Source organism: Flavobacterium terrae, assembly GCF_900142035.1.
Lineage (GTDB): Bacteria > Bacteroidota > Bacteroidia > Flavobacteriales > Flavobacteriaceae > Flavobacterium > Flavobacterium terrae.
Genome location: NZ_FQZI01000001.1, coordinates 634386 through 749728, shown reverse-complemented (window position 1 = coordinate 749728; position 115343 = coordinate 634386). Strand labels below are relative to the sequence as shown.

Annotated in this window: 103 protein-coding genes and 1 tRNA gene (2 of these 104 cut by a window edge); 47 read left to right on the top strand and 57 right to left on the bottom strand. The window is 32.3% G+C overall.

The window, feature by feature from the left end; translation table 11 throughout:
* The 3 genes in view from BUC09_RS03400 to BUC09_RS03390 are tightly spaced (at most 55 nt apart) and all read left to right on the top strand, a layout consistent with a single transcriptional unit that may run on beyond the window.
* A protein-coding gene (locus BUC09_RS03400; protein ID WP_073308680.1) for an efflux RND transporter permease subunit crosses the window boundary here: on the top strand, positions 1 to 594 show its end. It extends 1824 nt beyond the left edge of the window; the window shows 594 of its 2418 coding nt (coding positions 1825–2418); the start codon falls outside the window, past its left edge; the stop codon is at positions 592 to 594.
* 55 nt (positions 595 to 649) lie between these two features.
* On the top strand, positions 650 to 1243 hold the full coding sequence (locus BUC09_RS03395) for a hypothetical protein (RefSeq protein ID WP_073308678.1): 594 nt from the start codon (positions 650 to 652) through the stop codon (positions 1241 to 1243).
* Entirely contained in the window at positions 1230 to 1772 is a 543-nt protein-coding gene (locus tag BUC09_RS03390) for a hypothetical protein (RefSeq protein WP_073308676.1), read from the top strand. The genes BUC09_RS03395 and BUC09_RS03390 overlap by 14 nt, the downstream gene beginning before the upstream one ends.
* 52 nt (positions 1773 to 1824) lie before the next feature.
* Here the strand turns inward: BUC09_RS03390 and BUC09_RS03385 are convergent, their stop codons facing one another.
* Positions 1825 to 2427, bottom strand: a complete 603-nt coding sequence (locus BUC09_RS03385; protein ID WP_143161856.1) for a hypothetical protein — start codon at positions 2425 to 2427, stop codon at positions 1825 to 1827.
* 449 nt (positions 2428 to 2876) lie between these two features.
* Between BUC09_RS03385 and asnS the strand changes: the two genes are divergently transcribed.
* The 3 genes from asnS (at position 2877) to BUC09_RS03370 (ending at position 6481) form a co-directional block, all read left to right on the top strand.
* Positions 2877 to 4322 carry an asparagine--tRNA ligase gene (asnS, locus tag BUC09_RS03380; protein ID WP_073308672.1) on the top strand — a complete coding sequence of 482 codons (1446 nt, stop codon included), beginning with the start codon at positions 2877 to 2879 and terminating at the stop codon, positions 4320 to 4322.
* Positions 4323 to 4401: 79 nt separating this feature from the next.
* Positions 4402 to 5874 carry an RNA polymerase factor sigma-54 gene (gene rpoN, locus BUC09_RS03375; protein ID WP_073308670.1) on the top strand — a complete coding sequence of 491 codons (1473 nt, stop codon included), beginning with the start codon at positions 4402 to 4404 and terminating at the stop codon, positions 5872 to 5874.
* Positions 5875 to 6082: 208 nt separating this feature from the next.
* Entirely contained in the window at positions 6083 to 6481 is a 399-nt protein-coding gene (locus tag BUC09_RS03370; protein WP_234972511.1) for a hypothetical protein, read from the top strand.
* On the opposite strand, the gene BUC09_RS03365 is transcribed toward BUC09_RS03370, so the two are convergent.
* From BUC09_RS03365 to BUC09_RS03325, 9 genes are all read right to left on the bottom strand, one after another.
* Entirely contained in the window at positions 6476 to 7165 is a 690-nt protein-coding gene (locus BUC09_RS03365) for a porin family protein (RefSeq protein WP_073308666.1), read from the bottom strand. The two genes, BUC09_RS03370 and BUC09_RS03365, sit on opposite strands and share 6 nt — an antisense overlap.
* A 78-nt stretch (positions 7166 to 7243) precedes the next feature.
* Positions 7244 to 9049, bottom strand: a complete 1806-nt coding sequence (locus tag BUC09_RS03360) for a cytochrome c oxidase subunit I (protein ID WP_073308664.1) — start codon at positions 9047 to 9049, stop codon at positions 7244 to 7246.
* Positions 9050 to 9078: 29 nt separating this feature from the next.
* Positions 9079 to 10254: a cytochrome c oxidase subunit II gene (locus BUC09_RS03355; RefSeq protein WP_073308662.1), complete on the bottom strand. Its 1176-nt coding sequence runs from the start codon at positions 10252 to 10254 to the stop codon at positions 9079 to 9081.
* 19 nt (positions 10255 to 10273) lie between these two features.
* A complete protein-coding gene (locus BUC09_RS03350; RefSeq protein ID WP_073308660.1) occupies positions 10274 to 11770 on the bottom strand; it encodes a quinol:cytochrome C oxidoreductase in 1497 nt (498 codons plus the stop codon).
* Positions 11771 to 11788: 18 nt separating this feature from the next.
* Entirely contained in the window at positions 11789 to 12337 is a 549-nt protein-coding gene (locus BUC09_RS03345) for a c-type cytochrome (protein ID WP_073308658.1), read from the bottom strand.
* An 8-nt stretch (positions 12338 to 12345) separates the two neighbouring features.
* Positions 12346 to 12870: a DUF3341 domain-containing protein gene (locus BUC09_RS03340; RefSeq protein ID WP_073308656.1), complete on the bottom strand. Its 525-nt coding sequence runs from the start codon at positions 12868 to 12870 to the stop codon at positions 12346 to 12348.
* Positions 12871 to 12876: 6 nt separating this feature from the next.
* A complete protein-coding gene (nrfD, locus tag BUC09_RS03335; RefSeq protein ID WP_073308654.1) occupies positions 12877 to 14283 on the bottom strand; it encodes an NrfD/PsrC family molybdoenzyme membrane anchor subunit in 1407 nt (468 codons plus the stop codon).
* 27 nt (positions 14284 to 14310) lie between these two features.
* The gene (locus BUC09_RS03330) at positions 14311 to 17346 is read right to left on the bottom strand and encodes a TAT-variant-translocated molybdopterin oxidoreductase (RefSeq protein WP_073308652.1); all 3036 of its coding nucleotides are present in this window, start codon (positions 17344 to 17346) and stop codon (positions 14311 to 14313) included.
* A gap of 33 nt (positions 17347 to 17379) precedes the next feature.
* The gene (locus BUC09_RS03325) at positions 17380 to 18714 is read right to left on the bottom strand and encodes a c-type cytochrome (protein ID WP_073308650.1); all 1335 of its coding nucleotides are present in this window, start codon (positions 18712 to 18714) and stop codon (positions 17380 to 17382) included.
* Positions 18715 to 18930: 216 nt separating this feature from the next.
* Between BUC09_RS03325 and BUC09_RS03320 the strand changes: the two genes are divergently transcribed.
* Together BUC09_RS03320 and BUC09_RS03315 are read left to right on the top strand one after the other, a co-directional pair.
* Complete coding sequence (locus tag BUC09_RS03320; RefSeq protein WP_073308648.1) at positions 18931 to 19320, top strand: sporulation protein; 390 nt, start codon at positions 18931 to 18933, stop codon at positions 19318 to 19320.
* 87 nt (positions 19321 to 19407) lie between these two features.
* Complete coding sequence (locus BUC09_RS03315; RefSeq protein WP_084127077.1) at positions 19408 to 20082, top strand: hypothetical protein; 675 nt, start codon at positions 19408 to 19410, stop codon at positions 20080 to 20082.
* A gap of 38 nt (positions 20083 to 20120) precedes the next feature.
* On the opposite strand, the gene BUC09_RS14740 is transcribed toward BUC09_RS03315, so the two are convergent.
* The 6 genes from BUC09_RS14740 to BUC09_RS03290 all read right to left on the bottom strand — a co-directional run bounded on the left by BUC09_RS14740 (position 20121) and on the right by BUC09_RS03290 (position 27643).
* Complete coding sequence (locus BUC09_RS14740) at positions 20121 to 20291, bottom strand: hypothetical protein (protein WP_159432932.1); 171 nt, start codon at positions 20289 to 20291, stop codon at positions 20121 to 20123.
* A gap of 634 nt (positions 20292 to 20925) precedes the next feature.
* Entirely contained in the window at positions 20926 to 23142 is a 2217-nt protein-coding gene (locus tag BUC09_RS03310) for a peptidase domain-containing ABC transporter (protein WP_073308646.1), read from the bottom strand.
* Positions 23120 to 24448: a radical SAM/SPASM domain-containing protein gene (locus BUC09_RS03305; RefSeq protein WP_073308644.1), complete on the bottom strand. Its 1329-nt coding sequence runs from the start codon at positions 24446 to 24448 to the stop codon at positions 23120 to 23122. The genes BUC09_RS03310 and BUC09_RS03305 overlap by 23 nt, the downstream gene beginning before the upstream one ends.
* Before the next feature lie 97 nt (positions 24449 to 24545).
* A complete protein-coding gene (locus BUC09_RS03300) occupies positions 24546 to 24788 on the bottom strand; it encodes a hypothetical protein (RefSeq protein ID WP_073308642.1) in 243 nt (80 codons plus the stop codon).
* A gap of 103 nt (positions 24789 to 24891) precedes the next feature.
* Positions 24892 to 25107 (bottom strand): hypothetical protein, encoded by a 216-nt coding sequence (locus BUC09_RS03295; protein ID WP_073308640.1) that lies wholly within the window; start codon positions 25105 to 25107, stop codon positions 24892 to 24894.
* Between the two features lie 136 nt (positions 25108 to 25243).
* A complete protein-coding gene (locus tag BUC09_RS03290; protein WP_073308639.1) occupies positions 25244 to 27643 on the bottom strand; it encodes an outer membrane beta-barrel family protein in 2400 nt (799 codons plus the stop codon).
* Between the two features lie 529 nt (positions 27644 to 28172).
* On the opposite strand from BUC09_RS03290, the gene BUC09_RS03285 reads away from it, so the two are divergent.
* The 3 genes from BUC09_RS03285 to BUC09_RS03275 all read left to right on the top strand — a co-directional run bounded on the left by BUC09_RS03285 (position 28173) and on the right by BUC09_RS03275 (position 31915).
* On the top strand, positions 28173 to 29942 hold the full coding sequence (locus tag BUC09_RS03285; protein WP_073308638.1) for a helix-turn-helix domain-containing protein: 1770 nt from the start codon (positions 28173 to 28175) through the stop codon (positions 29940 to 29942).
* Positions 29943 to 30029: 87 nt separating this feature from the next.
* Complete coding sequence (locus tag BUC09_RS03280; RefSeq protein WP_073308637.1) at positions 30030 to 30224, top strand: hypothetical protein; 195 nt, start codon at positions 30030 to 30032, stop codon at positions 30222 to 30224.
* A gap of 50 nt (positions 30225 to 30274) precedes the next feature.
* Positions 30275 to 31915 carry a S8 family serine peptidase gene (locus tag BUC09_RS03275; protein WP_073308636.1) on the top strand — a complete coding sequence of 547 codons (1641 nt, stop codon included), beginning with the start codon at positions 30275 to 30277 and terminating at the stop codon, positions 31913 to 31915.
* A 517-nt stretch (positions 31916 to 32432) separates the two neighbouring features.
* Here BUC09_RS03275 and BUC09_RS03270 read toward each other — a convergent pair.
* The 6 genes from BUC09_RS03270 to BUC09_RS03245 form a co-directional block, all read right to left on the bottom strand.
* Positions 32433 to 32519, bottom strand: a tRNA-Ser gene (locus BUC09_RS03270).
* Positions 32518 to 33543, bottom strand: a complete 1026-nt coding sequence (locus BUC09_RS03265) for an asparaginase (protein WP_073308635.1) — start codon at positions 33541 to 33543, stop codon at positions 32518 to 32520. The genes BUC09_RS03270 and BUC09_RS03265 overlap by 2 nt, the downstream gene beginning before the upstream one ends.
* On the bottom strand, positions 33533 to 34666 hold the full coding sequence (locus tag BUC09_RS03260; protein ID WP_073308634.1) for a 1-acyl-sn-glycerol-3-phosphate acyltransferase: 1134 nt from the start codon (positions 34664 to 34666) through the stop codon (positions 33533 to 33535). The genes BUC09_RS03265 and BUC09_RS03260 overlap by 11 nt, the downstream gene beginning before the upstream one ends.
* Positions 34667 to 34726: 60 nt before the next feature.
* Positions 34727 to 35494 (bottom strand): TatD family hydrolase, encoded by a 768-nt coding sequence (locus tag BUC09_RS03255; RefSeq protein WP_073308633.1) that lies wholly within the window; start codon positions 35492 to 35494, stop codon positions 34727 to 34729.
* Between the two features lie 110 nt (positions 35495 to 35604).
* On the bottom strand, positions 35605 to 37656 hold the full coding sequence (locus BUC09_RS03250) for an insulinase family protein (protein WP_073308631.1): 2052 nt from the start codon (positions 37654 to 37656) through the stop codon (positions 35605 to 35607).
* A 4-nt stretch (positions 37657 to 37660) separates the two neighbouring features.
* Positions 37661 to 38986, bottom strand: coding sequence for a M16 family metallopeptidase (locus tag BUC09_RS03245; RefSeq protein ID WP_073309043.1), 1326 nt, complete (start codon positions 38984 to 38986; stop codon positions 37661 to 37663).
* 182 nt (positions 38987 to 39168) lie between these two features.
* Between BUC09_RS03245 and rplU the strand changes: the two genes are divergently transcribed.
* From rplU to BUC09_RS03230, 3 genes are all read left to right on the top strand, one after another.
* Positions 39169 to 39600, top strand: a complete 432-nt coding sequence (rplU, locus tag BUC09_RS03240) for a 50S ribosomal protein L21 (protein WP_073308629.1) — start codon at positions 39169 to 39171, stop codon at positions 39598 to 39600.
* Positions 39601 to 39625: 25 nt separating this feature from the next.
* Positions 39626 to 39886 (top strand): 50S ribosomal protein L27, encoded by a 261-nt coding sequence (rpmA, locus tag BUC09_RS03235; protein WP_073308627.1) that lies wholly within the window; start codon positions 39626 to 39628, stop codon positions 39884 to 39886.
* Positions 39887 to 39966: 80 nt separating this feature from the next.
* Positions 39967 to 40422, top strand: coding sequence for a 6-pyruvoyl trahydropterin synthase family protein (locus BUC09_RS03230; protein ID WP_073308625.1), 456 nt, complete (start codon positions 39967 to 39969; stop codon positions 40420 to 40422).
* 64 nt (positions 40423 to 40486) lie between these two features.
* On the opposite strand, the gene BUC09_RS03225 is transcribed toward BUC09_RS03230, so the two are convergent.
* The 14 genes from BUC09_RS03225 to BUC09_RS03160 form a co-directional block, all read right to left on the bottom strand.
* Positions 40487 to 41860 (bottom strand): NADH-quinone oxidoreductase subunit N, encoded by a 1374-nt coding sequence (locus tag BUC09_RS03225; RefSeq protein WP_073308623.1) that lies wholly within the window; start codon positions 41858 to 41860, stop codon positions 40487 to 40489.
* Positions 41861 to 41897: 37 nt separating this feature from the next.
* The gene (locus BUC09_RS03220) at positions 41898 to 43337 is read right to left on the bottom strand and encodes a complex I subunit 4 family protein (protein WP_073308621.1); all 1440 of its coding nucleotides are present in this window, start codon (positions 43335 to 43337) and stop codon (positions 41898 to 41900) included.
* Positions 43338 to 43349: 12 nt separating this feature from the next.
* Entirely contained in the window at positions 43350 to 45233 is a 1884-nt protein-coding gene (gene nuoL, locus BUC09_RS03215; protein ID WP_073308619.1) for an NADH-quinone oxidoreductase subunit L, read from the bottom strand.
* 6 nt (positions 45234 to 45239) lie between these two features.
* Positions 45240 to 45560 (bottom strand): NADH-quinone oxidoreductase subunit NuoK, encoded by a 321-nt coding sequence (gene nuoK, locus BUC09_RS03210; RefSeq protein ID WP_073308617.1) that lies wholly within the window; start codon positions 45558 to 45560, stop codon positions 45240 to 45242.
* A 1-nt stretch (position 45561) separates the two neighbouring features.
* On the bottom strand, positions 45562 to 46071 hold the full coding sequence (locus BUC09_RS03205) for an NADH-quinone oxidoreductase subunit J family protein (RefSeq protein ID WP_073308615.1): 510 nt from the start codon (positions 46069 to 46071) through the stop codon (positions 45562 to 45564).
* A 2-nt stretch (positions 46072 to 46073) separates the two neighbouring features.
* Positions 46074 to 46619 carry a NuoI/complex I 23 kDa subunit family protein gene (locus BUC09_RS03200; RefSeq protein WP_073308613.1) on the bottom strand — a complete coding sequence of 182 codons (546 nt, stop codon included), beginning with the start codon at positions 46617 to 46619 and terminating at the stop codon, positions 46074 to 46076.
* Positions 46620 to 46625: 6 nt separating this feature from the next.
* On the bottom strand, positions 46626 to 47660 hold the full coding sequence (gene nuoH / locus BUC09_RS03195; RefSeq protein ID WP_073308611.1) for an NADH-quinone oxidoreductase subunit NuoH: 1035 nt from the start codon (positions 47658 to 47660) through the stop codon (positions 46626 to 46628).
* A gap of 2 nt (positions 47661 to 47662) precedes the next feature.
* On the bottom strand, positions 47663 to 48688 hold the full coding sequence (locus BUC09_RS03190; protein ID WP_073308609.1) for an NADH-quinone oxidoreductase subunit G: 1026 nt from the start codon (positions 48686 to 48688) through the stop codon (positions 47663 to 47665).
* A gap of 33 nt (positions 48689 to 48721) precedes the next feature.
* The gene (nuoF, locus tag BUC09_RS03185; protein ID WP_073308607.1) at positions 48722 to 50089 is read right to left on the bottom strand and encodes an NADH-quinone oxidoreductase subunit NuoF; all 1368 of its coding nucleotides are present in this window, start codon (positions 50087 to 50089) and stop codon (positions 48722 to 48724) included.
* A gap of 4 nt (positions 50090 to 50093) precedes the next feature.
* Positions 50094 to 50627: an NADH-quinone oxidoreductase subunit NuoE family protein gene (locus BUC09_RS03180; RefSeq protein WP_073308605.1), complete on the bottom strand. Its 534-nt coding sequence runs from the start codon at positions 50625 to 50627 to the stop codon at positions 50094 to 50096.
* Positions 50628 to 50632: 5 nt separating this feature from the next.
* Positions 50633 to 51868 (bottom strand): NADH-quinone oxidoreductase subunit D, encoded by a 1236-nt coding sequence (locus BUC09_RS03175; RefSeq protein WP_073308603.1) that lies wholly within the window; start codon positions 51866 to 51868, stop codon positions 50633 to 50635.
* Between the two features lie 22 nt (positions 51869 to 51890).
* Entirely contained in the window at positions 51891 to 52412 is a 522-nt protein-coding gene (locus BUC09_RS03170; RefSeq protein ID WP_073308601.1) for an NADH-quinone oxidoreductase subunit C, read from the bottom strand.
* Between the two features lie 4 nt (positions 52413 to 52416).
* The gene (locus BUC09_RS03165; RefSeq protein WP_073308599.1) at positions 52417 to 52965 is read right to left on the bottom strand and encodes an NADH-quinone oxidoreductase subunit B; all 549 of its coding nucleotides are present in this window, start codon (positions 52963 to 52965) and stop codon (positions 52417 to 52419) included.
* 95 nt (positions 52966 to 53060) lie between these two features.
* Positions 53061 to 53426: an NADH-quinone oxidoreductase subunit A gene (locus tag BUC09_RS03160; RefSeq protein WP_073308597.1), complete on the bottom strand. Its 366-nt coding sequence runs from the start codon at positions 53424 to 53426 to the stop codon at positions 53061 to 53063.
* A gap of 296 nt (positions 53427 to 53722) precedes the next feature.
* Here BUC09_RS03160 and BUC09_RS03155 point away from each other — a divergent pair, with 296 nt between their 5' ends.
* Both BUC09_RS03155 and pbpC read left to right on the top strand, forming a co-directional pair.
* Positions 53723 to 59443, top strand: a complete 5721-nt coding sequence (locus tag BUC09_RS03155) for an alpha-2-macroglobulin family protein (RefSeq protein WP_073308595.1) — start codon at positions 53723 to 53725, stop codon at positions 59441 to 59443.
* Between the two features lie 265 nt (positions 59444 to 59708).
* Positions 59709 to 62003: a penicillin-binding protein 1C gene (gene pbpC / locus BUC09_RS03150; RefSeq protein WP_394332999.1), complete on the top strand. Its 2295-nt coding sequence runs from the start codon at positions 59709 to 59711 to the stop codon at positions 62001 to 62003.
* 121 nt (positions 62004 to 62124) lie between these two features.
* On the opposite strand, the gene BUC09_RS03145 is transcribed toward pbpC, so the two are convergent.
* The 3 genes from BUC09_RS03145 to BUC09_RS03135 all read right to left on the bottom strand — a co-directional run bounded on the left by BUC09_RS03145 (position 62125) and on the right by BUC09_RS03135 (position 64890).
* Entirely contained in the window at positions 62125 to 62523 is a 399-nt protein-coding gene (locus tag BUC09_RS03145; protein ID WP_143161855.1) for a hypothetical protein, read from the bottom strand.
* Positions 62524 to 62672: 149 nt separating this feature from the next.
* A complete protein-coding gene (locus BUC09_RS03140) occupies positions 62673 to 64217 on the bottom strand; it encodes an Rne/Rng family ribonuclease (protein WP_073308589.1) in 1545 nt (514 codons plus the stop codon).
* A 358-nt stretch (positions 64218 to 64575) separates the two neighbouring features.
* On the bottom strand, positions 64576 to 64890 hold the full coding sequence (locus BUC09_RS03135; protein ID WP_262487717.1) for an HU family DNA-binding protein: 315 nt from the start codon (positions 64888 to 64890) through the stop codon (positions 64576 to 64578).
* 108 nt (positions 64891 to 64998) lie between these two features.
* Between BUC09_RS03135 and mutY the strand changes: the two genes are divergently transcribed.
* The 3 genes from mutY to gldD are packed head-to-tail and all read left to right on the top strand — an operon-like array spanning position 64999 to position 67066.
* The gene (gene mutY / locus BUC09_RS03130) at positions 64999 to 66030 is read left to right on the top strand and encodes an A/G-specific adenine glycosylase (protein ID WP_073308585.1); all 1032 of its coding nucleotides are present in this window, start codon (positions 64999 to 65001) and stop codon (positions 66028 to 66030) included.
* 39 nt (positions 66031 to 66069) lie between these two features.
* On the top strand, positions 66070 to 66492 hold the full coding sequence (locus BUC09_RS03125) for a single-stranded DNA-binding protein (RefSeq protein WP_073308583.1): 423 nt from the start codon (positions 66070 to 66072) through the stop codon (positions 66490 to 66492).
* A gap of 10 nt (positions 66493 to 66502) precedes the next feature.
* Positions 66503 to 67066 (top strand): gliding motility lipoprotein GldD, encoded by a 564-nt coding sequence (gldD, locus tag BUC09_RS03120; protein WP_073308581.1) that lies wholly within the window; start codon positions 66503 to 66505, stop codon positions 67064 to 67066.
* 45 nt (positions 67067 to 67111) lie between these two features.
* Here the strand turns inward: gldD and BUC09_RS03115 are convergent, their stop codons facing one another.
* Positions 67112 to 67660 carry a cation transporter gene (locus BUC09_RS03115; RefSeq protein ID WP_073308579.1) on the bottom strand — a complete coding sequence of 183 codons (549 nt, stop codon included), beginning with the start codon at positions 67658 to 67660 and terminating at the stop codon, positions 67112 to 67114.
* A gap of 93 nt (positions 67661 to 67753) precedes the next feature.
* Between BUC09_RS03115 and BUC09_RS03110 the strand changes: the two genes are divergently transcribed.
* Entirely contained in the window at positions 67754 to 68620 is an 867-nt protein-coding gene (locus BUC09_RS03110) for a DMT family transporter (protein WP_073308577.1), read from the top strand.
* A 40-nt stretch (positions 68621 to 68660) separates the two neighbouring features.
* Here the strand turns inward: BUC09_RS03110 and BUC09_RS03105 are convergent, their stop codons facing one another.
* The 6 genes from BUC09_RS03105 to trmB form a co-directional block, all read right to left on the bottom strand.
* A complete protein-coding gene (locus BUC09_RS03105) occupies positions 68661 to 69719 on the bottom strand; it encodes an NAD(P)/FAD-dependent oxidoreductase (RefSeq protein WP_073308574.1) in 1059 nt (352 codons plus the stop codon).
* 212 nt (positions 69720 to 69931) lie between these two features.
* Positions 69932 to 70171, bottom strand: coding sequence for a NifU family protein (locus tag BUC09_RS03100; protein ID WP_073308572.1), 240 nt, complete (start codon positions 70169 to 70171; stop codon positions 69932 to 69934).
* Between the two features lie 26 nt (positions 70172 to 70197).
* The gene (locus BUC09_RS03095) at positions 70198 to 71328 is read right to left on the bottom strand and encodes an Mrp/NBP35 family ATP-binding protein (protein ID WP_073308570.1); all 1131 of its coding nucleotides are present in this window, start codon (positions 71326 to 71328) and stop codon (positions 70198 to 70200) included.
* A gap of 122 nt (positions 71329 to 71450) precedes the next feature.
* Positions 71451 to 71792: an MGMT family protein gene (locus tag BUC09_RS03090; RefSeq protein ID WP_073308569.1), complete on the bottom strand. Its 342-nt coding sequence runs from the start codon at positions 71790 to 71792 to the stop codon at positions 71451 to 71453.
* An 11-nt stretch (positions 71793 to 71803) separates the two neighbouring features.
* Positions 71804 to 72445: a lysine transporter LysE gene (locus BUC09_RS03085; RefSeq protein ID WP_073308567.1), complete on the bottom strand. Its 642-nt coding sequence runs from the start codon at positions 72443 to 72445 to the stop codon at positions 71804 to 71806.
* A gap of 8 nt (positions 72446 to 72453) precedes the next feature.
* Complete coding sequence (gene trmB, locus BUC09_RS03080) at positions 72454 to 73128, bottom strand: tRNA (guanosine(46)-N7)-methyltransferase TrmB (protein WP_073308565.1); 675 nt, start codon at positions 73126 to 73128, stop codon at positions 72454 to 72456.
* A 236-nt stretch (positions 73129 to 73364) separates the two neighbouring features.
* On the opposite strand from trmB, the gene BUC09_RS03075 reads away from it, so the two are divergent.
* The gene (locus BUC09_RS03075) at positions 73365 to 74426 is read left to right on the top strand and encodes a glycosyltransferase (protein ID WP_073308563.1); all 1062 of its coding nucleotides are present in this window, start codon (positions 73365 to 73367) and stop codon (positions 74424 to 74426) included.
* Here BUC09_RS03075 and BUC09_RS03070 read toward each other — a convergent pair.
* Positions 74389 to 75447: a sensor histidine kinase gene (locus BUC09_RS03070; RefSeq protein WP_073308561.1), complete on the bottom strand. Its 1059-nt coding sequence runs from the start codon at positions 75445 to 75447 to the stop codon at positions 74389 to 74391. The two genes, BUC09_RS03075 and BUC09_RS03070, sit on opposite strands and share 38 nt — an antisense overlap.
* Positions 75447 to 76130: a response regulator transcription factor gene (locus BUC09_RS03065; RefSeq protein WP_073308559.1), complete on the bottom strand. Its 684-nt coding sequence runs from the start codon at positions 76128 to 76130 to the stop codon at positions 75447 to 75449. Before BUC09_RS03065 ends, BUC09_RS03070 begins: the two co-directional genes overlap by 1 nt.
* Before the next feature lie 180 nt (positions 76131 to 76310).
* Here BUC09_RS03065 and BUC09_RS03060 point away from each other — a divergent pair, with 180 nt between their 5' ends.
* From BUC09_RS03060 to BUC09_RS03015, 10 genes are all read left to right on the top strand, one after another.
* Entirely contained in the window at positions 76311 to 79046 is a 2736-nt protein-coding gene (locus BUC09_RS03060; RefSeq protein WP_073308557.1) for a TonB-dependent receptor, read from the top strand.
* Positions 79047 to 79255: 209 nt separating this feature from the next.
* Positions 79256 to 80416 (top strand): hypothetical protein, encoded by a 1161-nt coding sequence (locus BUC09_RS03055; RefSeq protein ID WP_073308554.1) that lies wholly within the window; start codon positions 79256 to 79258, stop codon positions 80414 to 80416.
* A 162-nt stretch (positions 80417 to 80578) separates the two neighbouring features.
* Positions 80579 to 80920: a T9SS type A sorting domain-containing protein gene (locus BUC09_RS03050; protein ID WP_073308552.1), complete on the top strand. Its 342-nt coding sequence runs from the start codon at positions 80579 to 80581 to the stop codon at positions 80918 to 80920.
* Between the two features lie 94 nt (positions 80921 to 81014).
* Entirely contained in the window at positions 81015 to 81956 is a 942-nt protein-coding gene (locus BUC09_RS03045) for a T9SS type A sorting domain-containing protein (protein ID WP_073308550.1), read from the top strand.
* Between the two features lie 155 nt (positions 81957 to 82111).
* Complete coding sequence (locus tag BUC09_RS03040) at positions 82112 to 82591, top strand: hypothetical protein (RefSeq protein ID WP_073308549.1); 480 nt, start codon at positions 82112 to 82114, stop codon at positions 82589 to 82591.
* A 27-nt stretch (positions 82592 to 82618) separates the two neighbouring features.
* Positions 82619 to 82939, top strand: coding sequence for a T9SS type A sorting domain-containing protein (locus BUC09_RS14735; protein ID WP_084127068.1), 321 nt, complete (start codon positions 82619 to 82621; stop codon positions 82937 to 82939).
* Positions 82940 to 83159: 220 nt separating this feature from the next.
* Positions 83160 to 83486 carry a T9SS type A sorting domain-containing protein gene (locus BUC09_RS03030; protein WP_159432930.1) on the top strand — a complete coding sequence of 109 codons (327 nt, stop codon included), beginning with the start codon at positions 83160 to 83162 and terminating at the stop codon, positions 83484 to 83486.
* Positions 83487 to 83712: 226 nt separating this feature from the next.
* Positions 83713 to 84093, top strand: coding sequence for a hypothetical protein (locus tag BUC09_RS03025; protein WP_073308543.1), 381 nt, complete (start codon positions 83713 to 83715; stop codon positions 84091 to 84093).
* Between the two features lie 49 nt (positions 84094 to 84142).
* Positions 84143 to 85123, top strand: a complete 981-nt coding sequence (locus BUC09_RS03020) for a LuxE/PaaK family acyltransferase (protein ID WP_073308540.1) — start codon at positions 84143 to 84145, stop codon at positions 85121 to 85123.
* Positions 85123 to 85809 (top strand): hypothetical protein, encoded by a 687-nt coding sequence (locus BUC09_RS03015; protein ID WP_073308538.1) that lies wholly within the window; start codon positions 85123 to 85125, stop codon positions 85807 to 85809. Before BUC09_RS03020 ends, BUC09_RS03015 begins: the two co-directional genes overlap by 1 nt.
* 74 nt (positions 85810 to 85883) lie before the next feature.
* Here BUC09_RS03015 and BUC09_RS03010 read toward each other — a convergent pair whose 3' ends face one another.
* Both BUC09_RS03010 and BUC09_RS03005 read right to left on the bottom strand, forming a co-directional pair.
* Positions 85884 to 88139, bottom strand: a complete 2256-nt coding sequence (locus BUC09_RS03010; protein ID WP_073308536.1) for a M1 family metallopeptidase — start codon at positions 88137 to 88139, stop codon at positions 85884 to 85886.
* Positions 88140 to 88204: 65 nt separating this feature from the next.
* Positions 88205 to 88549: a DUF6249 domain-containing protein gene (locus BUC09_RS03005; protein ID WP_073309041.1), complete on the bottom strand. Its 345-nt coding sequence runs from the start codon at positions 88547 to 88549 to the stop codon at positions 88205 to 88207.
* A gap of 142 nt (positions 88550 to 88691) precedes the next feature.
* Here BUC09_RS03005 and BUC09_RS03000 point away from each other — a divergent pair, with 142 nt between their 5' ends.
* On the top strand, positions 88692 to 89282 hold the full coding sequence (locus BUC09_RS03000; protein ID WP_073309039.1) for an RNA polymerase sigma factor: 591 nt from the start codon (positions 88692 to 88694) through the stop codon (positions 89280 to 89282).
* A complete protein-coding gene (locus tag BUC09_RS02995; protein ID WP_073308534.1) occupies positions 89263 to 89661 on the top strand; it encodes a hypothetical protein in 399 nt (132 codons plus the stop codon). Before BUC09_RS03000 ends, BUC09_RS02995 begins: the two co-directional genes overlap by 20 nt.
* A gap of 54 nt (positions 89662 to 89715) precedes the next feature.
* Here the strand turns inward: BUC09_RS02995 and ahcY are convergent, their stop codons facing one another.
* A complete protein-coding gene (ahcY, locus tag BUC09_RS02990) occupies positions 89716 to 91032 on the bottom strand; it encodes an adenosylhomocysteinase (protein ID WP_073308532.1) in 1317 nt (438 codons plus the stop codon).
* A gap of 137 nt (positions 91033 to 91169) precedes the next feature.
* On the opposite strand from ahcY, the gene BUC09_RS02980 reads away from it, so the two are divergent.
* Positions 91170 to 91799 (top strand): 4'-phosphopantetheinyl transferase family protein, encoded by a 630-nt coding sequence (locus BUC09_RS02980; RefSeq protein ID WP_073308528.1) that lies wholly within the window; start codon positions 91170 to 91172, stop codon positions 91797 to 91799.
* A gap of 7 nt (positions 91800 to 91806) precedes the next feature.
* On the opposite strand, the gene BUC09_RS02975 is transcribed toward BUC09_RS02980, so the two are convergent.
* Positions 91807 to 92094 (bottom strand): hypothetical protein, encoded by a 288-nt coding sequence (locus BUC09_RS02975; protein ID WP_073308526.1) that lies wholly within the window; start codon positions 92092 to 92094, stop codon positions 91807 to 91809.
* 154 nt (positions 92095 to 92248) lie between these two features.
* Here BUC09_RS02975 and BUC09_RS02970 point away from each other — a divergent pair, with 154 nt between their 5' ends.
* From BUC09_RS02970 to arfB, 4 genes are read left to right on the top strand one after another with little or no spacing between them, the layout of a single operon-like run.
* Positions 92249 to 92959: a phosphoglycerol geranylgeranyltransferase gene (locus BUC09_RS02970; RefSeq protein WP_073308524.1), complete on the top strand. Its 711-nt coding sequence runs from the start codon at positions 92249 to 92251 to the stop codon at positions 92957 to 92959.
* Entirely contained in the window at positions 92956 to 93588 is a 633-nt protein-coding gene (gene pnuC, locus BUC09_RS02965; RefSeq protein WP_073308523.1) for a nicotinamide riboside transporter PnuC, read from the top strand. The genes BUC09_RS02970 and pnuC overlap by 4 nt, the downstream gene beginning before the upstream one ends.
* Positions 93543 to 95645, top strand: coding sequence for a DUF4301 family protein (locus BUC09_RS02960; protein WP_073308522.1), 2103 nt, complete (start codon positions 93543 to 93545; stop codon positions 95643 to 95645). The genes pnuC and BUC09_RS02960 overlap by 46 nt, the downstream gene beginning before the upstream one ends.
* A 2-nt stretch (positions 95646 to 95647) precedes the next feature.
* Entirely contained in the window at positions 95648 to 96049 is a 402-nt protein-coding gene (arfB, locus tag BUC09_RS02955) for an alternative ribosome rescue aminoacyl-tRNA hydrolase ArfB (protein WP_073308521.1), read from the top strand.
* 1 nt (position 96050) lies between these two features.
* Here the strand turns inward: arfB and BUC09_RS02950 are convergent, their stop codons facing one another.
* From BUC09_RS02950 to BUC09_RS02940, 3 genes are all read right to left on the bottom strand, one after another.
* Positions 96051 to 96809 (bottom strand): enoyl-CoA hydratase/isomerase family protein, encoded by a 759-nt coding sequence (locus tag BUC09_RS02950; protein WP_073308520.1) that lies wholly within the window; start codon positions 96807 to 96809, stop codon positions 96051 to 96053.
* A 66-nt stretch (positions 96810 to 96875) separates the two neighbouring features.
* Positions 96876 to 97625 (bottom strand): uroporphyrinogen-III synthase, encoded by a 750-nt coding sequence (locus BUC09_RS02945; protein WP_073308518.1) that lies wholly within the window; start codon positions 97623 to 97625, stop codon positions 96876 to 96878.
* A gap of 21 nt (positions 97626 to 97646) precedes the next feature.
* Complete coding sequence (locus tag BUC09_RS02940) at positions 97647 to 98312, bottom strand: DUF4271 domain-containing protein (RefSeq protein WP_073308517.1); 666 nt, start codon at positions 98310 to 98312, stop codon at positions 97647 to 97649.
* Between the two features lie 100 nt (positions 98313 to 98412).
* Here BUC09_RS02940 and BUC09_RS02935 point away from each other — a divergent pair, with 100 nt between their 5' ends.
* The 4 genes from BUC09_RS02935 to BUC09_RS02920 all read left to right on the top strand — a co-directional run bounded on the left by BUC09_RS02935 (position 98413) and on the right by BUC09_RS02920 (position 101958).
* Entirely contained in the window at positions 98413 to 99138 is a 726-nt protein-coding gene (locus tag BUC09_RS02935) for a polyprenol monophosphomannose synthase (protein ID WP_073308515.1), read from the top strand.
* A 9-nt stretch (positions 99139 to 99147) separates the two neighbouring features.
* The gene (locus BUC09_RS02930; protein WP_073308513.1) at positions 99148 to 100485 is read left to right on the top strand and encodes a dihydroorotase; all 1338 of its coding nucleotides are present in this window, start codon (positions 99148 to 99150) and stop codon (positions 100483 to 100485) included.
* A 4-nt stretch (positions 100486 to 100489) separates the two neighbouring features.
* Entirely contained in the window at positions 100490 to 100930 is a 441-nt protein-coding gene (locus BUC09_RS02925; protein ID WP_073308511.1) for a DUF4296 domain-containing protein, read from the top strand.
* Between the two features lie 299 nt (positions 100931 to 101229).
* Positions 101230 to 101958, top strand: a complete 729-nt coding sequence (locus BUC09_RS02920) for a CPBP family glutamic-type intramembrane protease (protein ID WP_073308509.1) — start codon at positions 101230 to 101232, stop codon at positions 101956 to 101958.
* Here the strand turns inward: BUC09_RS02920 and BUC09_RS02915 are convergent.
* On the bottom strand, positions 101927 to 102925 hold the full coding sequence (locus tag BUC09_RS02915; protein WP_073308507.1) for an NAD-dependent epimerase/dehydratase family protein: 999 nt from the start codon (positions 102923 to 102925) through the stop codon (positions 101927 to 101929). The genes BUC09_RS02920 and BUC09_RS02915 overlap by 32 nt on opposite strands.
* A gap of 133 nt (positions 102926 to 103058) precedes the next feature.
* On the opposite strand from BUC09_RS02915, the gene tyrS reads away from it, so the two are divergent.
* The 5 genes from tyrS (at position 103059) to BUC09_RS02890 (ending at position 114265) form a co-directional block, all read left to right on the top strand.
* Positions 103059 to 104369: a tyrosine--tRNA ligase gene (gene tyrS / locus BUC09_RS02910; protein WP_073308505.1), complete on the top strand. Its 1311-nt coding sequence runs from the start codon at positions 103059 to 103061 to the stop codon at positions 104367 to 104369.
* A gap of 206 nt (positions 104370 to 104575) precedes the next feature.
* Entirely contained in the window at positions 104576 to 108517 is a 3942-nt protein-coding gene (locus tag BUC09_RS02905; protein WP_073308503.1) for a reprolysin-like metallopeptidase, read from the top strand.
* A 113-nt stretch (positions 108518 to 108630) separates the two neighbouring features.
* Positions 108631 to 110547 (top strand): S9 family peptidase, encoded by a 1917-nt coding sequence (locus tag BUC09_RS02900; protein ID WP_073309037.1) that lies wholly within the window; start codon positions 108631 to 108633, stop codon positions 110545 to 110547.
* 133 nt (positions 110548 to 110680) lie between these two features.
* The gene (locus tag BUC09_RS02895) at positions 110681 to 111877 is read left to right on the top strand and encodes a C1 family peptidase (RefSeq protein ID WP_073308501.1); all 1197 of its coding nucleotides are present in this window, start codon (positions 110681 to 110683) and stop codon (positions 111875 to 111877) included.
* A gap of 108 nt (positions 111878 to 111985) precedes the next feature.
* The gene (locus tag BUC09_RS02890) at positions 111986 to 114265 is read left to right on the top strand and encodes a GH92 family glycosyl hydrolase (protein ID WP_073308499.1); all 2280 of its coding nucleotides are present in this window, start codon (positions 111986 to 111988) and stop codon (positions 114263 to 114265) included.
* 712 nt (positions 114266 to 114977) lie between these two features.
* Here the strand turns inward: BUC09_RS02890 and BUC09_RS02885 are convergent.
* Positions 114978 to 115343 carry the 3' portion of a hypothetical protein gene (locus BUC09_RS02885; protein WP_073308497.1) on the bottom strand. 573 nt of this gene lie beyond the right edge of the window, so only the last 366 of its 939 coding nucleotides appear in the window; the start codon falls outside the window, past its right edge — the gene reads right to left on this strand; the stop codon is at positions 114978 to 114980.

Sequence of the window (115343 nt, the reverse complement as noted above, 5' to 3'; positions counted from 1 at the left end):
TTTCAAAAAGGGACAAAATACTTATTAGACAATTTAGTGTCTTCATTAATACTTGCTTTCTTATTAACTGGAGGATTAGTAGCCATCATGTTTCGTTCTTTTAAAATGGTAATTGTCTCTATCGTTCCTAACCTATTACCGTTAATAATGACTGCTGGATTAATGGGATTCTTAAACATTCCTTTAAAACCATCTACAATTTTAGTTTTTGGTATCGCATTTGGATTATCTGTTGATGATACTTTACGATTTTTAGCTCAATACAGATTGGAATTAAGTCGAAACGAATGGAAAATTAAAAAATCTGTTTTTGCCACTTTTGACGATGCTGGAATTAGTATGTTTTATACTTCCATAGTATTGTTTTTTGGATTCTCGGTATTTATGCTATCAAGTTTTGGAGGAACGGTAGCACTTGGAGGATTGGTCGCTTTAACTTTATTCTTTGGCATGCTTTCCAACTTAGTTTTACTACCATCATTAGTTCTTTCCCTAAACAGAACATTAGCCAATGAACAAGAATTTATCAAACCAACTATCGACATTTTAGAACCTACGGACGAAGAAGTAGATGCTATAGAGAAAAAAGATTAATTTTAAATTACATATTTGTATTAATATTCTTACTTTAGTAAAAACTTAGTACAAAATGAATAGCGTTATAATTACGGTAACAGGAGTAGAAACTGGGGATATATATTATTCTCGATCCTATCCTGATGATGACTTCAATGACAATGGTAAAATTGAGCTTTATAGCACTCCTGTTTACAAAGTAACTATTGAAAATACTTTAAACAGCACAATGAAAAAGGAGTGGAAAGCATTGCGTTTTATGCCTTTTTGGAACGACCCATCTTCTCCATCTTCATCATACAAAACAAAAGGGTGGGTAAATTCAGGATTAACAAGCGTAGCAAAAAAGAAAGTTCCAATGTATGATAAAAACTATGCTACTCACAATAGATTTTCTCCATTTGGTGGTGCTTTTCAAATACAAGGAAACTTTTTAATTCATGCTGGTCCATCAGATATTAACGAATCAGGGTGGGGCGCAGCTGGCTGTGTAGAAATTATTGGAAGTTTTGATGATTTCAAAAAAGACATTGCCAACTTAGCTGGAATTAGTACAAAAGACCTACACCAATCTATGATTGATTTAGTTAAAGCAGGCAAGCTTTTTGTAGAAGTTCAATATGCTTTACGTCCTAATTTAAAATCAAAATTCTATGCTGAATATTAATTGCAACACAAAAGTCATTTTTCAAATATTTTTTCTATTTTATTTAACAATAAACACCTTAAGTTGTCAAGAAACAAATCATAAAAGTGAATACAAAGTAATTAAGAGAAAATCTAACGAAGTCAGTCTAGAAACAAATAAAATTAAATCAAAAACTGAAAAAGAAGACATACGATTTATAAAAGAAATAACTTCTAAGATTAATCCAAGATTATTTGACAATATCAAAAAAGTAGTTATTAGTGACGAAGTAACTATACATAAAGTAAAAGACACTATAACTTATATTGTTTATGATTTTATCATCAAAAAAAATACTAATCTAAAAGAAATTGAGCAAACCTCTTTATTCGGTATTAAAAGAATAAGTTTATACGAAACACCTGTTATTTGCAGAAGTTTTTTCAATCAAGAAAAAGTAACGTGTGTATGTAGAAACAGTTTTGAACCAGAATATATTAAAGACGAAGGATTCATCATCACAATTAAAGAAGATACTGAAAGTCGAATAAATAAAAAATCTAAATAACAAAAAAGAGCACTTAAATAAGTGCTCTTTTCAGTAGATTTGAGGCAAAATATTAATTAAAGAAAGGGGCGTCTAATTTATATTTAAAAGCACCATTAGTCAATTCATACGAACCTTCATAAACCGATCCGTTTCTGCGTTGATATGTAAAATTAAAAGTTCCTTTAATTGTACTTGTAGCTAGATTAAACTCCGTAATTGTCAAACTTCCAGAAACTAATCTTGTTTTAGTCTCTCCTCCTATTTCAATTAAACGAGCAACACAATCTAATCCATTTATTCCAGTAGTCAAATCATCACTTAAATTATATGTACCTACTGCCCATTTACATTCTGGAATTCTAATATCAATTAATATAGATGTTGATTGAGGAGCATCTGTTAATGTAATATCAGAACCTTGTAATAATAAATAATTATACTGAACCGTTGGAGTCATTTGGTATGTTTCAACTTCTGTCTGCATAGAAGTAACTCCTGTATATGTTTGCGGTCTCAAATTCACGTAAGGAACATTATTAAGATCCCCAGACATAAAAGTAGGTTCAATTAGATTTTGATTTTGAATTCTTTCTGCAGTAACATCATTAGGTTCTACTGTACACGATGTAACTATTGCAACAATGAAACTTAAAATTAGGGCTATTTTTTTCATTTGTAAGGCTTTACGTTTTTTTTGCAAAAATAAAACCAAAAACAAGAAGACATGTATTTTTATTGTAAAAAAATGATTAAACCTTTAATAATTATCAAAAATGCAATCAAAAACCGTGATAGTATTAACAAAAAAACAATAAATATCAATTTTTAATAACAATAGTTTAATACCATCAACCGCCAAGCTAAGAACTTAATAATTCACAAATTCATAATGAATTTTGAAATATTTTAGCAAATTCTTAATTTTTGAAACAAATAACTAAAAATCAAATATTTAACACCAAAATACAACCAAAACAATAAAGTTACCACTATAACTAATTCACTCAAAAAAGTTATAATTCCGCCTTATTAATGCACAACTTTCAATCTTTCAGTTTTCATCCAAAAGAATTATATTTGCAGTTAATAATATTCTCTAGATTCTAAATTCTAATATTTAAGATGAAACATACAAAAGTTAAAGACTTACTAAACAGCACGAAGACATTACAAGAAGTAACAGCAAAAGGATGGGTAAGAACTTTTAGAAATAATCAATTTATTGCGTTGAACGATGGTTCGACTATTCATAATATTCAGTGTGTAGTAGATTTTGAAAATACGCCAGAAACAACTTTAAAAAGAATTACAACTGGAGCAGCGATTTGTGTTAGTGGAGAACTAGTAGAAAGTCAAGGAGCAGGACAGAAATATGAAATTCAAGTTAAAAAACTTGAAATTTTAGGAGATTCTGATGCAGAGAAATTCCCAATGCAACCTAAAAAGCACTCCTTAGAGTTTTTACGTGAAAATGCTCACTTACGTGTGAGAACAAATGCATTTGGAGCTATTATGCGTGTTCGCTCTGTTTTATCATTTGCTGTACACCAATATTTCCAACAAAAAGGATTTGTTTACGTTAATACACCAATCATTACTGGTTCTGATGCTGAAGGAGCTGGTGAGATGTTTCAAGTAAGTGCATTGCCTTTTGACAACACTCCAAGAACAGAAGAAGGCAAAGTAAACTACAAAGAGGATTTCTTTGGAAAACAAACTAACTTAACCGTTTCAGGACAATTAGAAGCCGAGACTTACGCGATGGCCTTAGGTCAAGTTTATACTTTTGGACCTACTTTCCGTGCCGAAAATTCGAACACGTCTCGTCACTTAGCAGAATTCTGGATGATTGAACCAGAAGTCGCTTTCAATGATTTAGCAGACAACATGGATTTAGCAGAAGATTTCATTAAATATGTAATTAAATATGCTGTTGATCATTGTGCTGATGATTTGAAGTTCTTAGAAACTCGTTTAGCTGATGAAGAAAAACAAAAGCCTCAAGCTGAACGTAGCGAGATGTCTTTATTAGAGAAATTAAACTTCGTATTAGATAACAACTTCAAACGTGTTTCATACACTGAAGCTATTGATATTTTAAAGGATTCTACCCCTAATAAAAAGAAAAAATTCCAATATCTAATTGAAGAATGGGGAGCAGATTTACAAAGTGAACACGAACGTTTCTTAGTTGAAAAACACTTCAAATCTCCAGTAATATTGTTCGATTATCCTGCAAAAATAAAAGCATTTTACATGCGTTTAAACGACAATACAGAACCTGGAAAAGAAACTGTTCGCGCAATGGATATTTTATTCCCTGGAATTGGAGAAATTGTAGGAGGTTCACAAAGAGAAGAACGCCTAGATGTTTTAATTGAAAAAATGAAAACTCTTGGGATCGACGAAGAAGAATTATGGTGGTATCTTGATACACGCCGTTTTGGAACAGCTGTACACTCAGGATTTGGTTTAGGGTTTGAGCGTTTAGTATTATTCGTAACTGGTATGGGTAACATTCGCGACGTGATTCCATTCCCTAGAACACCTCAAAACGCAGAATTCTAAAATAAGTAGATTCGTTTATTTGGTTATTTGTTTTTAAATATTCAAATAACCAAATTCAATAATAACCGAATATTCAAACATGTTAAAACAAAACTTACAGTTTAAATTATCTCAGAAACTTTCTCCTCAACAAATTCAGTTGATGAAGCTAATTCAATTGCCTACTCAGGCTTTTGAACAACGCCTTATGGAGGAAATGAATGAAAATCCAGCTTTAGAAGGAGGTAATTTAGATGATGAAGATAAGTTCGAAAAAGATGAATTTGACAACAATGACGAATATGATGACTATGATGACAGTGATAGCATTGATGCCAATGACATTAATATTGATGAATATTTAAGTAACGACGAAACTCCTGACTACAAAACGCAAACAAATAATTACAGTGACGATGATGAGGATAGAGATATTCCATTTGTAGCTGCTGTAAGTTTCCATCAAGATTTAGTCAATCAACTTAATACATTTGTTTTAAGTGATGATCAACGTGATATAGCCGATTTCTTAGTTGGAAGTATTGATGATGATGGTTATCTAAGAAGAAGCATTGCCGATGTTGTAGATGACATGGCATTCACACAAGGGATTTACACTGATGAAGAAACAGTCAATAAAATTCTTTGCCATATCATACATGAGCTGGAACCATCTGGAGTTGGTGCACGCGATTTGCAAGAATGTTTGTTATTGCAATTAAAACACAAAACCCCTACTGAATCTGTTGATTTAGCTATAAAAATTATTGAAGATCAGTTCGATGCTTTTACAAAAAAGCATTACGAAAAATTACTTCAAAAATATAACGTTTCTAAAGATCAGCTTAAAAAAGCAATCGATGAAATAGAAAAATTGAACCCTAAACCTGGAGGTTCATTTAGCGGAAACACAAAAATTACTGAACACATCGTTCCTGATTTTGCCATTAAAATTATCGATGATGAATTAGAGCTTACTTTAAATGGGCGTAATGCCCCAGAGCTTCATGTCTCAAAAGATTATCAAGAGATGATGAAGACCTATAAAGACTCTAAAGACAAGTCAAACGCACAACGTGATGCGGTTCAATTCATCAAACAGAAATTAGATTCAGCAAAATGGTTTATTGACGCCATTAAACAACGCCAGGAGACATTATTTGTCACAATGAATGCCATTATGCATTTCCAACAAGAATATTTTCTTGATGGCGATGAAACCAAGTTAAAACCAATGATCTTAAAAGACATTGCAGATATGGTTGGTCTTGATATATCAACTGTTTCTCGTGTAGCAAATAGTAAATATGTAGATACTCCTTACGGAACAAAACTTTTAAAAGAGTTTTTTAGCGAAGCTATGGTAAATGACCAAGGTGAAGAAGTTTCTACAATAGAAATTAAAAAGATACTAGAACAAGTTATTTCCGAAGAAGACAAACGCAAACCATTACCAGATGATCAGTTGGCAGAACTTTTAAAAGAAAGAGGTTATCCAATTGCCAGAAGAACTGTTGCTAAATATAGAGAACAACTGGACATTCCGGTAGCCAGAATGCGTAAAAAGATTTAATTTGAAAAAAGTATTACCTTTTTTTTCATTTGCCTTTCACCCTATTTTCATATCGGTGTTTGCAGCTATTTTCTTTTTTTTAACTTCAGAAAAATTCTTAGACTACGAAACTGTCTATTTGTATTTCTTACAAATTCTTATCATTACCGTCTTTATACCTTTAGCATGTTTCTATTTGCTTGTATCACTCAACAAAATAGACTCAATAATGGTTACAAAGGTCTCACAAAGGAAAATACCATTGTTTTTACAATCATTACTATTAATTATTCTAATAACTAAAAGCATAACTGTTGAAGAATTACCAGAACTGTTCTATTTTTACTTAGGAAGTATTATTAGTAGCCTATTAGCATTGTTATTAGCCTTTTTTCATAAAAAAGCAAGCTTACACATGTTAGGGATATCATCCTTAACAATCTTCTGTATCTTTTGCTCTATTAGATTTCAATACAAACCAGTAATGCTCATTTCTGTTCTTTTATTGCTTAATGGCCTAGTTGCATCATCAAGACTATACATGAAAGCGCACACACCAAAAGAACTTCTTTTAGGTTATACAATAGGGATATTACCACAACTATTTTTAACCATCTTTTGGTTATAAAATATAAAACATTAGACCTAAATTAAGAGATTGCATTTTTAACGGCTCTTGGCTATTAAAAGAAACATCTTTGAAAATATCTTGAAGACCATAATATCCATAAAAATTCCAAGTATTAAAACCAGTAGTTAAATAAACACCGTAAGAAAACTTATTAAAATCTGGGTTATTATTTATTTTAAAACTTTCATTTGGCCCAATATACCTTGATTGATTAAGAAAATTATAACTCAATTTAACACCTGCGTAAATCCTCCAAAATTTATGTGATTCAAAAGTAGAAGTTCTCCAACGTAATTCTATTGGAACATCAATTGAATATATTGCAAATTTATTTTTTTTGTAATCTATACCTCCATCAATAGCAGAATAAGATCTTTCACCATCTCGTTCTGAAATAAGTAAATTCTGTTTATAATTATTATATGAAAGACCTAAACCAGGCGCAACCGCAAAAGTCCTCAACTTATTAACTGGAAAATCTCTCAAAAAACCAACTCCAAAACCAGCAGAATAAGAGTTTTGCGAAATAGCTTTAGGAGCATTTTGAATAGCATTGTATGTGGTAACAAAATAGAATTGATCTTCTCTATATAAAGAATCTATTGCTTCAAAATCAGGAACCTCTTGAGAAAAGGCATTGTAAAATGAAAAAAATAAAATAATTGAAAAAAAACTTTTCATCGTATAAATTATTGCATAAAGATAACAAAAATAAAAAAAGCCCTTCTTTAGAAAGGGCTTTTTAAATATTATATTTTATTAAGCATGGTGTAACTCTTCTTCACCTTCTTTCATTGGTGTAGTTTGAGGCACAAAGTCATCATCATGACCTGGCTTACTGTAATCATATGGCCATCTGTGAACTGTTGGTAATTCTCCTGGCCAGTTACCATGAATATGTTCAACTGGTGCAGTCCACTCCAATGTATTCGATTTCCAAGGGTTTTGAACAGATTTTTTACCATAGAAAATACTATAGAAGAAATTCCACATAAACACTAATTGAAAAGCAGCTCCAACTAAAGCGAATGTCGTAATTAAAACATTTACATCTGCTAAATCATCAAATAATGGGAAATTAGAGTTTGTATAATAACGACGTGGTAAACCAGCCATTCCTATAAAGTGCATTGGATAGAATACTCCGTAAGCACAAACTGCAGTAACCCAGAAGTGAATATAACCTAAGTTTTTGTTCATCATTCTACCAAACATTCTTGGAAACCAGTGGTAAACACCAGCAAAGAATCCATACAATGCAGAGATACCCATTACTAAGTGGAAGTGAGCCACAACGAAATATGTATCGTGAACATTAATATCTAAAGTTGAATCTCCTAAAATGATACCTGTTAAACCTCCAGAGATAAAAGTAGAAACTAATCCAATAGAGAATAACATTGCAGGATTTAACTGTAAGTTACCTTTCCATAATGTAGTGATATAGTTAAATGCTTTTACAGCAGAAGGAATTGCAATTAACAACGTAGTAAATGTAAATACAGACCCTAAGAATGGGTTCATACCTGAAATGAACATGTGGTGACCCCATACAATTGTTGATAAGAAAGCAATAGCTAAAATTGACGCAATCATCGCACGGTATCCAAAGATTGGCTTACGAGAATTCGTAGCAATAATCTCAGAAGTGATACCTAAAGCTGGTAATAATACAATATATACTTCAGGGTGTCCTAAGAACCAGAATAAGTGCTCAAATAATACAGGAGAACCTCCTTGGTAATGTAAAACTTCACCAGAAATAAAAATATCTGACAAGAAGAAAGAAGTCCCAAAACTTCTATCCATGATTAACATCAAGGCAGCAGATAATAATACTGGGAATGATACGATACCAATAACAGCAGTAATGAAGAATGCCCATACTGTAAGAGGCAATCTTGTCATTGACATACCTTTAGTTCTTAAATTGATCACCGTTACCACATAGTTTAATGATCCCATTAACGAAGAAGCAATGAAGATAGCCATTGAAACTAACCATAATGTCATACCAGTTCCTGAACCAGGAATTGCTTGTGGTAAAGCTGATAATGGAGGATAGATTGTCCAACCTGCAGATGCTGGTCCTGACTCAACAAATAATGAACAAATCATTACAACTGATGAAGTAAAGAACAACCAGTAAGAAATCATATTTAAAAATCCTGATGCCATATCACGAGCACCAATTTGTAACGGAATTAACAAGTTACTGAAAGTACCACTCAAACCTGCAGTCAATACAAAGAATACCATGATAGTACCATGTATTGTAACTAAAGCCAGATAAATATCATTTCGCATAACTCCACCTGGAGCCATTTTTTCACCTAATAAGAATTTGAAAATACCAAAAGACTCTTCTGGCCAAGCAATCTGCATTCTAAAAAGTAATGACATCACTACACCAACGATTCCCATAATAATACCTGTAATCAAGTATTGTTTAGCAATCATTTTATGATCTATACTAAAAATATATTTAGTGATGAATGTATCTTTATGGTGGTGTGCGTGATCGTGATCGTGTGCGTGATCGTGGTCATGTCCTGCTGCTCCCATAGTTTTCTATAATTAATTTAAAATTCTTATTATTTCTTTTCTTCTAATTTGTCTTCTGCTGTAGCTACAACTGTAGAATCTAACACTTTAGCTTGAACTGGAGCTACAACTGGCTTTTCTTCAGCTTTTTTAGATGCTAAATCTTCTTTAACAGCATTAACAATAGTCTTCTTATCTTTTAACCAAGCTTGAAAATCTTGAGGAGTATCTACAACGATTTTCATTTGCATGTTGTAGTGAGATGCACCACAAATTTTGTTACAAAGTAATAAATAGTCAAAAGTGTAAGGATCAAGAGCTGTTTTACCTTCTGCAACTAATTGAGCAGTTTTCTTAGCTCTTATCTTATTGATATTCGAAACTTTTTCAACAATTTCTGGTTGCTGACGCATTTCGTCAGTAGTCATTGTTGGTCTAAAAGCAAACTCAGTTACCATTCCTGGAACACAGTTCATTTGTGCTCTAAAATGAGGCATATAAGCTGAGTGTAAAATATCTTGAGAACGTAATTTGAATAAAATCTTTTTCCCTTTAGGAATGTGCAATTCAGTTACAGAAATATCATCTTGTGCATTAGGATCATTAACATCAACACCCATTGTGTTAACACCTTCGATTAATCGTACATTAGCTTTACCTAGAACATTATCTTTTCCAGAATAACGAGCTTCCCAGCTAAATTGTTTTGCATATAATTCAACAACCATAACATCTTCATCTTCATCAACGAACATGATGTTTGTCCAAGTATATAATCCATAAAGAATCAAACCTGCTAAAACGATTACTGGAATAATAGTCCAAATGAATTCTAATTTATCATTATCAGCATAGTACAAAGCTTTTTTATCTTTTGCTCCTCTATATTTGAAAGCAAAATAATGCAATAAAACTTGAGTAATTGCTTGCACAAAGAAAATGATAGCAAATGAAATATACATTAAGTTATCATAATCAGGTCCATGCTCTGAAGCAGGCGTTCCTAATACTAAGTGTCCCCATTTAAACATTCCATATATCATGAAGATATAAAGGAATGCAAGAAAACCAAACATTAAATATCCCTGTACATTATTATCATTATCAGTAGCAATTTGAGAATCCTCTTTTTTATTGCCTACCTGAGTTAAGTCGAAAATTTTAGTCATTTGCCAAATAGCAATTGATAATAAGACTAAAACTATAATAACCAACAAACTTGTCATCTGTTTTCTTGTTTAAATATTAATAATGGAAATGCTTACTTTCTTCAATTAGCGGATTACCTTTTGCTAACAATGGAGCTTTTGTTAAAGCTGAAAATACAACATAAATAAATAATCCTGCAAAGAATGCTACTGAACCTAACTCAGCCGCACCAATGAACCACTGATCTCCAACTGTAGCAGGGAAAATCATATTGTGGAAATCTAAATAGTGACCTGATAAGATTATGATACCTGCCATCCATATAATCCAGGGCACACGTTTAAAATCGGTGTTGATAAGGATTAAGATTGGGAATACGAAGTTCATCACTACCATTCCGAAGAAAGGAAGGTTATAATGTTCTATTCTGAATTTGAAATAAGTAACCTCTTCTGGGATATTAGCATACCAAATCAACATGAATTGAGAGAACCATAAATACGTCCAGAATACAGAGAAACCAAACATATATTTAGCCAAATCATGAATATGACTGTTATTTACGAACTCTAAATATCCTTTAGATTTTAAATATAAAGCAACCAAAGCTATTACAGTAATAGCACTTACTACAAAACTAGCAAACACATACCATCCAAATAATGTACTGAACCAGTGAGGATCTACCGACATGATCCAATCCCAAGACATCATTGACTCAGACACTAAGAAGAATGCTAAGAAACCAGCAGATGCTTTAAAGTTTTTCTTGTAATATGATAAATCATTAGTTTCATCTAAAGCAATTGAGTTTTTTCTAGTATAAGTTCTATAAAGAATCCATCCGCCTAAGAAAACAACTGCTCTAATTAAAAAGAAAGGGACATTTAAATATCCTGATTTACCTTGAATTAAATGATCTTTAGCAACTACTTCTGGATCCATCCAAACAAATAAATGATTGAAATGTAAACAAGATAAAACTAATAATACAAATAAGATAATTCCACCAGGAACAAGGTAAGCGGTGATTGCTTCCATTACTCTAAATAACACTGGAGACCAACCTGCTTGTGAAGCCCATTGGATAGCATAGAATGCTAATACCCCTAATGCAATTAAGAAAACAAATAAAGCTCCAACATACAATGCAGCCCAAGGTTTGTTTTGTAATTGGTGTAAAACGTGTTCTACGTGTTCTTTATGCTCGTCTGCATGTGCGTCACCGTGAGCCGCTTCAGCGTGTGCATCTTTAGTATGTGTATCGTGAGCAACAGGTTTTGCAGCTTCAGCTAGATGCGCTTCTTCTAAATGAGTAGCAACAGAATCTAATCCGTGAGCAACTACTGTTGCAGAATCTTTAACGGCTTCAACCGCATGTTTTTCTTCTGCATGAGCTGGTGCCGCTTCGTGCTTTGCCTCACCGTGTGCAGCAGGAGCAGCATGGTGTTCACCATGAGCATCAGCTGCTAATATTTTTTCTACGTCTTCTGTATTTTTAGGTGCACTGAAAAAACCATAACCAATTCCTAAAAGTCCTAGAACCATTAAGATGATTGCTACGTTTTTTAATTTGCTTGAAAATGTATACATAACTTAATCGCGTATTTATTATTTTAATTCAGACTTAAGTTTCATCACATACTCAGCAACTTGCCATCTTTCTTTCTTTGACAATTGATTAGCATGAGATCCCATTGCGTTTAGACCGTAAGTTTCTACATGGAAAACACTTCCAACAGTAATCGCTCTATCTTTATAACTAGGTACACCTAAGAATTTTTCTCTTTGAACCAATTTACCTTTTCCATCACCTTTATCACCGTGACAAGAAATACAGTAGATATTAAATAAATCTTTACCTTTTTCTAAATTCGCTTCAGATGATTCTAAAGGCGAATTCATACCTTTTGAAGCCTCATACCCTGCTGGAGTATTTGGCAATTCATAAGGAACAAAGCCTCTTTTAATTGAACCTTGAGCTGGCAATTGTCCTTCTTTCCCATTTTTGAAAGCATTAGACTCTGAATAAGTTTCATACGCAACCGATTCATACATGTTTGGAAAAAACTGATAATTCGGTTTTGTTGTATCTTGACATGAAAACAGCAATGAAGATAACCCCATTAAAGCTGTTAGTGTATATACTACTCTTCTCATAATTCTGATTAATGCTTTTCAACAACTTTAACTTCAACTGCTCCTGTACTTTGCAAGAATGAAGTTAATTCGCTTTCGTTATTATTTACGGCAACTTCCATTAAGAAGTGATCGTCTGTTGTACGAACATCAGGGTTTTCAGCCTCTTTGAAAGGCCATAATTTACTTCTCATATAAAAAGTAATTACCATTAAGTGGGCAGCAAAAAATACCGTTTCTTCAAACATAATTGGAACGAAGGCTGGCATATTTTGAATATAACTAAAACTTGGTTTACCACCAATATCCTGAGGCCAATCCTGAATCATAATGTTATTCATCAACCAAGTAGCAAATGCCAAACCGGTTAATCCGAATAAAAAGGAACAAATGGCAATTCTTGTCGGGGCTAATCCCATTGCTTTATCCAAACCATGGACAGGAAATGGAGTATAAACTTCTTCAATATGGTGATGTGCGAGTCGAGTTTGCTTTACAGCATCCATCAAAACATCGTCATCATTATATAGGGCATGTATTACTTTGTTACTCATGACTTATTAGTGATTATCGTGATTATGACCGTTTTTTTCTCTTTCTCTTTTGTAGTTTTCTCCTGAAGATTTCAAGATAGTTTTTACTTCAGCCTGAGCAATCACTGGGAAAGTTCTTGAATACAATAAAAACAATACAAAGAAGAATCCGATAGTACCTACAAAGATACCGATATCAACAAATGTTGGTTGAAACATTGTCCATGATGATGGAAGGTAATCACGGTGTAACGAGGTTACGATGATTACGAAACGCTCAAACCACATTCCGATGTTTACAACGATAGAAATAATGAAAGAGAACATGATACTGGTTCTTAATTTCTTAAACCACATGAATTGTGGAGAGAAAACGTTACAAGACATCATTGCCCAATATGCCCACCAGTAAGGTCCTGTTGCTCTGTTTAAGAATGCATATTGTTCATACTCTACTCCTGAATACCAAGCTACGAAAAGCTCTGTAATATAGGCACAGCCTACAATCGAACCAGTAATCATGATTATGATATTCATTAATTCGATATGCTGAATAGTGATATAATCTTCCAGGTTAGATACTTTTCTCATAATGATAAGCAAGGTATTTACCATCGCGAATCCAGAGAAAACTGCTCCTGCAACGAAGTAAGGAGGAAAGATAGTTGTATGCCATCCTGGAATTACAGAAGTAGCAAAGTCCATCGATACGATCGTGTGTACAGAAAGTACAAGAGGAGTTGCTAAACCAGCTAATACCAAAGATACTTCTTCAAAACGTTGCCAGTCTTTTGCTCTACCCGACCATCCGAAAGATAGTATAGAATAAATTCTTTTTGTAAAAGGTGTCACCGCTCTATCTCTCAACATCGCAAAGTCAGGTAATAAACCAGTCCACCAGAAAACTAATGATACCGATAAATACGTTGAAATCGCAAATACGTCCCAAAGTAACGGTGAGTTAAAGTTAACCCATAATGAACCAAATTGATTCGGAATAGGTAAAACCCAGTATCCTAACCATGGACGACCCATGTGGATAATTGGAAACAAACCAGCTTGAACTACCGAGAAAATTGTCATTGCTTCTGCAGAACGGTTAATAGCCATTCTCCATTTTTGACGGAATAATAATAGTACTGCAGAGATTAGGGTTCCTGCGTGACCGATACCTACCCACCAAACGAAGTTAGTGATATCCCAAGCCCAACCTACTGTTTTATTTAATCCCCATGTTCCAATACCTTCGGTAATTGTGTATAACATACAGCTAACTCCCCACAAAAAGCAAGCAAGCGCTATGTAAAATACTGTCCACCATTGTTTATTGGCTTTACCTTCAACCGGAGCGGCTACATCAATTGTTACATCGTGGTAGCTTTTGTTTCCAAGTACTAAAGGTTTTCTAATGGGTGCTTCGTAATGAGACGACATAATCCTTTATCTTATTTCTTATTAATATTAATTTCTAACTTTTACGTGATATACAACATTTGGTTTTGTTCCAATATGCTCTAATAAATGGTAAGCTCTCTTATCTTCAGCTAATTTAGCTACTTGAGATTCTTTATCATTTACATCACCAAATACCATAGCTCCTGATGTACATGCATTTGAACAAGCTGTTTGGAACTCACCATCTTTCACTAAACGACCTTCGTTTTTAGCTTTTAATTTAGTTGCTTGTGTCATTTGGATACACATTGAACATTTTTCCATAACCCCACGAGAACGTAAGTTTACATCTGGGTTTAATGCCATACGACCTAAATCATCATTCATATGGTAGTTAAACTCTTCATTTTTGTTATATAAGAACCAGTTGAAACGACGTACTTTGTAAGGACAGTTGTTTGCACAGTAACGAGTACCTACACAACGGTTATAAGCCATATGGTTTTGACCTTCACGTCCGTGAGAAGTAGCAGCAACTGGACAAACAGTCTCACACGGAGCGTGGTTACAGTGCTGACACATTACTGGTTGGAAAGCTATTTGTGGATTCTCTGATGGATCTTCCATTTCTCTTAGTGTAGAAATAGAATCCATTAAACCTGAACTAGCAGCTTTAACTTTGTTATCACCTTCAAAAGTAGTTTCAGAAGAATAGTATCTATCGATACGTAACCAGTGCATATCACGGCTTCTTCTTACTTCAGATTTACCTACTACTGGTACGTTATTTTCAGCATGACAAGCGATAACACACGCTCCACATCCTGTACAAGCATTTAAGTCGATAGATAAATTAAAGTGGTGACCTATTGATCTATCAAAAGATTCCCATAAGTCAACTGAAGTTGCAGCAACTTCTTTATGATCTAAAGAAACAACTGGCATTACATTCCACTCAGCAGCATCTTTAGTATTGAATATTTCTAATGAAGTTTCTTTAATGATATCACCACGACCCATTAAAGTTTTTTGTAACTGAACACATGCAAATTCATGCTCACCATCTTCTTTCTCGATAGAAACACTTTGCACATTATTGAAGTTACTATATAAAGCGTAAGCGTTAACACCTACTTGCATTTCTTCTTTTAATGAAGCTTTACGACCATAACCTAAAGCTAAACCAACAGTTCCTTTAGCTTGACCAGGTTGAATCATTACTGGCACTTTTTCTAACTTCACTCCATTAGCAGATAAAGTTACATAGCTACCATTAAGACCACCATTAGCAACATTCCAGTTTTCAAGTCCCCATGCTTCAGCATCAGCTTTAGAAACTGTTACATAGTTATCCCAAGAAGCTCTAGTGATTGGATCTGGAAACTCTTGTAACCAAGGATTGTTCGCTTGTTGACCGTCACCCATACCTGTTTTAGTATATAATACTAATTCAGTTTGAGTTCCTTTAGCTTTTGCTAAAACACCAGCAGCAGCATTAAAATCTGCACCAGCACCTGCACCAGCAGCAGCTTCTGAAACAGCTACACCATCATGAACTAATTGATTCCATGATTTAGCACCTGACCAAGAAGTACGGATATAATCATAATAAGTTTGTGCATTTCCAGTCCATGATAACAATGCATCTTGGAATTGAACTGTATCAAACAATGGTCTGATTGTAGGTTGTGTAATAGCATATTGTCCTTTAACAATACTTACATCACCCCATGACTCTAAATAGTGTGGAGTTGCAACAGCTACTGAAGAAGCTAAAGCCGTTTCATCTTCTTTCATTGTGAAAGTAGCAGCTAATTTTACTTTTTTCAACGCAGTTGCAAATTCAGCTCCGTTTGATAAAGTATAAACTGGATTAACACCATTCATAATCAAAGTATGAACAGCACCAGAATTCATGTCAGCAATTAATTGCTTAACCTCTGCATTATTACCTTTACGGATTTGACGTGAATTAGCCGGATTGAAAGCCTCACTTGATAAAGCTCTGTTGATTGCCAATACTAACAATTGAGCATTTTTATCATCAATACCTGAAACTAAAACACCTTTGCTACCTGCAGCTTTTAACTGTTGAGCAGCTTTAGTCACTACATCTTCTCCTTCAAATTTTGAAGTAGAAACAGCAGCACCTGTAATTACATTATATATTTTAACTAATGCTTGTTTTTGATTAGCAACAGTCATAGGCACACGTTTATCAGCAGCAGCTCCAGACAATGTCATGTTAGCTTCGAACTGATAGTGCTTAGACATTTTTCCGTTTTGAGGAATACGTCCTTGAGCATAACCCGCATCAAATCCTCCTCCTTGCCAATCTCCTAAGAAATCTGCACCTACAGAAACAATTGTATTAGCTTTTGAAAAATCGTAATCTGCTAATGCTCTTTCTCCATAAACCATTTGGAATGCATCCAAAGCGTCTGAAGAAGAAACTGCATCATATACAACATGTTTAGCATTAGGATTAGCAGCTAAGAACTGACCAATTAATCTATCTGTTGAAGGTGAAGCAGAAGTATTTGTCAATAAAACAACTTTACCTCCTTTAGCTTTAGCCTCAGCAACACTAGCTTTAATTTTAGCGTTAGCCTCATTCCAAGTTGTATCTTTACCAGCAATTTTAGATGTTTTTAAACGTAAGCTATCATATAATGATAAAACTGACGCATGAACACGAGCATTTGCATGGAAATTTGCTCCTTCGATTTTGTTATTTTCAACTTTGATAGGACGACCTTCACGAGTTTTTACTAAAATGTTAGCAAAATCGAAACCATCCGAAAATGATGTAGCATAATAATCTGCTAAACCAGGAATGATTTCTTCAGGTTGAACTACATAAGGAATTGACTTATGCACTGGACCTTCACACGCAGCTAAAGTAGCTGCAGCTGTACTAAATCCAACGTACTTAAGAAAATCACGACGTGTTGTTGAAGAAGATGCTAACGAAGCAGCATCACCTAAAAACTCATCAGTTGGAATTTCTTCAACAAACTCGTTATTTCTAAGCGTCTCAACAATAGAGCTATTTTCGTTTAGCTCCTCAACACTTTTCCAGTATTTTTTGTTAGATGACATATTGTATATAAAAATTAGCTTCTTAATAAATAATTAGTAGTGACATTTACCACATTCAAGACCTCCCATTTGTGCAGCAGTTAATTTGTCTACACCATATTTTTTAGAAAGTTCAGCATGAATTTTTTCGTAGTAAGCATTTCCTTCTACTTTAACATTTGTCTCACGGTGACAGTTTACACACCATCCCATTGTTAATGGAGAATGTTGCTTCATGATTTCGAAAGTCTCAACTGGACCGTGACAAGTTTGACATTCAACACCTGCAACAGAAACGTGTTGAGAGTGGTTGAAATAAACGAAATCTTGTAAGTTATGAATTCTAACCCATTTAACTGGCTTAGTTTTTCCTGTGTATTTTTGAGCGTTTTTATCCCAACCAACTGCATCATATAATTTTTGAATTTCAGCAGTATAGAATTCTTTAGTGTATTCAACATAAGCTGAATCTTTATCACCTTGGAATTCAGAAATGTTTTTATGACAGTTCATACAAACATTCAATGAAGGAATACCCGCATTTTTACTTACACGAGCTGCAGAGTGACAGTATTTACAATCGATACCATTGTCACCAGCGTGAATTTTGTGTGAATAGTGAATAGGCTGAATTGGAGCATAATCCTTATCAACACCTACCTGCATCAAATATCCATAGATAAAATAAGCACTTGTAAGCATTAATAAAATTACTGAAACCAATACCAAGAATTGATTTTTAGCAAATGCTCTCCATAAAGGCATTAATGAAGGAGTTTTTGAGTCAACTTCGATACCATTAGCTTTTGAAATTTTACCTAAAGCGTTGTTAACCATAAACAACATTCCAACTAAAACAGCTAAGATTCCTGCCAATAAACCTAAAATTAAGTTATTAGACAATCCTCCACCAGTTCCAGCTTCCGCAGAATTTGAACCTGTCGCTGGCTTCTCAGGTACCGGAGCAGGCTCAGAAGTATACGCTAAAATGTTATCGATATCAGCATCTGACAATTGAGGAAAAGCAGTCATCGCTACTTTATTAAACTCCTCGAAAATTTTAACAGCATCTGCATCACCAGAAGCAATTAATCCTTTTGAATCTCTGATCCATTTACCCAACCAAGCCCTATCACGACGTTCCGCAACACCACGTAAAGCAGGTCCTGTCATTTTTGCATCTAGCTTATGACAAGCCGCACAATTTGCATTAAACAAAGCTTTTCCAGCAGCAGCATCACCCGCAGCAGCAGGAGCCGCAGCAGCATCAGCAACCGGCGCCGTAGCAGCCTGATCTTGAGCAAAAGAACTAAAAGAAACAGATAATAATAACGAAAGACTTAACGTTACTACTTTAAAAATCGATTTATGGTTTCCCACTTTTTTCATATATTAAATGATTAACATCTAAGTTTGGCACAGAATTTTCAATACTTTTCAGTAATAAACAGAATATGCCATTTAAAAACTCCGACAAAAATACGACTTATGAACTATTCTCAAAACCTTAAATATATCTTAATTATTAATTTATATTTATTCTAAATAATATTTTTTAACCGAATAAAGACTTAAAATGTACTTTTGCCTCAAATAACATTCATTATGAAAACATTAACAATTAAGAACCTATTTTATATCAGCATTTTAGCAATTTTCAATTCTTTAAACATTTACAGCCAAGAAGGGAAAGTAACAGTAAATCAAGATCAAAGATTTGAACAATTACTCAATGAAAAAAGAAAAATTAACAATTCAATTACTATTAATGATCGATTTAAAATTCAAATTTTCACTGGAAATGCAGAATTAAGCAAAAAGGCTTTAATAGATTTTAGAAAATCAAATAAAAAAACCGATGCCACTATCGTTTTTCATACTCCTATATATAAAGTATGGGTTGGAAATTACAAAACACGCATAGAAGCAGAAAAAAAACTTATGGAATTTAAGAAAAAATACCCGAATGCGTTTTTAGTTAAGCCAAACAAATAAAGATCTAAGACTCAATACTATTTTAACAAAAGATATTGAGTCTTTTTTTTTAAAACCATTATATTTGGTTTAACCAATTAATAGAAAATGAAAACAAAAATATCTTTATGCGCATTAATTGTTGCTCTAGCTTTAGTTTCTTGCAAAAAAGAACTAGAACCACAAGAAAGTTCTACTGCTGTTAGAGCAACCGAAACCCCAAATACAAATAAAACTGCAAATGTTACACCAGTTCAACAAAGTACAACACAAGCAGTAACAACAAATTCGACACAAACCACTCCCGCTGGGATTAACCCTCCTCACGGACAGCCTGGACATAGATGTGATATTGCTGTTGGCGCTCCTTTAGACTCCAAACCAAATTCACAAACAACTCAAGTAACACCTACTGCACAGCCATTACAAATTCAAAATCAGACAATAACAGCAACTCAACCTGTTAAAACTGCCAAAGGAATGAATCCTCCTCATGGCCAACCTGGCCACAGATGTGATATTGCTGTTGGAGCTCCATTAAACTCAAAACCCAACAGTACTACAACAACAAAAGATAATGGATTAGGAATGACTGTTACTCCCGCAAATGTTTCATCAGACGGCAAAGTAACCCCACAAAACACTACTCCTGCGTTATTAACTACAGGAAACTCCACGACCGAAATAACAGCTCCTGGCATGAATCCTGCTCATGGTCAGCCTGGACATAGATGTGATATACCAGTAGGATCACCACTTAACCAAGAAAAGAAATCAGAATAAATAAAAGAGAGCCCTAAGGCTCTCTTTTTGTTTAAAGACTAATTAATCATGTCTTTATCATTTAACTCAATTTCTTGTATCTTTTTATAATCTTCATTTAACTTTTCTTCAAGTTCTTTTTTATCCTTTTCATTTTTTAAATACAAAAAACGAACGAGAAAAAAAGCAAGAATAACAACAAGGATTATATAAAAATAATATGTTTTCATAACTCAAATATTTAACTAAAGGTACTCATTAAAAAAAGACCAAAGGTTACCAAAAGGTTAAATATTTAAATCTATTTACGAACTGAGTGTAGTAATTTAATCTTCTGTTTACTTATTTTCATATTCAATAGCAACTTCCAAAACTTTACCCCTACCTTCCATAATTCCTTTGATAGTTTCTTTTACAATTACATCTATCCTAATCCCTTTTCACTGAGTTTCTACTTTATTTGGATAAAAAGACCAAATCAAGTGAACAATGTTCTTATTGATTTTATAATGTCAAATCTTGAAACACCTCCATCAGTTCATGTTGTTTGACTACCAATTTTAATTGTATATAGGTACGCTACACTTTGTAAATTGTTTCTAACTTTTCTATTTCTTGAATTTACATTAATGACTCACCACAAGAAAATAAGCTTGCAATCCAGAGGGCAATTAATTATTTTTTTTAACAAATTGTTAGCTCCTGAAAAAACAAGACTTACTGTTATTTAAAGGTTTTACTAAATAATGGGTTTCAGTATTTAAATTGGTTAATTTAATTACAATAGATTGTCATTGCAATTTAAAACAAAAGCAAACTTTTCCAGTATTATATACTCTTCTTCAAGATATTTAAAAAAATTAACTAGTTCCCCAACTCCAATTGATTTTTTACTAAATTAAAGTAATCTCCTTTTATTTCTACAAGTTGTTGGTGATTACCTTGCTCAACCACTTGCCCTTGTTTGAGGACTATGATTTGATCTGATTTTTTAACAGTAGACAAACGATGAGCAATAATAACAACTGTTTTACCTCTAAAAAACTCTTGAAGATTATCATGTATAATTTTTTCATTTTCAGCATCTAGAGCAGAAGTAGCTTCATCAAAGAAAATGTATTCAGGATTTTTATATACAGCTCTAGCAATTAAAATACGCTGCTTTTGTCCTCCGCTTAACTCAATACCAGAGTTTCCAACTTTTGTATTAAAACCCATTGGCAAAACCTTTATAAGTTCTAATATATTTGCGATCTTAGCGGCATTAATTAATTTTTCTTCATCAATTGTTTCATCAGCTAAAGCAATATTTTCAGCAATTGTTCCACTAAAAATTTTTCCATCTTGTAAAACAATACCGCATTTATTTCTCCATTGATTTGAAGAAACATCAACTAAATTAAGTTGATCCAACACAATACTACCTTTATTGGGCGGATAATAAGATAGTAATAATTTTAAAAGAGAGGTCTTGCCACTTCCACTGGAACCTACAATAGCAGTGACACTATTTTTAGGTATCGCAAAAGATATATTTTCTAATACAAAAGGATTAAAATTTCCGGGGTATTTAAAGGATACATCCTCAATATTAATTGCATCAAAAGATAAATTATCTACATCAATTTTTTTGTTTGTATCTTCTTCTTCATTCTCATAAATTTCACCTATACGCTTATTTGCAATTGTAGCATCCTGTGTATCTCTGACAAAACCAACCAAATTTTGAATAGGGTTCGTTAACTGTCCTATGATGTATGATATACTTAAAAGTGTACCTAGTGTCATATTGCCATTTATTATAAAATAAGCGCAAATAGCAATTGCAATAATTTCTTTAAATTTACTTAAAAACTCGACCCCTATGTTTTGATACATATTCAAAAATAAATTTCGAAGTTCTAGTGCATTTAGTTTTTTTTGAACATTTAAAATTTTATTGACTGTTTTATATTGGGCGTGGTTTATTTTTATCTCAGGCATATTCATAATAAACTCATAAATCCCATTACTATTTTCAGATTGCCCAAGAAACATAGCATATTCTAGCATAGCTCTTTTGCGTAAGAAGAAAATAACCCAAAGAATTGAAACAATTGACAAAGAAATATAAATGCCGAAGATGACAGGGTTAAAATAACATAATAAACCACTAAATATAATTATGTTAAGGATACTCAAAGAAAAATCAATCCCTTTCCACGTTACAAAATTTTGAATTTTATTTTGATCTTGTATTCTCTGCAATGTTTCTGTATTTAAACGAGTATCAAAAAAACGAACAGGTAATCGCATTAATTTTAATAACAAGTTTTCTTTTAAAAGAATACTCAACTGGTAATTTATTTTCGTTAAAAATAAAGTACTTAAAAAATCAGAAATAAAACTAGATATAAAAAGTACCATTTGTGCACCTAAAAAATAGTATACAACATTGATATCTTTTAAAGTAATTCCAGAATCAATAACCTTTTGAAAAGTAAAAGGGATATAAAAAGAAGTTATTAAGCTAACAATTAACAATAGAATTGAACTAAAATATTTCCATTTATTATTTTTTAAAAAAACTAATGCTGATATGAATGCAGGAGATTTAAATAATGATTTTTTCTCTTCATTCTTCCACTCAAACTCTTTAAAACTATCTGTTACTTGAAATACAATACCTACGCCTTTTTCATTATTACCCTGCCATTCTTTTAAAAAAACACTACTATCAATGATGATTTTTCCATAGCCAGGGTCAAGTATATGATAAAATGTTTCTCCTTTTTTGCGGGTTATTTTTTCAAGTACAACAAAATGGTCTTGCTTCCAAAACAATATACAAGGCAACGGAATTTGTTCAAGTTGGTCTTGTGCTAATTTTAATGGCGTAGCTTGAAAACCTACGTTAGTGGCTACTTCAACAATATCTTGAATGGATACTCCAATACGAGTAAATTCAAACTGTTTTTTAACCTGAGACAATGAAATTTTTTTTCCATAATAACTGATTATCATGGACAAACAGGCAGCACCGCAGTCAGTGCTTTCAAGTTGATTATAAAAAGTTATTTTAGGCTTCTTGTAGAACAGCATTTTCTTGTAATATTTCCTCGATTTTTGTAAAAACAACTTTATCTTTTTCAGATTCGTCTCCATGGAAAACACAATAATCTTCTCCTTCATTCTCCATAGCATGTTGTGTACAACCTCCATTACATAAAGGCATAATTCTGCAAGAAAGGCAAGGCTTATTTTTAAATTTAGAATCCATTCTTCTATCTAAGTAGCCGTTTTCCCAAATTAAATCACCATCTTGTGATATATAACCTGCTCTATTTTCAGAGAGAAAATCTCTTGCTGTACATTTAAACAAGTCACCATTGTAATTTACAGTAGCACTATTTCTTTTGTCTGCATAGCAAGAATCTTTCACGTTATTAGGTGAATAGACAACATTTGTAACAAATCCTTGAGCTTCCATTTTTGCAACATTATCCATTACAATCGTACTTGTATCATCTAATTGATCGTTTTGCCAAACTCTATGAAAGTCAATTACTAATTTTTCTTTTCTTATATCTAGTGGTACATCTTGAAGATCCTCAATTATTTTATAACAGTTATGAATATTCTTATCTGTATAATTAATACGTAGAGTAATTCTAAAACGATCGTTTAATAATAGTTTGGTAATATTTGCCATAATTTCAGCATAACTCCCTTTCTTTTTATTTACAAATCGAACTTCATCATGCTCTTCTTTATAACCATCTAAAGTAATTTGCAAATGAGCATACATATCATGCTTTTTAAAATAATCAATGAAAGAATCATTAACTAAATAACCATTTGTAGTGAAACTAACAGAATATTTTTTATCAAACAAAATACTTTGTTCACGAACATGATCAATAAGGGGTTCGACATTTTTCTTAAAATATAACAAAGGCTCCCCTCCGAAAAATGATAGAGAAAATTGTTTTAAATCTGGTTTTGATATTGTCTTTGTAGCAAAAAGTTTTACAGAATCTAAAACCGAGTAATCCAGCTTTGAATCTTTGATATGAGTTTCATAACAGTACCAGCATTTAAAATTACAATTCATCGTTGGATTTACTGTTAAATGAAAAAAATCTGTATTTTCATCAACCTCTTTACTTATTTTCTTAACTTTCTCAATTTCATTGATTGAATCATCAATTAAAAAATTATTAGTTACTAAATACTCATAAAAAGTGGGGTGTATATTTTGCAAACCATTAATTCCTTCACTAATGGCAGCTTCGAGTATAAGTTTTAAGTCATTTTCAATAAATAAAAATTTTTGCTCAAATGAATTATACAAAACAAACTTATTTTTATAGGGCAAAATAGTATTAAATTGGCTATATTTTTTCATGATTTTATCGTTTAAATTTATTTAAATTAAACATGAGATTATCCTTTCCATTACTTTTTAAAAAAAATAACGGATAGAAATATCCCTAATTTAAATTTCAACTATTTTTAGTACCGCAACCAGAAACACAGTTGCCTACACAATTAGAATTTTTTCCCTTGGCTTTTTTAGGCTTTTGTTGGTTGCATGTTGCTGCTGCACAGTTCCCTCCTTTGCAATTATTAGCCCCTTCTTGTTGTTCATTAACAGTATTTTCTAAGGTAAACACTTCTGAAAAACCACCAACAAGTTTTTGTGATTCATTTAATGATAATCTAGAAAATTGATTAATTGTGTTCATATTTTGTTTCTCTAAGTTTGTTTTCACTAATTTGCAATTTACTAAATTTTATCATAAGCATCACTTGCCTACATAGCAGGCAAGTGATTTAAAAATTACTTATCTATGAAGCACAAATAAATTTATTAACAGTTTGTCCTGTACCACAACCAGCAACACAGTTCCCTCCATTACAATTGTTAGTAGTGCCTTCATCACCAACTGCTTCTTTTAACCCACCTACTAATGCTATTGAAAAACCACCTTTTAATGTTTCCCCTTTAACTTCAAGTGCTTCAAATTTTGATAAATCGAAGTTTTCTATTTTATTTATTTTCATTTTTTATTAAAATTTAGAATTATTTATTATTTCTGCTTATTATTTCTCCGAGCAGTCGGATAATTTGCGCAAATAGTTATTTAAAATTCCTGTTTTTTGCATTGTACACTACAAATTACAGGAGTTTAAATATTTTTTAATTTATTCTATTTTTCTCTTGTTCATTACTCACTTTTCGATTCCTTGCATTTACTTTACTGCTCCCCATTTTATAAACAAGTTGTACCCCTATATATCTTGAATCATAATAGCCTTTGTAACTTGCATCAAAGCCATTGCGAATACTGGAATTATTAAAATCATTAGTTTTTAATATATTTTCCACAGCGAATGTTGTTTGCAGTTTTCTATTTAAAAAAGAAGCCTGAACAAAAAAACTAAGGTAGGTTCGAGCATAATTATACGTTAAATCACCTGATTGATTAGGAAAATAGTGAGTTACCTCAAACCCGCTTGAAACTGTTTTATTTAGTATAAAATTATTTGAAGAACTTATGTATGCACTAAAACTTTCATTGCTTTGTGGTGTGACTGGATAAATATAAGAATCAGAATGTTGAAAAAATATAGATATTGTATTTTGGTTTTCCCACCATTTCTTTCCTGTATAACTATAATTTTGTGTTATACCTGCACTATAATTACTAAAATAATTTAGTCGTGTAATTCTTTGCACATAGTCATCTGTATTCAATGTAACAACTTGTCCGAAGTTATTTACACCTTTACTAAAATACACAGTAGTGTTTAAATTGTCTTTGTAATTATAATTAAGTTCAAAATTATTTGCAATCCCTGGAATTAGATTTGGATTGCCTTCAGAATAAGAATACTGTGAACTATACCATCTAAACGGGTTTAAATTATTAAAATTAGGTCTAAAAATTCTTTTCGAATAACTTAGAGTTATTGTTTTATTGTCATTGATCTTATGCAATAAGTAAAGAGTTGGAAACCAACGGAAATAACTATTTTTATTTACTTGATTAAGCGAGATTGAATTTCCTTTAGTTTGAGTATTTTCTACACGTAACCCTACTTGCAAATCCCATTTATTTTTTCCAAAAGATTTATTCCCTGAAATATAAGCTGCTTGAGTATTTTCAATATATTCAAACACATTACTTTGAGCATTATTAAGTGTAGGTTGCATTCCTGACAGATCATAAAGAGCAATGTCGTTATTTGTATTTGAAAAAGAAAAACGTAAGCCATAATTGATTTTTGCCCATTTTAGTGGATGATCTATATGAACCTGAGCGCTTAAATTTTTAATATTATTCTCCGTTTGGTTCAAAGTATTTTGACTTCCATTTTGTAAACCAGACTGCGAATTAGCCGTTGTAGCCGTATAAAAATTACGATTATTTGTCGATTTATAATCTAAATAGTCTATATCTAAACTCATTTTTCTTCCTACGGTATCCAAATCCATATTGGTATGAGCATTTAACGAATTTAAAATATTTTTTTTTCGATTTTGCCCATTAGAGTTTATAATTGCGTTTGTATTTTGTGAAATATTATCTGTCATAGTTGCTAAACTAGCATCATTTATATCAGGCTTATTAAAACTCCCTATATATTGTACACCAAAACTCCATTTCTTTGAAACTTGATAATCATACCCTAAACGATTACCCCATAAATTAGTATAATATTTACCAGACCCTTTGCTTTCCCATAACTGTGTTGGGTATTTTATAATAGATTCTTCAAGTCCATAATAGCTCCCATTAGAATAATTTGTGCTAGCTACCATGGTATGTTTATCTTTTTGAAAAGTAAAAGTACCACCTGTACCACTTGTACCATAAGTAGCTTGTCTATAACTACCTTTTAAACTTGCACTCCAACTGTTTTGTTTTACTTTTTTTAAAATAATATTAACAAGACCACTATTTCCTTCTGCACTGTACTTCGCAGGAGGTGTTGTAATCACTTCTATTGATTTTATATTGTCTGCTGTTATAGTTTTCAAATAATTAATTAATTCTTCTCCTGACAACTGCACTAATTTATCATTAACTAGCACTCCCATATCACTTTTACCAATCATAGCTATGGTTTCATTTTGCACTCTAATTCCAGGAGTGACTTTTAAGGCATCAAGTGCATCACCGCTAGAAGCTCTAACGCTGTTCTGTACATTAAAAACCAGTCTATCAACTTTTCGTTCAATTAATTTCTTTTTTGTTGAGATAACTATCTCTTCTAATTTTTTTGAATCATCAACATTGAGTATCCCTAAGTTTGTATTTTGAAAAATAGTTACATTTTTTTCCAGTAAGATAACACCTAGCTGTTTAATTTGTAAAATATAATTACCTTGATTAATCGTAACTTTAAAATTACCTTGTTCATCTGTAAGTTGGCTCACAAGTGCACTATTTTCATTACTTAACACAATTACCTCAGCTGTAGCTATAGTCGAGTTGTCTTGACCTACAACAGTTCCAGTAATATCAAATTGTGCTTGCATTATAAAAGGTACTAAAGTGAATACTAATAACAGATTTTGTTTTAACTTTTGCATTTCCAGCTTTTAATTTGACTTTAATGATATATAAATATTGTATATTGATTCATAAATTTATTTGCACTTCCTATAAACTTAGGTTGATTCCGAAAATTAAAATACAATGACTGTTGGTTAATAGCTATTATTTGCCCACTAAATAGTTAATCATATTGAATTTTAACCCTTAACTAACGCGAAGGTTTATAGAGCTTCCTCTTGAAAATAACTAACCCAAAAGCAGTTGCACTATTTCACTAATGGGAGATTATAATACATTATATTCTTTCGATGAAAATGATTAGAGTAAAAAATCACATTTACTAAAATTAGCATCATTCCTTGGTTCGTATTTTGTTATTTAATTATGAAATCTAAAATCGACAACGAACTATCAAAAATCTTTGTTTAGTTTTGCACTTAATTTTCTTTAAGCAAAGGAAAGCGAGGGAAATGAAGTGTGCAAATGAGCCTAGGGAAAATTTATCAATTTACACTTCAAATTGATAAATACACACAAATTAGCATTGATTATAAGATATTTAAGATGAAAATAAAAACAAACAAGTTTACAATATCCTTGAAGTTTAAAACTTTAATTTTAATTTATTTATTATCTTTTAGCTTATCAAAAGCTCAAAATCTTAAAAATGATACTTTATCTAAATATAACTATGAAGAGTTAAGAATAAAGATTGTACAAAATTTAAACAAAGAGCCATTTGTAAAAACTTACAGTGATTATTACCTAAAAAAAGCTCTTAATGAATCGAACCAAGATCATATTATAAAAGGATATGAATTCAAAATTGATGTTTCATCAGAAAAAGATGCTATAGAGTATGCAAAACTTATGCTAGTGTATATTCAATCGAATAAACCTTCATTAGTTTTTAAGTATTTTTTAAAACTGGGAGATATTTATTATAGAACAAGACAAAATAGTAAATCATTAAAATATTATTTGTTAGCATACAAAAAATGCAACAAAAAAGATCTAAAAGGAGTTAATGAAATAAAGATGCAAATAGCCGCTTTAAAATGTTTGCTATGTATGTATGATGATTCAATCATAATATTAAATGAATTAAAAGACTATTGCACTATAGAAAATCCCAACCTAAAACTCTATTTCTATTCATTACAAGCTGAAAACTATTTAGGAAAAAACAACCTTCAAAAATCCAAACTCTTTATTAATTCAGGTCTAGAATTATCAAAAAATTTAAAAGAGGAAAGCCTAGTCAAAATTTTCAAATTATTAGAGTCAATTTATCATTTTAAAAACAAAGAGTTTCAAAAATCTTTACAATATTTACTTAAATCAATAAATTACACAACTACTAAAAATGATTTCACCGTTTACTCTATGACAAGCTATTACATAGGGAAAAATTATGAAAAATTACATTTAAATGAGAAAGCTATTCTTTATTTTAAAAAAGTAGATAGTATATTTTCTAAAAAAAATGATATTTATCCTGACAATATAGATGCTTATGAATTTTTAATTTCCTATTATAAAAAAAAGGGGGATATTAATAAGGAGTTGTATTATTCAAAACAATTAATCAAAGCAGATAAAGTCTTTTACTCAAATAATAATGATTTAGAGGGATTTGTGCATAAAAATTATGAAATCCCAAAATTATTAGATAATCAAAGAGAAGTAGAGAGAAAAATGAAATTAAAACAAACAATACTCCTTACAATAGTTATTATAATCAGTATTGTTTTTTTAATAGTCTTATATGTATATTCATATCGTAAAAAAAGAATGAAACAAAAAATAAGTATTTTACAAAATGACTTAGATACTTTCTTAAACATTCAGCAAAAATTGTATGAACAAAAAAGTAAAAATCAGATTGAGACAAAAAACCTTACATCTATAAAATCAAAAGAAGAACTTATACCCAATAACGAAAAGAAAAAATTACCTGATGAGAAAAAAGAGCAAATTAAAAAAGGATTAGATTTATTTGAATCATCAAACGGTTTTTTAATTAATGAGTGTTCTCTCGAGTTTTTAGCAAAAAAAATAAATACGAACAAAACCTATTTGTCGCAATATTTGAACGATGATTTGGGATTTACTTATACTAATTACATTAATAATTTAAGAATAAATTATTTTGTTTATTTACTCAAAACGGAAAAAAAGATTAAGTTTTATTCTATTGAATCAATATCTGAATTATTAGGATATAAGTCTGTTAAAGTTTTTAGTAATGCTTTTAAAGAAAAAATGGGAATTCTCCCATCTATATTTATCAAGAAGTTTGAAACACAAAATATTGAAAATCAAAACAAATAAGGTAAAATTGATATATCTAACCTTATTGTTTTTTGTTCTAAAGCAAAATCAATATAGTTTCGCTTCAGAATTTAAACTTAAAATAATATGAAAAAATCAAATTTTAAAAGCAAACTGACATTCAATAAACAAACGGTTCATATTTTTGAAAGAAAAGAGTTAAATTTAATTTTTGCTGGTAAATCTGGAGTAGTTGACAATGGAAATGGAATTGACAATGAAATTGACAATGGTGGTGGTGGTGGTGTAACAACTATGATCAGTCGTGTTACCAAAGGTTAGAATAATTTAATGCCTTGATTTCTCAATTAAGGCATTTTAACAATTTTAAAATGAAAAGAATCTTCTTATTATTTCTAGTTTTAAATTTTAGTCATTATACATTTGCTCAAATAAAAAATGTAAATAAAAAATTCTCTAAATTTTATACTTATATAAATCATTGGCAGCATTTGGATATAGTTCAAGATACTGTACCAGGTGTGAGTTTAGACAAGGCTTATAAAAAACTAATTAAAAAAAGGAAAGGTAATCAAGTAATTGTTGCGGTTATAGATTCGCAAATGGACATTAATCATGAGGATTTAAAACAAGCCATTTGGATTAACAAAAACGAAATACCTAATAATGGAATTGATGACGATAATAATGGATATATTGATGATGTAAATGGTTGGAATTTTTTAGGAAATAAAAATGGGGATAACATTATTTTTACTAACACGGAATCAGATAGGATATTTAAAAAGTTTAAAAGTAAATATAACCTAACTACTAAAAAATTTAACGGAAATAAATCAGACTCGTTAACTTATTCCAAAGCTCTAATTGAACATGAATATGATTTATCCTACATTAAAAGTTTAGAAGAAACAAGTGTTTTTTTTCAAACAACTTTTCCTAAAGCAAAAAAAACCATTTTAAAATTCTTTCCAAATGGAAATTATAATTTAAAAAAAATTGATAGTTTATATCAAAAATATAAATTAAATGATAACGCGGATGATGAAACAAAACAGCATATTTATTTTATAAGAGACGTCCTAAAATTAAACCTGTCACAAGAATGGTTTGATAATTATGAAATGTGCTTCAAGGGACAAAAAGAGAATACCTATAATCCAAATTATTATGATAGAAAATTAATCGGTGATAATGACGATGATTTAAATGACAAAAACTATGGAAATGGGAATGTCTCAAAATATGCAAAAGAAACATGGCATGCTACTCAAGTAGCTGGTATAATTGCTGCAAATAGAGAAAATGAGATAGGAATTAAAGGATTTGGTAATCAAATAAAAATTATGCCTATTACAGTTTTTGGCTTTGGTTATCAAAATGATAAAGATGTTGCTTTAGCGATTAGATACGCAGTAGACAATGGTGCAAATGTTGTTAATATGAGTTTTTATAAAACAAGTTCGCTTCATAATGATTGGGTTATAGATGCCTTAAAATATGGAGAGCAAAAAGGAGTTCTTTTTGTGATAGCAGCTGGTAACGACGGTATTGATAGCGATAAAACCTTAACTTATCCAAATGATTATACTGAATTAGGTAAAGAACTTTGTAACAATGTAGTCAATGTAAGCGGTATAGGTTACACTTTCCCAGAATTCATTACAAGTTGGACGAATTATGGTAAATTGTCTATAGATGTATTTGCTCCTTGTGAGGATCTTTATACCACTGATGCTTCTTTTGGTTATGTAACAAATTCTGGAACATCATTATCTGCAGCAATCACCTCTGGTATAGCAGCCCTAATATGTTCACATTATCCTAAGCTAACTCCTGCACAAATTAAACAAATTTTACTTGATTCGAGCGTTAAATATGATCTTGACGTTCAAGTACCTGGCGAAAAGGAAGGCACTCTAAGGCCTTTTAAAGAGTTGTCAAAATCAGGTGGTGTTGTCAATGCGTACAATGCGTTATTAATGGCAGAAGAAATAAGTAAAAAAAAATAGTTCACTTTTATAAACAGTCTCACCCAAAACTTACACATTTCTCAATATCATTGAGTTTGCAATTTTTTAGCCTTAACTTTAAGCCTATTAGTTTACTTTTTATAAAAAAATAATTTGGGTTTCTGACTATATAATATTTTGTTCAAATATCAAAAGTACTTTTAGGAATATATATTTCAAAATATGATGTTAAATACTTCTGAATAAAAGAAATTCCCTCACAAAGACAATCAAAACAATTCCTGTCAATTTCTATGCCCATTAAACTTCTTTACTTCATCATAATCAAGATGCTCATATTCATTTTAAATTGAAAATATAAATCCTTGTACTTTTTTTATTAGTATTTTATTTTTCATTGTTCTCAATTCGCCCTTTCAAGTTGATTAAAATTATTAATATTGAAAACAAATTTTAAAACCTTAAAGTTTTTTGATGTTTGGATAAATGTCATACAAAGAAGAAATAAAAAAAATGTAACCTCTTTATTTTTTAAAATACTTATTCCCTTTTATTGCAGAGAGGAAGGGATTCGAACCCTCGATGCAGTTACCCACATACAAACTTTCCAGGCTTGCTCCTTCAACCACTCGGACACCTCTCTAATTCATCTCGCCTCGCAACGAGGTTTCAAAAATAGTTCTAAAAACTGACGAAGCAACATTTTGCCCCAATAAGTACATTAATTTTGTAATAGCCGCTTCTGTAGTTATATCTTTACCAGAAATGACTCCTATTTGTTTTAGTTGAGAACTGGTTTCGTATTGTCCCATATTTACACTACCTCCTGAACACTGCGTTACGTTTACAATATGGATTCCTTTTTTGATGGCTTCAGATAGTAAACTTATAAACCAATCTTCCGTTGGCGCATTACCAGATCCATACGTTTCTAAAACAACACCTTTTAGATTATTTGCAGAAAAAATAGCTTTCAATACCTGCTCGTTTATTCCAGGAAATATTTTAACAACTGCAACATTAGCGTCAAACAAAGTATGTACATCTAATTTTTTTACCGAAGGCTTTGATAACAATTCTTCATTAACTTTTAAAAAAACTCCAGATTCTGCAAGAGATGGGAAATTAGGAGATGCGAAAGCATTAAAATGTTCGGCACTAATTTTTGTAGTTCTATTTCCACGGTATAATTTGTATTCAAAATACAAACACACTTCGGCAATTACAGGTTTTCCATTTTCATGAAGAGAAGCTACTTGAATAGCTGTAATTAAATTCTCTTTTGCGTCTGTTCTTAAATCTCCAATAGGCAATTGAGAACCTGTAAAAACAACCGGTTTCGATAGGTTTTCAAGCATGAAACTCAAAGCAGATGCAGAATATGACATAGTATCTGATCCATGAAGGACCACAAACCCATCGTATTCATTATAATTTTCTTTTATTATAATCGCCAACTTAACCCATTCTTCAATATTCATATTCGAAGAATCTATCGGTTTTTCAAAAGAAACAGTAGAGATATTACAATCTAAGAGCTTCAACTCTGGTATATTTTTTAATAATTTACTGAAGTTGAATGCTTTTAAAACTCCCGTTTCAAAATCTTTAACCATCCCAATGGTTCCTCCAGTATATATCAATAATATGTTAGGCTTAGACTGCATTGTATTTCATTTTATTAACCACCGGATTGGCATACATTGCTAAAAAACCTTCGCGCATTTGCTCATTTTTTCCATCGATTCTCATTTCAAGTCTGCGCATAAACAAAGCCTTTTCTTGATCTGTATATTTATTTGAAAATTCATCAGTCTCTTTTAAAACATCGTAGGCGATAAAGTTCGTTGGCCATAATTTGTAATATTTTAAAATTGACTCGTCAATAACTTGAGCTAATGCTTGTATTTGCTTAGCAGTATTACTGTTTTCTAGTTTAATTTGATCCAATTCCGTTTCTAACACATCACCAACATGGATATGAATACCTTTTTTTTGACCAATTATTCCGCTGATAATATTATTAAAATCCTCGTTAGATTCTTTTACATAAATCTCCTGATTTGCTTCTGCCATAAGCTGGGGCATCTTTAAAGCATCTGTGGGATCATATTCGTAAGAGATCGATATAGGAACGATTTTAATTTGTTTAAAGTAATCAATAACTTCTCTCGAACCAGAAGCCATAGCTAGCATCTTTAAAACTCCTGTATGTGTCGCATCATTACCATCTTTAGTTCTTCCTTCTCTTTGAGCTATCCAAACTGATCTGTTTTCACGAAGTAATAACTGTTCGATATATTCTGACATTAATTGAGAGCTTTGCAATAACTCTCTTGGAGGCAAACCTCTTTGCACGATGAAATTTCTGTTCAATCTTGAAAGCGATCGTAAAAAATCTTTTTTTACTAGATTATCTCCAATTGCAGATGCTGTCATCACTAAACCATGGTCAAATAAAGCAATATTAAGTAATGATGTATCAAGTATAATATCTCTATGATTTGAAATAAAAAGATATGACGTATTAGGTTCCAACTTTTCAAAGCCTGATGTAGTTAATCCATCTGAACTTTTTTGAATAACTTTTTGAATGGCCTCATAAATAAAGTTGCATTGAAAGTCGCGGATAGAATGTGTTTTACGCAATTGATTTTGCCACACTTCTTCTTCAACATCGGGAAAAGTAAAATTCATCATCGCTTTAATAATAGGATGATTAACGGCATTTTGCAAAGCCTGATTTACTTCGGCATCATAATACGGTCGAATGGCATCGAATTTTGACATTTTGGTGTTTTTATACTTACAAATGAACGATTTTTTTTTTAAACTCAGGTTATGAAAACCTTATATTCCAAACACATCAATAGAGTTTTGAGTAGTAATTTTAGCAATCTCTTCAATTGAAACATTATACAATTCAGCTAATTTTTGAGCCACTAGAGTTACATAACTACTTTCGTTTCTTTTACCTCGATGTGGTGCAGGAGCCAAATAAGGCGAATCCGTTTCAAGAACAATATGCTTCAAATCAATTTGATTGATAAACTGATCTATTTTGCCGTTTTTAAAAGTCACTACACCTCCTATTCCCAACTTCATTCCATATGAAATTGCTTTTTGCGCCTGCTCATAATCTCCCGAAAAGCAATGAAATATTCCAAATAAATCGTCACCTTTTTCCAACTCTAGCACTTCAAAAATTTCATCAAAAGCATCTCGACAATGAATATTTATAGGAAGTTTATATTTTTTTGCTAATTGTATTTGACGCTGAAAAGCTATTTTTTGAATTTCAAGAGTTGTTTTATCCCAATACAAATCAATACCTATTTCACCCACTGCATAAAACCTTCTATTAGCAAATTGTTCTTCTACAAATTTTAATTCATCTTCATAATTTTCTTTTACATAACAAGGATGTAATCCCATCATTAAAAAAACATTATCGGGATATTGTTCTTCCAATTCAAACATTCGTTGTGCATAGGTCGAATCGATTGCAGGAATGAAAAAACGAGTTACTCCATTATCAATTGCATTTTGAATCATTTCGTTACGATCTTCGGCAAATTGAGAGGAATATAAATGTGTATGTGTATCGGTTAAAATCATGGGTAAAAATTGAGTTGCAAAGTTAATCAGAATTTAAAAAGAGAAAATAAAAAAACCGCTATGTTTAATCACAGCGGTTTTTTAAAGCTTTTTAAGATTTTTAAGATTTTTTATTGAAAATCAGCATCAGTAACTCCTTCGTTAACTTTAACATCAGAAACAACAAACTCTAACGGCATTCCTGCTTCTATATTAATTTTAAAAGGATATTTCACACCTTTCACTTCTTTGTAATCACCAAAATAACGCATCACTTTCATGGTTTGCTCACCTTGCTTTTGCTCGTTTTCAGATGCAATTTTAAGTCCTGTTTTCATGTCATAAAACAAACGTGACTTAGTTGTTTTAATCACATAAGCATCTACATCATTAATTTTTTCTATACCAGTAAATGTAACACTAGGATTATCTATAAAGTATAATTCAAAGAAAGGATGTGCTTGAGATTTAATCAATTTATAATCTTCCCCTTCAATAACTTTTTTCTGACCCTGTTGTTCTACATAGGCAGTTTTATCATTAATTCTTTGCTTCATAATATTCATCCCCATAGCAGGCAAATTCATATCCACTGCTAAAGCACCTTTTGTAGAAGACTTCATACTAAGCTCTAAAACTTGACCTTGAACACTACCTTTTGCCAAAGTCGCAACAGTTTTTACTTCGGAAACCGCTTTTATCCCTCCAATTGCATTGATGTAATTATCTACAATTGTTTGTACAGTAACTTTTGCATCGGCCTTTTTTGTTACTGGTTTTTCTACTTGATTACCATACTTATCAAAGAAAAACATAGGAATTTTAGTTTTTTCAAGAGCAGGTACTACTTCACTTCCTTTTCCTACAACTACGATTCTTGCATTATCAGCCATGAAATATTTTTTAGCAGCTGCCATTACTTCATCTACTGTTACAGCATTAATACTTTTAATGTAGTTTTCGTAAAAATCAGCTGGTAATTTTTGAGTTTCCGTTTGAAGTGCATAACGAGCAACTGTTTCAGGCTTTTCAATTTGCATAACAAAGTTACCAATATAGGCTGCTTTTACATCTTTTAAAACTTTATCAGTAACTTTTTCTGTTCTAATTCTTTTTAATTCTTTTAATAATTCTACAACAGAACTATCTGTAACTGCATTACGAACTTGAGCCGATGCAGTAAATTTAGTAACATATTTATTCCCTCTAATAGATGATCTAGCTCCGTATGTCCATCCGTGTTTTTCACGAAGATTCATATTTAAATAACTATTAAAATCCCCACCGAAGATTTGGTTTGCCAAAATTGCAGCAAAGAAATCTTTATCAGTCATTTTAAGGGAAACTGTATTCACAAATGAAACATTTGATTGCACTGCATTAGGCATATCAACAAAGTTGATTTGTGTGTATTGAACGTTTTTAGGGTTATTGTAACTTAAATTAGGAGCAGAAGCTTTTGTCCAAGTTTGAAATACATTTTCAACTTTTGATTTTACTTCTTCAAATTTAACATCTCCAATAACTACTAAGTATGCGTTTTCAGGAACAAAATAAGTGTTGTAATGTTGAACAACATCGTTTAGCGTTACATTGTTAATCGATTGTTCTGTTAAAAACTCTCCTGAAGGATGTTTTTTACCAAATGCTAAAACATTTTCTACTCTAGACGCAACATTTTGAACACTTTTTTCTCCAGACTTAATCCCTTCAATTAATATCGCTTTTTCTTTATCCAATTCTTCTTGTGTGAAATTTGGATCTAAAGCTCCTTGTCCTAAAAGTTCTAAAACTCTTCCAGCATATTTAGACAATCCCGAAGCATAACCTCCATTTGATGAGAAATTGATGTTCGCTCCCATAAAGTCTACTTCCTCATTGAAAGCTTCTTTAGAAATAGTTTTAGTCCCTTTTCCTATCAAAGCTCCTGTTAAATCATCAACTCCTTTTTTTGCACCTTCTGCAAATGGAGCATTATCGATACTTAAATTAAAAGACACACGTGGAAGTTTATGATTTTCCACCACCATTACTTTTAATCCATTCGGTAAAGTAAATTTTTGTGGCTTTCCAACATTAACAGTTGGAGATGGTCCTGGTTTTGGTTGTGGCCTATCGTTTTGTGCTTGCATAGTTGTAAAAGTAAAAAACAAGCTTGAAAGTAATATAATTGAATTCTTCATGTTTTTAGTTTTGAGCTTTATCTTTAGACGGAACGTAATCTAAAATTAATCTTTGATTAGGATTTAGATATTTTTTTGCGACATCTCTAATTTCTTCACGAGTTATTGAACGGTAAATATCAGCTTCAGTATTGATTAAATTCACATCACCATATAACAAATAGTATGATGCAAGATTTTCAGCAATTCCTTCTACATTAGAAACACTGCTTACAAATTGATTTTCGTATTTGTTTTGCAATTTTTGAAAGTCTTTTTCCGAAATTAATTCTGTTTGAATTTTAACAATTTCTTCGTCAATTTCTTTCAATAGCCCTTCAGTTGTATTAGCTCCCATTGGTAAACCATATAAGATGTATGTCCCGTAATCTTCTTGTGAAAAACTAAATGCTCCAATTTGCAAAGCCATTTTTTTGTCATCAACTATTTTCTTGTATAATTTAGAACTTTTACCATCACTCAAATAAGTTGATATCACATCCAAAACTCTTGCATCACGAGTTTTCATTGAAGGAGTTCTATACGAAGCCACCATCATAGGAATTTGAATATTTGGATCCTGGTAAGTTGCTTTTATTGTTTCAGTAATTGGATCTTCTACAAAAGTCTCTCTTTTAATATCTGCTCCTTTTTTTATTGGTCCAAAATATTGCTGAATCCATTTTGTAGCATTCGCAAATTCAAAATCACCAGCAACCACTAAAACTGCATTATTTGGAATGTAATATTTAGCATTGAAATCTTGAAATTCTTTCAAAGTAGCTGCATCCAAATGCTCCATAGAACCTATTGTTGCCCAACGATAAGGATGCTTTTTAAAAATATTCTTTTTTACCTGTGCTAATAAATTTCCATAAGGTTGATTGTCTACACGAAGTCTTTTTTCTTCTTTCACTACTTCATTTTGAGTATCAACACCTATTTGATTAATAACAGGATGCATTAATCTTTCTGATTCCATCCATAACCCAAGTTCTAAATTATTTGAAGGAAAAACTTCATAATAATAAGTTCTATCATCAGAAGTATTTGCATTATTTGTTCCTCCGTTTGAAGAAACCATTTTCATCCATTCGCCTCTTCCAATATTTTTTGTTCCTTCAAATAGTAAATGTTCGAAAAAGTGAGCAAAACCAGTACGCTCTGGGTTTTCATCTTTAGCCCCAACATGATACATTACAGATGTAATTACCACTGGTGCCGATTTGTCTTGATGCAAAATTACATGCAATCCGTTATCAAGTTTGTATTCTTGAAACTCTACTTTTTGCGCTGTTGCCGTACCTCCTAAAAGGAAAAGTGATCCTAACGCCATTAATGATTTCTTCATAAAAATTAATAATAGTTTACCCTTTAGTCGAGGAAACATTAAAAATGTTACATCAAAAATAACTTTTTTACCTATTTAGACATTTAAATATAACAAATACACAATTTTTTAAAAGCTAACTTGTTGGTTTCATAAATAGTTGTATATTTGCACACTTAAATTTTTAATTAAACATCATTGTTATGTACGCAATCGTAGAGATAGCAGGGCAACAATTTAAAGTAAGCAAAGACCAAAAAGTGTATGTTCACCGTTTGGCTAATGAAGAAGGATCAAAAGTTTCTTTTGACAAAGTTCTTTTATTAGACGATAATGGAAACGTAACTTTAGGCGCCCCAGCTATAGAAGGTGCTTCAGTAGAAGCTAAAGTGTTACAACACTTAAAAGGTGATAAAGTAATTGTTTTCAAAAAGAAAAGAAGAAAAGGTTACAAAAAGAGAAACGGTCATAGACAGTATCTTACACAAATTTTAGTTGAAGGAATTTCTGCAACTGGTGCTAAAAAAGCTGCTCCAAAAAAAGAAGCTGCTCCAAAAGCTGAAGTAGCTACAGAAGAAGCTGCTGCTCCTAAAAAGAGAGCTCCAAAAGCTAAAAAAGAAGATACTAACGAATAATATTAACTTATAAAACCTATACATCATGGCTCACAAGAAAGGTGTCGGTAGTTCTAAGAATGGTAGAGAATCAGAATCGAAACGTTTAGGCGTTAAGATTTTTGGTGGACAAGCTGCAATGGCTGGAAATATCATCGTAAGACAAAGAGGTTCTAAACACAATCCAGGTGAAAATGTTTACATGGGTAAAGATCACACTTTACATGCTAAAGTTGACGGTGTAGTGAAATTCCAGAAAAAAGGAGAAAACAAATCTTTTGTTTCTGTAGTTCCATTTGAAGCTTAGTCTTTAAGAAACTTAAAGTATAAAGCGTTCGCATTGCGAGCGCTTTCTTTTTTTATACCTTTGCAACAAGTATTTATATCATGAGTAGAATTCGAATTACAAAGCAATTTAATTTTGAAACTGGACATGCCTTATTTGGCTATGACGGTAAATGCAAAAACGTTCACGGACATAGTTACAAATTATCAGTAACGGTAATTGGAACACCAATCACTGACAGGAATAACGTAAAATACGGAATGGTAATCGATTTTTCTGATTTAAAAAAAATTGTAAAAGAAGACATTGTAGATATTTTTGATCACGCAACAGTATTCAATGCCACCACACCTCACATTGAGCTTGCAAACGAACTTAAAGAGCGCGGACACCATGTTATTTTAGTAGATTATCAACCTACAAGTGAAAATATGGTCATAGATTTTGCCGCAAAAATTAAAAAACGTTTACCAGAATTTGTACAATTACATTCGTTGCGATTACAAGAAACTGAAACTTCTTTTGCAGAATGGTATGCTGAAGACAATACAAAATAAAAAAGAGAAGGGCAGTTTATTTAACTGCCCTTCTCTTTTTTATTTTTGATATAGAAGTAGGAAATTAACCCAACAAATTGTAAACAATACTTGGATACAATCCTAATCCTATATTTATAACTAATGCTAAAATTGCCACAACTTGATATATGAAAGGGATATTATTTGGTAAATCTTTTTCACTATCCTTAGTGTACATAGCCAATATTATTTTGAAATAATACCCAACACTTATAATTGAACTAATTATTGCCACAATAACAAGAACCGTCCATCCTGATAATAATACTTGATTAAGTAAAAAGAACTTAGCAAAGAAACCTGATAGGATTGGTATTCCAGCCATTGACAATAAAGAAGCAGTCAGAACTGCGGCTAAAAGAGGATGAGTTTTTCCAAATCCGTTAAACAAATCGATAGTCTCATTATCTTTTCCTTTTGTAACATATAAAACAACTGCAAAGAAAGCTATACCAGCAACAGCATAAGCTGTAGCGTAATACAATAAAACCCCTGCAGAGTTATTAAGTATTAACAACACCATTAACATAAAACCTGCATGCGAAATACCCGAAAAAGCAAACATACGCTTAACATTATTTTGACGCAGAGCCATAATATTACCAACAATCATAGAGGCAATAGCAACACAAACAATTATCATTTGGAAAGAATAAGTCTGTGTAGGTATTAATAAAATAGATATTTTGTACAAAGCTGCCATAGCAACAATTTTAGCCAAAGTACTCATTGTAGCAGTTGTTAATGCAGGAGAACCTTCATATACATCTGGTGCCCAAAAATGAAAAGGAACCGTAGCTATTTTAAACAACATACCAATCACTAAAAAAATAATACCAATATAATACCATTGAGGATAATTTACAGAATGCGTAATTTGATACATATTCATTAAATCAAAACTTCCTGTAGCTCCATATAATAAGCAAATTCCAAATAAAATGATACCAGAAGCAAATGATCCCATAAGGAAGTATTTCATTCCAGCTTCGTTACTTCTTAGATTCAAACGATTGCTCGCTGCCAATACATATAGAGAAATTGACAACACTTCTATACCTAGAAAAAACATAGATAAATTTCCAAAAGATACCATTGCAACAGCTCCAGCTAAAAGAAAAACTTTTATGGCCACATAATCGGATATTTTTGTCGCTTGTTCTTTATAAAATTCATGACTTAATGCAATTAAAAAGATTGTTACAACAATAAACAAGCTTGTAAATGCCACTGAAAATTTATCTACAAACATCATGTTATTGTAGAAAGTCCCCAAATGATTATACGGCGAAATATTGTATCCTAAAATCGCTAAGAGACCAATTATAGTAATTGGAACTATTGCTTTTCTACCATTAAAAATTTCTGCAAGAAGGCTTAAAATCCCTAATCCTGATATCGCTATTAATGTATTCATCTTATATTGATTTGAAGTTCGAGTTCCCTCTTACCTCTTATAATTTATTAATTTTCGTTACTATATCTTGTAAAGCTGGCGTAATCAAATCATTGATTGGTTTTGGATACAAACCAAAAAATAACAGTACGGCAATTATAATTACAAAAACTACAGATTCTTGTATTGTAATTCCTTTGAATACTTTGTCAGTTTGTTCTCCTAACATTACATGTTGAAACATTTTAAGCATATAAACTGCACCTAAAATTATTGTTGTTCCTGCAATTACTGCAAACCAAATATTAACATTATACAAACTGTACAACAAAGTGAATTCTCCAATAAAGTTAAAAGTCGAAGGCAATGCAACCGATGCTAACATCACAATCATAAACATTGATGCAAACTTATTATCTTGAATCCTAATCCCTCCCATTTCTGAAATTTCTTGTGTTTGAAAACGTCTTTCAATTATTTCAGCAGCAAAGAATAAACCTACAACCACAAATCCGTGTGCAATCATTTGTAAAACCGCTCCTCTTAATCCATCAAAACTTAATGAATAAGCACCTGCTGCAATTAATCCAACGTGGGCTAGTGAAGAATAAGCCAATAGTTTTTTAAGATTACGTTGTTTCAACGCTACGATAGAACCATAAACAACACCAATAACTGATAAAAGAATAAAAATATCCATATAAGTCTTGGCTGCCAAAGGAGCTATTGGTAATTGCCAACGAATAACACTATACAATCCCATTTTTAACATAATACCAGACAACAACATTGTCCCAACTGATGGTGACATTTGATAAGTATTTGCCTGCCATGTATGAAAAGGGAAAATTGGAATTTTAATCGCATATGCTAAGAAGAAAGCAGCAAATATCCAGAATTGTTCATTTTCTGTTAGACGAATAGCATACAAATCTCCTATCAATAAACTTCCTGCTTTTTGGAATAAATAAATAAAAGCCACTAACATAAATAATGAACCCGCCAAAGTGTAAATAAAGAATTTTACAATTGCTCTTTTACGCTCATCCGCATCTCCATTACCCCAAATTAATGCAATAAAATAAATAGGAATTAAAGCCAACTCCCAAAATATATAATATAAAAATGCATCGGCACTTAAAAAAGTTCCAACCATTGCAAATGACATGAACAATACTAATGCATAAAAACTTTTACTGTTGTTGTAATTATTTCCAAAGGAAGAAAACAAAATTAATGAAGTAAGAACCGTTGTTAATAACAACATTGCTAATGACAATCCATCAACTTTTAAAGCAATATAAATATTTGGATTAGAAATCCAATTAATCATAAAACTTTCATCAATTCCTGCATTATGCTGATTCAGAATAAAAATTGAACCTGCTACAGAAGCCAAACTAAAAAATAAAGCCACTGTCTTTGCAAATTTATCACCTGCAAGGTAGGTTGCAAAAGTTCCAAATAATAAAAGAATAAGTATAAATGATACGTTCATTATATGTAATTATTAAACTAAAAATAAATAAATTAAAATTGAAGAAACTCCTAAAACGAAAGCAAAGAGATATAAACCAATATTTCCGTTTTGTATCGATTTTCCTTGTATTGCAATAGCATTGGCAATTTTTCCAAAAGCAAAAACCACTTCAGAGAAAAATACTTCAAAATAATTTCTAAAGAAATGTGACAATCTGTAAATTGGATTTACAAACAAAGTCTCATACGCTTCATCTACATAATATTTATTATATAAAGTTTTGGCAATTCCTTTAATTTCTGAGTCTTGAGGAGGAACTTCTCCGTTCTTTATGTATTTAGAATAAGCTAAACCAATTCCTAATAATGCACCTACAGTAGCGACCGCCATTAAAACATATTCTGTAGTTCCTAAATGGTGTGCAGCATGTTCACCCTTACTTAACAATGGTGCTAAATAATGATTTAACCAACTGTTTCCTGGCAAACTTATCAAACCCCCAATAGCAGCTAAAATTGCTAAAATTATTAACGGAATAGTAATTAAAGAAGGGCTTTCGTGTAAATGATGTTTTTGCTCTTCTGTACCTCTAAACTCGCCAAAGAAAGTCAAATACATTAGTCTAAACATATAAAAAGCTGTCATTATAGAAGCAATAGATCCTACAACCCACAAAACAATATTTCCATGGAAAGCTGTCATTAAGATTTCGTCTTTTGACCAGAAACCTGACAAAGGGAAAATTCCAGAAATAGCTAATGTAGAAATCATCATTGTCCAAAATGTGATTGGCATTGCTTTACGTAAACCTCCCATGTTTCTCATGTCTTGCTCACCATGTAAACCATGAATAACTGATCCAGATCCTAAGAACAAACAAGCTTTGAAGAAGGCATGCGTTATAACATGAAAAACAGCTACTTCATAAGCACCAAAACCAAGAGCTAAAAACATTAGTCCTAATTGTGAAACTGTTGAATAAGCTAAAACTTTTTTTATATCATTTTGTACTAATCCAATTGAAGCTGCTAAAATTGCTGTAGCTGCACCAATTACGGCAATAACATCTTGTACATATGGCGCTAAATCGAAAACAAAATGCATCCTAGTCACCATAAAAATACCAGCAGTCACCATCGTCGCTGCGTGTATTAAAGCAGAAACTGGTGTTGGTCCAGCCATCGCATCTGGCAACCAAGTATATAATGGAATTTGAGCTGATTTACCAGTTGCACCAATAAATAAGCACAATGCAGCAATTCCAACTAAAGGATTTGATAAAATATCGCTATTGCTTAAAATAGCAGTTTTTAAAGTAGCATAATCAAGTGTGTTGAATAAGTATCCTAAAATGAATAATCCAATTAAAAGACCTAAATCTCCAACACGGTTCATGATGAAAGCTTTCTTAGCTGCATCATTGTAGTCTTGGTTTTTATACCAAAATCCAATTAACAAGTAAGAACATAAACCAACACCTTCCCAACCAATGAAAAGAATTAAAAGGTTTCCTCCCATTACTAATGTAATCATGAAGAAAACGAAAAGGTTTAAGTAAGCAAAAAATTTATGCATATTTTCATCATCATGCATATAGCTAATCGAATACATATGAATTAGGGTTCCAATTCCTGTAACAAACATTAACCACAATACCGATAATTGATCTAATAAGAAAGAGAAATTCACATTGAATTTTTCTAAAGTAATCCATTTAAACAAATCAACTTGGAAAGGCTTTCCAGTAGACTGAATTAATGAAAAGAAATACATTGAAGCAACAAACGAAACCAAAATTGATAATGTTCCAACTATTCCAACAATTCCTTTTCCTGCTTTCTTACCTAAGAAAACATTAAATAAAAATCCACAAAGTGGTGCTAACAATAATACTAAAGCTAAATTTTTCTCCATTAGTATTTATCCTTTTAAATTTTTTAAATTATCGATGTCGATTGAGCTTAAGTTTCTAAAAATTGAAACTAAAATTGCCAAACCTACAGCTACTTCGGCAGCTGCTACAGCCATAGAAAAGAATACAAAAACTTGTCCTTGTGCATCTTGATGAAAAGTAGAAAAAGCTACAAACAATAAGTTTACTGCATTTAACATAATTTCGATAGACATGAACATAATGATAGCATTTCTTCTATACAAAACTCCAAAAATTCCAATACAGAATAAAATTACAGATAGATAGATGTAATTTTCAATTCCTATTTGTTGTAATATATTTTGCATTTTACTGAATAGATTTTTCTTTTTTAGACAATAATACAGCACCAATCATTGCAACAAGTAATAATACTGAAGCAAATTCGAAAGGAACCATATACTCATTTAACAACACCTTCCCTAAAACTTTGATCGATTGAAAGTCTTGCCCTGTTTGTTTATAAGTATCAATAATTGGCATTGCTTTTATAAACACTGCAAGCATAACAAAACATACTAATCCAAAAGAAACAGCAGCAGCTAATTTTGTTGCTAATTTTTTATGTGGCTCATCTTCTTTATTAAGGTTCATTAACATGATAGTAAATAAGAAGAGTACCATGATAGCTCCAGCATAAACAATAATATGTACTAGTGCTAAAAATTGTGCATTAAATAGTAAATAATGACCCGCAATTGAAAAAAAGCTAATAACCAAATAAATTGCGCTATGAATTGGATTTTTACTAATGATAGTTAAAAACGCAGTCGCAATTGTTATTGCAGACAAAATATAGAATATAGTTAATAACGACATAGTTAGTTTACTGATTTAGAATTTGCAATAGCCATTTCAAGCGGCATAACTAATTTATCTTTACCAAAGATGAAATCTTCACGATCATAATTTGCAGGAACAAGTTCTTTAGAAACTGTTAAGTAAATAGCATCTTTTGGACAAGCTTCTTCACACAAACCACAAAAAATACAACGAAGCATGTTAATCTCGTAGATTTCAGCATATTTCTCCTCACGGTATAAATGCTCTTCACCTTTTTTACGCTCTGCAGCTTTCATTGTAATAGCTTCTGCTGGGCATGACAAAGCACACAATCCGCAAGCTGTACAATTTTCACGACCTTGCTCATCACGTTTTAACATATGACGCCCTCTATAAACAGGACTCATTTCACGTGTTTGTTCAGGATAATGAATAGTTACTTTTTTTCTAAAAAAGTGCTTAATAGTAATCATTAAACCTTTTACAATAGCAACTAAATATAGGCTTTCCATAAAAGTCATTTCTTTATTAGAAACTTCTTTTTTTCTACCTGATAGAGATATATTTTGAATAGACGTTGACATATTTTTTTATTTAAAAGCTAAAATGCAAACTCCAGTAATCATAATGTTTATAATAGCAAGCGGAATTAAAATTCTCCATCCTAAATTCATTAACTGATCGTAACGGAATCTTGGTATTGTCCATCTAACCCACATGTAGAAGAAAATGAAACAACAAATTTTAATCAATAACGCTATTATTCCAAGAACATTTGCAGCGTTTACCCCAACATTTTCAGTCATCCATTGCATTCCTGGATAGTTATAACCTCCAAAGAATAAAATGGCTAAAATAGCTGATGAAATAAACATATTAGCATATTCTGCAAACAAATAGAATCCCATTTTCATTGAAGAATACTCTGTATGATAACCTCCAATTAATTCTGATTCACACTCTGCTAAATCGAAAGGAGTTCTGTTTGTTTCTGCGAAAGCACAAATCAAGAAAATCAAAAACGAAACGGGTTGGTATAACACATTCCATCTCCATTCTGATTGTTGCATTGAAATTTCTTTTAAGCTCAATGTTCCTGTCATCATCAATAAAGCGATAATAGACAATCCCATTGCTACTTCGTATGAAATCATTTGTGAAGAAGCACGAACCGCTCCCATTAATGAGAACTTATTGTTTGATGCCCAACCACCAATCATAATTCCATAAACTCCAACAGAGATAACTCCAAAAACATATAATAAAGCCACATCAATATCAGTAGCTTGAAGAATAACTTCTTTACCAAAAATTACTAATTTATCTCCCCATGGCAATACAGCACTAGTCATTAAAGCTGTACTCATTGCAATAGCTGGACCTACGATAAATAAAAATCTATTTGGAGTATTTGGAAAAAATTCCTCTTTTGAAAACAACTTAAGTCCGTCTGCCAAAGGCTGCAATAAACCTCCAAAACCAGCACGGTTAGGACCAACACGATCCTGAAGAAAAGCAGCTACTTTACGTTCTGCCCAAGTAGAATACATGGCAAAAAGCATTGTTACTGCAAAAACAACTAAAATAATAATCCCTTTTTCTATAAAAAATGTACTATCTAACATGCTTATACTCTTTTAGGATTAGAATCTAATGGGAAATCAGGCATACTAATTTTTTTGCGGTCTTGTTCGCGACCTTCTAAAATATGCTCTTCTGTTTCGATAACAACTTTTTCTATTTTACGAGTATAGTTGTTTTGATTGATAACAGAATCTTTTTCGAATTTACGAGGTCCTTCAATAACCCAATCATTCACATCTTTCTTATCAAAACGACACGTATTACAGATGAATTCTTCTACTTCATGGTACTCATCTTTACGACCTGTAACACGTTGAATTTCGTTACCAAACATCCAAACAGTAGTTTTTCCGCAACATTTATCACAATCTCTATGAGCATTATAAGGTTTATTAAACCAAACTCTCGATTTGAAACGGAATGTTTTATCAGTAAGTGCTCCCACAGGACACACATCAATCATATTTCCTGAAAACTCGTTATCAATAGCTTTTGAAATACAAGTAGAAATGTTAGCATGATCACCACGATCCATTACTCCGTGAACACGGTTATCAGTTAATTGGTCTGCCACCTGAACACAACGTTGACATAAGATACAACGATTCATGTGCAGTTGAATATATGGACCAATATCTTCTGGTTCGAAAGTTCTTTTTTCTTCAATGAAACGAGTTTTTGATTTCCCGTGTTCGAAACTTAAGTTTTGTAAATCACACTCACCTGCCTGGTCACAAACCGGACAATCTAATGGGTGGTTGATTAACAAAAATTCGGTTACCGATTTACGAGCTTCCTCAACTCTTTCAGAAGATTTACTGTTCACTTCCATCCCATCCATACAACCTGTCACGCAAGAAGCAACAAGTTTAGGCATAGGTCTAGGATCAGCATCACTTCCTTTTGATACTTCTACTAAACAGCAACGGCATTTACCACCGCTTCCTTTTAATTTTGAATAATAGCACATGGCTGGTGGAACTAGTTCTCCACCAATCATACGAGCAGCTTGCAGGATCGTTGTTCCTGGTTCTACCTCTATACTTTGACCGTCTATAGTTACTTTCATTCTTTAAACGTTTAACTCAAGTGAGTCTTGACTTTATACTGTTTGTTTTGCTACTAAGTGTCTTACCTTATCAAAAGGTTCAGCAACAAAATGATCTCTATTTTTAATTTTTTCAGGGAAACGAATATGATATTCGAATTCTTCTTTAAAGTGGCGAATAGCAGCCGCTACAGGCCAAGAAGCAGCATCTCCTAAAGGACAAATTGTGTTTCCTTCGATTTTAGACTGAATACTCCATAATAATTCGATATCCTCTTCACGGCCTTGACCGTTTTCAATTCTCCAAAGGATTTTTTCTAACCATCCAGTTCCTTCTCTACATGGTGTACATTGACCACAAGATTCATGGTGGTAGAAACGTGAAAAGTTCCAAGTGTTTCTTACAATACAAGTAGTATCATTGTAAACGATAAATCCACCTGAACCTAACATTGATCCGGTTGCAAATCCACCATCAGATAATGACTCATACGTCATTAAACGATCTGTACCTGCGGCAGTTTTATATATTAAATGTGCTGGTAAAATTGGCACCGATGAACCTCCCGGTACTAAAGCCTTCAAAGGTCTATCATCAATCATACCACCACAATATTCATCAGAATTAATAAATTCTTCAACCGAAACTCCTAATTCAATTTCGTAAACACCTGGGTTTTTAATGTGCCCAGAAGCCGAAATTAATTTTGTTCCTGTTGAACGTTCAATACCTATTTTAGCATATTCTGCTCCAGTATTCATTACAATCCAAGGCACAGCTGAAATAGATTCAACATTATTTACCACCGTTGGATTTTGCCACAAACCTTTTACAGCTGGGAATGGTGGTTTAATACGAGGATTACCTCTTTTCCCTTCTAAGGATTCAATTAAGGCAGTTTCTTCTCCACAGATATAAGCTCCACCACCAACTTGAACATATAAATCCAAATCGTAACCAGAACCTAAGATATTTTTACCTAACCAACCAGCTGCTTTTGCTTCGGCAATGGCTCTTTCTAATATTTTATACACCCACATATATTCTCCACGAATGTAGATATAGGATAGGTTTGCTCCTAAAGCATATGATGATGTTATCATTCCCTCAATTAACAAGTGAGGAATGTATTCCATTAAATAACGGTCCTTGAAAGTTCCTGGTTCAGATTCATCGGCATTACAAACCAAATGACGAGGGTTTCCTGATTTTTTATCAATAAAACTCCATTTCATTCCCACTGGGAAACCTGCTCCACCACGACCTCTAATTCCTGATGTTTTTACCTCTTCAGTAACTTCATCGGGAGTCATTTGTTTTAAAGCCTTTTCCACTGAAGCATAACCTCCATTTTGGCGGTACACTTCATAGGTTTTGATACCCGGAATATTGATCTTATCTAATAATATTTTTCTTCCCATGGTATTATTTATCGTGTAAAGTTATTTTTCCAGCTTTACAATCTTCAACTAATTGATCGAACTTTTCTTTAGAAAGGTTTTCGTGGTAAAAATCACCTAGTTGTAACATTGGTGCATATCCACAAGCTCCTAAACATTCTACACCACGTATTTCAAACATACCGTCTGCTGTAGTTTCACCAATTCCTACACCTAATTTCTCACATGCATAATCCATAAGATTTTCTACACCACGAGTCACACAACATGATGTCTGACAAAATTCGAACATGTATTTTCCAATAGGTCTTCTGTTGAACATCGTGTAAAAAGAAACTACTTCGTAAACCTCAACTGGTTTAATATGTAAAATTTCGGCAACTTTATCTTGTAATTCAATACTCAACCAGTTATCGTGAGCATCTTGCACTTCGTGTAATACAGGAAGTAGTGCCGATTTTCTTTTATCTTCCGGATAATGACTAATCAACTCATTGATACGAGCCATTAATGCTTCCGAAATATTTATGTTTTGTTTTATATTCGATATTTCTCCCATAATTATTAAGCGTCTAATTCGCCAGCAATTACATTAAGACTTGATAATATTACGATAGCATCTGATAACAATGCTCCTTTAATCATTTCTGGATATGCTTGATAGTAAATAAAGCATGGACGACGGAAATGCAATCTGTAAGGCGTTCTACTTCCATCAGTAATTAAGTAAAAACCTAATTCTCCATTTCCTCCTTCAACAGGATGATAAATTTCTGCCACTGGTACAGGAACTTCTCCCATTACAATTTTAAAGTGGTAGATTAACGATTCCATGTTGTTGTATACATCTTCTTTTGGAGGAAGATAATAATCTGGAACATCTGCATGATAAGGTCCTTCAGGTAATTTCTCTAAAGCTTGACGGATTATACTTAAACTCTCCCAAACCTCAGCATTACGAACACAAAAACGATCGTAAGTATCACCTGATTTTCCAACTGGAACTATAAAGTCAAAATCTTCATACGAAGAATATGGCTGTGCCACACGAACGTCATAATCAATCCCAGCTGCACGTAAATTTGGTCCTGTAAAACCATATTGCATTGCTTTTTCTGCAGTGATTGGACCTACATTTACAGTTCTATCAATAAAAATTCTATTTCTTTCAAAAAGGTTTTCAAACTCTTTCCAAACTGGCGGAAATTCTTCAAGAAAAACATTTAGTTTTCTAAAAGCTTCTTCAGACCATTCTCTTTCAAAACCACCTATTCTTCCCATGTTTGTAGTTAAACGAGCTCCACAAATTTCTTCATAGATTTCGTAAATTTTTTCACGGAACTGGAATACATATAAGAAACCAGTATAAGCACCAGTATCTACTCCTAAAATTGAGTTACAAATAATGTGGTCTGCAATACGAGCCAACTCCATAACAATAACTCTTAAATACTGAGCACGTTTGGGCACTTCGATATTTAAAAGTTTCTCTACTGTCATCCACCAAGCCATATTATTGATTGGTGACGAACAATAGTTCATACGATCTGTAAGTGGAGTAATTTGATAAAAAGGTCTATTCTCGGCAATTTTTTCAAAAGCTCTGTGAATATAACCAATTGTAGGCTCTGCATCAAGAATACGCTCACCATCCATTAAAAGGATATTTTGAAAAATTCCATGAGTTGCGGGATGTGTTGGTCCTAAATTTAGGATTGAAAGTTCACTTCCGTCTTCATTACGTCTTTCGTTGATGACTTTAGCGTAGCGATGCTCTGGTGTTAATAATAGTTCTGACATTTTTAATCTGAAAAATTATAGGTTAACAGTTAGATGGAGTTCTTCCAAAAAATCTGTCGTCTTTATCTGTTCTACCTGAATCTTCCATTGGAAATTCTTTTCTCATAGGAAACGAAACCATTTCGTCCATATTCAGGATTCTTTTTAGTTGTGGGTGTCCAGCAAAGTTGATTCCGTAAAAATCATACGTTTCACGCTCCATCCAATTAGCAGACAAGAAAATATTTGAAATTGTTTTAATTTCTGGATTTTCTCCACTTAAAAAAGACTTGATTCGAATACGTTTATTTTCTATCCAATTATGCAAGTGATAAACCACAGCAAACTGCTCATTAACATCACTATCTGGATAATGAATACCACAAAGGTCTGTTAAGAAATGAAAATTAAGTGTCTCGTCATTTTTTAAAAATAAAATTACCGAAGTAATCTTATCAGCAGCAACATCAAAGGTAAACATATCGCCTTCCTGACGAAAATGCATCACGCTTTCTCCAAATGTTTCTGATAATTTATCTTGAATTTGAGTATTTTCTAAAGCCATGTTCTTATTTGATATTATAAGATGCTAATAGTTCTTGGTATTCTGGTGAGCTACGACGACGAACCGATTCTGATTTTACCAATTCTTGCAAACGCATTACACCATCAACGATTTGTTCTGGTCTTGGGGGACATCCTGGAACATAAACATCTACAGGAATCACTTTATCAATTCCTTGCAAAACAGAATATGTATCAAATATACCACCAGAACACGCACAAGCCCCAACAGATATAACCCATCTAGGCTCAGACATTTGCTCATATACTTGACGTAAAATAGGTGCCATTTTTTTAGAAATAGTTCCCATAACCATCAACATATCAGCTTGTCTTGGCGAAAAACTTACACGCTCTGAACCAAAACGTGCCAAATCATAGTGTGATGCCATTGTTGCCATAAACTCAATTCCACAACATGAAGTTGCAAAAGGCAATGGCCACATCGAATTAGCTCTAGCTAAACCAACTACATCACTTAATTTTGTTGCGAAAAACCCTTCTCCAGATAATCCTTCGGGAGCTTCCACCATATTTACTTTTGAATCACTCATAATTTTGATTGTAGATTTTTGATTGTAGATTTTAAACTAACGAATTTCAAAACATTCTTCAATTTAAAATCTGATATCTAAATTCTGAAATCTATTTATTCCCACTCAAGGGCTTTTTTCTTGATAATATAAAAGAAACCAACTAATAAAAGCGACATAAAAATCACCATTTTAATCATTCCTTCCATTCCCAAATCTTTAAAATTTACCGCCCAAGGATATAAGAAAATAACCTCAACATCAAAAAGCACAAATAAAATTGCCACTAAGAAATACTTAACCGAAAAAGGAATACGTGCGTTTCCAACTGACTCAATTCCACACTCGAAATTTTTATCTTTTGATTGCGAATTTCTCTTTGGACCAAGCATTCCTGATATAATTATGGTCATAACCACAAATCCTACAGCCAACCCCATTTGCATTAAAATAGGTAAATAATCAAATTGATTTGTTTGCATTATTATAAAATTTATCACTTACAAAGATACGTGGCTGGAATTAAATCGCAATTAAATTTGACAATTAAACCAAAAAAATACTCACTTAAGCAGTTATTTTTATTCTTTCTAAATAACTTTTGTGATTTTGTAAAAATTAACAAACAAAATCTTATACGTCAACAAAAAGATTATACATTTGATAGATATTACAATTTCAAGATTTAACAGCAAAATATTTATTAAAATTTGGCTCAATTATTGATGTGATTTTTACAAATATTTAACCATTCTTTCACCTCTAATTTTTTCTAAAAATGAAAATGAAAAATCTTGTTTGCTTAGTGCTAACATTCCTTATTTTTCAAGCTTGCGGAAGAAAATCAGCCGCCGATTTCAATTCTGATTTTTCATTGTTTAAAGGTATCATTACCAATTTCACCGGAGGACTGGTCTCGGCACAGTCAGACATTAGGGTCGTCTTTGCTTTTGATAAAAAAGAATGGAAAACAAATCAAGTATTAGATTCAGATCTTTTCGACATTTCACCAAGTGTAGATGGAAAAGTTATCGCTTTATCTAGCAATACAATTGCGTTTGTTCCTGAAAAAAAATTAGACCCTAACACCGAATATCAGGTTACATTAAAACTTAAAGATATAATAGAAGTTAAAGAAGAGCTATCTGAATTCAAATTCACTGTTAAAACTTTAAAACAAGATTTCACTGTTAATACAGATGACATACAATCTTACAGTAAAGAATATCAATACTTAAACGGAACTTTAAAAACTGCAGATATCATTGATTTTGAAACTGCTCAAAAATTAATTTCTGCAGAACAAAAAGGAAATGATTTAAAAATCAAATTCATAAAAAGCACTACCTCTGGAACTGAATTCAAATTTATAATAGACAGTATTCAACGTTTTGATGAAGAAAGTATTGTTGAAATCAATTATGATGGCAGCGATTACGATATCGAACAAGAAGGTAAAATAGAATATAATGTTACAGCAAAAAACGACTTCAAAGCCGTAAAGGTGTACAAAGAAGATGAGGAAAACAAAACCTTGTTAATTAACTTCTCTGAACCATTACAAAAAGGTCAAGACTTTAAGGGTCTTATAAGCATTCAAAACACAGACAATCTAAAGTTTTCTACGCAAGGAAATTTACTTAAAGTATATTTTGACAGCACTCTAGCACCAACTGTAGAAGAGGTTACCGAAGTAACTCCTGTTGAAGAAGAACCTATTGCTGCGGCAGAACCCGCTGAAGCAACTATGGTTGTAGACACTGCGGCTTTGGCAGTAGCGGCATCCGAAGCAGTTGATAGTGCAGCAGCTATAGTGGAAACTGAACCTGAACCATTAGCTGTTGAATATGTTGAACCTGAAGAAGATGAAACACCAGTACAAACAATCGCTGGAGAAGTTTTAGTAGAAATCTTCCAAGGAATAGAAAGCGAATATGGAAATAAAATGCAAAAGGATCACAAAACAACCTTTTCATTCGATCAAATTAAACCTAGCATCAAGTTTACAAAAAACGGAACCATACTTCCTAGCTCAAATAATTTAAAACTTAATTTTCAAACTGTAAATTTAGGTGCTGTTGATGTTAAAGTGTATAAAATTTACAAAAACAACATTCTTCAATTTTTACAATACAACGAATTGAACGGCGCGCAAAACCTCAAAAAGGTTGCACAACCAGTCGCTAAAACAACCATTAACTTAAAAGAAAACAAACTCATTAAGTTTAGTGAGTGGAATACATTTGCATTAGACCTTTCAAAAATTATAACTCCTGATCCAGGAGCTATATATAGGGTAGAGTTTTCATATAAAAAGAAGTATTCTTTATATAAATGTGATTCCTCTAATACTGAAGAAGAAAGTGAGGAAGAAGAAATAGATGAAAACGATGTAAACTATAGTAATGATAATTATGATGATTACTACTATGATGATTACGAATGGAGAGAGAGTCAAGACCCTTGTTCATCATCTTATTTCTATAACGCAAAAATTGCTACTAACATCCTTGCTTCAGATTTAGGGGTTATTGCAAAAAGAGGAGAAAACAAATCGTATGTATTTGCTGTTACAAATATTGTGACTACCGAACCTGTTTCGAATGCAAAAGTTGAATTGTATAGCTATCAACAACAAAAGCTAGAAACACAAGCAACAGACAGTAATGGTCTTGCAAAATTCCAATTAAATAAATTCGCTTACTTTGCTATTGTGAGTCAAGGTGATCAATCAACATACGTAAAACTGGATGACGGAAACTCATTATCCCTTAGCAACTTTGATGTTTCGGGAGAAACTCTTCAAAAAGGACTAAAAGGTTATATTTATGGAGAAAGAGGCGTTTGGAGACCAGGAGACAACCTATACCTTTCTTTCATACTTAATGACGCAGCAAATAAAATCCCTGCCTCGCATCCTATAAAATTTAGATTGGCCGATCCTAACGGAAAAGTAGTTTATCAAACAGTTCAAAAATCAAACGAGCTCAATCATTATAGTTTTACAGTACCAACTAATCAAGACGATCCAACAGGAAATTGGGAAGCTATGGTTAGTGTGGGTGGTGCAAAATTCTACAAAAGCATCAAAATTGAAACTATAAAACCAAACCGCCTGAAAATTAAAAATACTTTTCAGCGCACTATGCTTTCTGCTTCACAACCAAATACAAGTTCATTACAAGTAAATTGGCTACACGGAGCTGTTGCAAAAAATTTAAGAGCAGAAATGCAAGCTAAGTTCTCTCAACAAACAACAACGTTTAAAGGATATGACAAATATGTTTTTGATGACTTAGTAAGACAATTTAGCACTGAAGAAATAAACGTTTTCTCTGGTAAAGTAGACGAAAACGGAAAAGCTTCTGTAAAGATAGATCCAAAGCTTTCTGGTCAAGCTCCAGGAATGCTAAGAGCAGCATTCATGACGAAAGTCTATGAAGAAGGCGGTGATTTTAGTGCCGACGTAATCTCGACAACATATTCTCCATACAAAACTTATGTTGGATTAAAACTTCCCGCATTAACCAAATACGAAATGTTAGAAACAAGAGCTAACAATCGCTTTGAAGTAGTTACTGTAGATGAAAATGGTCGCCCTAAACCCGTAAGAAACTTAGAAGTTAAAGTGTACAAAGTAGAGTGGCGCTGGTGGTGGGATGCATCAAATGACAACTTATCAAACTACAACTCATCTAATGCAACAACATCCTACAAAACATTCATCATCAACACAGATGCTCAAGGAAAAGGAAGCTTCTCTTTTACCTTGCGCGACGAAGAATGGGGTCGTTATTTAATTCGTGTAATTGATCCTAACAATGGTCATGCAACTGCGCAGACTGTAAATATTGATTGGCCAGCATGGTCTGGAAAAACAAGAAACACAGATGCTTCAACAGCAAACATGTTAGTTTTTTCTACAGACAAAAAAGAATATGCAGTAGGTGAAAAAGCTCAAATCTCTTTTCCATCAAGTGAAGGCGGTAGAGCATTAATTTCAATAGAAAATGGAGCAAAAGTAGTAGAGACTATTTGGGCAAAAACAAAAGAGGGAGAAACAAAAGTTGAAATTCCTATCACAGGAGAAATGGCTCCAAATGTATACTTCAACATTACGTTGCTACAACCTCATGCAAATACTAAAAATGACTCTCCTATACGTATGTATGGTGTAGTTCCTGTAGAAGTAGTTGACAAAAGCACTATTCTTGAACCTCAACTTAGTATGCCAGAAGTTCTAAAACCTGAGCAAACAGTCAATGTAAAAGTGATTGAAAAATCAGGGAGAGCAATGACGTATACCATTGCAGTTGTTGATGACGGATTATTAGACTTAACGCGATTTAAAACTCCAAATGCTTGGGAAAGTTTTTATGTTCGTGAAGCGCTTGGAGTAAAAACTTGGGACATTTATGATGATGTTATAGGTGCTTATGGCGGAAAAGTAAATCAAATATTTAGTATTGGTGGTGACCAAGATTTAGGTGGTGGAAAAGCTAAAAAAGCTAATCGATTTAAACCAGTAGTTATCTATTTAGGTCCTTTCAAATTAGAAAAAGGTGATACTAAAACACACCAAATAAAATTACCTAAATATATAGGTTCTGTCAGAACAATGGTTGTTGCAGCTAATGCATCTTCAAGTGCTTACGGAAGTGTAGAAAAAACAACTCCAGTTCGTAGTCCTTTAATGACATTAGCGTCGTTACCTCGTAAAATATCTCCTTCGGAAAAAGTGACAATCCCTGTGACTGTTTTTGCGATGGAAAATCATATTAAAAATGTATCGGTACAAATCAAAACAAGCCCTGGATTAAAAGTATTAGGAAAAGCTAGTCAAAGTTTAACTTTTGACAAGCCAGACGAAAAAATGGCTTATTTCAATCTTGAAGTTGGTGCTAAAACAGGCATTGGAAAAGTAACCGTAGTAGCTACTTCAGGAAGCGAAAAGTCATCTTATGATGTTGAAATCGATATGACTAATCCAAATCCAGTAACAAATACTTATACAGATATTGTTTTAGAACCTGGAAGCACTAAAAAAATCAATTGGAAACCATTTGGAGTGGCCAATAGTAATAAGGCAAGACTAGAAATTTCTTCTATACCTACAATTAATCTTAACGGAAGACTTCAATACCTAATTCAATATCCTCATGGTTGTGTAGAACAAACCACATCATCAGTGTTCCCACAATTATTTATAAATGATATAGCAGATATTGATGCAAATCGTAAATCTTTAATCCAACAAAATATTGGAGCAGGTATTCAAAGATTAGGCGGATTCCAATTAGCAAGCGGCGGATTGTCATATTGGCAAGGTAATGGATCTGCAGACGACTGGGGAACCTCTTATGCTGGACATTTCATGATGGAAGCTGAGAAAAAAGGATATCTATTACCAATTAATTTCAAATCTAAATGGATTTCATACCAACAAAAAGAAGCTAAAAAATGGCGATTTGAAGCTAAATATGGAAATGATTTAGCACAATCATACAGATTGTACACATTAGCTCTTGCTGGCTCACCAGATTTATCTTCAATGAATAGATTGCGTGAAACAAAAGGTATTTCTAACGAAAGTAAATTACGTTTAGCTGCCACATATGCATTAGCTGGTCAAAAACAAGCTGGAATGTCTTTATTACTAAAAACGAACATCGATGAGCAAAGCTCTAGATACAGCTACTATTATTATGGCTCTAGCGATAGAAACAGAGCTATGACTTTAGAAACACTAATCCTATTAGACCAAAAACAAAAAGCATTTACCATGGCTAATAAATTAGCCAAAAGTATGTCTTCAGACCTATGGATGAGTACACAAACTACATCATACTGTCTATACGCAATGTCAAAATTTGCAAAATTTAATGGCGGAAAAGGGATTGATGTTCAGTTCAGCAATGCAGGAAAAACATTTGCTGCAAAAACAAACAAATCATTACTAGAACGAAACTTAGTAGTCCAATCAGGAGTAAACGGAGTTACTATTACAAACAACAAGAAGAATACTTTGTATGTTCGTGTTCTTAATTCAGGCATTTTACCTGTAGGGAATGAACAGGTTGTTGAAAATGATGTGAATGCTAAAATTGTTTTCAAAAACAGAAAAGGGCAAGTAATAAACGTTTCTAAAATAAATCAAGGAACAGAGTTTATTGCCGAAGTAACTGTTAGAAACCTTAAAAATGAACGAGTGCAAAACATTGCACTTTCACAAATATTACCATCAGGCTTTGAAATTGTAAATACGCGTTTCACTGACTTTGGAGACGCAACTAATAATGTTGCTGACTACATTGACATCAGAGACGATAGAACTAATTTTTATTTCCCATTAGGTTCTGGCGAAACAAAAACTTTCCGAATTTTGCTTAATGCTTCTTACTTAGGAACGTATTATTTACCAGGCTTACAATGTGAGGCTATGTACGACAATACTTTCCTTGCGAGAACAAAAGGACAATGGGTTCAAGTTGTAAAATAATGTTTTGTAGCGAAACTTCAGGGAATACCAGCCATGGTATTTCCTGCTTTCGTTGCAATCTTTATAATTAAAATTATATAGGATTTACACTTAAACACTCAGTGTTCAACGAACTCCTATAAAAAAATAAGATTTCGTGAGTTAATCAGGGCTATTTAATACACTCTTCGAATTTTTGCCAACTGTGAAAGCAAAGTTTATATCATTATTCCATTCCATTCGGCTTTGGATACAAAACAACAAGAAAAAATCTATTGTGATTTTTATATTGCTTGTTGTCTATTATTTTTCATTACCTCGAACATTATTTAAAGAACCCTACTCTACTGTCATTGAAAGCACTGAAGGAGAATTACTGGGCGCTAAAATAGCCAGAGATGGTCAATGGCGCTTCCCTGCACAAGACAGTGTTCCAGATAAATTCAAAAAATGTATAATTTATTTTGAAGATGAACATTTTAGATACCATCCAGGATTTAATCCTGCAGCAATGTATAACGCTATTAAACAAAACAGACAAGCAGGGAAAATTGTTCGTGGTGGAAGTACCTTAACACAACAAGTAATTCGTTTATCCAGAAAAGGGCAAAAAAGAACCTACTTCGAAAAAGTAATCGAAATAGTTCTAGCCACTCGTTTAGAATTAAGACATTCAAAAAACACAATTCTAGAATTGTATGCGGCACACGCTCCTTTTGGAGGAAATGTTGTTGGTCTCGAAATGGCTTCTTGGCGTTATTTTGGCGTACAGTCTCATCAATTATCTTGGGCCGAAAGTGCTACTTTAGCAGTACTTCCTAATGCTCCAAGCTTGATTTATCCTGGAAAAAATCAAGAAAAATTATTACGAAAACGAAACAATTTACTTCTCAAACTAAAAAATGAAAACATTATAGATGAACAAACGTATGAACTTGCAATAGAAGAACCATTACCTCAAAAGCCTTATGATTTACCACAAATAGCACCACATTTACTACAAAGAGTAGCCAAAAGACAAGAAGGCACACGATTAAAAACAACAGTTAACATTGCGCTGCAAAATCGTGTGAATCAAATAGCACGATACTATTACAGCCAGTACAAACAAAACGAAGTAAACAATCTTGCGATTCTTGTAATAGACATTCAAAACAGAAATGTTATTAGTTACATAGGGAATTCCCCTTCTGATCAAGATCATCAAAAAGATGTCGATATTATTGGAGCACCACGAAGCACGGGAAGTATATTAAAACCACTATTGTATGCTGCAATGATTGATGAAGGAGAAATATTACCCAACACATTGGTACCAGACATCCCCACGCAAATTTCTGGATATACACCTCAAAACTTCAACTTGACTTTTGATGGAGCTGTTCCTGCTCATCGTGCATTGGCACGTTCGTTGAATATTCCTTCTGTATTAATGCTTCAAAGCTATGGTGTGAATAAATTTTATGAAGAATTGCAAAAGTTTAAACTTCGTGACATTTCTAAACAGCCAGATCACTATGGTTTATCATTAATTTTAGGTGGTGCCGAAAGTAATCTTTGGGATTTATGTCGTACATATGCTGGCATGTCTTCTACAGTAAACTATTTCAATACTTCTAACGGAAAATATAGAACTAAAGAATTTTCTGAACTTAACTATGATCATTCCTTCATTCAGGATTTTGGATCTGATAGTGACCAGAAAACAATTTTGGGAGCAGGAGCCATTTGGCAAACATACAATGCAATGGAAGAAGTGAATCGCCCAGAAGGTGATGAAGCTTGGAAGTTTTATGACAGTTCGCTTAAAATAGCTTGGAAAACAGGAACTAGTTTCGGTAATAGAGATGCTTGGGCTATTGGCACAAATTCAAGGTATGTGGTAGGTGTTTGGGTTGGAAATGCTTCTGGTGAAGGCAGACCTTCATTGACAGGAGTTTCAAGTGCCGCTCCAATACTGTTTGATGTTTTTAATCTATTACCAAGAACACATTGGTTCAAACAACCATCAAAAGACTTAGCTCAAGTTGAAGTTTGCAAATTAAGTGGTTACTTAGCTAAGGATGATTGTCCTAAAACAAAACAATTTGTTCCATTAAAAGGAAAAACGACATCGGTTTGTCCATATCACAAAACAGTTCACTTAGACCCAACAGGAAAATTCAGAGTGAATAGTAGTTGCGCTGATGTAGATAATATGATTACTAAAAAATGGTTCATACTACCTCCTGTTATGGAATGGTACTATAAAAACCAACATATAGAGTATTTACCTCTTCCTCCTTTTCTGGAAGGCTGTCAAGGTGCGCAACAAGGTGCGATGGATTTTATCTATCCAAAGGATAATAGAAAGATATATTTAACCAAGAATTTCAACAGTGTTATTCAGCCCGTAATTATAAAAGTGGCACATTCACAAAGAGAGAAAGAACTCTACTGGTATCTTGACAACAAATATATCGGATCTACTAAAACATTTCATGAAATGCCAATAAACACTACAACTGGATTTCATCACATCACAGTGGTAGATGAAACAGGTTTTGAAATTAGAAAGAAGATAGAAATCGTTAGTGAATAATAGCCCCGATTGCAACGGCATCCTTTTAAAATGGGCATTGAGGTTCTCGAAATGATCATTTTAAAAGATACAGTGGAAAGCGGGAATAGCTACAAATAAAAACAAAAAACGTCAACTAAAATTAGTTGGCGTTTATAATAACTAAAATAGTTTCCTCTTTATTTTCCGCCACAATTGTATCTTTCAATCTTCGTTTGATATAATATTCTATTTTATTGAAAACTAATTTATCTTGATTTTCTATAAGTTTCTGTTTTGAATAAATCAGTTTGTTCTTACTATATTTTTCAACATTATAATCTCTAACATCAGGACCTTCAGGCCCACAGTAGACATATTCTTTTAAAATACCATTATCATACTTAAAAATTTTTTCAGTTAAAAATTTATATTGTGAATAAATCAAAAAACATTTTTCAGAATATTGATAACCGTCAGTTTTTGGCATTTCCATCCCTTTTATAAACTGATAGTCTAGATATTCTTTCTTAAGAATTTCATCATTTGTCTTACAAGACATAAATAAAATAATTAAACTACTTAATATAAATTTCTTTTGTTCTTTATGCTTATGATTTATATTGACCATAACTATATTCGCTTATAGTTACAAACTTAAATCATATTGATAAAAACAAAAAACGCCAACTAAAATTAGTTGGCGTTTTTTTAATCTTGAATAGAGTTTCCGTTTTCGTCTAAAAACTTATATTCTAAATACGTGTAAGCGTCACGTGGTATGATTTTCACCCATTTTTTATGTTCAAAAAACCATTTTGAACGTATTGATGGAAAACCTTTTGTAAGGTATGCAGCAATAAAAGGATGCACATTTAAGCGTACTTTCTTTTTTTGCTTGATAATTCTTTCTAAGTCAGAAGCTATTTTTTCGATAATAAGAATAGGTGCATCTATTTCGCCCTTTTCATTATTAGGATCTTCTTCCTTGGTTTTAATATTAACCTCTGGTCTAACTCTTTGTCTGGTAATTTGTACCAGTCCAAATTTACTTGGAGGTAATATTTTGTGCTTTGCTTTATCGTCACTCATTTCTTCTTTCAAGAAATCGTACAATACTTTGCGGTTATCAGGATTTTGCATATCGATAAAATCAACAACAATAATTCCACCCATATCACGAAGTCGTAACTGACGTGCTACTTCTGCAGCAGCAATCATGTTTACTTCTAGAGCTGTTTCTTCCTGATTCGTCGCTTTATTTGATCTGTTGCCGCTATTAACATCTATGACATGCATAGCTTCGGTATGTTCTATAATAAGGTAAGCTCCTTTACTCATAGAAACTGTTTTCCCGAATGAAGTCTTTATTTGGCGCTCTATACTATACTTCTCAAAAAGAGGTACATCTTTAGATTGATAGAGTTTAACGATTGACTCTTTGCCTGGAGCGATTTGTTGTAAATACTCCTTAGTTTCATCAAAGAGCTCCTTATCATCTGTTAAAATTGCACTGAAAGTGTCATTAAAAACATCTCTTAAAATTGAAGATGCTCTATTTAACTCACCCAATACTTTTGAAGGATGATGTGCAGTAGGAATTCGCTTGCACATTGCTGTCCATTTGTCCAACAAATTTTGCAAGTCTTTGTCAATTTCTGCGACTTTTTTGCCTTCGGCTACTGTGCGAACAATAACCCCAAATCCTTTTGGTTTAATAGATTGAACTAAACGTTTTAGTCTTTCTTTTTCTTCTTTTGAGTCAATTTTTTGAGAAATCGAAACTCGATCAGAAAAAGGAACTAGAACTATATATCTTCCGGCCAATGATAGCTCAGAGCTAATTCTTGGACCTTTTGTAGAAATAGGTTCTTTTACAACTTGGACTAAAATAGATTGATTGGCACTTAATACATCACCAATCGCTCCGTCTTTATCAATCTCTGCTTCAAAAGGAAAATTTTTAAGGGAGAAATCTTTTATTTTACCTGCGCTTACAAGTTTAATGAATTTCAACTGAGAAGCTAAATTTGGTCCTAAATCGTGATAATGTAAAAAGGCATCTTTTTCAAAACCTACATTTACAAAAGCAGCATTAAGTCCGGCAACTGGTTTTCTGATTTTAGCGATAAAAATATCACCCACCTGAAAGTTGCTTTTTTCTTCTTCTTTGTGTAATTCGATTAGTTTTCCATCTTTTAATAAGGCAAAATCTACAGCGTCAGAACTTGTTCGAATTATTAATTCTTTATTCATGCGTAAATTTTTATCTGCATTTTTAGATAATAGATAAATAGATAAATAGATGATAGATTTAAAAAAATCTGAAATCTGAAATCTGAAATCTGAAATCTTATTTTACAGATGGATTAAACATTTTTAACAGGCAAATTACCCGTAGATTTATAAATGAAATATAGCTTTTAAAAACTGTATTTAAATTCACAAATCTTAATTTCAATGAACGTTTAAAAAGAAAAAAGTAGTTTAAGAACTACTTTTTCTTTTTATGACGATTAGCTCTCGCTCTTTTTTTACGTTTGTGAGTAGCTACCTTATGTCTTTTTCTTTTTTTACCACTTGGCATAACTTTGTAGTTTTATTGATTAGTAAATTATTTTGCTTCGTTGTTTGTTTTAACGCCTTCTACGAAAACTTTAGCAGGCTTGAATGCTGGAATGTTGTGAGCAGGAATTTTGATAGTTGTGTTTTTAGAAATGTTTCTACCAGTTTTTTCAGCTCTAGTTTTAACGATAAAACTTCCGAAACCTCTTAAGTAAACATTGTCTCCTGTTTCTAATGAATTTTTCACTTCATCCATAAAAGATTCAACTGTAGCTTGTACATCTCCTTTTTCCAACCCTAATTTGTCAGCAATTTTAGCTACGATATCTGCTTTTGTCATTTTATTATATAAATTTAAGTTTATGTAATTTTTTGAGTGTGCAAATATATAAATTAAAAAAACAATATTTCAACTATAACCGATTAAAATTTAATAACATAAAGATTTATTTTTGCGAACCAATTTATAACAATGAGTTTTAGTAAGACATTAATTACGTGGTATTTAGCCAACAAAAGAGATTTGCCCTGGCGAAAAACAAATAATCCATACCAAATTTGGCTATCAGAAATTATGCTTCAGCAGACTCGAGTAGCTCAAGGTTTGCCTTATTTTTTGGCTTTTACAGAAGTATTTCCAACTGTTTTTGATTTGGCTAAAGCCGATGAAGAAAAAGTGCTAAAACTATGGCAAGGTTTAGGCTATTACTCTAGAGCTAGGAATTTACATGGCACTGCAAAATATATTTCAGAAGAATTGAATGGGGAATTCCCTAACAACTACAAAGACCTACTAAAACTTAAAGGAATAGGAGAATATACTGCGGCTGCAATAGCTTCTTTTTCATTTAATGAATGCGTACCCGTTGTAGATGGAAATGTTTATCGAGTCCTTTCGCGATATTTTGATATTGAGACCGATATTGCTTCAAGCGGAGCTAAAAAAGAATTCACCCAGTTAGCTTCAGAATTGATAGACAGTAAAAATCCAGCTCTATTTAACCAAGCTATAATGGAATTTGGTGCTTTACAATGTGTTCCTAAAAGTCCAAACTGTGATTCATGCCCACTTAACAACTCCTGCTTGGCACTTGCCAAAAACAAAATCAATCAACTTCCAGTAAAAATTAAAAAACTGAAGATTAAAAATAGATTTTTTAATTACCTGTTAGTCCTTGATTCTTCGAACAAAGGAATCATAAACAAAAGAACTCAAAAAGGAATTTGGCACAATTTATATGAATTACCATTAATAGAAACCGAAGAAAAGGAGAAAGAAGAAATTATAGAGTACAAAATCAAGTCACTTTATGAAGACATAAACTCTATAACCTTATTAGAGAGTGAATCAGTAATTCACAAACTATCTCATCAACATTTACATATAACTTTCTGGAAAGTAAGGACAAACACAACTTTAGAAAATGGATTAGATTACGAGAGCCTAAAAAAACATCCATTCCCAATAGTGCTTCACAATTTTCTTGATAACAATAAATACTGATTTTTTGTGTATATTTGATGTTCACAAATAATATAAGCCATGAATGGTACATTAAACAAAGTAATCCTAATAGGTCATTTGGGAGATGAAGTGAAGATGCATTATTTTGAAGGAGGAAACTGCATAGGAAGGTTTCCACTAGCTACCAATGACATCTATATTAATAAAACAACAGGAGAAAAAATTACTTCGACCGAATGGCATAATGTTGTAGTTCGTAACAAAGCTGCAGAAATTTGCGAAAAATATCTTTCTAAAGGAGATAAAATATATGTTGAGGGAAGAATAAAATCTCGCCAATGGCAAGCCGAAGATGGCACAACAAAATACACTACAGAAATTCAGGTAACCGAATTTACTTTTTTAAACACTAAAAAGGATTCGGAAATGTTAAAATCACAACCCGAAACTCCAAAAAGCACTAATTTTGACAACCCTATAGAAAACGATTTACCTTTTTAATACCATAGAGATGTCAAGAAAACATTTGAGCTTTTTTCTTTTTTGCGGATTATGCATCAGTATCATAAGCTGCAAAGATGATGTGTTACCAAAACCAAAAGCCTATTTAAGTTTAGACTACCCAAAACCAAACTACACTAAATTTGATAAAGCTTGTGGTTTTACATTTGAGTACAATTCTATTGGAAAAGTAGTTGATCAAGGCAGTTGTAATTTTCATATAGAATATCCTAAACTTAAGGCCACTGTTTATTTAAATTACAAACCCGTAAACAAAAATATCGATGCTCTTTTGCGTGATGCCCAAAAACTTACTTACGAACACGTAATTAAAGCAGACGGCATTGTAGAACAACCTTATGTAAACGATAAAAAGAAAGCGTACGGAATGTTTTATGAAGTAGGCGGAAATGCAGCTTCTCAATCTCAGTTTTATTTAACAGACAGTACAAAGCATTTTTTAGCTGGTTCAGTTTATTTTTATGCTAGACCTAATTTTGATTCGGTTTTACCTGCCGCACATTATATTAAGAATGATTTACGAATGCTAATGGAATCATTAGAATGGAAATAAAAAAGCTCCGAGTAATCGGAGCTTTTTTATTGAATGAAAATATTATTATAATGTTCCTTCCACCTTAACGTTTGATGAACAAGACTTTTTAGAAGTACAACAACCTTCTTTTTTCTTTGTAGTTGTAGAAACTTCGGCAGTTTTTGAAGCTTCTTTAGTAGCAGTTGTTTTCTTTTTTTCCTGCTTTGGCTCTTGATAATTCATTGCTTTATCAGCAGTATTTTTTACGTTAGATACTTTATACGTTTTACCATCGGCAACAGCCTCAACAGTTTCAACTAATTTTTCTGGAGTTTGAACAGCTGCATCATAATCTACAGTAGCTGTTTTCTTTTCAAAATCTACAGTGGCTTTTTGAACACCATCTAATCCAGCCAGTTTATTTTCGATTGTTTTAGCACAACCCATTGCACAAGTCATTCCTTCAATATTGAAAGTTGTTGTCTCAGCTTTTGCAACAGCTTTAGAATCTTTATTAGTAGTTTCAGCTACCGCGTTTGTATCTGTATTAGAAACTGACTCTTCTTTTTTACAACTTACCAAAGTAATTCCTGCAACTACTAAAGCTAAAATTGATAGTTTACTATTTTTCATAATTCTTTTTTTGATAATTGAATAAACAAAAGTATTGATTTTGGCAATTCATATACAAACAATAACATAATTTTGGGAAATCAAAATTTCACTATGTTATCTAAAAACAACAAATGGTTCTTACTAATACTGCTTTCTTTAATTTGGGGTAGTTCTTTTATATTGATAAAACGTGGTTTAGTTGGATTAAACCCTTTCCAACTGGGTGCATTACGAATTATTTTTGCCTGTCTATTTATGGTAGTTGTTGGATTTAAAAGCATTTCTAAAATACCAGTTACTAAATGGAAATATGTTGCCATAACCTCATTATTTGGAAATGGATTACCTGTGTTTTTATTTGCTTATGCACAAACCGGCATTAAAAGTTCTGTGAGCGGAATTTTAAATTCCTTGACTCCTTTATATACTTTATTAATTGGCGTTTTAGCTTTTGGATTAGGTTTTGTAAGAAATCAAGTTATAGGAGTTGTTTTAGGTTTAACAGGTTGTTTGCTGCTGGTTTTCTTTGGAAAATCGGCTAGCGGAGTGACCAACTATTTTTGTGCATTTTTAGTCGTTATCGCAACTATGTGCTATGCGTTAAATGTCAATTTAATTAAGAGATATTTATCAGATGTTAGTCCGCTGGCAATTACAACAGGAAACTTTCTAACATTATTGATTCCCGCATTGATTATTCTTTTTGCAAATGGCTATGCCGATGTAATGACGCAACCTGAAGTCATTCATTCGACACTTTTCATGATAATTTTAGGAATGGTAGGAACCGGAATTGCTAATATTTTATATTACCAGTTAATACAAATTACCTCCCCTCTTTTTGCTTCATCAGTAACTTATTTTATTCCTATTGTAGCGATGAGTTGGGGGATGCTTGATGGAGAAACTTTAAATTTTATGCAACTTGCAGGAGCTGGTGTAATTTTGAGCGGAGTTTATTTAGCAAGTAAGAAATAAAAAAGCGGGATTAACCCGCTTTTATTTTTATAATATTGTTTTATTCAATTGCTTTCACAACTGCTTTTTCAGCTTCTTTACGTGAACCATCGAAACCATCGATTCCTGAAACTGTAGTGTATTTTAACACATATTTTTTCCCAGGATTGATTCTGTTATAAACACTTTGACACATTAAAGTCGCTTCATGGAAACCACACAAAATCAATTTTAGCTTTCCTGGATACGTATTCACATCACCTATGGCATAGATTCCTTCGATATTGGTTTGATAATCTAAAGCGTTGTTTACTTTGATGGCATTTTTTTCAATTTCTAATCCCCAGTTGGCAATAGGGCCTAATTTAGGAGTTAAACCAAATAGCGGAATGAAATAATCACATTCTACATTTTGACGAGCAGTTCCTACTTGAATATCTACTGCAGTAATGCGTTCAGAACCATTGAACCCAATAACCTCTGCCTCTGTAATTAACTTGATTTTACCTTGTTGCTTCAATTCCTGAACTTTTTCTACTGAATCTAAAGCACCACGGAATTCATTTCTTCTGTGTACTAAAGTCACTTCTGAAGCTACGTTTGAAAGGAAAATTGTCCAGTCTAATGCTGAATCACCACCACCAGAGATTACAATTTTTTTATCACGGAATTTTTCAGGATCCTTTACAAAATACTCTACACCTCTATCGTCTTGCTCATAAAACTCAATATCTTTAAGCAAGGGTTTACGAGGTTCAAAAATACCTAATCCTCCTGCAATAGCAACTGCTTTTGCTTTGTGTTCAGTTCCTTTGTTAGTAGTAACAATAAATGTTCCGTCATCTAATTTTTGGATTTTTTCGGCAACTTCGTTTAAGGTAAAACCTGGTTGAAATTGTTTGATTTGTTCCATCAAGTTATCAACCAATTCTCCTGCATTTACTGAAGGATAACCAGGGATATCAAAGATTGGTTTTTTAGGATATAATTCGGTTAACTGACCACCTGGTTGTGGCAAACCGTCAATTAAATGACATTTTAATTTTAAAAGACCAGCTTCAAAAACAGCGAACAATCCTGTAGGACCAGCGCCTATAATAAGTATATCGGTTTCGATCATTTTGATTAATTTTAAAAGTCCAAAGTTAATCTTCTTTGGACTTATTTTTTATGATATTAGTCAGTTGCGTGAGGGGTTGAAGCGGCATCCTTTTTGATAGGCATTTCGCACTTCGACAGGCTCAGTGACCTTCAAAATGCACTATCAAAAAGATATAGCGGAAGACCCGACCCAAAGGGTCACGCCCATCCTTCGACACGCTCAGGATAACATTAAGCTACATTTACCACAGTTTCTATTTGTGGCGCGTATTTTTTTATAGTGGTTTCTACACCTGCTTTTAGAGTGCTAATGCTCAAACTGCAGCTTGTGCAAGCGCCTTCTAAACGAACTTTAACATGTTTATCGTCTTCGATTCCAACAAGAGTAATATCACCACCATCGGAATTTAAAAACGGACGAATTTCGTCTAATGCTTTTAAAATGTTTTGTTCTAATTCTTGATTTGTCATCATTTTGAGTTTACAGTATCTAAATACTATTTTTTAACAGCTGAACATCCAGCCATTGTTGTTATTTTGATTGCTTCTGTTGGTGGAAGGCTATCGTTACGATTTACTACTTCTTGAACAGTGTTTCTAGCAATTTCTTCGAATACTTTTTCTAATGGAGAAGCGGTTTGTAAAGCTGCGGGACGACCATAATCTCCTGCTTCGCGAATGCTTTGCACTAAAGGAACTTCTCCTAAGAATGGTACTTGTAAATCTTCGGCTAGGTTTTTAGCACCTTCTTTACCAAAGATGTAATATTTATTATTTGGCAATTCTTCTGGTGTGAAGTAAGCCATATTTTCGATAATTCCTAAAACTGGCACATTGATGCTATCAGACAAGAACATTGACACTCCTTTTTTAGCATCAGCTAAGGCTACTGCTTGTGGAGTACTTACTACAACTGCTCCTGTGATAGGTAACGATTGCATAATTGATAAGTGAATATCTCCTGTTCCTGGAGGTAAATCGATTAATAAGAAATCTAGTTCGCCCCAAGCTGCATCAAAAATCATTTGGTTTAACGCTTTCGCAGCCATAGGACCACGCCAAATAACCGCTTGACTAGGTGCTGTAAAGAATCCGATAGAAAGCAATTTGATTTCATAGCTTTCGATAGGTTTCATTTTCGATTTTCCGTCAACTTCTATCGAAATAGGTTTTTCGTTTTCAACGTCAAACATGATTGGCATTGAAGGACCATAAATATCAGCGTCTAAAACTCCAACTTTGAATCCCATTTTACCTAAAGTCACTGCTAAATTAGCTGTTACAGTAGATTTTCCTACTCCTCCTTTTCCAGAAGCTACTGCAATAATATTTGAAATTCCAGGAATGGCTTTTCCTTTAATCTCGTTTGCTTTTTCAGGAACTTCTACTTTGATATTTACTTTAACCGTAATTTCTGGTGAAAATGTTTCGTGAATTAATTTACGAATATCATCTTCTGCACGTTTTTTAATATGCATTGCCGGTGTTGCCAATACTAAATCGACAACAACCTCATCGCCAAAAGTAATCACATTTGTTACTGCTCCACTTTCGACCATATTTTTTCCTTCACCAGCAATAGAAATGTTCTCTAATGCTTTAAGGATTTCTTTTCTATCTAATTTCATTTTTTATAATTCAACTTCAGTTATCTTTATTTAAACTGATTTTAGATTGCAAAGATAATCAGAAGTTTAAAAGTTTAAAAGTTTGAAGGTTTAAAGTTTTGTTATAGTGTTATAAAAGCAAATTATAGTTGAATATCAGGTTGCCAAAAATATTTATCGAAGTCAACGATTTGATTGTTTACAACTTCAACTCCTTCACTTTCTAAAAGTTGTTGCATTAAGCTAGTTCCGTCAAAATGATATTTTCCAGTAAGTACACCGTTACGGTTTACCACACGATGTGCAGGCACGTCTTCCATATTATGCGAAGCATTCATTGCCCAGCCCACCATTCTTGCTGAACGAGCAGTTCCTAAAGCTTTAGCAATAGCACCATAAGAAGTTACTCGACCTTCAGGGATTTGCCGAGCGATTGCATATACTCTTTCGAAGAAATTATCGTTATCTGGATTTTTCTTAGCCAAAGCAATGAGTTTTAAAACTTATAATAGTATCTAAGAATATTATATAAAGTTAGTAATGAAACTAATCCTGTAATTGTTCCCATGATAATATTCATGTTTTTAAGTAGGAAAACAGCTTTAGATTCAATTTTCTGGAAATAAGCCATATAGGCATAAAAAACCGCAAAGCTTCCTAAGACGACACCTATTACAAATGATAATCCAGAGATTGTATCGAAAGTGAAATATCCATATGAAGCTAACGTTATACTAACAAAGACATAATAAGGGATTGGAAAAAAATTAATTGCTGAAATAAGCATCCCTAAAAAAAATCGGCTCTTTTTACTCTTAATTCGGAGCTCGTCTTTTAGTTTTACTTTGGGTGCTTTAGCGATAAAAATAAAGTAGATTGTTAGGATTGTAAAAATTCCAAAGCCTATTTCGCGTAATAAAATAACCACTTCTTTATGACCATCTATGTATTGAGCAAAAACAATAGCAACTAATGTTTGAATAAAAACAACCACAGAAGCTCCTAATGTAAACATCATGGCTCTAGTTTTACCGTCTTGAAGACTAATTCTGGCAGCAGTCATATTAATGATTCCTGGAGGAGCAACTCCCACAAGCGCAGTCAAAAAACCAAAAAATAACGGCAAAATTAAAGCCATCTAGAAGTTTATTTTATTTTAAATCGAATATACGTAATTGCCTTGTTAATTTCCAAATATTGTTTTTCGTAAAAAGTCTGAATATCTGTTACTTCTTTAGGTGACCCTTCGTTTTTATACACATTATGATTTGCATACTCTACTTCGTGTCCTTCACCGTGCAATAATCCAAGCGTATAACCGTGCATGAATTCTGAGTCTGTCTTTAAATTCATCACACCATTAGGTTTCAAAATTCTTTTGTATAATTTCAAGAATTCTGAATTGGTCATTCTATGCTTAGTACGTTTGTATTTTATTTGCGGATCTGGGAATGTAATCCAAATTTCATCCACTTCATTTTCAGCAAAAATATGTTCGATTAGTTCGATTTGAGTTCGCACAAAAGCTACATGATCCATTCCATTTTCTACCGATGTTTTTGCTCCTCGCCAAAAACGAGCACCTTTTACGTCGATACCAATATAGTTTTTATCTAAATTTCTTTCGGCTAAACCAATAGTATATTCACCCTTACCGCATCCAAGCTCTAAAATAATTGGATTATCATTTTTAAAAAAATCTTTATTCCACTTTCCTTTTAAAGGAAAATTCCCTGAAACCACTTCTTCTCTCGTAGGTTGAAAAACGTTAGTAAACGTCTCGTTTTCCTTAAACCTTTTTAATTTATTCTTACTTCCCACAACTAAACTTAAAATTTTGGTAAAATTAAGGAAATATACCGCAATGAAAATACATTTATCTTTACATTTAATGTAAATTATTGTAAACGAATCTGTATTGATTTTTTGCAGACGCAATTCCTGCTATTCGCTATATCTTTTTAATTGAGACACTTCGACTTGGCTCAGTGTACAATTAAAAAGGATGTCGCTACTATCAGGGTTAAATAACAAACTGTATCGCATATTTGTAAACTTTGGAGAATACATCAAAAAAAATTTTGGTTGCCCCATTAAACTGGGGACTAGGTCACGCCACACGTTGCATACCTATCATTAAAGCTCTTGAAACTCATAATTTCACTCCTGTTATTGCATCAGACGGTGTTGCTTTAGATTTATTGCGAAAGGAATTTCCACATATAGAATCTATCGAATTGCCTTCCTATAATATTGAATATCCAAAAAACGGACAATTCTTTAAACTGAAGCTTTTGGCGAATAGCCCTAAGATGATTGATGCCATTCTAGAAGAAAAAAAATTGGTTAAAAAAATATGCAAGGAGTATAAAATTGAAGGAATAATTTCTGACAACAGACTAGGCGTTCGATACAAAAAAGTCCCTTCAGTATTCATCACCCATCAACTTAATGTGATGACAGGAAACACAACTTGGCTTACAAGTAAAATGCATCAATACATCATCAGTAAATTTGATCAGTGCTGGGTTCCTGACGTCGATTCTAAACCTAATCTTACAGGAAAATTAGGCCACTTAGACACACACCACAACGGCATTAAATACATTGGCCCGTTAAGTCGTTTGCATAAAAAACAACTAGAAAAAAAGTACGACTTAATGGTTATCCTTTCTGGACCTGAGCCACAACGAACATTGTTAGAAGAAAAACTTACTGAGGAACTTCAAACATACAAAGGCAATATTTTGTTTGTTAAAGGCAAAATCCAACCTCAACAGACTATTGAAGAAAAAGAGCAATTTACATTTTACAATTTCATGAATTCCTCAGAATTAGAAAAGGCGTTCAATGAAAGTGAACTTATTTTATGTCGTTCTGGATACACTACTGTTATGGATTTAGCCCAACTTGGGAAAAAAGCCTTTTTTATTCCAACTCCCGGACAATATGAGCAGGAATACTTGGCAAAAAAATACAAAAAAGAAGGATTAGTTCCTTACTGTAAACAAGATAGTTTTAAAGTAGAAAACTTACTTGAGGTAGCATTATATAAAGGACTAAGAGATTTTAAAACCAATGTTAGTTGGAAGAAGCTTTTTCAACTTTTTCAAGAGTAAAGGAAAACTCTGAACCTTTTCCAAAGGTACTCTCTACATAAATTTTTTCATCGTGAGCCTCAATGATATGCTTTACGATTGACAAACCAAGCCCTGAACCTCCTTCAGCGCGATTGCCACTTTTATCTACACGAAAGAAACGCTCAAACAAACGAGGGATATTTTGTTTTTCGATACCTTCACCGTTATCAGTAATTCTTACAATAACTTTATTGTTTGTTAAATCTTCGATTCCTATCTCGGTTGATCCACCTTCTTTGCCATACTTGATAGAGTTCATTACTAAATTTAGCATAACCTGCTGAATTTTTTCATAATCTCCTAAGACGTAAATTGGTCTATAATATTTAGAATCAAAACTTAGTGAAATATCCTTTTTATTGGCTTGCATTTCTAGCAAATCCATAATATTTTGAGATAATTCTACAATATCAAACTCAACTAATTCTAAACTCTCATCTCCCATTTCCAGTTTACCAATCATGTCGAGATCTTCTACAATATAAACGAGTCTTTCTACTCCTTTTTCGGCTCTTTCTAAGTATTTTTTTCGCAATACTTTATCTTTATGAGCGCCATCTAATAAGGTAGAAATATAACCTTGAACCGTAAACAAAGGTGTTTTAAGTTCATGAGAAACATTACCTAAAAACTCACGTCTATATTCCTCGCGGTCTTTAAGCATTTCAATCTCTAATTTTTTATCTGTAGCAAACTTTTTAACCTGTTTGGTTAAAGTTGCCATATCTGTAGTAATAGATTGGTTTCTAAATTCTGAAGAATCTAAAAAGGAAATGTCATCATATATCTTTTTAACTCTCCTATAAATGAATCTTTCAACTCTATATTGAAGAACAAAAAAGGAAAATACTAATATTGAAACTCCAAAAGTTAAACTAAAAAGCCAATTAAACTCGAAGAAAAAATAACTCAGTATTGAGATAAAACCAACAGAAAACAATGATATGTAAAGCGCCGATTTAACAGCAAATTTGTATGTTTTCTTAAAGCTAATACTCATTAAAACTCAAATTTATAACCAACTCCTTTGATGGTTTTAAAAAGATCTTCTCCTATTTTTTCACGTAATTTTCTAATGTGAACATCAATAGTTCTACCGCCCACAACCACTTCATTACCCCAAACTTTATCAAGGATTTCTTCTCTCTTAAATACTTTTCCTGGTTTAGAGGCTAACAAATAGAATAGTTCAAATTCTTTACGAGGTAAAATAATCTCTTCACCATCTTTATTGATTTTATATTCTTCTCTATTTATTTCTATACCTCCTACAGATAGATTTTCAGAAGAACTTTCCTCATCTTTCAATCTGCGTAACAAAGCTTTTACTTTACTCACCAATACTTTGGGTTTGATTGGCTTTGAAATATAATCATCTGCCCCAGCATCAAATCCAGCTACTAATGAATAGTCTTCATTTCTAGCTGTTAAAAATGTAATTATAGTTTGACTTAATTCAGGTGTTTTTCTAATAATCTCACACGCTTCCATTCCATCCATTTCTGGCATCATTACATCCATGATTATAAGGTGTGGTTGGTGTTTTTTTGCTTTTTCTATGGCTTTTTTACCATTTTCTGCAGTAAATATTTGATACCCTTCTTGTGATAAGTTGTAACCTACAATTTCTAAAATATCTGCTTCGTCATCAACTAACAAGATCTTAATATCTTTCTTTTTCATATAAGGCGCTGTCTGGTTTTGCGACGTAAAATTAACGATAAAATAAGTGATTTTTTTAAAGTTACACAAATTTAATCTGATAACATTAACCTAACATAATGAAAACTTAAAGGTAACTTCAAGCTAACACGAATTTTACATTACTCTCATTCCTTTGCACAAAATTAAAACACACAACAAATGAGATCTAGATTAACAATTTTATTCTTATTATTCTCTTTAATAACATTTGCTCAAAAAACTTCGGTATCAGGTGTTGTTTCTGACAAGGATTTAAAAGGAGAACCTCTTCCTTTTGCGAATGTAAGTATAAAAGGTACAACACAAGGTGCTTCTACAGATATTGATGGAAAATATGCCATTGAAGTTGCTCCAGGAACCCATACAATTGTATTCAGTTTCTTAGGATACGAATCAAAAGAAGTTACTTTTACCATTACTGAAGGTCAAAACAAAACAATAAACGAAACGTTAGGTTCTGGTAGTGTTACTATGGAAGACGTTTTAGTTAAAGCTACAGTAAGCCGTGAAAAAGAATCTGCTTTATTACTTGAACAAAAGAAAGCTATTGAAATAAAACAAAATATAGGTGCCCAAGAACTTAGCAGAAAAGGGGTTGGTGATGTAGCAACTGCAGTTGCTAAAACCTCTGGTGTATCAAAGCAAGAAGGAAGTAATAATGTATATGTACGCGGTCTAGGAGATCGTTACAACTCTACTTCTATTAATGGCCTACCTGTACCATCAAATGACCCTGAGAAAAAAAATATCGCTCTAGATATTTTTACAACCGACATTGTTGAATACATTTCTATTGACAAAGTTTATTCTTCAAAAGTATCAGGAGATTTTGCAGGAGGTAATGTAGATATTTCAACTAAAAACTATAAAGGAAAAGGACTTTTAGAAGTTTCAATTGGATCATCGGCAAATACTAATGCCGTTAAAAAAGCAGGAGATTTTAACTTACAACAAGGTCCAAATGAATTTGGTTACACAACTTATGGAAAACCTGCAAATGGTTTGAATGCATATAACTTTGAAAATAGTCTAGCTCCAAAAGGTGTAATGCCAATTGGTGGAAACTTAAATATTAAAGCTGGAAAATCTTTCAATATTGGTAAAGAGGGTCGTTTAAACCTTTTTTCAACTGGAGGTTTCAGCAACAATTATCAATATAGAGAAGGAATCAATCAATCTGTAGATGCTCAAGGTACATTTTTAAAAGGCCTTTATCAAGAAAAAACTTCTTACAGCACTAATACTACAGGTATGTTTAACGCTAACTATAGTATAAATTCTAGTCATAAAATTGGATACAATTTCTTATTTGTAAATTCATCTGATCAAACTAGAGATATTTATAACGGTTTTTTACGTGATCAAGCAGAAGACGGAACAGGTTTAGTACAACGTGCAACATACACACAAAATCAATTATTAGTTAACCAATTAATTGGTAATCATAAAATTGGTAATAAATGGGAATTAGACTGGGGTGGTTCTCTTGATGTAATTACTGGAAACATGCCAGATAGAACACAAAATACTCTTAAAAGACATGAAACTTTAGACGGATATAGATTTGTTCAAAACGCGCCTTCAGATAATCATAGATACTATCAAAACTTGAAAGAAAATGAAATTGCTGCTCGATTATCTTTAAGTTACAAATTTGGAGCAGATGATAAAGGAAAAATAACTGTAGGTTATAATGGTCGTTTAAAAGAGAGAGATTTTGAGGCTTTTCAATATAACTTCCGTATAAGAACAAACCATATAGGTTCTGGAACAACTACAATTGTTGACCCTTCTAACTTAGATTTGTTTTTTAACCAAACAAATTATGAAAATAATTTCTTCAGCATTATTGCTTATGCTGGATATAAACCACAGGTTTACAGCGGAGAACAAAATATTCATGCAGGTTATTTAAACCTTGAATATAAATTAAGTGAGAAATTAAGCGCTGTAGTAGGTGTTCGTGGAGAAAAAATTGAACAAAACGTTAAATGGAAGACTCAATTTGACCCTGAAGGAGGAAAAAACAAACTTAATCGCAATGAGATTTTACCTAATTTAGTTGTGAAATATGAATTAAACGAAAAACAAAATCTAAGATTTGGCGCAAGTAAAACATACACTTTACCACAGTTTAAAGAGCGTGCTTTATTCGTATACGAGGATGTAACAGAAATTAAAAGAGGTAATCCATATTTGTATTCATCTCAAAACTATAATGCAGATCTTAAATGGGAACTTTTTCCAAAGAATGACGAATTACTATCAGTAACTGCCTTTGGAAAATACATTATAGACCCAATGAATGAAATCACAATGGCTTCTTCAACAAATGACATCACTTATGCCAATACTGGAGACTGGGGACATGTTTATGGAATTGAGTTAGAAGCTAGAAAAAATATCTTCGACTTTAGTACAGAAAAAACAAATAAATTATCTGTTGGTTTGAATGTTTCTTACATGAAAACAAATCAAGAATTAAACGGAGAAAAAGTAGCTAAAGAAACTAAAGGTACAATTAGTACAAATTTAACTAGTAAAGAGGCTGGATTTACAGGTGCATCAGACTTACTATTAAATACTGATGTTTCGTATAATCTTACTGGCAATAATGATAAAGGCTTAACAGCAACCCTAGCTTATAACTATTATTCAGATCGTTTATATGCACTTGGTGTAGAGCAAAAAGGAAACTTAATAGATAAAGGAATGGGAACTTTGGATTTTATTTTAAAAACTAAACTAAACCAAAACTTAGGTTTAAATTTATCTGCAAAAAACTTTTTGAATCCAGAGTTTAAACGTATTCAAGAAAACATAGGCGGATCTGTTCCAGTACTTACTTATAAAAAAGGCGTTTTCTTTGGTTTAAGCTTAGATTATAAGTTCTAAAAAAACAAAACAGTAAATAAAAAAAACCTCAAAATTTTGAGGTTTTTTTTATTTACTAGAGATACAATCTTACTAGTTAGCTTTGTTAATTTAATATTAATTGTTTTGTAAAATCTTTAAAAAAACCTAACACAAACATCATACCCACTTAACTCAAAATAAACAACTTATATAGAGATTTGTAACAACAAAAAAAATTCAGAAAACCAATGAAAAACTTTTCAAAAATTTTAGGCTTAGCAATCTTAACAGCCTCAATCGTTTCAACTTTTTCATGTTCAAACGACGATGATAATGAAGATACAGGGCACCAAAATGTCTTTGTCGCAAATCCTACAAACCTAAAAGGAGAAATACCTTCAGGAGACAATATTGTTCTTGATGGAGATTATGATTTAACAGGAGCATTAATTGTTGGTAATGGTGCTACTTTAACAATCAAAAAAGGTACTGAAATCATGGCAAGTTCTACTGCGACAACAAATGGAGTTATTCCTTATATCGTTGTAGCACAGGGAGGAAAAATATTTGTTGAAGGAACTTCTACAGAACCAGTAGTTATGACTGCTGATAATAGTGCACCAGGATCTTGGGGTGGCTTAGTAATTTGTGGAAAAGCTAAAATAAACAAAGGAGCAACAGCTCAAGCTGAAGTATCTGGTCTAACTTACGGAGGAAACGATGATACAGATAGCTCAGGATCAATCAAATATCTACGTTTAGAATATACTGGTTACCTTTATTCAGCAGACAAAGAATTTAATGCAGTTTCTTTCTTTGGAGTAGGATCTGGTACAGTTGTAGAATATGTACAATCATACAACGGATCTGATGATGCTTTTGAATGGTTTGGTGGAACTGTAAATGCAAAATATTTAGTTTCAATCAATGACGATACATCAATTGCTGGTGACGATATTTTTGACTGGACAGAAGGTTGGACAGGTAATGTAGAGTACTTATACGGTAAAAGAACAAATAACGGTAACCGTGGAATAGAAGCTGATAATAATTCAAACAATCAAGCTGCAACTCCTATTTCTTTCCCTCACATTAACAAAATAACTTTAGTAGGTAATAGTGCAGGTTCAGAAAATCAAGCTATCAAGTTAAGAGTAGGAACTAAGGTATATTTAAATGATGTAGTATTAAGCAATTGGGGAACTGGAATTGATGTTCAATCTGCTCCAGACTTATCTGCTAGTTTCGTAGGTGGTGACATCAAATTAGAAAACGTAAAATTTGACAACGTTATTACTCAATCTACAGCAAACGCAACTAGTGCTTACACAACTAATGCATCTGCTACTGGTGCTGGAAACGGAACTGCAAAACCAACATGGGCTCAAGGCTGGACTGTAGGTTTCTAATAAAAATAAAAACAATAAAAAAACCCTAAGCTAAATACTTAGGGTTTTTTGTTTTTAAACTACGTATAGATATATTTAAAATCATTATTAAGTGAAAATAATTTGTTAAGTAGATAAGTTTCAAAAAATTAATTTTATATCTTTACATTATTAAAGAAATCAATGAAGAAAAACTACTTTTATATTACATCTTTATTATTCCTATTTTCATTGAGCATTAGTGCTCAAGAAGGTAAGGATTCTGCATTGAATTCTAAATTCCAAGAACAACCATTTGAAAACCTAAACATATATCCTAACCCAACGGGAGGTGATCGTGTTTATATTTCATCAAAATCATTAGCACCAAAAGAAATCGAAATCTTTGATGTACTAGGAAAAAAAGTAATGCAAGTAACCATAAACTCAAAAGAGCTAAATGTTTCTTCATTAACTCCTGGTGTATACATTATCAAAATCAAAGAAGGTGACTTACGAGCAACTAGAAAACTAATCATTAAGTAGTTACTACTACTTTTTTAATAATTTATTTACATACATTCTTTTATTTAAAAGAAATTACTTGTTATATTTGTTGTCCAATTTAAAACAAAAAACAATGAAAAAAATTTACTTTATAGGGGCTATGTTAGCTACTGCAATTTCGTTTGGACAAGGTTCTATTTCAGCACTTAACACTCCTTACAACGAAAATTTTGATGGAATGGGAGCGACAGGAACCGCTTTCCCTACTAATTGGAATGCAATAAGAGGAGGTGGGACTGGAACAGCAAATCAAGTACTCACTATGCAAGCATCAAATGGATCAGCAAATACTGGAACCATCTATAATGCAGGCAATACAGGGTCAAACGACAGATCATTAGGATCAATATCATCAAATTCAACTTTTCCAGCGTTTGGAATGTCTTTTGTAAACAATACAGGAGGAATTGTAACTGAATTCAACATTACTGCATTAGTAAAACAGTGGAGAACAGGTTCTGCCGAAACTGTTAATGAGTCAATGGCATTTTCTTACAGTTTAGATGCGACTGGTTTAGATAACGGAACTTGGAGCCCTGCTACTTCTTTGAACATTAATGAAATTTTAACATCTACAACTTCTTCTGTACAAGTTGATGGAGATTTACCAGCTAATCAGTCAAATTTAAACGGAACGGTTAACATAAGCACAACTCCTTGGAACAATGGCGCTACTTTATGGATAAAATGGCTAGATGATAATGCTCTTGGAAACGACTCTTTACTAGCAATTGACAACTTTGCTTTTAGAGCTACATCTTCAACTTTAAGTATCTCTCAAAACAACATTGCAGGATTAAAAGTATACCCTAACCCAGCTAAAAACACACTATATGTTACTTCAGATAGTTTTGGTGCAAAACAAGTTGAATTATTTGATGTGTTAGGTAAATCAGTTTTAAACACTAAAGTAGTTAACAATACAGTAAATATTTCATCTTTAAGTAAAGGTGTTTATGTTGCAAAGATTACGGAAGAAGGAAAAACTGCAACAAGAAAAGTAGTTATTGAGTAATTTCAACTTCTTAAGAATATAAAAAGCCTGGCTATTAGTCAGGCTTTTTTGTTTTTCAACAGATTTTTTTACCATTCATCTATAATATTAAAAAGTGGAAATCATAGTCTCTATTTTTACTTTAACTAAAATGGAATAATATAAACAACTTAACTATGAGGAAACTTTACACTTTATTTTTAGTGGCAACATTTTGTGGCTTTACTCAAGCTCAAACCACACTCACACAATGGACATTTGAAAATGTCACAACACCATCAACAGGAACTGGCACAATGAGTATTATAGGAGGCACAAATCCAGCTAATACTTCATTCCCTAGTGGCTCAACTGGACTTGCTTATAGCATAAAAAACTTTCCTAACGATACTTCTAATTCTGGATCAGCAGGATTTCGATTTAACACCAGTACAGCTGGTTATAACGGAATAACTGTAAGCTTCTATGTAAATGGTCATAATCAGTCATCAAGATGGCAGCAATATGAGTATTCTACAAACGGAGGTTCTAATTGGACTATTTTAAACAATAACAACGGTGACTTAACCACAGCTTTTGGCTTAAAATCGATAACACTTCCAGCTTCTTGTGATAACAACCCTAATTTTGCCTTTAGAATAGTATCTATTTTTTAACCACCTGCTAACTCAGCATATCAATCTATTCAAGGTGGAGGGTACAATGGCAACAACGGATATTGGAATATAGACACTGTTACTTTTTCATACAACACACTAAGTACTTCACAAAATCAAATAGCTGGTTTAAAGTTATATCCAAATCCGGTTAAAGAAGTGTTACATATTGAAAGCAACAATACATCTGAAAAGTCTATAGAGTTATTTAATGTTTTGGGCAAATCGGTTTATAAAGGAAAAACAATAAATAACAGCGTTAACCTTTCAAACGTAAACAAAGGAGTGTATGTTGTAAAAATTACGGAAGAAGAAAAAACAGTAACCAGAAAAATTGTTATTAACTAAACAGCAAAAAGTATCTAACAATTATTCTTTTATTTTTGTTATAACACTTTACTTACAAAAAACTATTTACTTATTATTCTCAATCAAATTAATCGAAAATTGAACACTTAAATAAATTCATTTTAATATATTTGTTTATGGTCGATTATTTGAAAATAAAATTATGAAAACTATTTATTTTTTATTACTCCTGTGTTTAACTGGTTGTGCCAATGAAATAATGAAAAGCAACTTAACAGTTAATGAAACAAGTGAAATTTCAAAAAATGAATCGGCAGTGGTTGATAACGACGTTACAAACACCACTAACATTCATGGGTTAAAAGTTATGACTAGACATTCTTCAAAATTTGGGAATCAAGTATATGTGATATCAGATTCTTATTCAGAAAAAAATGTTTCTTTTTATAACGAAGATGGCAAAAAAGTATATTCTAAAAAAACAGTAGGGACACCTATTAACTTGTCAAAGCTAAGAAGAGGAACATACACTATGGAAATTGTGGAAGGAGACAAAACTGACACTAGAGAAATCACTATAGAATAATAAAATAAACCAAGAAAATCAAGCCTTACTTTTAGTAAGGTTTTTTTGTTTCTGTGTTTTTCCTCTAAAAAACTCACTAAAATTAGTGATATTCTATTTTATTAAATCTACACTAAATCATATCCAATTTACAGTTTATCGAAAAAAAGAATAGAATATCGAAAAAATTAAACCTAGCGAATAATTCACCATAGTTTTGACCAAGAAATAAATAACAAACTAAGTCATGAAAAATCTATTTGCTTTACTAATAACTTTACAATCATTAATTTCTTTTGCTTCAAACAACATTGAAGAGAATTCAATTAATCCAGTTAAACAAACTATTATTGATACAATTCCTGTTAGAAAAAACGAACCTAAAAAAGGTATAACAGGATTAAGCGTAGTAAATCAAGATTCAAAAAAATTTGGTAAGCTACTATACATAGTTTCTGAAAACTATACAGAAAAAAACGTAATTATTTACAATAATGAAAACCAAGAAGTATTTTCAACAACTACGATTGGTGATCCTATCTATTTAAAAAAATTCAAAAAAGGGAACTACAAAATAAAAGTAATCGAAAATGGAAAAACAGAAATTCTAGATTACAATATCGAGTAACAAAATGGTCCTGCTTTTGCAGGACTTTTTTTTTAACTACTTTTGAAATATGTTTTCAACCTCAGATATATTTCAGATTGGTTCTAAAAAAGAATTTGAGAAAATCACTCTCAAAGTATTTCGTTTCCAATACGACAACAATATAGTTTATAGAGACTTTTGTAGTTTACTAAAAAAGGATAAAAGCAATGTGAAACGCATTGAAGACATTCCTTTTCTCCCAATACAGTTCTTTAAAAGCCATTCTATTTTAAGTACAAAAAATCCTATTCAAACTACTTTTACCAGTAGTGGAACAACTGGAATGAGTACCAGTAAACATCATGTCACTGATTTAGAATTTTATGAAGAAAGTTATAGATTAGCTTTTCGTCAATTTTATGGGAACATAGAAGATTATGCAGTTTTGGCATTGCTCCCATCCTACTTGGAACGCGAAGGCTCCTCTTTAATTCACATGGTAGATGATTTAATTCAACTAACTAACAATCCTGAAAGTGGTTTTTACCTGAACAACTATGATGAACTCATCAAAAAGTTAATAAAACTTGATAACGAAGGCCAAAACATAATTCTTATCGGAGTAACTTATGCTTTATTGGATTTAGTCGAAAAACAATCTTTCCAACTAAAAAACACCATCATTATGGAAACAGGTGGAATGAAAGGTCGTCGTAAAGAAATTATACGAGAAGAATTACACGATATGCTATGCAAAGGATTTGGCGTCTCTGAAATCCATTCTGAATACGGCATGACCGAATTGTTATCCCAGGCCTATTCTCTTGGCGATGGCGTATTTGAATGCCCTTCTTGGATGCAAATATTGGTTCGCGACCCAGAAGATGCTCTCACATATGTAAAAGAAGGCAAAACTGGAGGAATTAATGTAATTGATTTGGCCAATATTAATTCTTGCTCTTTCATCGCGACTCAAGATTTGGGAAAAACTCTAGGAAACAACTCTTTTGAAGTTCTTGGAAGGTTTGATAATTCAGACATTCGTGGATGTAATTTAATGGTACTTTAATGAGAAACTTCTTTTTACTTATACAACTTTGTGTTGTATCATTTTGTTTTGGTCAAAATAAATTAGAATTCAAAATCACTTCAATAAATAGAACGGAAAATAAATTCAAAACAGAATACATCTATCAGATAAACTATACTGTAAAAAACGCTTCCTCTGAAGAAATTTCTTTTTTTCTTAACAAGAATAAGATTGTGTGCAATACATATGGCTCACTGTCGAATGCAGTTATTTACAGATTTTTTCAAGACGAAAATACAATTAACGTTCCAATTTTTAATAAACCAAAAGAATTAAATCCAATTGAAAAAGAAAAACAGGAAAAAGAATTTCAAGCAGAAGTTGAGGCAATGATGAAAGAAGCTCAATCATATGAAAACACTTCCGATTATACTTTAGATTACAGGAAAAAGCAATTGCTATCTCAAGTAATGACTTTAAAACCAGGCGAGGTCTGCGCGATGAGTTATGACTTAAACTGGAATAAACTTAGACATATTACTTTTTTGGATGAAGAATATTATTTAGATGAAAACTCAAAATACTATTTAGATTTTTCGATTTATTTGTTAAAGAAACCCTTCGAAAAATACTTTATTGGTGAAGATAAAAAAAGAATTATTGATAACGATAACTTTATCGAAGGAAACTACACTTCAGAAAAATTTGAAATATTTTTGAATTAAAATTCTTTAAACCATAAATGAAAGCCCTTATTATTCAATAAGAGCTTTTAAAGTTCAAATCTTCTTAATAGATTTTAATTTCTAGTAAACAAAAAGCTTTGTCCTCCCATATTAGCCGTAAATTCACTTTTAGACTCATTAAATTGTAGCTCTACACCTGCTCGCACAGAAACAAATTTATCTTTACCCGCAGATTCAAAATTCAATGCTCCTTGCCCATTGTTAGGAGTACCCACAAGCAATCCATCTTCATCAGTAAGAGTAATTTTTATTGGTATTTGTTTACTTGAGAACTTACCTACATAAGCAGTTAAAGAAGGTTCTTTTTCTAACTCGCTTTTCCCATTTTCCCAAACATTGTTAGATGGATTAACATCTGGAAAAACATGATCAGGATCTAAAGTAATTGATGCTATTTCTTCTTTAGTATCTAATTTAAATTTCCAATCTATGTTTCTTTGCCATACCTCAACCGGTAATTTCACACGACTTACTGCTCCTGATTTTGTTTTTACTTCTAAAATTACAGGCATCGCCATTTTTTCTAAATTAACTATTGAAACCAAAGCCCCATTAGCTGGATTGTTTTTTAAATATTTAATTTTAGTTATTCCTTGATCCAGCTTCCAATTGTTTACAAACCAACCACGCCAGAACCAGTTCAAATCTTCGCCCGAAACATTTTCTATTGTTCTAAAGAAATCATCAGGTGTAGGATGTTTAAAAGCCCAACGTTCTACATAAATTCGCAAGGCTCTATCAAAACGTTCAGAACCTAAAACCTGATCGCGTAACATTTTCAAACCTAAAGACGGTTTCATATAGGCTAAAGGACCTATATTTTGCTCCTTCATTCCATCAGGAGCAGTCATAATGGGTTCTAAATCTGTTCCAGTTAAAAATCCGCCTACTCTCTGCATATCTCTTGGATTCACTTTATACTCACCATTATTAAAATCGTAAGAGCTTAAAATATTAACAAATGAGTTTAACCCCTCATCCATCCAAGCAAACAAACGTTCATTAGAACCAACTATCATAGGGAACCATGTATGGCCAAATTCATGATCAGTTACTCCCCACAGATCTTCACCAGTTGCTTTCCAGTCACAAAAAACAATTCCTGGATACTCCATGCCACCAGCATTAGTGGCAACATTAACAGCTGTTGGATAAGGATACTCGAACCATCTTTTAGAATAATTTTCAATCGAAGATTTAGTATATTCCGTTGATCTACCCCACGCCTCTTGACCAGCACTTTCTGATGGATAAGCTGATATAGCTAAAGATTTTTTACCACTAGGTAAATTTATTTTTGCAGCATCTAAAACAAAAGATGAAGATGACGCCCATGAAACATCTCTAGAATTTTTAATTTTAAAATGCCAAGTTAGAGTTCCTGTTGCAGCAGGTCTTGAATCTTGCTTTAAAACTTCTTCCGCAGAGCGAATAGTTACTGTTTTATCACTTTGAGCCGCTAACTTCCATCTTTTTTGTTGTTCTGCTGTATATACTTGTTCAGAATTAATTAATTCACCTGAACTCACTACAATATGATTGGAAGGAGCAGTAATTTTTACATCAAAATCTCCATATTCCAGATAAAACTCACCCGCTCCTAAATAAGGTAATGAATTCCAACCCTTTATATCGTCGTACACACACATTCTAGGATACCATTGGGCTACAGAAAATATTTTACCATTCTTGGTTTCTAACACACCCATTCTATCAGAACCATAATTGGGAGATATAAATGAGAAATCTATTTTTAATTTTATTTTTCCACCATTCGGTCTCAGTTCTTCGGGAAGAAAAATCTGCATCCTAGTATCTATGATTTCGAACTTTAAGTCTCTCTCTGTAAATTTTCCATTTTGATCAGAAATTAGTTTAATAAATTTTATTTTATGTCCACCATCAAAAACCTGTCCTTTATCTCCATTACGGCTTCCTGAAACTGAAACTATCAACTCACCACGAGAATCATTTTTAAATAAATTCTGATCCACATTCATCCATAAGAATGATAACTTATCAGGACTATTGTTTGTATAAGTTAAAATCTCTGTACCCGAAACTTCATTCTTCTTTTCGTCTAAAATGGCCATCAACTGATAGTCAGCCTTATTTTGCCAATACTTCGCACCAGGTTGTCCACTAGCCGAACGAATTTCTGTTCCGTTTTTACTGTAAAAACCAGGCGAGAAAGCATCGTAATAACTATACTTAGATACAGAATTTGCAGGCTGTGATTGAGCCTGCAAGCTTGTTGTTCCTATTGAAAAAGTCAATAAGGATACAATTGTAATAATTTGTTTGTTCATGATTTTTGATTGATGATTATCGTTTCTACTAAATTACAAAACGAATTGATTAAAAAATGAGAAATTTACTCATCCATTTTTTTTGTCATATTAAATCCTACAAACAAAGAAACTCCTGCCATAGTAAAAATAGTTGCTGGATAAATACCATCTTGATTTAATGACGTATAAGTAGTTAAAAGTAATGCTATAAAAGTTCCCACTCCTATACCCATTAACAACAAAGCAAAGTTTAAAAGAATTACTTTGTGAAAAGAAGATTTTGATTTTCCGCCCGACATAAAAATACTGGCATCTACTCCTTTTTCTATTAAAGCCAAACGTTCTCTATTACGTGTTGACAAATAAAGATAAAATACACCGAAAACGGCTAAGAAAAAACTCATTGGAATTAAAATGTCTCCTAACATGATTGATTGATTTAAATTAATATTGATTGATATGTTCATAAGCTATGACGACTCGACTTTCATTTTGGTTACAAAAAAAATAAAAAAATATTTTTTTGATAAAATTGTAACCGCTTTATACTTTTTATCGTCTTACCAGTGTATGACTTTTATAGAAGACCAACATTATATTAATTTAATCCTAAATGGCAACACGAATAGTTTTGCCACTTTAGTAGATCGTTATAAAGATATGGTCTATACTTTGGCACTAAAAATGCTCAACAATAAGGAAGAAGCGGAAGAAATTGCACAAGACACTTTTATAAAAGTTTTTAACTCCTTGAGTAAGTTTAAGGGAGAATCTAAATTTTCAACATGGGTTTACAAAGTAACTTACAATACTTGTTTAGATGCTTTAAAGAAAAAAAAGAAGCAAAACAATGTTGCCTATATTGAAGATTTTAGTGAACATCAAACTAAAAAACTTGAAGGAATTTTAGACAATATAGATGAAAAAGAAAGAAATCGAGCGATTCAAGATTGTTTGGAAGAATTACCAAGTGACGAAGCTTTTTTACTAACCTTGTACTATTTTGATGATAAATCGATTGAAGAAGTTGCTAAGGTTGTGAATATAAGCACTGACAATGTCAAAATTAAATTATTTAGAACCCGAAAAAAACTAGCGACTATTTTAAAGAAACGTTTAGAACCCGAAATGCTGGATTATTATGAATACGAACGAAGATAAACATATAGAAAAATTAATTGACAAAATGATGAAAGATCAAACTTTGGAAGCTCCTTCGTTTGATTTCACATCAAAAGTCATGAATCAAGTATTGGAAAGTAAAAAGGACTCCGTTTTTACTTACAAGCCATTGCTATCAAAACAAACATCTTTTATTATACTTAGTATAGTAATTGGAATAGTTATTTATGCTGTATTTAGTAATGCCTCTATCTCAGAAAAATGGACCTTACCAATAGATTTTAGTGTTATTTATAAAAACAAATTCTCACAAATGCTCAATTTTTCAACAATAACAACTTATAGTACTGTAGTAGGAACAATAATGCTACTACTTCAAGTCTATTATTTACGAAATCATTTTGCAAATAGAAACTAAAACAAAAAAGCCTCTCAATTTTTGAGAGGCTTTTTTGTTTATAAATGCTATTGATTAATATCTATAGTACTCAGGCTTGAATGGCCCTTGAACTTCAACACCAATATAAGCAGCTTGCTCATTGTTTAATGTTTCCAATTCAACTCCTAATTTAGCTAAGTGTAATGCAGCTACTTTTTCATCTAAATGTTTAGGTAACATATACACTTCGTTTTTATAAGCTGCAGAGTTAGTCCATAATTCAATTTGAGCCAATGTCTGGTTAGTGAATGAGTTAGACATTACAAAAGATGGATGACCTGTAGCACAACCTAAGTTTACTAAACGACCTTCAGCTAAGATAATGATGTCTTTACCATTTACGTTGTAAATATCAACTTGAGGTTTTACTTCTGTTTTAGTTGAACCATGGTTTTTGTTTAACCAAGCCATATCGATTTCGTTATCGAAGTGACCAATGTTACATACGATAGTTTTATCTTTCATCGCTTCGAAATGTCTTCCAACAACGATATCTTTATTACCTGTAGTAGTGATTACGATATCAGCATTACCAACAACTGTATCTAATTTTTTTACTTCAAATCCGTCCATTGCAGCTTGTAAAGCACAAATTGGATCAATTTCAGTAACTGTTACAATAGAACCTGCACCACGGAAAGAAGCAGCAGTACCTTTACCTACATCTCCATATCCACACACCACAACTCTCTTACCTGCTAACATTACATCAGTAGCACGACGAATAGCATCTACTGCAGATTCTTTACAACCGTATTTGTTATCAAATTTCGATTTAGTAACAGAATCGTTTACGTTAATAGCTGGCATGAATAACGTTCCGTTTTTCATTCTTTCGTATAAACGGTGAACACCTGTAGTAGTTTCTTCAGATAAACCTTTGATACCAGGAATTAATTCTGGGTAACGATCAAAAACCATGTTAGTTAAATCCCCACCATCATCTAAGATCATATTCAATGGTTTTCTATCTTCACCAAAGAATAATGTTTGCTCAATACACCAGTCAAAAGATTCTTCATCAAGACCTTTCCAAGCATATACTTGAATTCCCGCTGCAGCAATAGCAGCAGCAGCTTGATCTTGAGTTGAAAAAATATTACAAGAAGACCAAGTAACCTCAGCTCCTAAAGCAATTAATGTTTCTATTAAAACCGCAGTTTGAATCGTCATGTGTAAACATCCTGCAATACGAGCTCCTTTTAGCGGTTGGCTTGCACCATACTCAGCACGAAGCGCCATTAAACCTGGCATTTCAGCCTCAGCTAATTCGATTTCTTTTCTTCCCCAAGCTGCAAGGTTGATATCTTTTACCTTATAAGCCACAAATGGAATTGTCGTTGTACTCATCTATTTCTATATTTGTTTTATTATTCGAATAATTTCGGACAGCAAAATTAAGCATTTCCTTTTTATTTCCTAAATCATTTTGCTTATTTTGTGATTTGTTTAAGTTTCTAATCTTTTGAAAAACAACAAAATACCTAATGCCACTTTTTAAAACATACAACATCAATGACTCAACAAGCATTTTTCTTTGGAAAATAACCGAAGATTACGATGATTTGTTTGCCAATGTTAAAATGAAAGAGACATCTTTAAAAAGAATAGAAGGCATGAAATCTGAAAGTCATCAAAAAGGCTTTTTAAGTGTAAGAATGCTTCTTCAACATTGTGGCTACAATGATTTTGACTTAGTTTATGATGAATTTGGTAAGCCTCATTTAAAAGACGGTAAACACATCTCAATTTCTCATTCTTTTGATTTTTCAGCTATTGCTATAAGTGATGAAAACATTGGTATTGATATTGAACAAGTAAAAGAAAAAGTGCTTCGAATTGCCCCTCGATTTATGGAAATGTGGCATCTGGAAAATCTTTCAGAATTAGACAAAATGAAAAAAGCCACCGTAATCTGGGGGACCAAGGAGGCAATTTTTAAAGTAAAAAATGAAGTTGGAATTAGCTTTCCAGATCACATTTTTGAAAAACCTTTTTTACTATCTGATAAAAAGTGTAGTGCTGAATTGCATTTTAATACCAGTATAGAGAAATTTGACATTTGTTTTGAAGAGGCTGAAAATTATATTCTAGTTTGTGCTCTGCAATCAAAATAACTTGACTCTATAAAATAGTAGTATTTATCAAAATTGCTAAAACACTAATTACTACACTAGCAATGATCAAATTAAAAACTAACTTATGTTTTTGTTGTGATAAAATAGCTCCGTTTACAAAACTAGATGCTAACACCACTAATGCTAGTTGAATCATTTGTAGCAATGAAATTCCATTTTGTAAAATATACATTGCTGCGGCACCTCCTAAGCAACTTTGACCAATGATTGCTAAAGTGGTAAAACCTAAATATCCTTCTTCGAAGTTTTGAAATGTTTTTTGATATACTGTCATGATTTCTAATAATTTATAAGTCAAAATTACTACTGGAAATTGAGTATTAACATGATAAAAATCATAATCAAAAAAGTATTTTACCAGTATATTCTTTGTTTCTGAAAAAAATCAATTCAAAAAAACTATTTTTACAACACTTTAAGAAAAACAAATGATTTACCAAAAAATCATATTGGCTAAAAAAGAACAGCAAAAATTACTAGCAATACTAATTGATCCCGACAAGATAAGTTTGGCTCAAATTCAATCGCTTGCAGACAAAATAAAACAATCACCAGCAACACATATTTTTATTGGAGGTAGCATTGTTGCAGAAAATGTCATGGATGATTTTATTCTTGAACTAAAATCTCACACAGCATTACCTATACTGATTTTTCCTGGGCATCCCTCACAAATTTCTCATCATGCAGATGGTTTGCTTTTTTTAAGCTTATTATCGGGCCGGAATCCAGAATATTTAATTGAACATCATATAAATTCTGTAGAAATTTTAAACAATTCAAATCTTGAAATTATTCCAACTGGTTACATTTTAATTGATGGCGGAAAAGAAACAGCTGTGCAGCGTGTAAGTCAAACCATCCCTATCGAAAGAGATAATTTAGACTTAGTCTATAAGACGGCAAAAGCGGGGGAGTATTTGGGAAAAAAACTAATTTATCTGGAAGCCGGAAGTGGCGCTGATAAATCGATTCCTACCGAAATGATTCGAAAAATATCTCAGAACACAAGCATACCATTAATAGTAGGCGGAGGAATTCGTTCTAAAGAAGCTATCGAAAATGCTTTCAAAGCTGGTGCAGATTTGGTAGTTATTGGCACTGCATTTGAGAATGATGTAAATTTTTTTAACAAATGATCGAACAAATTTTATCACAATATCAAAATATCCCTTCTTGGCAAATTTGGCTAGAGTCAATTGCATTCATATTCGGCATTTTAAGCGTATGGTATGCTAAAAAGGAAAGTTTTTTAGTATTCCCAACTGGCATAATAGCAACGGTTCTTACTGTTTATGTTATGTTTAAAGCGGAATATCTGGCCGATATGAGCATCAATATTTACTATACAATAATGAGTGTTTTTGGATGGTATAAGTGGACAAAATATGATACTTCAACTCAAGACAATTTACATATTTCAAGAACCAATAACAAAGAAAAACTCATTGGCTTTGGCATGTTTGTTCTAACTGGATTAGTTTGCATTGTAATATACACCATTTTTGGAGTTAGTATAAAACCCAACAACTGGATAGATATATTTACTACATCTGTATTTTTTACTGCAATGTGGTATATGGCATTAAAGAAAATTGAAAACTGGACGTTATGGATATTGGGTGATTTATTAGTTGTTCCTATCTTTTGGTACCGAGAACTTTATATCTTTGCACTCCAATATGTAATTTTCACAATATTAGCGATATTAGCTTATCTAGAATGGAAGAAAATCTTAGACAAAAACAAACAAATATTCTTAGAATAACTACTTACGGACCTGAAAGCACTGGTAAAACCACACTTGCTCATCAGTTAGCAGAACATTTTAATACTGTTTGGATTCCGGAATTTGCTCGTGATTTTCTCGAAAACATTAAAATTAAAGAAGGTCGTGATTGTGAAGAGAAAGATTTACTACCTATCGCTATTGGACAAACTGCATTAGAAAACGAAGCGCTCAAAACAGCAACAAATTTCTTATTTTGCGATACGAATGCCTTAGTAACCAAAGTATACTCAGACATCTATTATAATCAATGTTCTGAAGAACTTGAAGAAGCAGCAAGATTACATCACTACGATTTATATTTTTTAACAGACAAAGATGTTCCTTGGGAAGCGGATGGTTTACGAGATAGCCAAGAATACAGAGACAGCTCTTTTGATGTTTTCAAACAAAATCTAATTGACTATAATAAACCTTATATTCAAATAAACGGAAGTAAAGTTGAGCGTTTAGAAAAAGCTTCAAAAATTGTAAATGATTTACAAAAAGCTTTAGAATTAGGATTAACTAGTCATGAATTTGTAGAGCTTTACAATCAAAAAAAAAACTTCGATTTAATCTTCCATCAAATTAATTCTATTAAAAAAGGTGTAAGCAAAATTAAACTAGAAGAATCGGCTTCAATTGGAAATGGAATTTTGCAATTCTCTACTTCTCAATTTGAATCTTTTATTTCTCAATTTGATAAAAAATTATCACGTTTTGAAATCGAAAAATTTGTTCCTGCCTCTGGTGCAGCAAGTAGAATGTTTAAATTCCTTTCGGATTTTTTATCGGATTTTGATGTTGAAAACGAAACTATAAATGCTTACATAAATCGATCTAGCAACCAAGCCTTAGAGACTTTTATTGTAGCAATGGAAAAATTTCCTTTTTTCAAAGAGGTTGATCAGTTCTTAAAAGAGAATATTGAAGATTTTAGCACCTTAACAAGAGACAAAAAAAACTATTGGTTTATAAAAACTATTTTAGAAAACAAACATTTTAATTTTATAAATAAACCAAAAGCAGTTTTACCATTCCATATATATAATGATTCTATAGCAACACCAATTACAGAACATTTTAAAGAAGCAAATACTTATGCATCAAATCTAAATAGCGCAAAAATTCATTTTACAATTTCTGAAGAACATACTTCACTTTTCAAAAATGAAATAGAAAAAAACACACGTGCTTTTAACAAAAAAATAGATTGGTCATATTCTTTTCAAGAAACCTCAACAGATTCGATTGCTATTAATGAAGATGGCACTATTTTAAAAAATAGTGTTGGAGAAATTATTTTTAGGCCAGGTGGTCATGGAGCACTTCTTTATAATTTGAATAACAGAAAGGCCGACATAATTTTTATAAAAAACATTGACAACGTAAGCCATAATAATATTGAAGCAATTTCATTTTATAAAAAAGCATTAGCTGGTATCTTAATAACTATTCAAGAAAAGGTATTCACCTATCTAAATTTGCTAGAAAGTATAAATGTTAGTGCCGAAAAAATCGAAGAGATTAAAACCTTTGTAACGAATGAGCTTTATATTAAAATAAACTCAGATTTTGATGAATTTAAAGAACAAAGCCAAGTTAAAATTTTATACCAATTTTTAAATCGTCCTATTCGCGTTTGCGGAATGGTAAAAAATGAAAACGAACCTGGAGGAGGACCTTTTTGGGTTAAAGACAACAAAGGAAACATTACTCTTCAAATAGTTGAATCAGCTCAAATTGATTTAAAAAATAAGCAGCAAAAAGATTTTTTTAATTCGTCTACACATTTTAACCCAGTAGATTTAGTATGTGGAATAAAAAATTTTAAAGGCGAAAAATTTAATTTACTTGAATTCACAAACCCTGAGACTGGTTTTGTTGTTGAAAAAAGTAAAAACGGAGAAACTTACAAGGCTTATGAATTACCAGGCTTATGGAACGGAAGTATGGCAAATTGGATAACGTTATTTGTAGAAGTGCCTTTAGAAACTTTTAATCCCGTTAAAACAGTAAATGACTTACTAAAAACACCTCATCAACCCAATTAATAGTGGAAAGAGAAATTATTTTATCAGAAGTACAATACAAAGCGGTTCGAAGTAGTGGTGCTGGAGGACAAAATGTAAACAAAGTTTCCAGCAAAGTTGTCTTGTCATTTTCTATTGAAGAATCTCAAGGATTAAATGATGAAGAAAAAGAAATTATCAAACAAAAACTAAACAGCAAGCTTACTACTGAATTCGTTTTAATTCTCAATTGTGACGAAGATAGAAGTCAATTGAAAAACAAAGAGATAGTAACAAAACGATTTATTGATATTCTAGAAAAAGCTCTGATAAAACCAAAACCAAGAAAAAAAACCAAAGTTCCTAAAAGTGTTATTGAAAAAAGACTTAAAGAAAAAAAATCTAATTCTGAAATCAAAAACAACCGAAAAAAATTAGATTTCTAGTTTATTTTTTAAATGCATTTAAAGCTTCTTTTGTAAAATCTGAAAGTACAAGTTTGCCCGAAATAGCGGCTCTCTCATACAATAATTCATCCCAGCTTTCTGCACCTTCCCACAACACTTTTTTAAATTCACTCAAAGCATCTGGGTTATAAGTAGCTAATTGAGACACAAACTTTTCTAAAGCCTCATCCATTTCTACAACACTACTAAATAACTGAGCATAAAGTTTATGATTAAAAGCCCATTGCGCAGATTTCCATTCTGTTGGCGCAAGAGTCATTTCAGCCAATGCTGATTTTCCGATTTTTCTAGAAACCGCTGGTTCAATCACAAAAGGACCTATTCCAATGGCAATTTCAGAAAGCTTAATGGATGCCATTTCTGAAGCAAAAGCATAATCACAAGCAGATGCTAACCCTACTCCTCCTCCAACAGCTTTACCATGAATTCTACCTACAATAATTTTTTTACACGAACGCATTGCATTTATCACGTTAGCAAATCCACTAAAAAATTGTCTTCCAGTTTCTAAATCGTTTACCGCTAGTAATTCATCAAAAGAAGCGCCTGCACAGAATGCTCCAGTTCCTTCACTTTGCAAAACTACAACAGTAACTTCATCATTATTACTTAATGAATTTAGTTCATCTGTTAATACCTGTAATTGATTACTTGGAAAGGAATTACTTGCTGGATGACTAAAAGTTACTCTTGCAATTTTATTCTCTATATTAGTTTGAATTGTTCCTGTTGTAGACATATTATTTAATTTGATGCAAAAATAAAAAATCCCGAATTATCGGGATTTTTTATTTTTATATAACTGTTATTTTGCTTTATTCACTTCTGCAACATATTTCTCTAAAGCCATAGTCATAGATGGAGCTTCTGGCGTTGGCGCCATTATATCAACTCTTAATCCATGATCCAGTGCTTCTTTTTGAGTTGTACTTCCAAAAACAGCAATACGTGTATTATTTTGTTTAAATTCAGGAAAATTTTTGAACAATGATTTTATACCAGTTGGGCTAAAAAAAGCTAAAACATCGTAATAAACATCTTTTAAATCAGACAAATCACTCATTACGGTTTTGTAAAAAATACCTGGTGTCCAGTCTAATTTCAGATTATTTAATGTTTGTGGTATATCTGCATTCAACTGATCAGAAGCTGGTAATAAAAACTTCTCGTCTTTATATTTTTTAAAAAGTGAAGACATATCAGCAAAATCTTTTTGACCAACATATATCTTGCGCTTTCTATATACTACATATTTTTGCAAATAGTAAGCAATTGCTTCTGATTGACAAAAATAACGTAAATCTTCAGGCACTTTATATCTCATTTCTTCAGCTACTCTAAAAAAATGATCTACCGAATTTTTACTAGTTAAAATAATTGCAGTGTAATTGTTTAAGTCAATTTTTTGAGCTCTAACCTCTTTTGCAGGAACTCCTTCAACATGAATAAAGGGTCTGAAATCAACTTTTACTTTGTGCTTATTTTGCAAGTCAAAATAAGGCGAATTTTCAACCTTTGGCTCTGGTTGCGAAACTAAAATTGTTTTCACTTTCATATTGGGCATTTTCAAAAAATATTACCTATTTGTAATAACATAATACATAAAGTAATACGGTGCTATTTCCAGAGCGCAAATATATAAAATAAAATAAAACAACTTATCAAGTAATACGTTTTGATAATTTTTCAATGAAACAAGGTAAGTTATTGAGTTAATTATCAATAATACAATCAAAACAACAATAATTACGTAAGAATTCATCAAATCTGTATAATACAACATAATATTCACTGGAAGCAACATTAATCCTACATACGTTCTATAACTCACTTTGAACAAATTAAACTGTTCAATAAAGGGCTCAACATTAAATGAAGCTGCAATAATTTTTTCAACTAAAAACTTAGATAAAACAAAAAAAGTTAAAAAAGTAAAAATTTGAATAAACGTAATCCAATTGGTTTTTGTGGTATAACCAAAGTAAGTTAACACCAATTGAACAAAGAAAGAAAAGGAAATTAATTGAACAAAAAACAACAAAATTGTAAACCAACTCATCAAGTTACTAGGGTCTTTATACATTTTGATGTATTTATTGTTTGCGATTAAATTCACAAAATCAACAAATCTATTTTCAAAAGCAGCTTTTGTAATAGCCACAAGACCAACAGCAACAATAAAAACTATTGTTATCCAGTCTTTGTTCTCAACGATTCTCGGAATAAACTCTATTTTATTCATACCGCGAAATTACAAATTTTTTACAGCACTTATTTAATTATAAATAATTTAAGAAACTCATCGACTAAAAAGTTTATTTTTGCATCAGAATTTTAACATTATGCAGGACTCAATAGTCATAATTCCTACTTATAACGAAATTGAAAACATCGAAAGTATCATTCGAGCTACTATGTCTTTACCAAAGAAGTTTGATGTTTTAATCGTTGATGACAATTCACCAGATGGAACTGCTGATAAAGTTATTGAGCTTCAGAAAGAATTTCCTGATGCTTTACATCTTGAAAAACGAAAAGGAAAAGCTGGTCTAGGAACTGCATATGTTCACGGTTTTAAATGGGCAATCCAACATCACTATGAATTCATCTTTGAAATGGATGCCGATTTTTCTCACAACCCTAATGATTTAGAAAAACTATATAAAGCTTGTAAAGAGGAAAATGCAGGAATGTCGATTGGATCTCGTTACATTACAGGAGTAAATGTGGTAAACTGGCCATTAAACCGTGTTTTAATGTCCTACTTCGCATCAGTATATGTAAGAATGATAACTGGAATGCAAATTCAAGACGCTACAGCTGGATTTGTTTGCTACCAAAGACAAGTTTTAGAAAAAATTAATCTCGACCGATTAAAATTTACTGGTTATGCATTTCAAATAGAAATGAAATACAGAACTTATGTAAATCATTTTAAAATTCTTGAAGTTCCAATTATTTTTACTGATAGAACAAAAGGCGAATCTAAAATGAGTGGTGCAATCATTCGCGAGGCCATTTTAGGAGTCATCATGCTTCGTCTTCGAAAAATATTCAACAAACTATAACACACAACTATGAGCTCTATTTTAATTAAAAACGCAAAAATTGTTAATGAAGGAAAAATAACCGAAAGCGAAATTTTAATTGAAAATGAATTCATCAAACAAATAGGCAACAACCTCAACATCCCAAACAATTGCCAAGTAATTGACGCTGAAGGAAATTTTTTAATTCCTGGAGCGATTGATGATCAGGTACATTTTCGCGAACCTGGTTTAACACACAAAGGAAATATAGCTTCTGAATCTCGTGCAGCAGTAGCTGGAGGTGTAACCACTTTTATGGAACAACCAAACACCGTTCCTAATGCGGTTACTCAAGAACTTTTGGAGCAGAAATATGAGATTGCTTCTCAAACATCATTTGCTAACTATTCTTTTATGATAGGTGCAACTAATGATAATTTGGAAGAAGTTTTAAAAACAAACCCAAGAAATGTTGCTGCTATAAAAATATTTTTAGGATCATCAACTGGAAATATGCTAGTGGATAGAGAAGAAATTCTTGAAAAAATCTTTTCAAACACAAAAATGATTATTTGTGTGCACTGCGAAGATGAAACAACTATTAAAAACAATCTAGCAACTTACAAAGAAAAATACGGCGATGACATCCCTATGAATTGCCATCATTTAATTCGTAGTGATGAAGCATGTTATATATCTTCATCAAAAGCAATTGAATTAGCAAAAAAAACAGGTGCTAGATTGCACATATTTCACCTTTCGACAGCAAAAGAAATGGAATTGTTTCAAAACAACATCCCATTAGAAGAAAAGAAAATCACTGCCGAAGTTTGTGTTCACCATTTATGGTTTACAGATAAAGATTATAACACAAAAGGATCATTAATAAAATGGAATCCTGCTGTAAAAACTCAAGCCGATAAAGACGCCCTTTGGTCAGCATTACTTGACGACAGAATTGATGTAATTGCAACAGATCACGCTCCTCACACTTTTGAAGAAAAGCAAAACCCTTATACTTCTGCACCATCTGGAGGCCCATTAGTGCAACATTCAGTAGTAGCAATGTTTGAAGCTCACCATCAAGGAAAAATTTCTATTGAAAAAATAGTCGAAAAAATGGCTCATAATCCTGCTAAACTTTTTCAAATTGATAGAAGAGGTTTTATCAAAGAAGGTTATTATGCAGATTTAGCTATAGTAAATCCTAACTCACCTTGGACAGTTTCTAAAGAAAATATTTTATACCAATGTGGTTGGTCACCATTTGAAGATTACACTTTCAATTCAAAAATTACCCATACTTTTGTAAATGGCACTTTAGTTTATGAAAACGACCAAGTAAAAGACATCAAAAAAGGAAAGCGCTTAGAATTTAATCGATAAGATAATGAAGAAAACTATTGTACTACTAATTTCGTTTATTTTCCTTTTAGGATCATGTACTGTTAAAAACGAAATCCAAAAACCTGAAAAACTTATCGAAAAAGAGGTAATGGAGAATATTTTGTATGATTTAGCATTACTTCAAGCATTAAAAGGTTATAATCCTCAAGAACTAAAAAAAAATAGCATTAACCCTAAATCATACATCTACCAAAAGTATAAAATTGATAGTATGCAGTTTATTGAAAACAACAAATATTATTCATCTAAGATTGAGGAATACAAATTAATGTACGAACATATTATTAGCAGAATAGAAAAGGAGAAGAAAATTGTAGACGCTCAAACAACAAAGGATTTCAATAAAAAACAAAAACAAGTAACAGACTCTTTAAAAAAAGGAACCAGAAAACACATAGAACTAAAAGGCGTCCCTTTTGATTAGTTTTAAGAATTTAGAGAATTTTAAAGCTCATGCTTTAGAAGCAAAAGAATTAAAATTAATTTTGTAGGCGATGACTTATCATCTCAAACTGAAACACAAGAAGAGCAAGAAAGAAGAATTAAAGATTATTTGATTGCTTTTCATAATGCGAATGTTGGTACATGGCAAATTGGATGGGGATTAGTAGAAGCTGCCGCTGAAATTTATGCTGAATCAACTACACATTATTATCCAAAACCTTAATTAACTTTTTTAGCACCGTAGAAAAAACATATTTCTATGGTGCTTATATAATTTATATGTTTGATTTTAAGTTTTTTTTAAAACCTTCATTAGTAAAATTAGTTCCAAATAATTCTTTAAAAGATAAAATAATTACCTTTTCTATAAGTTTAGTTATAATGTATTTTATACTTTTTGGAATATTAATTTTAATTAAATTAACCGATATTTTTATAAATCATAAATACGGATTATCAATAAGTAAATTAATTCTTCAGCAACAAAATAATCATTACTTTAAATATACTACCCTATTAGGTTTTTCAAGCAGTTTATTGCTTTCAGTAATAATCGAAGAAATAATATTTCGAAAACCTTTAAACCTAATAAAAAAAAATGTAATATTTTGTTTTATCCTATTTTACCTTATATTTATTCTTCAAGTTTTTATAAATCCAAATTTGACGAGTTTTGACAGTATAGTAAAAGCTATCGTATTAATTACTATTACAGTTTTTTTAATCTTAAAAAAACAAGAGTTTTATGAAAATATAAAAAAATATTACTGGGTATATTTTTATATAATTACTATTACTTTTGGAATAATCCATATTGGGAATTTTTACGATATGCTTCCAAAAAATCTTATCGGTCTCTCAATAATATTTGTTTTACCTCAAACACTCTTAGGTTTTTTTACAGGATATATAAGACTAAAAAACGGAATTATTTGGAGCATTGCAATGCATATAATTTTCAACACTCCAGCATTTATTATGACTGCTTTATCAAATCCAAATTTTTAAAACAGTCTTTTATTTTCAAAAACTCAAAATCTAATTCCTTCAATATTTTTTCATTAGAATAAATATCAATTGAGTGTAAAGAACGAGCTATATTTTTAGTCAACAATCTTTTCTTTCCAAAAAGCAAATGCATTAACCAATCAACTCTCCAACCAAAGCTAGTTATAAATCTATTGGCATAAATTTTTGGCTCAGATACTTTAAAACAATTAGCAATTTTAAAAACTAGATATTCATAACTCAAGTTTTCTGAAACTAATGTGAATTTTTCATTTTTAATTTCGCTGTTCATCAAAGTTACCATAGCTTTTATCACATCAGTAACACACACAAAACCAGTTACTCCTTTAGTATAAAAAGGCATTCCTTTTTTTACTTTTTGATAAATCTCACCACTACCTTCGGTCCAAAAGAACGGTCCTAATATCACACCTGGATTGACAACAACAACATCTAACCCTTCTTGTTGACCACGCCACACCTCCATTTCAGCTCCATATTTAGAAATTGCATAGTCGCTATGTAAAACTTCAGGATTCCATTCGGTAGACTCTGTAACTACTGTTTCTCCTTCAAGCAAATCTCCTAAAGCAGCAATAGAACTCACAAAACATAACTTTTTAATCTTTTGATGCAAACAAAAATTGACAACATTTGCTGTTCCTTCAATATTTATTTTTCTAAGCTTATCTTCATCATCAGGATTAAAAGAAACTAATGCCGCACAATGATAAACATATTCTATTCCTATAAATGCATCATTTAATGAAGGAACCTCAACAATATCGGCATGAAACCAATTAATTTTAGAAAACAAATCTCCTTTTTTATAGTAGTCAAAAACCTGCCTAGCACGGCCAATATTTTCTTCAGTTCTATACAAAGCTCTCACATTATGGCCTTGCTCTAATAAATGCAAAACCAAATGCGAACCTACTAACCCTGTTGCTCCAGTTACTAAAATCATATTCCAAAGATAAATAAAGTTGTAAAGTGACAAATAACCAAATCAACAAATAAGCAAATCAACTTTAAATTTTATCTTTGCACTCACAAAAAATCACAATTGTCAAAATTGACAAAGCAAATTTGTATTTAAGATGAAAAATTTAGTTGAAGAATTAAAGTGGAGAGGATTATACCACGACAGTATGCCAGGAACAGAGGAACAATTGCTAAAAGAAGCAACTACAGCCTATATTGGATTTGATCCTACTGCCGATTCACTGCATATTGGAAGTATGGTTCAAATTATCCTTTTAGTTCATCTGAAAAACTTTGGACACAAACCTATTGCTCTAGTTGGAGGCGCAACTGGAATGATTGGAGATCCTTCTGGAAAAAGTGACGAAAGAAATTTATTAGATGAAGCAACTTTAGCTAAAAATGTAGACGGAATAAAAAGAGTATTATCTAAATTCTTAGATTTTAATTCTTCAGATGCTAATGCTCCTATTTTAGTAAACAACTACGACTGGATGAAGGAGTTTTCTTTTATCGATTTTGCACGCGAAGTTGGAAAAAGAATCACTGTCAACTACATGATGGCAAAAGATTCGGTAAAAAAACGTTTGTCTGGAGAGGCTGGAGAAGGAATGTCTTTTACTGAATTTACCTACCAATTAATTCAAGGTTACGATTTTTACCATTTACATAAAGAATACAATTGCTTGCTTCAAATGGGAGGAAGTGATCAATGGGGAAATATTACAACAGGTACAGAATTAGTAAGACGTTTAAATGCGGATGGTTCTTCAGAAGGAGCAAAAGCTTTTGCACTTACTACTCCGTTAATTACTAAAGCTGATGGATCGAAATTTGGAAAATCTGAAGGAGGGAATGTTTGGTTAACTGCGGATAAAACTTCGGTTTACAAATTTTACCAATTTTGGCTAAATTCTACAGATGAAGATGCTGAAAAATACATTAAAATATTCACCTTCTTAGATAAAGAAACAACTGAAAAACTTATCGAAGAGCACAAACAAGCCCCTCACTTAAGGGTTTTACAACGTAAACTAGCTGAAGAAGTAACCACTTTTGTGCATAGTACAGAAGCTTTAGAAAAAGCTATTTCAGCTTCAAATATTCTATTTGGAAATTCAACTTCTAATGATTTAAAAGGCTTGGACGAAGAAACATTCCTTGAAATATTTGAAGGAGTTCCACAAGCAGAAGTATCTCGTGATGAAATTGAACACGGAATTAACATTGTTGATGTTTTAAATGCTAAAACTGGTTTCTTAAAATCAAACGGAGAAGCAAGACGTGCGTTAACTGAAAATTCAATATCTGTTAACAAAGAAAAAGTTAATGAAGAATATTCAGTTACTAATAAAGATTTAATCAACAATCAGTTCATTCTTTTACAAAGAGGTAAAAAGAATTATTTTGTAGTAAGAGTAAGATAAGATAAACTTAAGATCATTTTTAAAAACACCTTAATTAAGGTGTTTTTTTATTTTTGGCATCCTCAACAAAACATGAATTTAAGTATAAATTATCGTTAATTTTATAAAGAAAATTATGGGTTATCTAATTTTTTTCACACAAAATTTGCAATATGTTAAAAATCAATTATATTCGTAACCTATAAACAACTAAAAACCAATTATTTATGAAACTCAAACTACTTCCAGTTGCATTACTGGTAGTTACAAGTACTGTTTTTGCACAGGAAAAAGGCTCTTTTTGGAGTCGTTCTACAAAAGGCAATAAAACAGTTCTTGACTCAAAAATGCAATTACCAGAAAGCAATCTTTACGATTTAGATTTAACATCTTTAAAAAGTAATTTATCTAAATCACCTCTAAGAAATGCTAATTCAAAAAATTCGGCTACAATTTTAGCTTTACCTGATTCTGAAGGTCAAACTGAGCACTTTAGAATATATGAAAATCCTATTTTTGCCCCAGAACTTGCTGCTCGATATCCAGAAATAAAATCATATATTGGAATTGGTATCGAGAATCCAAACGCAACAGCTTATTTAAGTTTATCTCCTTTAGGATTTAAATCCATGGTATTAAGTCCAGATAAATCAGCTGTATTTATTGAACCTTTTTCAAAAGATTTAAAAACATATAGCATTTATAAGAAGGCAGACAAAAAAGAAAACCTTACACCATTTGAATGTTCAGTAATAAACAAAGTTGAACCAAATCTAAATAATGCTGGAACAGCTGCAAGACCTAATGCAGATGACTCTACATTAAGAACATTTCGTTTAGCAATGTCAGTTACTGGTGAATATACAGCTTATTTTGGTGGTACTAAAGCATTAGCGTTAGCCGCTATCAATAATACTATGACACGTGTTAATGGTGTTTTTGAAAAAGATTTTGCTGTAAGAATGGTTCTAATTGCAAATACTGATGCCGTAATTTACACAAGCGCATCTACTGATCCTTATTCGGCGTCATCACAAATGTCTAATTGGAATTCTCAACTACAGTCTACTTTAACTTCAGTAATCGGAGAATCAAACTATGATGTTGGTCACTTATTTGGAGCTTCAGGTGGTGGCGGAAACGCTGGATGTATTGGATGTATCTGTGTTAATGGTCAAAAAGGCAGTGGCTACACCTCTCCTGCAGACGGAATACCATCAGGTGATAATTTCGATATTGACTATGTAGCTCACGAATTAGGTCATCAATTTGGTGCTAACCACACATTCTCTATGAGTAATGAAGGAACTGGAGCAAATATGGAGCCAGGATCTGGATCGTCAATCATGGGTTATGCTGGTATTACTTCGCAAGATATTCAACCACACTCAGACGCTTACTTCCATGCTTTTAGTATCCAACAGGTAACTAACAATATTAAAGGAAAAACTTGTCAAACAAATACTGCAACAGGAAATGCAGTACCAACTGCAAATGCTGGTGCTGACTATACTATTCCTAAAAGCACTCCTTTCATGTTAACTGGAACAGGAACAGATGCAAATGGAGATGCATTAACTTTTAACTGGGAACAATTTGACAATGCTTCAAGCTCACAGACAGGTGCGAGTTCTGCAGCAAGTGCTACAAAAACTTCTGGACCTACTTTTAGATCATATTCTTCTAGTTCATCACCAGTAAGATACTTCCCTAGAATGTCTTCGGTATTAGCTGGAGCTACTACAACTGCTGGTTCAGAAATCACAGTTGAAGCAGTACCATCTGTTGCAAGAACTATGAATTTCAGATTAACTGTTCGCGACAATAGAGCTGGTGGTTCTGCAAATAATTCAGATGACATGGTTGTTACTGTAAATGTAACTGCTGGTCCTTTTGCTGTAACAGCTCCAAACACTGCTGTTTCATATACTGGTGGATCTACACAAACTGTAACTTGGAATGTAGCTGGTACAACCGCAAATGGTGTAAATTGTGCTAATGTTGATATTTTAATTTCAACTGATGGAGGAAATACTTGGTCAACAATTTTAGCGGCAACTCCTAATGATGGTACACAAGCTGTAACTATACCTAACACACCTTCAACTACTGCAAGATTAATGGTAAAAGGAACAAATCATATATTCTTTGATGTTTCAAATACAAATTTCACAATTACTGCCGGATCAACAGACACAGTAGCGCCATCTGCACCAACTAATTTAACTGCATCTGGAACTACACAAACAACAACTAACTTGTCTTGGACTGCGTCTACAGATAACGTAGGTGTAACTGGCTATGATGTATATCGTGGAGCTACTGTAATTGGAACTACAGCTTCTACTGCTTATAATGTAACTGGATTGACAGCTTCTACTGCTTATACTTTCTCAGTTAGAGCAAAAGATGCTGCTGGAAATGTTTCTACAGCTAGCAACACAGTAAATGTTACGACATCTGCTCCAGTAGTAGATACAACTGCACCAACAGCACCAACAAACTTAACTGCTTCTGGAACTACATCTTCATCAACTAACTTATCTTGGACTGCTTCTACAGACAATGTAGGTGTAACTGCATATGATGTATACCAAGGAGCTACAGTAATTGGAACAACTGCTTCAACAACTTATAATGTGACTGGTTTAACTGCATCAACAGCTTATACTTTCTCAGTAAAAGCTAAAGATGCTGCTGGTAACGTTTCTGCTTCAAGTAATACTGTTAATGTAACAACTTCTTCAGTGTCTTTAACTTACTGTACATCACAAGGTAATAACACTGCTGATGAAAGAATTGGAAGAGTTGCAATTGGTTCAATTAACAATGCTTCAACTGGCACTGCTGGTTATGAGAATTTCACAAGTTTGTCTACATCTGCAGCAAGAAGTTCTTCTCAAACAATCACTATCACTCCAACATGGACAGGTACTGTTTATAGTGAAGGTTACGCTGTATTTATCGATTACAACCAAAATGGTGTATTTACAGATGCTGGCGAGACAGTTTGGACAAAAGCAGCTTCTACAACAACTCCAGTTTCTGGATCTTTCACAATTCCTTCTACTGCTACTTTAGGAGCTACAAGAATGAGGGTTTCGATGAAATACAACGGTGTACCTACTTCATGTGAATCATTTTCTTATGGACAAGTGGAAGATTACACAATCAACATTACTGGTGGAACAGCTGACACAACGGCTCCAACAGCTCCAACAAACTTAACAGCTTCTGGAACAACAACAAATTCAACAAACTTATCTTGGACTGCTTCAACAGACAATGTAGGCGTAACTGGATATGATGTATATCGTGGTGCAACAATAATTGGAACAACTGCTTCAACAACTTATAATGTGACTGGTTTAACTGCATCAACAGCTTATACTTTCTCTGTAAGAGCTAAAGATGCTGCTGGTAACGTTTCTGCATCAAGTAATACTGTTAATGTAACAACTTCTTCAGTATCTTTAACTTACTGTACATCACAAGGTAACAACACTGCTGACGAAAGAATTGGAAGAGTTGTAATTGGTTCAATTAACAATGCTTCTACTGGTACTGCTGGTTATGAGAATTTCACAACACTTTCTACAAATGCAGGAAGAGGGTCATCTCAAACAATCACTATCACTCCAACATGGACAGGTACTATTTACAATGAAGGTTATGCTGTATTTATCGATTACAACCAAAATGGTGTATTTACAGATCCAGGTGAGACAGTTTGGACAAATACTGCTTCAAAAACTACTCCAGTTTCTGGAACTTTCACAATCCCTTCTACTGCTACTTTAGGAGCTACAAGAATGAGAGTTTCGATGAAATACAACGGTGTACCTACTTCATGTGAGTCATTCTCTTACGGTCAAGTGGAAGATTACACAATCAACATTACTGCTGCTGCTAGAGAGGAAGAAAACAATTCATTTGTAAATACTACTAGTGAAATTAGATTATATCCTAATCCTACTAAAGATTTCTTAAACATCTCTTCAGTTTCTGAAGACGCAACTTTCCGAGTTTTTAATTTAATGGGGCAAATTATCTTAGATGGAAAAATTGCTAATGGAACGATTGATGTTTCTCGTTTAAGTAATGGTAATTATGTAATTGAAGTTTCTAACAATGGTACTTCAACAACAAAACGTTTTATCAAAAACTAATCATAAACAAACCAAATTTCAAAAACGCCTTCCAAATGAAGGCGTTTTTTTATTAGAAGAAACTAAGAGTGATAAAATTTTATAATTTAGCATCTCTTTCAAAAAATGAAAACATGAAAAAACTAGCATTATTAAGTTTAACGCTTATGGGAATAAATTCAGCAATTGCCCAAGAAGTCATGACTCCAGAATTACTGTGGAAATTGGGACGCGTGACTCCTTTGGGAATTTCAAAAGATGGTAAAAACATTGTTTACAAAGTAGCAACTCCTTCTATTGAAGAAAACAAATCAAACTCAAAGTATTATACGATTTCTGTAAATGGTGGTAATCCAACTGAAATAACGGAACACAAAGAACTAATTGTTGACAAAAACATTTCTCCAGATGGATTGTATCTTTTATCTCATCAAGAGGTTAAGATAAGTAATGTTTTTGGGAAAGATGTATATCCAGAATTAGACAAATCAAACGCTCAGGTGTATGACGGATTAGATTATCGCCATTGGGATACTTGGAGAGACGGCACATACAATCATGTTTTTTTTGGTGGAGTACCTTCTCCTAATGTACGTTTAGCAGCACCAGTTGATATAATGGAAGGAGAATTATTTGATGCTCCGCAAAAGCCTTTTGGAGGGGATGAAGATTATATTTGGTCGCCAGACAGTAAAAACATTATTTATGTTTGCAAAAAAAAATCTGGAACAGCATATGCTACTAGTACAAATACTGATTTATACCAATACAACATAGAAACTAAGGAAACTAAAAACTTAACTGAAGGAAATTTAGGCTACGACACACATCCTTTATTTTCTCCTAACGGTAACTTGACATGGCTTCAAATGAAGCGAGATGGATATGAAGCCGACAAAAATGATATCATAGTTCACTTTAAAGGAATGAACATAAATCTTACTGCTGCTTGGGATGGTACAGTTGATAGTTTCAAGTGGAGTCCTGATGGAAAAAAAGTATATTTCATTGCACCGGTTGATGGCACAAAACAACTATTTGAAGTAAACTTCCCAGGCTTAACAAAAATTGCTGTAAAAGTAAATCAAATAACAAACGGGAATTTTGATGTTACAGAGATTATTGGCTTCAGTGTCGACAAAGTAATTGTAGCTAGAAATGACATGAATCATGCTTCTGAAGTTTTTTCTTATGATTTAAAAAAGAAAATCTGGAATCAAATCACAAATGTAAACACAGAAATCTATAACAAGTTAGCCCTTTGTAAAACAGAAAAAAGATATGTTACGACTACTGACGGAAAAAAAATGTTAGTTTGGGTGATTCTTCCTCCTAATTTTGATGCCAACAAAAAATATCCTACACTACTTTATTGTCAAGGCGGACCGCAAAGTGCTTTATCACAGTACTATTCTTTTAGATGGAATTTTCAAACTATTGCATCACAAGGTTATGTGGTTGTAGCTCCTAATCGTCGCGGAATGCCTGGTCATGGTGTAAAATGGAACGAACAAATTTCTGGTGATTGGGGTGGTCAAGTTATGGATGACTATCTTACAGCTATAGATGATGTAGCAAAAGAATCTTACGTAGACAAAACTCGCTTAGGTGCTGTTGGCGCAAGTTACGGCGGTTATTCAGTTTTCCAATTAGCTGGTATCCATAAAAATCGTTTTAAAACTTTTATTTCTCATTGTGGTATTTTCAACACACAAAGTATGTATGGCACGACCGAAGAAGTGTTCTTTACGAACTGGGATTCAGGTGGTGCTTACTGGGAAAAAGAAAACAAAATTGCTCAAAAAACTTACAATGAATTCAATCCAATTAATTTTGTAAACAATTGGAACACCCCAATTATGATCATTCAAGGTGGAAAAGATTACCGTGTACCAATTGGACAAGGACAAGAAGCTTTCCAAGCGGCTCAACTAAAAGGAATCAAAAGTAGGTTCTTATTATTTCCAGAAGAAAATCACTGGGTTTTAAAACCACAAAACGCATTGGTTTGGCAAAGAGAATTTTTCAAGTGGTTAAAAGAAACACTTTAAAATAGTAAATCCCAAAACAAATGTTTTGGGATTTTTTATTTCTTAAGAAAAGCCTAAATCGATGTTAAAATAAGTTTTAGTATGTAACAATTTTTAACTTTACACAACTATTAGTAATATCAAAAAAAATATTATGCATAACATTCCACTTAAACCAATAATTGTCGCTGCTTCACTAATTGCCTCTGCGTTAGCTGGAAATGCTCAAGACAATTTGGTTAATTCACTAAAAATAAACGCAAGTGAGAAGAGTAAAGAGTCTTTTAAATTTGCAGATGTTGTAAATATTGAAAACACTTCAGTAAAAAACCAAGGTTCTTCAGGTACTTGTTGGAGTTATTCGGCTAATTCATTTTTAGAATCTGAAATGATTCGTATGGGTAAAAAACCTGTTGAATTATCTCAAATCTTCTCAGCTCGTAATGCTTATGTAGAAAAAGGAAGAAACTACGTGCGCATGCACGGTTCTGTAGCGTTAGGTGATGGAGGAGCTTTCCATGACGTAATTAATATGTACCGTAAATATGGTGCCGTTCCACAATCTGTTTATACAGGTTTAAATTATGGTACAGACAAAAACAAATTTGCTGAAATGGCTGCATTAATAGAAGGATTTCTAAAAGCTGTAGTTTCTAATCCAAATGGTGAATTAACACCTAACTGGGAAAAAGCATATGCTGCAATGATTGATGCTTACCTTGGACAAGTACCAAAAACATTTGATTACAATGGCAAAAAATACACTCCTGAAACTTTTGCTAAAGAAGTAGTGGGAATTAATGCTGATGATTATGTTGAAATTTCTTCATTACAAGAGTATCCATATTATTCAAAATTTGTATTAATGGTACCAGACAACTGGAACTACGATCAGGTTTACAATGTAAAAATGAACGAATTGACAGACATCATTGATAATGCACTTAAAAATGGTTATTCAGTAGCTTGGGCTGGAGATGTAAGTGAAAAAAGTTTCTCTTGGAAAAACGGTGTAGCTTATGTTCCTGAAAAGAAAATCGAAGATATGACTGCCGAAGAGAAAGCTGATATGTTTAATGGCCCTAAGAAAGAAGCTGTAGTAACTGAAGAAATGCGCCAAAAAGCATTTGATAATTACACAACTACTGATGATCACGGAATGCATATCGTAGGGATTTCAAAAGATCAAAACGGAAAAGAATATTACATTGTTAAAAATTCTTGGGGCACGACAAACGACTATAAAGGGTATTTGTACATGTCTAAAGAATTTGCAAAATATAAAGCAACAGCTATCATGCTTCATAAAAAAGGAGTACCAGCTGCTATAGCATCAAAGCTGAAAATATAACTTTTCATCATACTTTTTTTAAAAATCGATAACTTTTTAGTTATCGATTTTTTTTTAAATACCTTCGAAGAAAAAGCAACACTAGACAACTCAACTAAAAATCAAACCATGCACAAAAAAATTACCTGCATATTAATTCTTTTTTTTGTTACGCTAACTTACAGTCAAAACAAATACACAAAATACGTCAAACCCATTATAGGAACTCAACGAATGGGCCATGTTTATCCAGGAGCCTCTGTTCCATTTGGGATGGTACAATTAAGTCCAGATACCGACACTATTCCGTATGCAGTAAATGGAAAATACAATCCCGATGTGTATAAATACTGCGCCGGCTACCAGTACGACGACAAAACGATTGTCGGCTTCAGCCACACCCATTTCAGCGGGACAGGACATTCCGACTTGGGTGATTTTTTGGTAATGCCAACATTAGGGAAATTACAATTAAATCCTGGCACAGCTGATAAACCTCTAAACGGATTTCGTTCGGCTTTTTCACATTCAAACGAAGTAGCAGAAGCCGGTTATTATAAAGTAAAATTAGATGACGATAATATTGTTGCCGAATTAACGGCTTCTAACCGTGTAGGATTTCATCAGTATACATTTCCAAAATCAGAAGAAGCACATATTATTTTGGATCTGATGAGTGGTATTTATAATTACCAAGAAAAAAATGTATGGACCTATGTCCGTGTAGTAAACGATACTTTGATTACTGGCTATCGTCAGACCAATGGTTGGGCAAGAACTCGCACACAATATTTTGCCATGAGTTTTTCGAAGCCTTTTATTGAATACGGAGCTAAAAACTTCGAAGAAAAGCAAGTTTATAAAGGATTTTGGCGAAAATTTAACCAAGAAAAGAACTTTCCAGAAGCAGCTGGAAAACAAATCAGAATGTATTTCAATTTCAAAACTTCTGAAAATGAAAAAATAAAAATCAAAATGGCACTTTCGTCTGTAAGTATGGATAGAGCACTTTTAAATTTATCCGAAATTAAACATTGGGATTTTGAAAAAGCTAAAAATGATGCTCAAAATGCCTGGGAAAGAGAATTGAAAAAAGTCGAAGTAGAAGGCGATGAAGATCTAAAAACCAATTTCTATACGGCAATGTATCATTCATTTTTGGCTCCAACAACTTACATGGACTTAGATGGAAAGTATAAAGGATTAGATCAAAATATACATCAAGCTGAAGATTTTACTAACTACACTACTTTTTCTCTTTGGGATACTTATAGAGCTTTGCATCCTTTATTCAATATCATTCAGCCAAAAAAGAACAACGATATGGTTCATTCAATGATGAAGCATTACGAACAAAGTCCTTATAAAATGTTACCTATTTGGAGTCATTATGCAAATGACAATTGGTGCATGAGCGGTTATCACAGTGTTTCTCTTTTGTCTGATGCCATTTTGAAGGGAAATTATACAGGAGATGCCAATAAAGCATTAGAGGCTTGTATTGCAACTGCAAACAAAAGAGATTACGAAGGCATAGGTTTTTATATTGACAAAGGTTTTATTCCTTCTGAAAAAAGTGGCATTTCGGTTTCAAACACGTTGGAATATGCTTATGACGATTGGGCAATAGCACAATTAGCCAAAAAATTAAACCGAAACGATGTTTATGAACAATTCTTAAAACGTTCTGAAAATTGGAAGAATAATTTTGATGTAGCTACTGGTTTCATGCGTCCTAAATTAGCTGATGGAAGTTTCAAAAAAGAGTTTGATCCATTAAATACACACGGACAAGGTTTTATTGAAGGAAATAGTTGGAATTACACCTTTTTTGTTCCACAAAATCCTAACGCTTTAGTAGAAGCAATGGGAGGCAAAAAAGTATTTACAAAAAAGCTCGATGAATTATTTTCAATGAACTTACCAGATGTTTTCTTTGCTGATACCGAAGACATCACTAGAGACGGAATTATTGGAGGTTATGTGCATGGCAATGAACCCGCACATCATGTAGCTTATTTATACAACTGGACCGACCAGCCTTGGAAATCACAAGAAATTATTAGAAAGACCTTAAAAATGCAATACAAACCTACTCCTGATGGATTAGGAGGAAATGACGATTGCGGACAAATGAGTGCTTGGTATATTTTTTCATCGTTAGGATTTTATCCTGTTGCTCCTGGAAATAACGAATATGCCATAGGAAGCCCTACTGTTCAAAATGCAACAATCAATCTTGAAAATGGAAAATCATTTCAAATAAAAGTCAATAACGGTTCCGATAAAAACATATATGTCAAAAAAATGTTGTTGAATAAAAAACCATTAACCAATTTTTTTATAAACTATGAAGATATTATAAAAGGAGGAACGCTCGAATTCATAATGAGTAATAAGCATAAATAAATATCATTCTTATCTGGCAAAAATGCAACCTTAAAAATTAATTTAATAGTTATTTTTTACAAAATCAAACATCCCGTAAAAAGCAATTGCATCTTCTTTTACGGGATTTGTACTCCACTCTTCCCAAACATTCGTAATAGATTATAACCACATTTTAATGGCTTTGAATACATATCGTTTGGATTTTCCACATAAGCCCTACAATCGCTGCAAACATGCCTGAACTCACAATTCTTCAAACCTAAATTTCATCTTTTGTAACATTCCAAAACCTCTTAAAACTATACTGATTCAAAGTAAAAACAATAATTGCCCCTACATAATCTATACTGACTATTTCTTCTCTATTAATTCTTACCCATTTCTTGTCAAAAATTTCAAGCCATTCAATAATTTGGATTGTTTAAAAGTCTTCTTAATCTGATAAAATTAAAATCATATAAAAATTCATCAACTCTTAATATTACTTATCTAAGACAGTTTTTCTCTCTGTTGTTAGGCAATTAAAGTTTTCATGAATTCACCTGGATATGTTTTTGCAGAACTCCTTTGACAATCTGTACTTACAGTCGAATCTATGTAATAAGACAACTTTATTAAATCTGTTAATTGATCGACTTATAATTTCCTATTGTTCTTCTATTGATAAACAAAAAACATCCCTTTTTAGTTGTTTTTATGATTTCGCTTTTTTTAAATCTTAATTTAGTTATTATTCAATTTTTTTTGCTCTCCACATTTCATATCCTAATTTGGGTAATCCAATAGATTTTCTAATTGAGTCAATTTTTTTTGGATTTACCAAAGCACGATTTTCGATACCAATACTACCATATAATTGCTTAGGAATTATGTTTAATTCAGCACTTTTTTTAAACAAATAACTATCATATATAGCTGAATAGTCCCTAGGTGAACATTTCCCCCTTTTTAATTCATTCAATAAAAAAGGCAGGTATTTTTCTTTAAACGCAATACCTTGGTGTATAAACATGATGTCACAACTAATAGGTTTTGGAGTACTCCAATTCTCATCTTCGTAATTCATTGATCCAATTAATTGATAATTAGGATAACC

Excerpts from the sequence above, each read along its gene's own strand:
- BUC09_RS03395 (WP_073308678.1), top strand. The coding sequence starts at position 650 with ATGAATAGCGTTATAATTACGGTAACAGGAGTAGAAACTGGGGATATA.
- BUC09_RS03390 (WP_073308676.1), top strand. The coding sequence starts at position 1,230 with ATGCTGAATATTAATTGCAACACAAAAGTCATTTTTCAAATATTTTTT.
- BUC09_RS03385 (WP_143161856.1), bottom strand. The coding sequence starts at position 2,427 with ATGAAAAAAATAGCCCTAATTTTAAGTTTCATTGTTGCAATAGTTACA.
- asnS (WP_073308672.1), top strand. The coding sequence starts at position 2,877 with ATGAAACATACAAAAGTTAAAGACTTACTAAACAGCACGAAGACATTA.
- rpoN (WP_073308670.1), top strand. The coding sequence starts at position 4,402 with ATGTTAAAACAAAACTTACAGTTTAAATTATCTCAGAAACTTTCTCCT.
- BUC09_RS03370 (WP_234972511.1), top strand. The coding sequence starts at position 6,083 with ATGGTTACAAAGGTCTCACAAAGGAAAATACCATTGTTTTTACAATCA.
- BUC09_RS03365 (WP_073308666.1), bottom strand. The coding sequence starts at position 7,165 with ATGAAAAGTTTTTTTTCAATTATTTTATTTTTTTCATTTTACAATGCC.
- BUC09_RS03360 (WP_073308664.1), bottom strand. The coding sequence starts at position 9,049 with ATGGGAGCAGCAGGACATGACCACGATCACGCACACGATCACGATCAC.
- BUC09_RS03355 (WP_073308662.1), bottom strand. The coding sequence starts at position 10,254 with ATGACAAGTTTGTTGGTTATTATAGTTTTAGTCTTATTATCAATTGCT.
- BUC09_RS03350 (WP_073308660.1), bottom strand. The coding sequence starts at position 11,770 with ATGTATACATTTTCAAGCAAATTAAAAAACGTAGCAATCATCTTAATG.
- BUC09_RS03345 (WP_073308658.1), bottom strand. The coding sequence starts at position 12,337 with ATGAGAAGAGTAGTATATACACTAACAGCTTTAATGGGGTTATCTTCA.
- BUC09_RS03340 (WP_073308656.1), bottom strand. The coding sequence starts at position 12,870 with ATGAGTAACAAAGTAATACATGCCCTATATAATGATGACGATGTTTTG.
- nrfD (WP_073308654.1), bottom strand. The coding sequence starts at position 14,283 with ATGTCGTCTCATTACGAAGCACCCATTAGAAAACCTTTAGTACTTGGA.
- BUC09_RS03330 (WP_073308652.1), bottom strand. The coding sequence starts at position 17,346 with ATGTCATCTAACAAAAAATACTGGAAAAGTGTTGAGGAGCTAAACGAA.
- BUC09_RS03325 (WP_073308650.1), bottom strand. The coding sequence starts at position 18,714 with ATGAAAAAAGTGGGAAACCATAAATCGATTTTTAAAGTAGTAACGTTA.
- BUC09_RS03320 (WP_073308648.1), top strand. The coding sequence starts at position 18,931 with ATGAAAACATTAACAATTAAGAACCTATTTTATATCAGCATTTTAGCA.
- BUC09_RS03315 (WP_084127077.1), top strand. The coding sequence starts at position 19,408 with ATGAAAACAAAAATATCTTTATGCGCATTAATTGTTGCTCTAGCTTTA.
- BUC09_RS14740 (WP_159432932.1), bottom strand. The coding sequence starts at position 20,291 with ATGAAAACATATTATTTTTATATAATCCTTGTTGTTATTCTTGCTTTT.
- BUC09_RS03310 (WP_073308646.1), bottom strand. The coding sequence starts at position 23,142 with ATGCTGTTCTACAAGAAGCCTAAAATAACTTTTTATAATCAACTTGAA.
- BUC09_RS03305 (WP_073308644.1), bottom strand. The coding sequence starts at position 24,448 with ATGAAAAAATATAGCCAATTTAATACTATTTTGCCCTATAAAAATAAG.
- BUC09_RS03300 (WP_073308642.1), bottom strand. The coding sequence starts at position 24,788 with ATGAACACAATTAATCAATTTTCTAGATTATCATTAAATGAATCACAA.
- BUC09_RS03295 (WP_073308640.1), bottom strand. The coding sequence starts at position 25,107 with ATGAAAATAAATAAAATAGAAAACTTCGATTTATCAAAATTTGAAGCA.
- BUC09_RS03290 (WP_073308639.1), bottom strand. The coding sequence starts at position 27,643 with ATGCAAAAGTTAAAACAAAATCTGTTATTAGTATTCACTTTAGTACCT.
- BUC09_RS03285 (WP_073308638.1), top strand. The coding sequence starts at position 28,173 with ATGAAAATAAAAACAAACAAGTTTACAATATCCTTGAAGTTTAAAACT.
- BUC09_RS03280 (WP_073308637.1), top strand. The coding sequence starts at position 30,030 with ATGAAAAAATCAAATTTTAAAAGCAAACTGACATTCAATAAACAAACG.
- BUC09_RS03275 (WP_073308636.1), top strand. The coding sequence starts at position 30,275 with ATGAAAAGAATCTTCTTATTATTTCTAGTTTTAAATTTTAGTCATTAT.
- BUC09_RS03265 (WP_073308635.1), bottom strand. The coding sequence starts at position 33,543 with ATGCAGTCTAAGCCTAACATATTATTGATATATACTGGAGGAACCATT.
- BUC09_RS03260 (WP_073308634.1), bottom strand. The coding sequence starts at position 34,666 with ATGTCAAAATTCGATGCCATTCGACCGTATTATGATGCCGAAGTAAAT.
- BUC09_RS03255 (WP_073308633.1), bottom strand. The coding sequence starts at position 35,494 with ATGATTTTAACCGATACACATACACATTTATATTCCTCTCAATTTGCC.
- BUC09_RS03250 (WP_073308631.1), bottom strand. The coding sequence starts at position 37,656 with ATGAAGAATTCAATTATATTACTTTCAAGCTTGTTTTTTACTTTTACA.
- BUC09_RS03245 (WP_073309043.1), bottom strand. The coding sequence starts at position 38,986 with ATGAAGAAATCATTAATGGCGTTAGGATCACTTTTCCTTTTAGGAGGT.
- rplU (WP_073308629.1), top strand. The coding sequence starts at position 39,169 with ATGTACGCAATCGTAGAGATAGCAGGGCAACAATTTAAAGTAAGCAAA.
- rpmA (WP_073308627.1), top strand. The coding sequence starts at position 39,626 with ATGGCTCACAAGAAAGGTGTCGGTAGTTCTAAGAATGGTAGAGAATCA.
- BUC09_RS03230 (WP_073308625.1), top strand. The coding sequence starts at position 39,967 with ATGAGTAGAATTCGAATTACAAAGCAATTTAATTTTGAAACTGGACAT.
- BUC09_RS03225 (WP_073308623.1), bottom strand. The coding sequence starts at position 41,860 with ATGAATACATTAATAGCGATATCAGGATTAGGGATTTTAAGCCTTCTT.
- BUC09_RS03220 (WP_073308621.1), bottom strand. The coding sequence starts at position 43,337 with ATGAACGTATCATTTATACTTATTCTTTTATTATTTGGAACTTTTGCA.
- nuoL (WP_073308619.1), bottom strand. The coding sequence starts at position 45,233 with ATGGAGAAAAATTTAGCTTTAGTATTATTGTTAGCACCACTTTGTGGA.
- nuoK (WP_073308617.1), bottom strand. The coding sequence starts at position 45,560 with ATGCAAAATATATTACAACAAATAGGAATTGAAAATTACATCTATCTA.
- BUC09_RS03205 (WP_073308615.1), bottom strand. The coding sequence starts at position 46,071 with ATGTCGTTATTAACTATATTCTATATTTTGTCTGCAATAACAATTGCG.
- BUC09_RS03200 (WP_073308613.1), bottom strand. The coding sequence starts at position 46,619 with ATGTCAACGTCTATTCAAAATATATCTCTATCAGGTAGAAAAAAAGAA.
- nuoH (WP_073308611.1), bottom strand. The coding sequence starts at position 47,660 with ATGTTAGATAGTACATTTTTTATAGAAAAAGGGATTATTATTTTAGTT.
- BUC09_RS03190 (WP_073308609.1), bottom strand. The coding sequence starts at position 48,688 with ATGAAAGTAACTATAGACGGTCAAAGTATAGAGGTAGAACCAGGAACA.
- nuoF (WP_073308607.1), bottom strand. The coding sequence starts at position 50,089 with ATGGGAAGAAAAATATTATTAGATAAGATCAATATTCCGGGTATCAAA.
- BUC09_RS03180 (WP_073308605.1), bottom strand. The coding sequence starts at position 50,627 with ATGGGAGAAATATCGAATATAAAACAAAACATAAATATTTCGGAAGCA.
- BUC09_RS03175 (WP_073308603.1), bottom strand. The coding sequence starts at position 51,868 with ATGTCAGAACTATTATTAACACCAGAGCATCGCTACGCTAAAGTCATC.
- BUC09_RS03170 (WP_073308601.1), bottom strand. The coding sequence starts at position 52,412 with ATGGCTTTAGAAAATACTCAAATTCAAGATAAATTATCAGAAACATTT.
- BUC09_RS03165 (WP_073308599.1), bottom strand. The coding sequence starts at position 52,965 with ATGAGTGATTCAAAAGTAAATATGGTGGAAGCTCCCGAAGGATTATCT.
- BUC09_RS03160 (WP_073308597.1), bottom strand. The coding sequence starts at position 53,426 with ATGCAAACAAATCAATTTGATTATTTACCTATTTTAATGCAAATGGGG.
- BUC09_RS03155 (WP_073308595.1), top strand. The coding sequence starts at position 53,723 with ATGAAAATGAAAAATCTTGTTTGCTTAGTGCTAACATTCCTTATTTTT.
- BUC09_RS03145 (WP_143161855.1), bottom strand. The coding sequence starts at position 62,523 with ATGTCTTGTAAGACAAATGATGAAATTCTTAAGAAAGAATATCTAGAC.
- BUC09_RS03140 (WP_073308589.1), bottom strand. The coding sequence starts at position 64,217 with ATGAATAAAGAATTAATAATTCGAACAAGTTCTGACGCTGTAGATTTT.
- mutY (WP_073308585.1), top strand. The coding sequence starts at position 64,999 with ATGAGTTTTAGTAAGACATTAATTACGTGGTATTTAGCCAACAAAAGA.
- BUC09_RS03125 (WP_073308583.1), top strand. The coding sequence starts at position 66,070 with ATGAATGGTACATTAAACAAAGTAATCCTAATAGGTCATTTGGGAGAT.
- gldD (WP_073308581.1), top strand. The coding sequence starts at position 66,503 with ATGTCAAGAAAACATTTGAGCTTTTTTCTTTTTTGCGGATTATGCATC.
- BUC09_RS03115 (WP_073308579.1), bottom strand. The coding sequence starts at position 67,660 with ATGAAAAATAGTAAACTATCAATTTTAGCTTTAGTAGTTGCAGGAATT.
- BUC09_RS03110 (WP_073308577.1), top strand. The coding sequence starts at position 67,754 with ATGTTATCTAAAAACAACAAATGGTTCTTACTAATACTGCTTTCTTTA.
- BUC09_RS03105 (WP_073308574.1), bottom strand. The coding sequence starts at position 69,719 with ATGATCGAAACCGATATACTTATTATAGGCGCTGGTCCTACAGGATTG.
- BUC09_RS03100 (WP_073308572.1), bottom strand. The coding sequence starts at position 70,171 with ATGACAAATCAAGAATTAGAACAAAACATTTTAAAAGCATTAGACGAA.
- BUC09_RS03095 (WP_073308570.1), bottom strand. The coding sequence starts at position 71,328 with ATGAAATTAGATAGAAAAGAAATCCTTAAAGCATTAGAGAACATTTCT.
- BUC09_RS03085 (WP_073308567.1), bottom strand. The coding sequence starts at position 72,445 with ATGGCTTTAATTTTGCCGTTATTTTTTGGTTTTTTGACTGCGCTTGTG.
- BUC09_RS03070 (WP_073308561.1), bottom strand. The coding sequence starts at position 75,447 with ATGAGTATTAGCTTTAAGAAAACATACAAATTTGCTGTTAAATCGGCG.
- BUC09_RS03065 (WP_073308559.1), bottom strand. The coding sequence starts at position 76,130 with ATGAAAAAGAAAGATATTAAGATCTTGTTAGTTGATGACGAAGCAGAT.
- BUC09_RS03060 (WP_073308557.1), top strand. The coding sequence starts at position 76,311 with ATGAGATCTAGATTAACAATTTTATTCTTATTATTCTCTTTAATAACA.
- BUC09_RS03055 (WP_073308554.1), top strand. The coding sequence starts at position 79,256 with ATGAAAAACTTTTCAAAAATTTTAGGCTTAGCAATCTTAACAGCCTCA.
- BUC09_RS03050 (WP_073308552.1), top strand. The coding sequence starts at position 80,579 with ATGAAGAAAAACTACTTTTATATTACATCTTTATTATTCCTATTTTCA.
- BUC09_RS03045 (WP_073308550.1), top strand. The coding sequence starts at position 81,015 with ATGAAAAAAATTTACTTTATAGGGGCTATGTTAGCTACTGCAATTTCG.
- BUC09_RS03040 (WP_073308549.1), top strand. The coding sequence starts at position 82,112 with ATGAGGAAACTTTACACTTTATTTTTAGTGGCAACATTTTGTGGCTTT.
- BUC09_RS03030 (WP_159432930.1), top strand. The coding sequence starts at position 83,160 with ATGAAAAGCAACTTAACAGTTAATGAAACAAGTGAAATTTCAAAAAAT.
- BUC09_RS03025 (WP_073308543.1), top strand. The coding sequence starts at position 83,713 with ATGAAAAATCTATTTGCTTTACTAATAACTTTACAATCATTAATTTCT.
- BUC09_RS03020 (WP_073308540.1), top strand. The coding sequence starts at position 84,143 with ATGTTTTCAACCTCAGATATATTTCAGATTGGTTCTAAAAAAGAATTT.
- BUC09_RS03015 (WP_073308538.1), top strand. The coding sequence starts at position 85,123 with ATGAGAAACTTCTTTTTACTTATACAACTTTGTGTTGTATCATTTTGT.
- BUC09_RS03010 (WP_073308536.1), bottom strand. The coding sequence starts at position 88,139 with ATGAACAAACAAATTATTACAATTGTATCCTTATTGACTTTTTCAATA.
- BUC09_RS03005 (WP_073309041.1), bottom strand. The coding sequence starts at position 88,549 with ATGTTAGGAGACATTTTAATTCCAATGAGTTTTTTCTTAGCCGTTTTC.
- BUC09_RS03000 (WP_073309039.1), top strand. The coding sequence starts at position 88,692 with ATGACTTTTATAGAAGACCAACATTATATTAATTTAATCCTAAATGGC.
- BUC09_RS02995 (WP_073308534.1), top strand. The coding sequence starts at position 89,263 with ATGAATACGAACGAAGATAAACATATAGAAAAATTAATTGACAAAATG.
- ahcY (WP_073308532.1), bottom strand. The coding sequence starts at position 91,032 with ATGAGTACAACGACAATTCCATTTGTGGCTTATAAGGTAAAAGATATC.
- BUC09_RS02980 (WP_073308528.1), top strand. The coding sequence starts at position 91,170 with ATGCCACTTTTTAAAACATACAACATCAATGACTCAACAAGCATTTTT.
- BUC09_RS02975 (WP_073308526.1), bottom strand. The coding sequence starts at position 92,094 with ATGACAGTATATCAAAAAACATTTCAAAACTTCGAAGAAGGATATTTA.
- BUC09_RS02970 (WP_073308524.1), top strand. The coding sequence starts at position 92,249 with ATGATTTACCAAAAAATCATATTGGCTAAAAAAGAACAGCAAAAATTA.
- pnuC (WP_073308523.1), top strand. The coding sequence starts at position 92,956 with ATGATCGAACAAATTTTATCACAATATCAAAATATCCCTTCTTGGCAA.
- BUC09_RS02960 (WP_073308522.1), top strand. The coding sequence starts at position 93,543 with ATGGAAGAAAATCTTAGACAAAAACAAACAAATATTCTTAGAATAACT.
- BUC09_RS02950 (WP_073308520.1), bottom strand. The coding sequence starts at position 96,809 with ATGTCTACAACAGGAACAATTCAAACTAATATAGAGAATAAAATTGCA.
- BUC09_RS02945 (WP_073308518.1), bottom strand. The coding sequence starts at position 97,625 with ATGAAAGTGAAAACAATTTTAGTTTCGCAACCAGAGCCAAAGGTTGAA.
- BUC09_RS02940 (WP_073308517.1), bottom strand. The coding sequence starts at position 98,312 with ATGAATAAAATAGAGTTTATTCCGAGAATCGTTGAGAACAAAGACTGG.
- BUC09_RS02935 (WP_073308515.1), top strand. The coding sequence starts at position 98,413 with ATGCAGGACTCAATAGTCATAATTCCTACTTATAACGAAATTGAAAAC.
- BUC09_RS02930 (WP_073308513.1), top strand. The coding sequence starts at position 99,148 with ATGAGCTCTATTTTAATTAAAAACGCAAAAATTGTTAATGAAGGAAAA.
- BUC09_RS02925 (WP_073308511.1), top strand. The coding sequence starts at position 100,490 with ATGAAGAAAACTATTGTACTACTAATTTCGTTTATTTTCCTTTTAGGA.
- BUC09_RS02920 (WP_073308509.1), top strand. The coding sequence starts at position 101,230 with ATGTTTGATTTTAAGTTTTTTTTAAAACCTTCATTAGTAAAATTAGTT.
- BUC09_RS02915 (WP_073308507.1), bottom strand. The coding sequence starts at position 102,925 with ATGATTTTAGTAACTGGAGCAACAGGGTTAGTAGGTTCGCATTTGGTT.
- tyrS (WP_073308505.1), top strand. The coding sequence starts at position 103,059 with ATGAAAAATTTAGTTGAAGAATTAAAGTGGAGAGGATTATACCACGAC.
- BUC09_RS02905 (WP_073308503.1), top strand. The coding sequence starts at position 104,576 with ATGAAACTCAAACTACTTCCAGTTGCATTACTGGTAGTTACAAGTACT.
- BUC09_RS02900 (WP_073309037.1), top strand. The coding sequence starts at position 108,631 with ATGAAAAAACTAGCATTATTAAGTTTAACGCTTATGGGAATAAATTCA.
- BUC09_RS02895 (WP_073308501.1), top strand. The coding sequence starts at position 110,681 with ATGCATAACATTCCACTTAAACCAATAATTGTCGCTGCTTCACTAATT.
- BUC09_RS02890 (WP_073308499.1), top strand. The coding sequence starts at position 111,986 with ATGCACAAAAAAATTACCTGCATATTAATTCTTTTTTTTGTTACGCTA.